The organism is Sphingopyxis indica, assembly GCF_900188185.1.
Classification (GTDB): domain Bacteria; phylum Pseudomonadota; class Alphaproteobacteria; order Sphingomonadales; family Sphingomonadaceae; genus Sphingopyxis; species Sphingopyxis indica.
Window position 1 is genome coordinate 1 of sequence record NZ_FZPA01000004.1, and the last position, 113373, is coordinate 113373.

Annotated in this window: 104 protein-coding genes and 2 pseudogenes (1 of these 106 only partly in view); 44 read left to right on the plus strand and 62 right to left on the minus strand. The window is 66.9% G+C overall.

Annotation, left to right across the window (positions count from 1 at the left end; all coding sequences use genetic code 11):
* Positions 1 to 208: 208 nt before the first annotated feature.
* Positions 209 to 928: a FadR/GntR family transcriptional regulator gene (locus CHB69_RS07180; protein ID WP_089215526.1), complete on the minus strand. Its 720-nt coding sequence runs from the start codon at positions 926 to 928 to the stop codon at positions 209 to 211.
* Positions 929 to 1075: 147 nt separating this feature from the next.
* Here CHB69_RS07180 and CHB69_RS07185 point away from each other — a divergent pair, with 147 nt between their 5' ends.
* The 10 genes from CHB69_RS07185 (at position 1076) to CHB69_RS07225 (ending at position 15728) form a co-directional block, all read left to right on the plus strand.
* Positions 1076 to 2605: an aldehyde dehydrogenase (NADP(+)) gene (locus CHB69_RS07185; RefSeq protein WP_089215329.1), complete on the plus strand. Its 1530-nt coding sequence runs from the start codon at positions 1076 to 1078 to the stop codon at positions 2603 to 2605.
* A gap of 62 nt (positions 2606 to 2667) precedes the next feature.
* Positions 2668 to 3663: an AraD1 family protein gene (gene araD1 / locus CHB69_RS07190; RefSeq protein ID WP_089215330.1), complete on the plus strand. Its 996-nt coding sequence runs from the start codon at positions 2668 to 2670 to the stop codon at positions 3661 to 3663.
* 3 nt (positions 3664 to 3666) lie between these two features.
* A complete protein-coding gene (locus CHB69_RS07195; RefSeq protein ID WP_089215331.1) occupies positions 3667 to 4593 on the plus strand; it encodes a Gfo/Idh/MocA family protein in 927 nt (308 codons plus the stop codon).
* Between the two features lie 25 nt (positions 4594 to 4618).
* Positions 4619 to 6184 carry an alpha-N-arabinofuranosidase gene (locus tag CHB69_RS07200; RefSeq protein WP_089215527.1) on the plus strand — a complete coding sequence of 522 codons (1566 nt, stop codon included), beginning with the start codon at positions 4619 to 4621 and terminating at the stop codon, positions 6182 to 6184.
* Positions 6181 to 7188, plus strand: a complete 1008-nt coding sequence (locus tag CHB69_RS07205) for an arabinan endo-1,5-alpha-L-arabinosidase (RefSeq protein WP_089215332.1) — start codon at positions 6181 to 6183, stop codon at positions 7186 to 7188. The genes CHB69_RS07200 and CHB69_RS07205 overlap by 4 nt, the downstream gene beginning before the upstream one ends.
* 43 nt (positions 7189 to 7231) lie before the next feature.
* Positions 7232 to 8674 carry a glycoside hydrolase family 43 protein gene (locus tag CHB69_RS07210; RefSeq protein WP_089215333.1) on the plus strand — a complete coding sequence of 481 codons (1443 nt, stop codon included), beginning with the start codon at positions 7232 to 7234 and terminating at the stop codon, positions 8672 to 8674.
* 189 nt (positions 8675 to 8863) lie between these two features.
* On the plus strand, positions 8864 to 11659 hold the full coding sequence (locus tag CHB69_RS07215; protein ID WP_089215334.1) for a TonB-dependent receptor: 2796 nt from the start codon (positions 8864 to 8866) through the stop codon (positions 11657 to 11659).
* 107 nt (positions 11660 to 11766) lie between these two features.
* Complete coding sequence (locus CHB69_RS20670) at positions 11767 to 11892, plus strand: hypothetical protein (protein ID WP_281252657.1); 126 nt, start codon at positions 11767 to 11769, stop codon at positions 11890 to 11892.
* Between the two features lie 189 nt (positions 11893 to 12081).
* On the plus strand, positions 12082 to 13842 hold the full coding sequence (locus CHB69_RS07220; protein WP_089215335.1) for a class I adenylate-forming enzyme family protein: 1761 nt from the start codon (positions 12082 to 12084) through the stop codon (positions 13840 to 13842).
* 131 nt (positions 13843 to 13973) lie between these two features.
* A complete protein-coding gene (locus CHB69_RS07225) occupies positions 13974 to 15728 on the plus strand; it encodes a GGDEF domain-containing protein (RefSeq protein WP_089215528.1) in 1755 nt (584 codons plus the stop codon).
* A 10-nt stretch (positions 15729 to 15738) separates the two neighbouring features.
* Here CHB69_RS07225 and CHB69_RS07230 read toward each other — a convergent pair whose 3' ends face one another.
* The 3 genes from CHB69_RS07230 to CHB69_RS07240 form a co-directional block, all read right to left on the minus strand.
* Positions 15739 to 16467 carry a hypothetical protein gene (locus CHB69_RS07230; RefSeq protein WP_245836610.1) on the minus strand — a complete coding sequence of 243 codons (729 nt, stop codon included), beginning with the start codon at positions 16465 to 16467 and terminating at the stop codon, positions 15739 to 15741.
* 14 nt (positions 16468 to 16481) lie between these two features.
* The gene (locus CHB69_RS07235; RefSeq protein WP_089215337.1) at positions 16482 to 17687 is read right to left on the minus strand and encodes a toxic anion resistance protein; all 1206 of its coding nucleotides are present in this window, start codon (positions 17685 to 17687) and stop codon (positions 16482 to 16484) included.
* 103 nt (positions 17688 to 17790) lie between these two features.
* Positions 17791 to 18741 carry a bile acid:sodium symporter family protein gene (locus tag CHB69_RS07240; RefSeq protein ID WP_089215338.1) on the minus strand — a complete coding sequence of 317 codons (951 nt, stop codon included), beginning with the start codon at positions 18739 to 18741 and terminating at the stop codon, positions 17791 to 17793.
* A gap of 64 nt (positions 18742 to 18805) precedes the next feature.
* Between CHB69_RS07240 and CHB69_RS07245 the strand changes: the two genes are divergently transcribed.
* Complete coding sequence (locus CHB69_RS07245) at positions 18806 to 19462, plus strand: 5'-methylthioadenosine/S-adenosylhomocysteine nucleosidase family protein (protein WP_089215339.1); 657 nt, start codon at positions 18806 to 18808, stop codon at positions 19460 to 19462.
* Here the strand turns inward: CHB69_RS07245 and CHB69_RS07250 are convergent, their stop codons facing one another.
* Both CHB69_RS07250 and CHB69_RS07255 read right to left on the minus strand, forming a co-directional pair.
* Entirely contained in the window at positions 19463 to 20470 is a 1008-nt protein-coding gene (locus CHB69_RS07250) for a cytochrome d ubiquinol oxidase subunit II (RefSeq protein WP_089215340.1), read from the minus strand. It abuts the gene before it with no gap.
* Positions 20467 to 21855, minus strand: coding sequence for a cytochrome ubiquinol oxidase subunit I (locus tag CHB69_RS07255; protein ID WP_089215341.1), 1389 nt, complete (start codon positions 21853 to 21855; stop codon positions 20467 to 20469). The genes CHB69_RS07250 and CHB69_RS07255 overlap by 4 nt, the downstream gene beginning before the upstream one ends.
* 193 nt (positions 21856 to 22048) lie before the next feature.
* Between CHB69_RS07255 and typA the strand changes: the two genes are divergently transcribed.
* From typA to CHB69_RS07275, 4 genes are all read left to right on the plus strand, one after another.
* Positions 22049 to 23881: a translational GTPase TypA gene (typA, locus tag CHB69_RS07260; protein WP_089215342.1), complete on the plus strand. Its 1833-nt coding sequence runs from the start codon at positions 22049 to 22051 to the stop codon at positions 23879 to 23881.
* Positions 23882 to 24139: 258 nt separating this feature from the next.
* Entirely contained in the window at positions 24140 to 24685 is a 546-nt protein-coding gene (locus CHB69_RS07265; RefSeq protein WP_089215343.1) for a pseudouridine synthase, read from the plus strand.
* 43 nt (positions 24686 to 24728) lie between these two features.
* Entirely contained in the window at positions 24729 to 25571 is an 843-nt protein-coding gene (locus tag CHB69_RS07270) for a protein NO VEIN domain-containing protein (protein WP_089215344.1), read from the plus strand.
* Between the two features lie 231 nt (positions 25572 to 25802).
* Positions 25803 to 26171 carry a hypothetical protein gene (locus CHB69_RS07275; protein ID WP_089215345.1) on the plus strand — a complete coding sequence of 123 codons (369 nt, stop codon included), beginning with the start codon at positions 25803 to 25805 and terminating at the stop codon, positions 26169 to 26171.
* Positions 26172 to 26376: 205 nt separating this feature from the next.
* On the opposite strand, the gene CHB69_RS07280 is transcribed toward CHB69_RS07275, so the two are convergent.
* The gene (locus CHB69_RS07280) at positions 26377 to 27078 is read right to left on the minus strand and encodes a hypothetical protein (RefSeq protein WP_212541901.1); all 702 of its coding nucleotides are present in this window, start codon (positions 27076 to 27078) and stop codon (positions 26377 to 26379) included.
* Positions 27079 to 27204: 126 nt separating this feature from the next.
* Between CHB69_RS07280 and CHB69_RS07285 the strand changes: the two genes are divergently transcribed.
* Positions 27205 to 28293 (plus strand): hypothetical protein, encoded by a 1089-nt coding sequence (locus CHB69_RS07285; protein WP_089215347.1) that lies wholly within the window; start codon positions 27205 to 27207, stop codon positions 28291 to 28293.
* On the opposite strand, the gene CHB69_RS20070 is transcribed toward CHB69_RS07285, so the two are convergent.
* Both CHB69_RS20070 and CHB69_RS20755 read right to left on the minus strand, forming a co-directional pair.
* Positions 28265 to 28513 carry an ATP-binding protein gene (locus CHB69_RS20070; protein ID WP_170935472.1) on the minus strand — a complete coding sequence of 83 codons (249 nt, stop codon included), beginning with the start codon at positions 28511 to 28513 and terminating at the stop codon, positions 28265 to 28267. The genes CHB69_RS07285 and CHB69_RS20070 overlap by 29 nt on opposite strands.
* A gap of 265 nt (positions 28514 to 28778) precedes the next feature.
* Positions 28779 to 28967 (minus strand): annotated as a pseudogene (locus CHB69_RS20755) (histidine kinase); the annotation flags it as partial.
* A 362-nt stretch (positions 28968 to 29329) separates the two neighbouring features.
* Here CHB69_RS20755 and CHB69_RS07295 point away from each other — a divergent pair.
* Positions 29330 to 30331, plus strand: a complete 1002-nt coding sequence (locus tag CHB69_RS07295; protein ID WP_170935474.1) for a helix-turn-helix transcriptional regulator — start codon at positions 29330 to 29332, stop codon at positions 30329 to 30331.
* Here CHB69_RS07295 and ligD read toward each other — a convergent pair.
* The gene (gene ligD / locus CHB69_RS07300; RefSeq protein WP_089215350.1) at positions 30288 to 32795 is read right to left on the minus strand and encodes a DNA ligase D; all 2508 of its coding nucleotides are present in this window, start codon (positions 32793 to 32795) and stop codon (positions 30288 to 30290) included. The genes CHB69_RS07295 and ligD overlap by 44 nt on opposite strands.
* Positions 32796 to 32951: 156 nt before the next feature.
* Positions 32952 to 33809, minus strand: coding sequence for a non-homologous end joining protein Ku (gene ku, locus CHB69_RS07305; protein ID WP_089215351.1), 858 nt, complete (start codon positions 33807 to 33809; stop codon positions 32952 to 32954).
* Between the two features lie 129 nt (positions 33810 to 33938).
* Here ku and CHB69_RS07310 point away from each other — a divergent pair, with 129 nt between their 5' ends.
* Positions 33939 to 34205, plus strand: a complete 267-nt coding sequence (locus tag CHB69_RS07310; RefSeq protein ID WP_089215529.1) for a DUF3297 family protein — start codon at positions 33939 to 33941, stop codon at positions 34203 to 34205.
* Positions 34206 to 34381: 176 nt separating this feature from the next.
* Here CHB69_RS07310 and CHB69_RS07315 read toward each other — a convergent pair whose 3' ends face one another.
* The 3 genes from CHB69_RS07315 to CHB69_RS07325 form a co-directional block, all read right to left on the minus strand.
* Positions 34382 to 34951, minus strand: a complete 570-nt coding sequence (locus CHB69_RS07315) for a CHAP domain-containing protein (protein WP_089215352.1) — start codon at positions 34949 to 34951, stop codon at positions 34382 to 34384.
* Between the two features lie 386 nt (positions 34952 to 35337).
* On the minus strand, positions 35338 to 37635 hold the full coding sequence (locus CHB69_RS07320; RefSeq protein ID WP_245836628.1) for a putative bifunctional diguanylate cyclase/phosphodiesterase: 2298 nt from the start codon (positions 37633 to 37635) through the stop codon (positions 35338 to 35340).
* Positions 37636 to 38005: 370 nt separating this feature from the next.
* Positions 38006 to 39757, minus strand: coding sequence for a fatty acyl-AMP ligase (locus CHB69_RS07325; RefSeq protein ID WP_089215354.1), 1752 nt, complete (start codon positions 39755 to 39757; stop codon positions 38006 to 38008).
* 192 nt (positions 39758 to 39949) lie between these two features.
* On the opposite strand from CHB69_RS07325, the gene CHB69_RS07330 reads away from it, so the two are divergent.
* From CHB69_RS07330 to CHB69_RS20500, 4 genes and pseudogenes are all read left to right on the plus strand, one after another.
* The gene (locus CHB69_RS07330) at positions 39950 to 40513 is read left to right on the plus strand and encodes a regulatory protein RecX (RefSeq protein ID WP_089215355.1); all 564 of its coding nucleotides are present in this window, start codon (positions 39950 to 39952) and stop codon (positions 40511 to 40513) included.
* A gap of 191 nt (positions 40514 to 40704) precedes the next feature.
* Positions 40705 to 41172 carry a DUF192 domain-containing protein gene (locus CHB69_RS07335; protein ID WP_089215530.1) on the plus strand — a complete coding sequence of 156 codons (468 nt, stop codon included), beginning with the start codon at positions 40705 to 40707 and terminating at the stop codon, positions 41170 to 41172.
* Positions 41173 to 41386: 214 nt separating this feature from the next.
* Positions 41387 to 41773: an NADH:ubiquinone oxidoreductase subunit NDUFA12 gene (locus CHB69_RS07340; protein ID WP_089215356.1), complete on the plus strand. Its 387-nt coding sequence runs from the start codon at positions 41387 to 41389 to the stop codon at positions 41771 to 41773.
* Positions 41774 to 42012: 239 nt separating this feature from the next.
* Positions 42013 to 42183 (plus strand): annotated as a pseudogene (locus tag CHB69_RS20500) (DUF2155 domain-containing protein); the annotation flags it as partial.
* A 35-nt stretch (positions 42184 to 42218) separates the two neighbouring features.
* On the opposite strand, the gene aat reads toward CHB69_RS20500, so the two are convergent.
* Both aat and CHB69_RS07355 read right to left on the minus strand, forming a co-directional pair.
* Entirely contained in the window at positions 42219 to 42938 is a 720-nt protein-coding gene (gene aat, locus CHB69_RS07350; protein WP_245836630.1) for a leucyl/phenylalanyl-tRNA--protein transferase, read from the minus strand.
* A 65-nt stretch (positions 42939 to 43003) separates the two neighbouring features.
* Positions 43004 to 43828 carry a class I SAM-dependent methyltransferase gene (locus CHB69_RS07355; protein WP_089215532.1) on the minus strand — a complete coding sequence of 275 codons (825 nt, stop codon included), beginning with the start codon at positions 43826 to 43828 and terminating at the stop codon, positions 43004 to 43006.
* Between the two features lie 60 nt (positions 43829 to 43888).
* On the opposite strand from CHB69_RS07355, the gene CHB69_RS19650 reads away from it, so the two are divergent.
* Positions 43889 to 44077 carry a hypothetical protein gene (locus tag CHB69_RS19650; RefSeq protein WP_141133932.1) on the plus strand — a complete coding sequence of 63 codons (189 nt, stop codon included), beginning with the start codon at positions 43889 to 43891 and terminating at the stop codon, positions 44075 to 44077.
* Positions 44078 to 44167: 90 nt separating this feature from the next.
* Here CHB69_RS19650 and CHB69_RS07360 read toward each other — a convergent pair whose 3' ends face one another.
* From CHB69_RS07360 to CHB69_RS07385, 6 genes are all read right to left on the minus strand, one after another.
* Entirely contained in the window at positions 44168 to 45661 is a 1494-nt protein-coding gene (locus CHB69_RS07360) for a TadA family conjugal transfer-associated ATPase (protein ID WP_089215357.1), read from the minus strand.
* A gap of 396 nt (positions 45662 to 46057) precedes the next feature.
* Positions 46058 to 46315: an ATP synthase F1 subunit epsilon gene (locus CHB69_RS07365; protein WP_089215358.1), complete on the minus strand. Its 258-nt coding sequence runs from the start codon at positions 46313 to 46315 to the stop codon at positions 46058 to 46060.
* Between the two features lie 146 nt (positions 46316 to 46461).
* The gene (gene atpD, locus CHB69_RS07370) at positions 46462 to 48000 is read right to left on the minus strand and encodes a F0F1 ATP synthase subunit beta (RefSeq protein WP_089215359.1); all 1539 of its coding nucleotides are present in this window, start codon (positions 47998 to 48000) and stop codon (positions 46462 to 46464) included.
* Positions 48001 to 48014: 14 nt separating this feature from the next.
* Entirely contained in the window at positions 48015 to 48890 is an 876-nt protein-coding gene (locus CHB69_RS07375) for a F0F1 ATP synthase subunit gamma (RefSeq protein ID WP_089215360.1), read from the minus strand.
* 94 nt (positions 48891 to 48984) lie between these two features.
* On the minus strand, positions 48985 to 50514 hold the full coding sequence (atpA, locus tag CHB69_RS07380; protein ID WP_089215361.1) for a F0F1 ATP synthase subunit alpha: 1530 nt from the start codon (positions 50512 to 50514) through the stop codon (positions 48985 to 48987).
* 38 nt (positions 50515 to 50552) lie between these two features.
* A complete protein-coding gene (locus CHB69_RS07385) occupies positions 50553 to 51119 on the minus strand; it encodes a F0F1 ATP synthase subunit delta (RefSeq protein ID WP_089215362.1) in 567 nt (188 codons plus the stop codon).
* A gap of 211 nt (positions 51120 to 51330) precedes the next feature.
* Between CHB69_RS07385 and CHB69_RS07390 the strand changes: the two genes are divergently transcribed.
* Complete coding sequence (locus CHB69_RS07390; RefSeq protein WP_245836611.1) at positions 51331 to 52056, plus strand: dienelactone hydrolase family protein; 726 nt, start codon at positions 51331 to 51333, stop codon at positions 52054 to 52056.
* An 84-nt stretch (positions 52057 to 52140) separates the two neighbouring features.
* Here CHB69_RS07390 and CHB69_RS07395 read toward each other — a convergent pair whose 3' ends face one another.
* The 4 genes from CHB69_RS07395 to CHB69_RS07410 are packed head-to-tail and all read right to left on the minus strand — an operon-like array spanning position 52141 to position 54845.
* Positions 52141 to 52734 (minus strand): lambda-exonuclease family protein, encoded by a 594-nt coding sequence (locus CHB69_RS07395; protein ID WP_089215363.1) that lies wholly within the window; start codon positions 52732 to 52734, stop codon positions 52141 to 52143.
* 15 nt (positions 52735 to 52749) lie between these two features.
* Positions 52750 to 53037, minus strand: a complete 288-nt coding sequence (locus CHB69_RS07400) for a type II toxin-antitoxin system RelE family toxin (protein WP_089215364.1) — start codon at positions 53035 to 53037, stop codon at positions 52750 to 52752.
* Positions 53024 to 53272 (minus strand): type II toxin-antitoxin system Phd/YefM family antitoxin, encoded by a 249-nt coding sequence (locus CHB69_RS07405; protein ID WP_089215365.1) that lies wholly within the window; start codon positions 53270 to 53272, stop codon positions 53024 to 53026. Before CHB69_RS07405 ends, CHB69_RS07400 begins: the two co-directional genes overlap by 14 nt.
* Before the next feature lie 31 nt (positions 53273 to 53303).
* Positions 53304 to 54845 (minus strand): S1C family serine protease, encoded by a 1542-nt coding sequence (locus tag CHB69_RS07410; RefSeq protein ID WP_089215366.1) that lies wholly within the window; start codon positions 54843 to 54845, stop codon positions 53304 to 53306.
* A 103-nt stretch (positions 54846 to 54948) separates the two neighbouring features.
* On the opposite strand from CHB69_RS07410, the gene CHB69_RS07415 reads away from it, so the two are divergent.
* Genes CHB69_RS07415 through CHB69_RS07425 form a run of 3 tightly spaced genes read left to right on the plus strand, consistent with a single transcriptional unit; the run spans position 54949 to position 57208 of the window.
* Entirely contained in the window at positions 54949 to 55419 is a 471-nt protein-coding gene (locus tag CHB69_RS07415; RefSeq protein WP_089215367.1) for a DUF1203 domain-containing protein, read from the plus strand.
* The gene (ada, locus tag CHB69_RS07420; protein WP_089215368.1) at positions 55416 to 56450 is read left to right on the plus strand and encodes a bifunctional DNA-binding transcriptional regulator/O6-methylguanine-DNA methyltransferase Ada; all 1035 of its coding nucleotides are present in this window, start codon (positions 55416 to 55418) and stop codon (positions 56448 to 56450) included. Before CHB69_RS07415 ends, ada begins: the two co-directional genes overlap by 4 nt.
* Entirely contained in the window at positions 56447 to 57208 is a 762-nt protein-coding gene (locus CHB69_RS07425) for an isocitrate lyase/PEP mutase family protein (RefSeq protein ID WP_089215369.1), read from the plus strand. The genes ada and CHB69_RS07425 overlap by 4 nt, the downstream gene beginning before the upstream one ends.
* Before the next feature lie 138 nt (positions 57209 to 57346).
* On the opposite strand, the gene CHB69_RS07430 is transcribed toward CHB69_RS07425, so the two are convergent.
* From CHB69_RS07430 to CHB69_RS07450, 5 genes are all read right to left on the minus strand, one after another.
* Complete coding sequence (locus tag CHB69_RS07430; RefSeq protein WP_089215370.1) at positions 57347 to 58942, minus strand: alpha/beta hydrolase; 1596 nt, start codon at positions 58940 to 58942, stop codon at positions 57347 to 57349.
* 58 nt (positions 58943 to 59000) lie between these two features.
* Positions 59001 to 60581 carry a hypothetical protein gene (locus CHB69_RS07435; RefSeq protein ID WP_089215371.1) on the minus strand — a complete coding sequence of 527 codons (1581 nt, stop codon included), beginning with the start codon at positions 60579 to 60581 and terminating at the stop codon, positions 59001 to 59003.
* 81 nt (positions 60582 to 60662) lie between these two features.
* On the minus strand, positions 60663 to 62831 hold the full coding sequence (locus CHB69_RS07440) for a primosomal protein N' (protein WP_089215372.1): 2169 nt from the start codon (positions 62829 to 62831) through the stop codon (positions 60663 to 60665).
* A 316-nt stretch (positions 62832 to 63147) separates the two neighbouring features.
* Positions 63148 to 64233: a PepSY-associated TM helix domain-containing protein gene (locus CHB69_RS07445; protein ID WP_089215373.1), complete on the minus strand. Its 1086-nt coding sequence runs from the start codon at positions 64231 to 64233 to the stop codon at positions 63148 to 63150.
* A 156-nt stretch (positions 64234 to 64389) separates the two neighbouring features.
* The gene (locus CHB69_RS07450; protein WP_089215374.1) at positions 64390 to 66561 is read right to left on the minus strand and encodes a TonB-dependent receptor; all 2172 of its coding nucleotides are present in this window, start codon (positions 66559 to 66561) and stop codon (positions 64390 to 64392) included.
* A gap of 262 nt (positions 66562 to 66823) precedes the next feature.
* Between CHB69_RS07450 and CHB69_RS07455 the strand changes: the two genes are divergently transcribed.
* Positions 66824 to 69133, plus strand: a complete 2310-nt coding sequence (locus CHB69_RS07455; protein WP_089215375.1) for a patatin-like protein — start codon at positions 66824 to 66826, stop codon at positions 69131 to 69133.
* 42 nt (positions 69134 to 69175) lie between these two features.
* Here the strand turns inward: CHB69_RS07455 and dnaJ are convergent, their stop codons facing one another.
* A complete protein-coding gene (gene dnaJ / locus CHB69_RS07460; RefSeq protein ID WP_089215376.1) occupies positions 69176 to 70303 on the minus strand; it encodes a molecular chaperone DnaJ in 1128 nt (375 codons plus the stop codon).
* Between the two features lie 152 nt (positions 70304 to 70455).
* Positions 70456 to 72360 carry a molecular chaperone DnaK gene (dnaK, locus tag CHB69_RS07465; RefSeq protein ID WP_089215377.1) on the minus strand — a complete coding sequence of 635 codons (1905 nt, stop codon included), beginning with the start codon at positions 72358 to 72360 and terminating at the stop codon, positions 70456 to 70458.
* A gap of 165 nt (positions 72361 to 72525) precedes the next feature.
* Here dnaK and CHB69_RS07470 point away from each other — a divergent pair, with 165 nt between their 5' ends.
* From CHB69_RS07470 to CHB69_RS07490, 4 genes are all read left to right on the plus strand, one after another.
* Positions 72526 to 73068, plus strand: a complete 543-nt coding sequence (locus tag CHB69_RS07470) for a copper chaperone PCu(A)C (protein WP_089215378.1) — start codon at positions 72526 to 72528, stop codon at positions 73066 to 73068.
* 6 nt (positions 73069 to 73074) lie between these two features.
* Entirely contained in the window at positions 73075 to 73536 is a 462-nt protein-coding gene (locus CHB69_RS07475; protein ID WP_089215379.1) for a vgr related protein, read from the plus strand.
* Positions 73537 to 73903: 367 nt separating this feature from the next.
* The gene (locus tag CHB69_RS07485; RefSeq protein ID WP_089215380.1) at positions 73904 to 74305 is read left to right on the plus strand and encodes a hypothetical protein; all 402 of its coding nucleotides are present in this window, start codon (positions 73904 to 73906) and stop codon (positions 74303 to 74305) included.
* 84 nt (positions 74306 to 74389) lie between these two features.
* On the plus strand, positions 74390 to 75745 hold the full coding sequence (locus CHB69_RS07490) for a DNA recombination protein RmuC (RefSeq protein ID WP_089215381.1): 1356 nt from the start codon (positions 74390 to 74392) through the stop codon (positions 75743 to 75745).
* Positions 75746 to 75874: 129 nt separating this feature from the next.
* On the opposite strand, the gene CHB69_RS07495 is transcribed toward CHB69_RS07490, so the two are convergent.
* From CHB69_RS07495 to CHB69_RS07530, 8 genes are all read right to left on the minus strand, one after another.
* The gene (locus tag CHB69_RS07495; protein ID WP_089215382.1) at positions 75875 to 76573 is read right to left on the minus strand and encodes an META domain-containing protein; all 699 of its coding nucleotides are present in this window, start codon (positions 76571 to 76573) and stop codon (positions 75875 to 75877) included.
* 167 nt (positions 76574 to 76740) lie between these two features.
* Entirely contained in the window at positions 76741 to 77556 is an 816-nt protein-coding gene (locus CHB69_RS07500) for a TrmH family RNA methyltransferase (RefSeq protein ID WP_089215383.1), read from the minus strand.
* Positions 77557 to 77560: 4 nt separating this feature from the next.
* The gene (locus CHB69_RS07505; protein ID WP_089215384.1) at positions 77561 to 77839 is read right to left on the minus strand and encodes an HPr family phosphocarrier protein; all 279 of its coding nucleotides are present in this window, start codon (positions 77837 to 77839) and stop codon (positions 77561 to 77563) included.
* The gene (locus tag CHB69_RS07510; RefSeq protein ID WP_089215534.1) at positions 77836 to 78240 is read right to left on the minus strand and encodes a PTS sugar transporter subunit IIA; all 405 of its coding nucleotides are present in this window, start codon (positions 78238 to 78240) and stop codon (positions 77836 to 77838) included. The genes CHB69_RS07505 and CHB69_RS07510 overlap by 4 nt, the downstream gene beginning before the upstream one ends.
* 38 nt (positions 78241 to 78278) lie before the next feature.
* Positions 78279 to 79217 carry an RNase adapter RapZ gene (gene rapZ / locus CHB69_RS07515; protein ID WP_089215385.1) on the minus strand — a complete coding sequence of 313 codons (939 nt, stop codon included), beginning with the start codon at positions 79215 to 79217 and terminating at the stop codon, positions 78279 to 78281.
* The gene (locus tag CHB69_RS07520; RefSeq protein ID WP_089215386.1) at positions 79214 to 79660 is read right to left on the minus strand and encodes an HPr kinase/phosphorylase; all 447 of its coding nucleotides are present in this window, start codon (positions 79658 to 79660) and stop codon (positions 79214 to 79216) included. Before CHB69_RS07520 ends, rapZ begins: the two co-directional genes overlap by 4 nt.
* A gap of 240 nt (positions 79661 to 79900) precedes the next feature.
* A complete protein-coding gene (locus tag CHB69_RS07525) occupies positions 79901 to 81490 on the minus strand; it encodes a sensor histidine kinase (protein WP_089215536.1) in 1590 nt (529 codons plus the stop codon).
* Entirely contained in the window at positions 81483 to 82193 is a 711-nt protein-coding gene (locus CHB69_RS07530) for a response regulator transcription factor (protein ID WP_089215535.1), read from the minus strand. Before CHB69_RS07530 ends, CHB69_RS07525 begins: the two co-directional genes overlap by 8 nt.
* A gap of 353 nt (positions 82194 to 82546) precedes the next feature.
* Here CHB69_RS07530 and CHB69_RS07535 point away from each other — a divergent pair, with 353 nt between their 5' ends.
* Complete coding sequence (locus CHB69_RS07535; RefSeq protein ID WP_089215537.1) at positions 82547 to 84148, plus strand: phosphoenolpyruvate carboxykinase; 1602 nt, start codon at positions 82547 to 82549, stop codon at positions 84146 to 84148.
* A gap of 46 nt (positions 84149 to 84194) precedes the next feature.
* Positions 84195 to 84647 (plus strand): hypothetical protein, encoded by a 453-nt coding sequence (locus CHB69_RS07540; protein WP_089215387.1) that lies wholly within the window; start codon positions 84195 to 84197, stop codon positions 84645 to 84647.
* Positions 84648 to 84873: 226 nt separating this feature from the next.
* Here the strand turns inward: CHB69_RS07540 and CHB69_RS07545 are convergent, their stop codons facing one another.
* Both CHB69_RS07545 and CHB69_RS07550 read right to left on the minus strand, forming a co-directional pair.
* The gene (locus tag CHB69_RS07545; RefSeq protein WP_089215388.1) at positions 84874 to 86757 is read right to left on the minus strand and encodes a DUF885 domain-containing protein; all 1884 of its coding nucleotides are present in this window, start codon (positions 86755 to 86757) and stop codon (positions 84874 to 84876) included.
* A 223-nt stretch (positions 86758 to 86980) separates the two neighbouring features.
* Positions 86981 to 87367 (minus strand): DUF3597 domain-containing protein, encoded by a 387-nt coding sequence (locus tag CHB69_RS07550; protein ID WP_089215389.1) that lies wholly within the window; start codon positions 87365 to 87367, stop codon positions 86981 to 86983.
* A gap of 173 nt (positions 87368 to 87540) precedes the next feature.
* On the opposite strand from CHB69_RS07550, the gene CHB69_RS07555 reads away from it, so the two are divergent.
* A complete protein-coding gene (locus CHB69_RS07555) occupies positions 87541 to 88101 on the plus strand; it encodes a DUF937 domain-containing protein (RefSeq protein ID WP_089215390.1) in 561 nt (186 codons plus the stop codon).
* Positions 88102 to 88126: 25 nt separating this feature from the next.
* Here CHB69_RS07555 and CHB69_RS07560 read toward each other — a convergent pair whose 3' ends face one another.
* From CHB69_RS07560 to leuC, 5 genes are all read right to left on the minus strand, one after another.
* Entirely contained in the window at positions 88127 to 88420 is a 294-nt protein-coding gene (locus CHB69_RS07560; RefSeq protein ID WP_245836613.1) for a hypothetical protein, read from the minus strand.
* 86 nt (positions 88421 to 88506) lie between these two features.
* Positions 88507 to 88788 (minus strand): DUF167 domain-containing protein, encoded by a 282-nt coding sequence (locus CHB69_RS07565; protein ID WP_089215540.1) that lies wholly within the window; start codon positions 88786 to 88788, stop codon positions 88507 to 88509.
* A complete protein-coding gene (locus tag CHB69_RS07570; RefSeq protein WP_089215539.1) occupies positions 88785 to 89780 on the minus strand; it encodes an NADPH:quinone oxidoreductase family protein in 996 nt (331 codons plus the stop codon). Before CHB69_RS07570 ends, CHB69_RS07565 begins: the two co-directional genes overlap by 4 nt.
* Positions 89781 to 89802: 22 nt before the next feature.
* On the minus strand, positions 89803 to 90393 hold the full coding sequence (leuD, locus tag CHB69_RS07575; protein ID WP_089215391.1) for a 3-isopropylmalate dehydratase small subunit: 591 nt from the start codon (positions 90391 to 90393) through the stop codon (positions 89803 to 89805).
* Positions 90390 to 91820, minus strand: coding sequence for a 3-isopropylmalate dehydratase large subunit (gene leuC, locus CHB69_RS07580; RefSeq protein ID WP_089215392.1), 1431 nt, complete (start codon positions 91818 to 91820; stop codon positions 90390 to 90392). The genes leuD and leuC overlap by 4 nt, the downstream gene beginning before the upstream one ends.
* 206 nt (positions 91821 to 92026) lie before the next feature.
* Between leuC and CHB69_RS07585 the strand changes: the two genes are divergently transcribed.
* Positions 92027 to 92545 (plus strand): sterol desaturase family protein, encoded by a 519-nt coding sequence (locus tag CHB69_RS07585; RefSeq protein WP_089215541.1) that lies wholly within the window; start codon positions 92027 to 92029, stop codon positions 92543 to 92545.
* A gap of 101 nt (positions 92546 to 92646) precedes the next feature.
* Here the strand turns inward: CHB69_RS07585 and CHB69_RS07590 are convergent, their stop codons facing one another.
* The 7 genes from CHB69_RS07590 to CHB69_RS07620 all read right to left on the minus strand — a co-directional run bounded on the left by CHB69_RS07590 (position 92647) and on the right by CHB69_RS07620 (position 98204).
* A complete protein-coding gene (locus CHB69_RS07590; RefSeq protein ID WP_089215393.1) occupies positions 92647 to 93327 on the minus strand; it encodes a glutathione S-transferase family protein in 681 nt (226 codons plus the stop codon).
* Complete coding sequence (locus CHB69_RS07595; protein ID WP_089215394.1) at positions 93315 to 94295, minus strand: NAD-dependent epimerase/dehydratase family protein; 981 nt, start codon at positions 94293 to 94295, stop codon at positions 93315 to 93317. Before CHB69_RS07595 ends, CHB69_RS07590 begins: the two co-directional genes overlap by 13 nt.
* Before the next feature lie 80 nt (positions 94296 to 94375).
* Complete coding sequence (locus tag CHB69_RS07600; protein WP_089215395.1) at positions 94376 to 95680, minus strand: serine hydrolase domain-containing protein; 1305 nt, start codon at positions 95678 to 95680, stop codon at positions 94376 to 94378.
* Positions 95664 to 96305 (minus strand): CoA transferase subunit B, encoded by a 642-nt coding sequence (locus CHB69_RS07605; RefSeq protein WP_089215396.1) that lies wholly within the window; start codon positions 96303 to 96305, stop codon positions 95664 to 95666. The genes CHB69_RS07600 and CHB69_RS07605 overlap by 17 nt, the downstream gene beginning before the upstream one ends.
* Positions 96305 to 97168: an HAD family acid phosphatase gene (locus CHB69_RS07610; RefSeq protein WP_089215397.1), complete on the minus strand. Its 864-nt coding sequence runs from the start codon at positions 97166 to 97168 to the stop codon at positions 96305 to 96307. The genes CHB69_RS07605 and CHB69_RS07610 overlap by 1 nt, the downstream gene beginning before the upstream one ends.
* Positions 97168 to 97497, minus strand: coding sequence for a DUF5076 domain-containing protein (locus tag CHB69_RS07615; protein WP_245836615.1), 330 nt, complete (start codon positions 97495 to 97497; stop codon positions 97168 to 97170). The genes CHB69_RS07610 and CHB69_RS07615 overlap by 1 nt, the downstream gene beginning before the upstream one ends.
* Complete coding sequence (locus CHB69_RS07620) at positions 97494 to 98204, minus strand: CoA transferase subunit A (protein ID WP_089215398.1); 711 nt, start codon at positions 98202 to 98204, stop codon at positions 97494 to 97496. Before CHB69_RS07620 ends, CHB69_RS07615 begins: the two co-directional genes overlap by 4 nt.
* An 89-nt stretch (positions 98205 to 98293) precedes the next feature.
* Between CHB69_RS07620 and CHB69_RS07625 the strand changes: the two genes are divergently transcribed.
* Both CHB69_RS07625 and CHB69_RS07630 read left to right on the plus strand, forming a co-directional pair.
* Positions 98294 to 99205 carry a LysR family transcriptional regulator gene (locus CHB69_RS07625; protein WP_089215399.1) on the plus strand — a complete coding sequence of 304 codons (912 nt, stop codon included), beginning with the start codon at positions 98294 to 98296 and terminating at the stop codon, positions 99203 to 99205.
* A gap of 60 nt (positions 99206 to 99265) precedes the next feature.
* Complete coding sequence (locus tag CHB69_RS07630) at positions 99266 to 100072, plus strand: universal stress protein (RefSeq protein ID WP_089215400.1); 807 nt, start codon at positions 99266 to 99268, stop codon at positions 100070 to 100072.
* Between the two features lie 144 nt (positions 100073 to 100216).
* On the opposite strand, the gene CHB69_RS07635 is transcribed toward CHB69_RS07630, so the two are convergent.
* Genes CHB69_RS07635 through CHB69_RS07645 form a run of 3 tightly spaced genes read right to left on the minus strand, consistent with a single transcriptional unit; the run spans position 100217 to position 102543 of the window.
* The gene (locus CHB69_RS07635) at positions 100217 to 100864 is read right to left on the minus strand and encodes an HAD-IA family hydrolase (protein ID WP_089215401.1); all 648 of its coding nucleotides are present in this window, start codon (positions 100862 to 100864) and stop codon (positions 100217 to 100219) included.
* A 49-nt stretch (positions 100865 to 100913) separates the two neighbouring features.
* On the minus strand, positions 100914 to 101603 hold the full coding sequence (locus tag CHB69_RS07640) for a VIT1/CCC1 transporter family protein (protein WP_089215402.1): 690 nt from the start codon (positions 101601 to 101603) through the stop codon (positions 100914 to 100916).
* 19 nt (positions 101604 to 101622) lie between these two features.
* Complete coding sequence (locus tag CHB69_RS07645) at positions 101623 to 102543, minus strand: SMP-30/gluconolactonase/LRE family protein (protein WP_089215403.1); 921 nt, start codon at positions 102541 to 102543, stop codon at positions 101623 to 101625.
* Positions 102544 to 102734: 191 nt separating this feature from the next.
* On the opposite strand from CHB69_RS07645, the gene CHB69_RS07650 reads away from it, so the two are divergent.
* Positions 102735 to 103334, plus strand: a complete 600-nt coding sequence (locus tag CHB69_RS07650) for a TIGR02466 family protein (RefSeq protein ID WP_089215404.1) — start codon at positions 102735 to 102737, stop codon at positions 103332 to 103334.
* A 178-nt stretch (positions 103335 to 103512) separates the two neighbouring features.
* Positions 103513 to 104952 carry an NAD-dependent succinate-semialdehyde dehydrogenase gene (locus tag CHB69_RS07655; protein WP_089215405.1) on the plus strand — a complete coding sequence of 480 codons (1440 nt, stop codon included), beginning with the start codon at positions 103513 to 103515 and terminating at the stop codon, positions 104950 to 104952.
* A 429-nt stretch (positions 104953 to 105381) separates the two neighbouring features.
* On the opposite strand, the gene CHB69_RS07660 is transcribed toward CHB69_RS07655, so the two are convergent.
* The gene (locus CHB69_RS07660) at positions 105382 to 106146 is read right to left on the minus strand and encodes an SDR family oxidoreductase (protein ID WP_089215406.1); all 765 of its coding nucleotides are present in this window, start codon (positions 106144 to 106146) and stop codon (positions 105382 to 105384) included.
* Positions 106143 to 106514: a dihydroneopterin aldolase gene (locus CHB69_RS07665; RefSeq protein ID WP_089215407.1), complete on the minus strand. Its 372-nt coding sequence runs from the start codon at positions 106512 to 106514 to the stop codon at positions 106143 to 106145. Before CHB69_RS07665 ends, CHB69_RS07660 begins: the two co-directional genes overlap by 4 nt.
* A gap of 90 nt (positions 106515 to 106604) precedes the next feature.
* On the opposite strand from CHB69_RS07665, the gene CHB69_RS07670 reads away from it, so the two are divergent.
* From CHB69_RS07670 to CHB69_RS07685, 4 genes are all read left to right on the plus strand, one after another.
* Positions 106605 to 107108: a GNAT family N-acetyltransferase gene (locus tag CHB69_RS07670; protein WP_089215408.1), complete on the plus strand. Its 504-nt coding sequence runs from the start codon at positions 106605 to 106607 to the stop codon at positions 107106 to 107108.
* Between the two features lie 239 nt (positions 107109 to 107347).
* Complete coding sequence (locus tag CHB69_RS07675) at positions 107348 to 107932, plus strand: DUF1285 domain-containing protein (RefSeq protein ID WP_089215409.1); 585 nt, start codon at positions 107348 to 107350, stop codon at positions 107930 to 107932.
* Entirely contained in the window at positions 107932 to 108522 is a 591-nt protein-coding gene (locus tag CHB69_RS07680) for a CoA pyrophosphatase (protein ID WP_089215410.1), read from the plus strand. Before CHB69_RS07675 ends, CHB69_RS07680 begins: the two co-directional genes overlap by 1 nt.
* Positions 108519 to 109727, plus strand: coding sequence for a CCA tRNA nucleotidyltransferase (locus tag CHB69_RS07685; RefSeq protein WP_245836617.1), 1209 nt, complete (start codon positions 108519 to 108521; stop codon positions 109725 to 109727). Before CHB69_RS07680 ends, CHB69_RS07685 begins: the two co-directional genes overlap by 4 nt.
* On the opposite strand, the gene CHB69_RS07690 is transcribed toward CHB69_RS07685, so the two are convergent.
* Complete coding sequence (locus CHB69_RS07690; RefSeq protein WP_245836619.1) at positions 109700 to 111379, minus strand: putative bifunctional diguanylate cyclase/phosphodiesterase; 1680 nt, start codon at positions 111377 to 111379, stop codon at positions 109700 to 109702. The two genes, CHB69_RS07685 and CHB69_RS07690, sit on opposite strands and share 28 nt — an antisense overlap.
* An 89-nt stretch (positions 111380 to 111468) precedes the next feature.
* On the minus strand, positions 111469 to 113373 hold the 3' portion of the coding sequence (gene parC, locus CHB69_RS07695) for a DNA topoisomerase IV subunit A (RefSeq protein ID WP_089215413.1). It continues 396 nt past the right edge of the window; only the last 1905 of its 2301 coding nucleotides appear in the window; its start codon lies off the right edge, out of view; the stop codon is at positions 111469 to 111471.

Here is a 113373-nt window from a genome sequence, read left to right on the forward strand (position 1 = left end):
GTCGGCCTCCAGAACAGCTTCTGGCTCACCGTCGCCTGCGAACTCTACGTCCTCTTCTACGCCTTGTGGGGCTCAAAACCCACCAACGCCCTGCCTGGCGAGGTGCTGGAGACGCCCGCCTCCTGACGTGCGGCTTGCAGAGAGCTGATCCAGAGCGGGCCGGCGGCGCCGTCGCCGGCCCGTCGCCGGGGCCGGAAAGGCTCTCGCTTCAGCCGGCCATGGCGCTGCGCGTATCTTCGAGCGCAAGGTCGATGAGTGAATTCATCGCTTCTGCGGCGCCATCGCCGTCGCCGGACACGATGGCGTCATACACGCGGACGTGATCCGGGATCGGATTGCGCGGCAGCGCGCGCGCGCGCTGCTTGAACTGCGTCGTCCAATTCACCGCGGCGCTGATGCTTGCGCTCAGCACCATCAACGCCTGATTGCCGGTGGCATGCAGAATCGCATTGTGAAAATCCCTGTCGGCGGCGCGCCCGGCCTCGGTGGTCAGCGTGTGCCGGCGCATGTCGGCAAGCGCGGTCTTCATGATCTTGAGGTCGGCCTTGTCCCGCCGCTGCGCCGCCAGCCGGGCGGCGGCCGGTTCGACGATGGCGCGCAGTTCGAACAGGCTGCGCACAAACTCGATGTCGGGCTCCCCGGCGAAGGCCCATCCGAGCACTTCGGGATCGAGCAGGTTCCAGCGCTCGCGCGGCAGCACGCGCGTTCCGGCCTTCGGGCGGCTCGCCACCAGTCCCTTGGCGGTGAGCACCTGGATCGCCTCGCGATAGGCGCTGCGGGAGACCTGCAGCTCTTCGGCAAAGGCCACTTCGCCGGACAGGACATCGCCGGGCGCATATTTGCCCGACAAGATGTCGGTGCCCAGCCTGTGTGCGATGGCGCCGTGCAGGCGCCGGCCGGGGCCGCGTTCCTCCCCCGGCTTCGCCATTTCCTTTTCCTTGCCCGGTTCAGCCTTTGTCACGATTTCAGCTACCTCCGCCACCAGACCCTAACAGCCCGCCCGCAGGGAAGGAACGACAAAGATTGCGTTTGGCGCTCACTCGAAATATGTCGGAGTAAATAAGGAGCCCCTCAAATGTCAGATTTCCATTCCATCGCCGCCGAAACGGGTCAACCCCATGGCGAGCCGCTCAAGGTCGACAGTTCCGCAGATGTTGCGGAAGCCTGCAGGAAAGCCGACGCCGCGTTCGACGCCTATCGCGCGACCGGCCGCGAGGAGCGCGCCGCCTTTCTCGAGCGAATCGCCGAGGAAATACTCGCCATCGGCGATTCGCTCATCGAGGCGGCCATGACCGAAAGCGGCTTGCCGCGCGCGCGCCTCGAAGGCGAGCGCGGGCGCACCGTCGGCCAGCTTCGCCTGTTCGCCGATGTGGTGCGCAAGGGCCGCTGGCAACAGCTTCGTATCGACCCCGCCATGCCCGATCGTCAGCCGCTGCCGCGGCCGGACCTGCGCCTTCGCATGATTCCGGTCGGTCCGGTCGCCATATTCGGCGCTTCGAACTTTCCGCTCGCTTTCTCGACGGCCGGCGGCGACACCGCTTCGGCGCTGGCCGCCGGCTGCCCCGTCGTCGTCAAGGGACACCCCGCTCACCCGATCACCGGCGGGCTGGTCGCACAGGCGATCGCCAGCGCGGTGGCCGCCTGCGGGCTTCCCGAAGGCGTTTTCCAGCATCTTTCCGGCCCCTCGAACGATCTGGGTGCGGCGCTCGTCGATGATCCGCGGATCATGGCGGTCGGCTTCACCGGCTCGCGCGCCGGCGGCCTGGCGCTCATCAGAATCGCGCAGGCCCGCGACGTTCCGATTCCCGTCTACGCCGAAATGTCGAGCATCAATCCCGTCCTGTTGCTGCCCGAAGCGCTGAAGGCGCGCGGCGAGGCGCTCGGCGCGGCGTTCGTCGGCTCGCTCACCATGGGGGCCGGCCAGTTCTGCACCAACCCCGGCCTCGTTCTGGCGGTCGAAGGCGAGGGGCTCGACGCCTTTATCGCCGCAGCTGCGGAGGCAGTGACGCAAGCGCAGCCGCAGACGATGCTGACCGTCGGCATTCGCGATGCCTATGCGAGAGGCGTCGCGACCCTCGCCGCATGTCCGGGCGTCGAGACGGTGGCGCGCGGCGCAGAAGGCGACCGCACCCGCGGCGACGCCGTCCTGTTCCAGACGACCGGCGAAGCCTTCCTGGCCGACAGCGCGATGGGCCACGAGGTTTTCGGCGCGGCCTCGATCGTCGTGCGTTGCAAGGACGAAGCCGAACTCGCCAGGGTCGTTGCCGGACTCGAAGGCCAGCTCACCGCCACCCTCCACATGGATTCCGCCGACGCAGGCATGGCTGCGCGCCTTCTGCCGATACTCGAGCGCAAGGCGGGCCGGATCCTCGCGAACGGCTGGCCGACCGGCGTCGAAGTCTGTCATGCGATGGTTCACGGCGGCCCGTTTCCGGCCACGTCCGATCCGCGTACCACCTCGGTGGGCAGCCTGGCCATCGACCGCTTCCTGCGCCCGGTCAGCTATCAGAATATCGCCCAGGACGTCCTGCCCGATGAGCTGCGCGACAGCGCCATCGGCGACGGCGCCCCCCGCCTGATCGACGGCACGCTCAAGCTCGACTGACACCAGCCATCTTACCGCGGCGCGCCCGGCGAAAGGGACGCGCCGCGATCCGGGAGAGACACATGACTTATCTTCGCCTGCTTCAGCATCGCGCGGCCGACGGCTCGCGGTCGGTCATTCTTGCCGAAGGCGACACGGCGCATTTCCTTCCGGGCGTGACGTCGGTCCGCGAATTGGCGCAGCGGGCGATCGCGGCGGGCGAAACGCTGGCCGACACTGCCCGGGCCTGCGGACAGGGCGCAGACGTCGACATTCGCGCCGAATTTGACGCGGGCCGCCTGCTGGCGCCGATCGACCATGCGGACGCGGCGCACCTGATCCTGTCGGGCACCGGCCTGACGCATCTCGGCTCGGCCGAGGGCCGCGACAAGATGCACCGCGAGGCCGCGGCGAGCGAGAAGCAGACCGATTCGATGCGCATGTTTCTGGAAGGCCTCGAAGGCGGCAAGCCTGCCCCGGGCGAGGTCGGGCAGCAACCCGAATGGTTCTACAAGGGCGACGGTTCGCAGCTCGTCGGCCCCCGGGACCCGCTCCCGATGCCCGCCTTTGCCAAGGACGGCAGCGAGGAACCCGAAGTCGCCGGCATCTATATCGTCGGCGAGGACGGCACTCCCTATCGGCTCGGCTTTGCGCTGGCCAACGAATATTCGGACCATGTGACCGAGCGGCACAACTACCTCTGGCTCGCGCATTCGAAGCTGCGCCGCGCCGCATTGGGCGCGGAACTGCTGCTCGGCACGCCGCCCGCGGGCATCGAGGGCACCAGCCGTATCCGGCGCGGCGGGGAACTGCTCTGGGAAAAGCCGTTCCTGTCGGGCGAGGCGAATATGTCGCACACGATCGCCAACCTCGAGCATCATCATTTCAAATATGATCTCTTTCGCCGGCCGGGCGACATTCACGTCCATTTCTTCGGCACCGCGACGCTGTCGTTCAGCGACGGGGTGACGACGCAGGAAGGCGACGTCTTCGAGATTTCGGCTTTCCCCTTCGCGCTGCCGCTCGCCAATCCGCTGGCGCGCGCCGATGCCCCCGCGGTCGCGGTCAAGGCGCTCTGAACGATGGACCCGATCCGCATCGCCGTCGTCGGTCTCGGCAAGATCGCCCGCGACCAGCATCTGCCCGCCATCGCCGGCAACGCCGCCTTCAGCCTGGCGGCGACCGTGAGCCCGCACGATCCCGGCCGGGAGGGCGTTGCCCATTTCGCCAGCCTCGGCGATCTGCTCTATGGCGGACCGGCGATTGATGCCGTCGCCCTCTGCACCCCGCCGCAGGTGCGCTACGATCTGGCGGCGCTGGCGCTGAAGCGCGGCGTTCACGTCTTCCTCGAAAAACCGCCGGGGGCGACGCTGAGCGAGGTGGTCGCGCTGCGCGAGCGGGCCGACAAGGTCGGCGTCACGCTTTTCGCCGCCTGGCATTCGCGCTTTGCCGCAGGCGTGGCGCCGGCGCGGGCCTGGCTTGCCGAACGCACGATCCAGAAGGTCTCGATCGTCTGGCGCGAGGATGTGCGCGTCTGGCATCCCGGGCAGGCGTGGATCTGGGAACCCGGCGGCCTCGGCGTATTCGATCCGGGGATCAACGCCCTGTCGATCCTCACCCATATCCTGCCGCGTCCGGTCTTCCTCGAGGACGCCGCGCTCAGCATTCCGGAAAATCGGGCTGCGCCGATCGCAGCCGAACTGCGCTTTCGCGACACCGCGGGGGCCGACATTCACATGGATCTCGACTGGCGCCAGACCGGGCCGCAAAGCTGGAACATCACGGTCGAAACCGACGCGGGAACGCTCAAGCTGTCGAGCGGCGGCGCGGTGCTGACCCTGCCCGGCGGGACCGAGCATAATGAGGACCTCGAATATCCCGGCCTCTATTCGCGCTTCGCCAATCTGATCCGCGGCGGGCGCAGCGATGTCGACATCGACCCGCTCCGCCTCGTTGCCGACGCCTTTCTGCGCGGACGGCGCGAGAGCGTCGAACCCTTCAACGACTGACCCCTTACGGGGAGGAGAGACCATGATGCTGAGGACGCTTCGCCACACGGCGACATTTCTGCTGCTGGGCGCCACCGCGTTCGCGGGGGCGGCGCAGGCCGATACCGGAGGAAAGCCGACGACGGCGGTGATCCACGCCGATGCACCCGGGCCGGTCTATAACAAGGAGATCTTCACGCAATTCGCCGAGCATCTGGGCAACGGCATTTATGGCGGCCTGTGGGTCGGGACGGACAGCAAGATTCCCAACACCAACGGCTTTCGCAACGACGTCGTCGGCGCGCTGCGCAATCTGTCGGTCCCGGTCATCCGCTGGCCCGGCGGCTGTTTCGCGGACGAATATCACTGGCGCGAAGGCATCGGCCCGCAAGGCGAGCGTCCGGTCAAGATCAACACCCATTGGGGCGGCGTGACCGAATCCAACAGCGTCGGCACCCACGAATTTTTCGAGCTTGTCCGCCAGGTCGGCGCCCAGGCCTATGTCGCGGGCAATGTCGGCAACGGTTCGCCGCGCGAGATGGCCGAGTGGGTCGAATATATGACGGCGCCGGCCGGAAGCCTCGCCGACGAACGCGCGAGGAACGGCCACAAGGAGCCCTGGTCGGTTCCCTATTTCGGCGTCGGCAACGAGCTTTGGGGCTGCGGCGGCAATATGCGTGCCGAATATGCGGCCGATGTGACGCGCCGCTATGCCACCTTCATCAAGGCGCCGGCGGGCACGAAGATCCTGAAGATCGCGGCGGGGGCGAACGTCGACGATTATAACTGGACCGAGACGATGATGCGCGTCGCCGCGTCGACGCTCGACGGCCTGTCGCTCCACTATTATGTGCTTCCCGGCGGCGGCTGGCCGCCGCGCGCGCCGGCGACCGGCTTCGACGAAAGCGCCTGGGCCGATACGCTTCATCAGGCCTGGCGCATGGACGAGCTGATCGCCCGGCACAGCGCGATCATGGACAAATATGATCCCGAAAAGCGCATGTTTCTCGCGGTCGACGAATGGGGCGCATGGTATGCGCAGGATCCGGGAACGCGGCCGGGCTTCCTGCGTCAGCAGAATACGTTGCGCGACGCGCTGATCGCCGCGATCAACCTCGACATTTTCGCCCGGCACGCCGACCGCGTCCGCATGACCGCCATCGCCCAGATGGTGAATGTGTTGCAGGCGATGATTCTGACCGACGGCGACAAGATGGTCCTGACCCCGACCTATCATGTCTTCGAGATGTACAAGCCTTGGCAGGACGCCACCGTGCTGCCGATCGACATCGACACGCCGACCTATGCCAAGGGTCAATATAGCCTGCCGGCCGTCAGCGGTTCGGCGGTGAAGGGCCGGGACGGCAAGGTCCATATCGGACTGTCGAACGCCGATCCCACCGAGCCCAACAGCGTGACGATCGCGCTCGACGGCGTGGCCGCCCGGCAGGTTTCGGGCCGCATCCTGACCGCCGCCACGATCGACGCGCACAACAGCTTCGATGCCCCGCAGGCGGTCCGGCCCGCGCCCTTCTCGGGGGCGATCGTCAAGGACGGCAAGCTCGTCGTGACCTTGCCGGCCAAGTCGGTGGTCGTGCTCGAACTGCAATGAGGAGGACGCTTCTCCTCGCCGCGGCGCTCGGTCTGGCCGTGCCCGCTTCCGGCGCCGCCGGGCAGCAGGTCGCGGCCGGTCCGAACGATCGGCTGTCGGGCGATCTGACCGCGCACGATCCGGCGATCATTCGCGAAGGCGACACCTATTATGTGTTCAGCACGATCGGCAAATATGTGGGAATCAAGACCTCGCGCGATCTCGCGCAGTGGAAGGACGCCGGCGCGGTCTTCGCCGAGATTCCGGCGTGGGCCAGGCAGGCCATCCCCGGCGCCGAAGGCCTATGGGCCCCCGACATATCCTATGTGAACGGCGAATATCGGCTCTATTATTCGGTCTCGACCTTCGGCTCCAACCGCTCGGCCATCGGCCTTGCGACCAGCCCCACGCTCGATCCGAAAGCCCCGGATTACGGCTGGAAGGATCATGGGCTCGTCGTCATGTCCACGGCCGAGGACGATTTCAACGCGATCGATCCGAACCTCGTCGTCGATGCCGAAGGACGCCAGTGGCTGGCGCTCGGAAGCTTTTGGAGCGGGATCAAGCTCTTCGCGCTCGATCCGGCGACGGGCAAGCCGGCGCCGGGAAGCGAGCCCTATTCGATCGCGCGGCGGATCGCGCCCGCCGGCGGACCGGCGGCGATCGAAGCGCCGTTCATCATCGGCCACGGCGGCTGGTACTATCTGCTCGTTTCCTATGATTATTGCTGCAAGGGCGCGAACAGCACCTATTATACGGTCGTTTCGCGCGCGCGGAAGATCACCGGTCCCTATCTGGGCAAGGACGGCAGCGAGATGATGGCAGGCGGGGGGACGATCTTTCTGCGGGCCGACCTGCAGGAACAGCAGCGGTTTCGCGGCCCCGGTCATGCCGGCGCCTTCACCGACACGGACGGGACGACCTACGTCGCCTACCATGCTTATGACAGGCAGCGGAACGGTGCCCCGACCCTGCGTATCGCGCGCGTCCGGTGGAGCGCGGACGGCTGGCCGGTCGCCGAATAGGGCAATCCCCAGCGGGCGGCCATTCAACTTGGGAGAGGACAAGATGCAATTCGGAATTTCGCGTCGTGCTTTCGCGGCCGGTGCCGCTCTGTTGCCTGTCGCCTGCTCGCGAGCTGGCAGGGCCTTGCCGGCCGCCGCCACCGGCGGCTCCGCGCCGCCGCTTCCCGCCCTTTCCAATCCGCTCGTGAAGCAGCGGGCCGACGCCCAGATCTTCCGGCACGAAGACGGCAACTATTATATGACCGGGTCGGTCCCCGAATATGACCGCCTCATCCTGCGCCGCTCGCGCACGCTTGCCGGGCTGGCCGACGCCGAAGAACGTGTCCTGTGGCGGCACGAGGCGAGCGGGCCGATGTCGGGCTTCCTGTGGGCGCCCGAACTGCATTTCGTCGGCGGGCGCTGGATCGTTTATTTCGCGGCCGGTCCCAGCGGCGGTGGCGAGGATGTCTTTCGCATCCGTACCTATGCGGTGATATGCGACGGCCCCGACCCGATGACCGGGAATTGGACGGTGCTCGGCCAGTTCGACGCGCCCTGGGACAGCTTCAATCTCGATTCGACGATCTTCATGCATCGCGGGACGCAATATTTCGCCTGGGCGCAGCGCGAGCCGGGCATCGAGACGAATTCGAATCTCTATATCGCCCCGCTGGCCACGCCGCTGACGCTGGCGGCGCCCGCCGTGCGGCTGACCGTGCCGACGCTCGACTGGGAAGTGCGGGGGTTCAAGGTCAACGAAGCCCCCGCCGTGCTCGAACGGGGCGGCAAGCTGTTCATGACCTATTCGGCGAGCGCAACCGATGCGCGCTATTGCCTCGGCCTGCTCACCGCGGACGCCGATGCCGACATCATGGACCCGCACGCCTGGACCAAGTCGCCCGAACCCGTCTTTACCACATGCCGCGAAACCTCGGTCTATGGGCCCGGCCATAACAGCTTCACCGTCGACGAAGAGGGCCGCGACATGCTCGTCTATCATGGCCGCGATTATGAGGCGATCGAAGGCGACCCGCTGTTCAACCCCGATCGTCATACGCGGGCGCAGCGCCTTTACTTCGACGCGCAGGGCAATCCCGATTTCGGCGTGCCCGTGGGCAACGGCCCGTTGCCCGAACGCTTCGCGCCGGCGGGCCGGTCCGGCGTCTGGCTCGCCCATGCCGGCACGCGGGCCTTCGTCGGCTCCGCGCCGCTCGCGCAGACGCAGTTCCGTTCGCTGCCCGATGCAAACGGCGATCTGCGCCTCTCGCCCATTCTCCTGCGCGATCATTGCCTTGCTGCCACCGCGAGCGGCGGCGTCGAGATCCGGCCGTCCGCCGCGGGCGATCGCGCACCCGGCGGCGACCTGTTCAAGCGCCGGCCCGGCCCGCGCAAGGACTGCGTCATTCTCGAATCGGCCGCCTATCCCGGCAAGGCGCTTGCGCACGATGCGGGCTCTCTCCGACTGGCTCCCGCAGGCGAAGCGGCCAGTATCTGGGATATTTCATAGGCTTAATAAATCAGACTAAATAATATCCGCTTTGGGTCCATGAAGGCCATGTGTGGCGCAGATGTCGCACAAATCGGGTATAATCCCGCGCGCTAGCAGAATCGGCTTGCAAATTTTAACTCCGACAAATTATAGGCCTCACTGGTTCACGAGGCATGGTATCGGCCAGCCTCAACGGGAGGATAGACTATGGCGCTCAAGCCAATCGCATTCTGCACAGCATCCATTCTGGCCCTGAGCCTCGCCGGCGTTGCCCATGCGCAAAGCCAGAGCGATCAGGGCGCTTCCGCGGCTTCCGAAGGCAATGGCCAGCCCGCGGCCGACGATATCATCGTCACCGGCGTTCGCGCCTCGATCGTCGGCGCGCTGAATGTACGCAAGGAATCGGTGCAGATCGTCGACTCTGTCGTGGCCGAGGACATCGGTAAATTGCCGGACAATAATGTCGTCGAAGCGCTCCAGCGCGTGACCGGCGTGCAGGTGACCGACCGCGCCGGCGGCGAAGCCGCCACCGTGACGATTCGCGGCCTTCCCGATCCGCTGACGACGCTCAACGGCCGCAACATCTTTACCGCGGCGGGGCAGTCGTTCGCGTTGCAGGACATTTCGGCCAACCTCGTCAGGCAGGTCGACGTCTACAAGACCCGTTCCTCCGATCAGATCGAAACCGGCCTTGCGGGCCAGATCGACGTCAAGACGCGCCGTCCGTTCGATTTCGACGGCTTCACGGTCTCGGGTCTCGCGCGCGGCATCTATAACGAACAGGCCGACAGCTTTAACCCCAATGTCGCGCTGCTCGTCAGCGACCGCTGGGAAACCGGCATCGGCGACATCGGCCTGTTGGTCAACGGCAGCTGGAGCCGGACCAAATACCGGAACATGTCGACGACCGCGGGCGCCTTCGTTCCGTTCGCAACGGAAAATCCGCCCGCCGGATCGGGCCTCGCCCCACTCGAGCGGATATTCTCCGGCTGGCAGCCCGGCCTCGACTATGGCCTGCCTACCGCACCGGGCTCGACGATCGACTATAATGGCGTCGCCGTTCCCTATTATCTCTCGCGCGACGCCGTCTTCAGCTCGGACCTTTATGGCAAGCGCGAACGCCCGTCGGTAAATGTCGCGCTGCAATGGGCGCCGAATTCGAGTTCGGTCTATACGGCGGAAGTGTTCTACGCGGGCTTCCGAGGGACGACGTTCAACTCGCTGCAGTTCAGCTTCGTCGACTGGTGGGGCAACCCGGGACCGGTCGAGCTCTATGACGGCACCAACATCGTCAAGGCGCGCACCGTCGACGATGTCTATGGCTTCAACAGCGGCGACTATGCGACGAACAAGACCGACAGCTTCGTCTATGCCCTCAACGGGCAATGGGACCTTGGCGATCGGGGCAAGATCATCGGCGATGTCGCCTATCAGACGAGCACCAACAAGGGCTCGTTCATCGCGATGCGGACCGAACGCGTCGCAAACCAGATCACCACCGACTTCAACGCCGGCGGCGGAATTCCCTCCTATCACTTCGCGGACGACAGCCTGCTGACCGATCCCGACGTCTGGACCGTTGCGCAGCTTTACGACAATGCGAACAAGGACAAGGGAAGCGCGATCACCGCCACGCTCGACGGCTATTATGAGTGGGACGAGGGCTTCATCCGCCGGGTCAAGGCGGGTCTGCGTTACGATGACCGCAAGGCAAAAAGCTATGTGCGGACACAGGATGCCGGCGTCCTGGGCGTCGCGCTTTCGACCTTGCCCGAAGACGCGCTGTTCACCAATTCGGACTTTATGAAGGGCATCGCCGACGTGCCGCGCAGCTGGGTCCTTGCCGACGGCGGCTGGCTGCACGACAATGCCGACATGGTCCGCGACCTTTATGGCCTGCCGACCTCGGAAGCGCTGTCGCTCGTCAAGACCTTCGACATCGACGAAGTGACGATGTCGGCCTATGTCATGGCCGATGGCGAGCTTTCGATCTTCGGCCGGCCGCTGCGTCTCGAAGGCGGCGTTCGCTACGTCTCGGTCACAACCGATTCGAATTTCTTCGATCGCTACAACGACGGTGCGCTGACCCGCGGCGGCAGCCAGTCGTCGAAATTCCTGCCCAGCTTCACCGCGCGCTATGAAATCACGCCCAATCTGCGGCTGCGCTTCAATTATGGCGAAACGCTCCGCCGTCCCAATTTCACGGACATCAATCCGAATTATTCGTTGACCGGCGATCTCACCAACGTGGGCTATGGCAGCGGATCGGCGGGCACCGCGGATTTGAGGCCGACGCATTCGAAGAATTACGACCTCGCGCTCGAATGGTATTTCGAACGCAACAGCGCGATCTATGTCACCGGCTTCCGGCGCGAGATTGACGGCCTTGTCGTTCCGCTGACGGTCATGGAGCATATTCCGGACAATGGCATCGTCGCGGGTGCGACCGAAAATTTCGCCATCACCCGGCCGGTCAATGCCTCCGACGGCGTGCTCAAGGGCGTCGAAATCGGCCTGACCTATTTCCCCACCTATCTGCCGAGCATCCTCGACGGCCTCGGTTTTCAGGGAAGCGTGACGATCCTCGATTCCAAGCAGAATATTCCGATGACGGACTCGGCGGGGAACATCACCGGCGAGGCGACGTCGCAATTCTTCAACGTGTCGAAATTCTCCTACAACGCCACGCTCGCTTATGACCGCGGGCCGTTCGATGCGCGCGTGTCCTATGTCTGGCGCAAGGGCTTTCTGCACAACAACGAAGCGCGCCTGTTCGCCAATCCGATCGGCGTCTGGTACCGGCCGGAAGAAAGCCTCGACGTTCAGCTGACGTGGAATGTCACCGATCGTATCGGCCTGACCTTCGATGCGACCAACCTGACCAAGTCGAAGCAGCAGAATTATTACAGGTTCGACAATGTCGGCAACGCCGATCAGTTCAACCTCGGCACGCTGCAGCTGGCACGCACCTTCGCGATCGGCGCGCGCTTCACCTTCGATTGATCCCTGACGACCGGGGGGCGGCTTGCGGGCAGCCTCCCGGTCGACAACTCTGGCGGTCGCTGCCGCGGCCCTTCTCCCCTCTTGCTCTCCCGATACGGGCAGCCGCAATGGGAGCGACCGCCATCTCTCTGAAAGACCAGACCGCGAGCCCGTCGGAACGAGTGGGTTTCGACTCGCTCGACCCTGCACTGGCCGAACATGGCGTCAGGGATTTCGCCAATTTCGGCTTTTGATTCGTCGATCGGGGTGCGAATCCTTGCGGAAATCATCCGGCGTCCCTCCACGGCGAGATGGGACCGCCGCCTTGCCGTAGCGTCGCGTGGCGCGCCGCCATCATCATCTTGTCGAGCGCCGCGCGCGACCCTAACCTTGCTGCGGAATCCGCCGTGCGAGCGGCGCAAGAACGAGGATGGGAGAGCGGTATGAGCGCCAATGATCCGGCAGGCGAAGCGGTGGTGCCGCTCGATCCGGCATGGCCGAAAATGTCACTTGCGGAGGCGACCGCGCTGCTCACCGCGCCCGGCGCCAGGTTCGAGATGGAGACCGTCGAGATTCGCGGTGTCCCCACGCGCGTCTGGAAAAATGCGCCGTCCGATCTCGGCGCACTCCTCGATCTCTCGCGCACCCATGGCGAGCGGCCCTTCACGATCCTCGACGATGAGCGCGTGAGCTATGAAGCCAACTGGCGCGCCACCGCGACGCTTGCACATGCGCTCAAGGCGATGGGAGTGGCGAAGGGCGACCGCGTTGCCTTTGCGATGCGCAACCTGCCCGAATGGCCGATGGTCTTTTTCGCGATCACCACTTTGGGCGCGATCGCGGTGCCGCTCAATGCGTGGTGGACGGGCGCCGAACTCAGCTATGGCATCGCCGATTCGGGCGCGAAGATCGTCATCGTCGACGGCGAGCGTTATGTGCGGCTGCGCGAGCATCGCGGCGAGCTGCCCCTGGTCGAGCAGTGGATCGTCGCGCGCGGCGACGGGGAGGCGGGAACGCTCGCACTCGAAACCCTTGCCGGAGCACCGCCGAGCTGGAGCGCCTTGGCCGACACTGATCGCCCGCGCGCCGATATCGACAGCGATGATGCCGCGACGATTTTCTACACCAGCGGCACGACCGGCCAGCCCAAGGGGGCGCTCGGGACGCACCGCAATCTGATGTCGAACATCCTCTCGGGCGGCTTTTCGGCGGCGCGCAGCTTTCTGCGCCGCGGCGAGCCGGTGCCCGAGCCGCAGCCGCGAACGACGCTGACCGTCATTCCGATGTTCCACGTTACCGCCTGTTCGGCGAGCCTGATGGGCGCGATGGCGGCGGGGCACACGACGATTTTCATGCGCAAATGGGACGCAGTCGAGGCGATGGAGATCATCGAGCGCGAAAAGGTCAATGTCACCGGCGGGGTGCCGACGATCGCCTGGCAGCTGATCGAGCATCCTGACCGGGCCAAATACGACCTCTCGTCGCTCGAGGCGATCGCTTATGGCGGCGCGCCCTCGGCACCCGAGCTGGTCAAGCGCATTTACGAGGAATTCGGCGCGCTGCCCGGCAACGGCTGGGGGATGACCGAAACGATGGCGACGGTGACCTCGCACTCGTCGGAGGATTATCTGAACCGCCCGACGAGCGCCGGGCCGCCGGTCGCGGTCGCCGACCTCGAAATCCGTGCCGACGACGGCGTGACGGTGCTGCCGACGGGTAGCGTCGGCGAGCTGTGGGCGCGCGGGCCGATGATCGTGAAGGGCTATTGGAACAAGGCGCAAGCCACCGCCGAAACCTTCGTCGATGGCTGGGTGCGCACCGGCGACCTTGCGCGGCTCGATGCGGAAGGGTTTCTCTACATCGTCGACCGCGCCAAGGACATGGTGCTGCGCGGCGGCGAGAATATCTATTCGTCCGAGGTCGAGAATGCGCTCTATGAGCATCCCGCAGTGACCGACTGCGCGATCGTCGGCATTCCGCACCGCACGCTCGGCGAGGAACCCGCGGCGGTCGTGCATCTCGCGCCCGGTATGAACGCGACCGAAGCCGAACTGCAGGACTGGGTGCGCGCGCGGCTCGCGGCGTTCAAGGTGCCGGTCGCGATCCGCTTCGTCGCCGACACGCTGCCGCGCAACGCCAATGGCAAGATATTGAAGAAGGATTTGAAAACGCTGTTCGCCGATCGCGAGGCCGCCGCCGCCTGATCTCGCGGCCCGCGCGCCTTTGCCTGTCCGGCCGATACCGAAGGAGCCCCGATGCCGGGTGACTGACGTCACACCGGTTTTCCGTTTGACCGGTAAAGATATCCAAAGATATTCCGGGCATGGGGGACTTCATGACCTTTGCGCAAAGCCATTCGGTGCGACGATGGGGCGCGATGCTGTTCGCGCTCGCCTGCGTCATCGCGGCGTGCGTGGCGCGTCCCGCCGGCGCGATGCCGCTGCGCGACGATGCGGTCTTTTGCCATGCGGAAACCAGCCTGTCTGTTGCCGATGGAGAACTGACATCGCTTGCGTTTTCCTGCGGCGACGAGCCCGTCGGCTATCAGCGCGCAAGCCTGTGGTTGCGCGCGTCGATCGACCGCTTGCCCGGCGTTCAGGCGCAGGCGATCGCGGTCCGCTATACGCGCTTCGAGCGGCTCGCGGTCGCCTTCGTCTATGCCGACGGCGCCGTTCGCTGGCAGCGGGTCCGGCGCGGCGATTATGGCGCGCACTGGCGGGTCGGCGGCCAGCTTCTCTTCGAAGCGCCCGACCGTAGCGCGCCATTGGTCGCGGTGGCGATGCGGTTCGACCGGCTCACCGACCATAGCCTGTTGCACCCGCGCCTGATCTCCGCGGACGAGGCGGGGCTGCAGGCCGCGGGCATGGCGGCGATGATCGGAGCGTCGCTGACCTTGCTGCTCGTCAGCGGCATCTACAGCCTGTCCCTCGCCGTCGCGGCGCGGTGCCAATATCTCGTCTGGCAGGCCGCCTGGTCGGGCGTGATGATCGTCTGGGGGGCGCTCTGGTCACAGATCCATCTTGCGATTCTGCCGGCGGCGGCGGGGACCCCTTCTGCGCGGGCGGCGACGCTGCTCGCCTGCCTCGCGATCGCAGTCGCCACCGCAAGCGCCGTGACGGCGATCGGCCGCGATCATATTTCGCGCGGGTTGCAGAGCGCGACACTGGTTTTGGGGTTCGGCATCGGGCTCGCCGGCATTCCGCTGGCACTCACGCAAAGCGGCGACCTCGGCCTCTGGGGGCAGATTCTGGGCGTCGCGATCATCGTCGATCTGCTTGCGGTCGCACTCTGCCTCGGCAGGGGCTGGCGGCGCGGTTCGGTCGAAGCGCGCGACTTCGCGCTGGCGTGGGGCCTGCCTATGGCGATGCTCGCGCTGGTGCATGTCGTCGATGTCGAAGACGGCTTCTGGGGCGCAGGATCGAAGCTGCCCGTGCTCGTCGCGGCAACCTGGCAGGCGCTATGGCTCTCGGCCGCGGCGACGCGTCGGCTGTCGCACCTGCGCGTCGAACGCGACCATGCACGGGCCGCCGAAGCGCATGCGCAGGCGCTCGCGCGGCGCGACCCGCTGACCGGCCTCGCCAACCGGCGTGGCTTCGTCGAGCGCGTCACGCCGCTGCTCGCCGAGGCGCGCGCCGGCGATCTGCCCGCCGCGCTGCTGCTCGTCGACATCGACCGCTTCAAATCGGTGAACGACGGCCACGGGCACGAGGTCGGCGACGAAGTGCTTTGCCGCATCGCGCGCCGGATCGACCGCTGGGAAGGGCCGATGTGTACCGTCGCGCGGCTCGGCGGCGAGGAGTTCGGACTGCTGACGGTGGGAATGGAGGGGATCATGCTCGACCGCTTCGCCGAAAGCATCCGGCGCGAGATTGCTGCCTGCGATCATCGCGACATCATCGGAGACCGTCGCGTGACCGCGAGCGTCGGCGTCGCCGAGGCGAAACCCGCGGTCGATTTCCAGCAGCTCTATCGCTTCGCCGATGCGGCGCTTTACGAAGCGAAGCGCGCCGGACGCGACCGCGTCGATGTCCAGCGCTACGGCCGCGGCGGCAACGGCCCGCCCGATCGCGACGTCGCCCTTCTGAACTGACCGAAGGGCCTCAGGAGGTTGGCGCCGCCCCGTCGTCGCTCTCCAGCCCTTCATATTTGAGCTGGAGATAGCGCTCGCGCGTCGCGAGCTTGTCGATCTCGCCCGCGGCGAGGCTGCGCGCCGCGTCGCCGATCTCGCGCTCGAGCATCCTGAGTCCGCCGAGCAGCGTGTCGTCGGGGGTGCGTCCGCCGTGCGCTTCGCCGCGCAGTCCCGCCGGGATGCGCTGGTAGCCCGCGACGAGTTCGGGCAGGTCCTCGCCGACGAGCTTGCGGATATTCGCGGCGGCCGGAGTCGCGGCGTCGAGCGTCTGGAGCTGCGGCGCGAGCAGGTCGAGCTGGACGCCGATCCCGTCGACGAGCTGGCGCGCCGGGGCGGGGAGTGCGGGGCGCTGCGCCTCGAGCCAGATTTCGGTGCGCCCCGCGAGCTGCCTGAGGTCGGCCTTCGGCAGGTCGGCCTGACGCGGCTCGGGGAAGGGCGGCCATTTGCCGAACAGCACCGCGACACCGATCAGCAGCAAGGTGACCGCCATCACCCCCGTGAAGCCGAGCGGCTGGATCACCGCGCCGAAGATCGCCGCCGCGATCAGCACCGCGCCGCCGGCCATGAACATCCGGCCGATCTTCTTGAACAGATGCTGGCGTCGCAGCGCGAGGCTCTTGGTGCCGATCGGACGCCGCCGCTCGCGCGACCGTTCGATCGCGGCGCTGCCGAGCATGATCGTCTGGTCGGTCTCGCTCATCGCCATTGTCCGCCTCAGCCTTCGAGTGCGGCGAGCGGGCTCGCTTCGCCGCCGACGCTTGCCTGCGCCTGCGCTGCGCCCTCGGCGCGCGCGATATAGCCCTTCGACTTCGCAACCTCGCCCTCGAGCGCGCCAACGGTCGTCTTCATCGTGTCGAGCGCCTTGAGCTTGAAGCTGTCGATCGCGTCCATCGTGTCATAGATATTCTGGAAAGCGCGGCTCAGCGTCTCCATCGGGATCGTGCTCGACGCCGCCTGTTCGTGGATGCGCGCGGTGTTGTCCTTGAGCATCTTCGACGTGCCGTCGATGATGTTCGCCGTCGTCGTGTTCAATGCGGTGATCTGTTCGAGCACCAGCTTCTGGTTGGTCATCGCCTGCGCGACGGTGATCGCGGTCTTGAGCGCGCCCACCGTGGTGGTCGAGGCGCGGTCGACGCCCTTCACCAGCTCGACATTATTCTTTTTGACAAGGTCGAGCGCGAGATAGCCCTGCACCGTCACCGCCATTTGGGTGAGCAGGTCCTGCGTGCGCTGGCGCGCATAGAAGAGCGCGTTTTCGCGCAGAATCTTTGCCTTGGCGGGATCGGTGCCGTCGAGTTCGATCGCCTTCGCCTCGAGCCGTTCGTCGAGCGTCTTGGCGATATGCACCATCTGCTCGAGCTTGCCCATCGATTCCCACATCTTGCGCCGCTCGACGTCGATCGCGGCATTGTCCATCAAAAGCTCGTCCTTGCCGTTGGCGAGCGCGGTCAGGATGCCGCTGATATGCGTCTGGGCGCTGCGGTACTGCGCGAAATAATTGCTGATCTTGCTGCCGAAAATCTTGTCGAGCAGGCCGCGTTTCGACAGCAGCTTGCCATTCGCCGACGGGTCGAGCCGCTCGACGGTCGAGCGCAGTTCGATCAGATTCTGGCCGATGTCGTTGTCGCGCTCCATCGCCTTGACCGGGCGGTCGAGGAAGCGGTTCGAATGGCTCGCCGCGTCGAGCATTTCCTTGCGGCCCATATTGGTGATCTGGTCGACGCGCTTGCCGAATTCGGGGGAGTTTTCATCCTGCGCGACGAGGTCGTCGATGAAGCCGTCGACCCGCTCCTCGAGTTTCGATTTCTGCTCGGCCGACAGCGGCACGAGCCCTGCGGCCTTTTCGGGGGCGAGGGGGTTCAGCGGCTCGGGCGGGGTCAGCTTCAGCTCGTCGGTTGCGGTCGCCGTCTGTTCGCTCATGTCTTTCCTTCCAACCCCTTGCCCTGGGTCCTTCTGCCTATATGGCATGCGGACCTGTGTTATTCAAGCACTACACCGCATTGCGCACGCGCCGGCCGTGCCGCTAGTCATCGCTCAACGCCGGCGCGATCCACGCCGACAGGATCAGCTGCGCCATATGATAGACGAGGATCGGCAGCAGCACCATGCCGGCCGTCGCGGACGGAAAGAGCGTCGCGGCGAGCGGCGCGCCGACCGCGAGGCTCTTTTGCGCGCCCGAGAAGAGCAGCGTGATGCGATCGGCGCGAGCGAGCGCCAGCAGGCGCCCGAGCATCCAGGCGCCGCCGAACGCGAGCGCGAGCAGGATCGCCACCGCGCCGAAGACGATCGCGATCTCGCGCGCGTCGAGCAGGTGCCAGATGCCGCCGACGACCGCCGCCGAAAAGGCGACATAGACCGCGGTGGCGATCGCGCTGCGATCCATCAGCGTGGCGAGGCCGCGATGCGCGACGACCCATGGGCGCAGCCAGCGCTGGACGAGCTGACCGGCGATGAAGGGCAGGAGCAGGATGGCGACGATGCGCAGCGCCGCCGCGCCGTGGATTTCGCCGGCGCTGCCCGCGAGCAGCGCGAACAGCAAGGGCGAGAGGATCACACCGGCAAGGTTGAGCAGCGCCGCCGCGACGACGCTCGCGGCGACATTGCCGCCCGCCATCGAACTCGCCGCGGTCGCCGATTGCACCGTCGAGGGCAGGATGCCGAGAAAGAGAAAGCCGAGCGCGAGCGTTGCCGGCAGGAAGAGGGCGGCGAGCGCGTGCGCACATGCACCGAGCAGCGCCATCGCGCCGAAGCAGAAGGCGAAGGCGCCGCCCTGCAGCTTCCAGTTGCGGATGCCGTGAAGAACCTCGTCGCGCGGCAGGCGCACGCCGTTGAGGAAGAAGAGCAGCACGATCGCGGCGGTCGAAATGCCCTGCGCGACGGGAACGGCGGCTCCGCGCACCGGCAGCAGGCTGGCGAGCAGGATCGTCGCGAGCAGCACGGGGACGAAACGGTCGGGAAAGAGGCGCGCGAGCATCGAATGCAGCGATGGCGCGCACTTCGCGGCTTGGCAAGCGGCGAAGGGACGATAGAGAGACGCCATGGCCGCCATCCTGATCCTCGCCGCGCTCCCCGAAGAGGCCGATGCCCTGTTCCCCGGTGCGGGTGCGCGCGAGGACGGCGTCTTCGCCCTCCGCCGGCTTGCCGCACACGGTCACGCCGTCGCGATTGCGGTCTGCGGGCTCGGTAAGGTCAATGCGGGGCTCGCCGCGGGGCTGCTGGGCGACGACGCCGGCCTCTTGCTGATGAGCGGCACCTGCGGCGCGCTCGGCGGGACCGCGCCCGGCGCCTATTGGATCGCCCAGGCGGTGCAGCATGATTATGGCGCGGTGCATCCGGGCCTCTTTCGCCGCTATCGCGCCGGCGACTGGCCGATGGGCGATGCGGGCGAAGCGCATTTCGCGGCGATGCCCGATCCCGGGCTCGGGCTGCCCCACGCGCGCATCGCGAGCGGCGACAGCTTCGTCGCCTGCCCCGACGCCGCCGCCGACCTTGCGGCGAACCTCGGCGCGACGCTGGTCGACATGGAGGTGGGCGCGGTAGCGCAAGCCGCCGCGCGGCTCGGCAAGCCTTGGGGCGCGATCAAGGCAGTCACCGACGAAGCCAACGGCAAGAGCGGCGGCGATTTCCAGGCGAACCTGGAGCGCGCGGCGCGGCTTGCGGCGGTCCAGGTCGAACGGCTGATCGAACGGATCTGACTATTCGTAGCTGAGATGCGTCGCCTTGCCGCGGAAAATCCAGTGGGCGAGGATCGAATAGCCGAGGATCACCGGCAACACGACGAGCGCGCCGACGAGAATGATCGTCAGCGATTCGGGCGCCGCCGCTGCCTGCCAGATGTCGAGCCGGTCGGCGATCAGATAGGGATAGAAGCTATAGGCGATGCCGACGAAGCCGAGCGCGAACAGAATTCCCGCGGTCGCGAGCGGCACCCACGACAGTGCGTCCCCTTCGCGCAAAGGGCGGCGCAGGAAGATCGCGAGACCGACGAACAGCGTCGCCGCGGCGATCGGGATCGGCAGCAGCGCAATGATTTCGGGAAGGTGGAACCAGCGGTCGAAGATGCGCGTCGACAGCAGCGGTGTCGCGATCGAAATGACCGCCATCGCGAGCGCGGTCGCCCACAGCGTAACCTGGGCCCAGCGCACGGCGCGTTTCTGAAGCTCGCCTTCGACCTTGTAGACCAGCCAGCAGGCGCCGACGAACAGATAGCCCGCGACGAGGCCGAGCGCGGCGAGCAGGCAGAAGAGCACCGACGCAAGGCTCTGGTCGAAGCCAAGGACATAGGCGCCGAGCATATAGCCCTGGCACAGAGCGGCGAGCAGCGAGCCTGCGAAGAAGGCGTCGTCCCAGCGCTGCCTGTGGCCGGGCGCAGCCTTGGCTCGAAACTCGAAGGATACGCCGCGCAGGATCAGCGCGATCAGCATCAGCGCGACGGGCAGGTAGAGCTGGGTCAGGATCAGTCCGTGCGCGACCGGGAAGGCGACGAGCAGCAGCCCGATGCCGAGCACCAGCCAGGTCTCGTTCGCGTCCCAGAAAGGCCCGATCGAGGCGATCATCAGGTCGCGATTCGCCCCCGTCTCGAGCCGCGTCAGCATGCCGACGCCAAGGTCGTAGCCATCGAGGATGACATAAAGGAGGATCGCGAGGCCCATCAGCCCGGCAAAGATCACGGGCAGCCACCAGGGGTCGAACAAGGGCGTCATGCGGCGGGGTCCTCGAGCGGTTCGGCGGGGCCTTGCGCGACGCCGGGAAGCGGAAACATCGGCTTGCCGCCGGGGGCGCGGCGGCCGAGCCCGGCGAGGCGATAGAGCACCGCGACATAGGCGGTGAGCAGCACGGCATAGACCGCCAGATAGAGCGCGAGCGAGGTGGTCACCATCGCGGAGCCCGTCGGGCCGACCGCGTCGGCGGTGCGCAGCACCCCGGTGACGAGCCACGGCTGACGCCCGATCTCGGTCACATACCAGCCCGCGAGCGTCGCGAGCCAGCCCGCGAAGGTCATGGCGACGAGGCCGCGCGCATAGCAGCGCGGCAGCCCGTCGACCCCGCGCCGCCGGATCAGCCACGCGCCGCTCCACGCGACCAGGAGCATGAGCACGCCGAGCCCGACCATCAGGCGAAAGCCCCAGAAGATCGGCGCGACCGGGGGATGATTGCCCGCATAGTCGTTGAGCCCGGGAACGACGCCTTCGGCATGGTGCTTGAGGATCAGGCTTGCGCCCGACGGAATCCCGATCTCGGCATGGTTGGTGCGCGCCGCCTCGTCGGGGAGCGCAAAGAGCAGAAGCGGCGCATTGGGCTGGGTTTCCCAATTGGCTTCCATCGCCGCGACCTTTTGCGGCTGGTGCGCAAGCGTGTTGAGCCCGTGCTGGTCGCCGACGAAAATTTGCACCGGGATCAGGATCGCAGCCGCATAGACCGCAGCCTTCAGCGTCCGCCGCACGCCTTCGCCGCCGCCGTCCTTCAGCCAGCGCCACGCGCTCATCCCGGCGATCAGGAAGGCGACGGTCAGCGCCGAGGCGAGCAGCATGTGGGCCAGGCGATAGGGCATCGAGGGGTTGAAGACGATCGCCCACCAGTCGGTCGCATGGACGACGCCGCCCCGAATCTCAAACCCCGCCGGAGTCTGCATCCAGCTGTTCAGGGCGATGATCCAGAAGGCCGAGAGCGTCGTGCCCCCTGCAACGAGGACCGTCGCCAGCGTGTGCACCCAATTGGGCACGCGGCTGAAACCGAACAGCATGATGCCGAGGAAAACCGCCTCGAGGAAGAAAGCGGTGAGCACTTCATAGGCGAGCAGGGGGCCGGCGACATTGCCGACGCGTTCCATATAGCCCGGCCAGTTGGTCCCGAACTGAAAGCTCATCGTGATGCCCGAGACGACACCCATCGCGAAGCTCAGCGCGAAGACCTTCACCCACAGGCGATAGGCGTCCATCCACGCGGCATCGCCGCTGCGGTTATAGGCGAGCTTGAAGCCGAGCAGCGCCCAGCCGAGCGCGATCGTGATCGTCGGGAAAAGGATATGGAAGCTGATGTTCGCGGCGAACTGGATGCGCGCGAGCATCAGCGGGTCGAGTCCGTCCATCGCTGTCGTCCCCTGTCGTCAGATCGCATCCATTCCTTAGCACAAGGCGCGCCGCGGGCGAACTTGGACAAATCGCCCGAGGGCCAAGCGGGCCCGCCGGCAATTTTGTTGCGGCGCAGCGGCGCTTCTGTTAGGGGCGCGGCCGATTGCGGCGCCTGTTGCGCCGCTGTGCTCCCAAAAGGCCGAAACCCGCATGTCTCTGCGCAATATCGCCATCATCGCGCACGTCGATCATGGCAAGACCACCCTCGTCGACCAGCTCTTCCGCCAGTCGGGCACCTTCCGCGAAAACCAGCGCGTCGAAGAAAGAGCGATGGATTCCAATGACTTGGAGAAAGAGCGCGGGATCACCATCCTCGCCAAATGCACCAGCGTCGAGTGGGGCGAGGGCGACCTGGCGACGCGGATCAACATCGTCGACACGCCGGGCCACGCCGACTTCGGCGCCGAGGTCGAGCGCATCCTGTCGATGGTCGATGGCGTCATCCTGCTCGTCGACGCCGCCGAAGGTCCGATGCCGCAGACCAAGTTCGTCACCGGCAAGGCGCTCGCGCTCGGCCTGAAGCCGATCGTCGTCGTCAACAAGATCGACCGCAGCGACGCCCGCCCCGCCGAAGTGCTCGACGAGGTGTTCGAGCTGTTCCTCACCCTCGACGCGAGCGACGAACAGCTCGATTTTCCCATACTTTACGCCTCGGGCCGCGCGGGCTTCGCCTCGCCCGATCCGGAGGCGCGCGAAGGCGACCTGACGCCGCTGTTCGAGACGATCGTGAATCATGTCCCGACCCCCGGCCTCGACGAGAGCGGCCCCTTCACCTTCCTCGCGACGCTGCTCGACCGCGACAATTTCATCGGCCGCGTGCTGACGGGCCGCGTCCAGTCGGGGACGGTCAAGGTCAACCAGCCGATCCATGCGATCGACATGGACGGCAAGGTCATCGAGACCGGCCGCGCATCGAAGCTGCTCGCCTTTCGCGGGCTCGACCGCGTTCCCGTCGAGGAAGCCCGCGCGGGCGACATCGTCGCGATCGCGGGGCTGACCAATGCGACCGTTGCGAACACCATCGCCGACACGAGCGTCAGCGAACCGATCGCCGCGCAGCCGATCGACCCGCCGACGCTGTCGATGCGCTTCGCGGTCAATGATTCGCCGATGGCGGGGCGCGAGGGCAGCAAGGTGACGAGCCGCATGATCCGCGACCGCCTGCTCCGCGAGGCCGAAACCAACGTCGCGATCCGCATCACCGAAAGCGCCGACAAGGACAGCTTCGAGGTCGCGGGCCGCGGCGAGTTGCAGCTCGGGGTGCTGATCGAAACGATGCGCCGCGAGGGCTTCGAACTCGGGATCAGCCGCCCGCGCGTGCTGTTCCAGACCGACGAGAGCGGTCAGCGCACCGAACCCTATGAAACCGTCGTCATCGACGTCGACGACGAACATTCGGGCACGGTCGTCGAGAAGATGCAGATCCGCAAGGCCGAACTCACCGACATGCGCCCCTCGGGCGGCGGCAAGACGCGCATCACCTTCAGCGGGCCGAGCCGCGGCCTGATCGGCTATCATGGCGAATTCCTGTCCGACACGCGCGGCACCGGGATCATGAACCGGTTGTTCGAGAAATATGGCCCCTACAAGGGCGCGATCGAGGGCCGCAAGAATGGCGTCCTCATCTCGAACGGCGCGGGCGAAGCGGTCGCCTATGCGCTCGGCCCCCTGGAAGAGCGCGGCATCCTCTTCGTTTCGCCCGGCGAGGCGCTTTATGAAGGGATGATCATCGGCGAGAATGCGAAGCCCGAGGACCTCGAGGTCAACCCGATGAAGTCGAAGCAGCTCACCAACTTCCGCTCGACGGGCAAGGACGACGCGATCCGCCTGACGCCGCCGCGCCGCATGACGCTCGAACAGGCGATCGCCTATATCGACGACGACGAGATGGTCGAGGTGACCCCCGCGAACATCCGGCTGCGCAAGGCGATCCTCGACCCGCACGAGCGCAAGAAGGCGTCGCGGAAGAAAGAGGCGGCGTAACTTCGCCCTGAAAGATGCGGTGTGCCCCCGCGAAGGCGGGGGCCCATCACCGGATGGTGCAAAATGGCACCGGCAGGAGATGGATCCCCGCCTTCGCGGGGATACACGATCAGGGAGAAACGGCGGCGCTTGAACCTCGCCGGCGCGTGGCGCATTAAGGCTTCGCGTCAGCGGCGGGGAGTCGTCCGCCGCTCCGGTCCGATGCACGTCTGTCCTCCGCATCGGTTGGCGCGCCTTCACCCTGTGGAAGCCTGACCCGTGGCCCGCCTGATCCTCTTCAACAAGCCCTACGGCGCGCTGTCGCAATTCACCGACCGCGGCAGCGAGACCGCGCGCGCGACGCTGTCGGACTATATCGACGTGCCGGGGGTCTATCCCGCCGGACGGCTCGACCGCGACAGCGAAGGCCTGCTGATCCTGACCGACGACGGCGCGTTGCAGGCGCGCATTTCGTCGCCGCGGCACAAGATGCCCAAAACCTATCTGGTGCAGGTCGAGGGTGAGCCGGGCGCCGCGGCGCTCGCCGCGCTGCGCGCCGGCGTCGAGCTGAAAGACGGCCGCACCCGCCCCGCGCAGGCCCGCCGCATCGACCCGCCTGCCCTGTGGGATCGCGACCCGCCGGTGCGATACCGCAAGAGCGTGCCCGACGCATGGCTCGAACTCACCATCACTGAAGGCCGCAACCGCCAGGTCCGCCGGATGACCGCCGCGGTGGGGTTTCCGACCCTGCGGCTGGTGCGGTGGCGGATCGGGGCGTGGGAGATTGGGGATTTGGGGCTGGGGGCGTGGCGGGAGGTTGGTTGACGATGAACCTTTGCCGCCGTCCCAATTTCAGTATGATGGCGATATGAACGAGGGGCAGGAAGGCAAGGCGTGGTCGGACGCTGAGAACGACATGGTCGTAGCCGATTATTTTGCCATGCTGGCGAAGGAATTGAGCGGTCAGCCCTTTGTCAAAGCGCATCATAATCAAACGCTCACCGAAACGATCGGACGTTCGAAGAAGTCGATCGAATATAAGCATATGAATATCAGCGCGGTGCTCGAACGCCTCGGGCTGCCACGCATCAAAGGCTATGCGCCGCTCGCCAATTTTCAGAACAGTCTGATCGACGCGATCGAGCGGCAATTGTCCTTCGATTCATTGGTGCCGAACGTACCGGAAACGACGACCGGCGCGGTTGCCGTCAGCGACCGATCCTCTTTGTGGATCGGTCCTCCGCCTTCGGTGTCTCCTGACGATAGGAAGACTACCGATGCGCTCGACCGGCTGGTGCGCAAATTCGACCCAGCCGCACGCGATGCGCGCAATCGGCAGTTGGGACGGAGTGGAGAAGAACGTGTTTTCCACCATGAGCGCGAACTGCTCATCGCGGCGGGGCGCGAAGACCTTGCGCGAAAGGTCGAATGGACCTCGCAAGAGCGGGGCGATGGTGCAGGCTATGACATTGCTTCGTTCACGCCCGAGGGCGCATCGCGGCTGATCGAGGTCAAGACGACCAATGGGCCGGCAAAGACGCCCTTCTATATGAGCGAGAATGAGCGGCTGTTCAGCGAAGAACGGCCGGAAGCATTTCGCTTGATGCGCCTCCACGATTTTTCGACGCGGCCGAGCGGTTTCGAATTGCGGCCGCCGCTGGGTGATTTCCTTACTTTCCAACCGATCAATTATCGTGCGGCTCTGCGATGATCGTGCGGAAATAATTGCATCCAGAGCGGATTGGGTCGCCCGTCATTCTGCCGCTTTTTCTGCTATCATTGCTGTAGAAAATTCGATTGTGCCGGCCGGGTGAGCTGTTCCTTTCTTTGTGGCTTCGTGTCTTTGCGCGACACTAAAATAATCTCGCACAAAGACACGAAGCCACAAAGAGACTGAGTCTGTCGCGCGTTCCTTTCTGGCACTGGATAGATGGTTGGCTCGATGAAGTGGACGGTGTTCGAGTATCTTTATCGCGACGCCGACAATCACAAAGCATATGGAAAGGTCGCCCTTGAGGGCATCGTGAGCGACGAGCGTTGGAAAGCTGCGCTCTCCAAGCTCGACGAAGGCATCTATTTTGTCGCGGAACAGATCGGCCTACCCGCGCTTTGCGATCAGCTATTTCGTTGGAGCGGGAATGCGCCGACCGATGCTGATCATTGCTGGCATGAGTTCATTTCAATCTCAATTGTGGATGAAGCTGACCTGCCGACTGCCATCCATAGGCGCGGCTCAACCGAACGGCTGGTTGAAAGGATTAGTGCTGCAGATGTCTGGAATATTTGGCTTTCGCCGAATGTCACATCATAGTCTCGGCGGATGTCGATGGGGAACGCAAGGTGCCGCTTGTCGGAGTTTCTAAGCCGGGGAATGAGCCGCTGGAAGACGGATTTCCCTGCTCATCGACGAGGGCAAACAGTAGCCGCAAGAAATATGCCGAGCATCGAAGGATATGCAGTGCCTCGTGCGGCGCATAGATTGTCTCGACGTGCATGGTCGCATTCCGCCAAGGGTTTCAGATAGCATCAAGGTGAGCATACATCGCCTCAAAGGCGGCACCCTCCGATTCCGACACTCGTCCCTTAGGCGGCCACAGTTCATCGATGCGTTTACGGATGGAATTTAGGATAAACGCCCAGTTTTTCTCAGCCGGCTTTGTTGGATCTTCAATGCCGAGCCTTTTTGCGAGCGCCTTGATGGCGATTTCAAGCATGCGCATCGAATGAAAAACGGACGCCGTGTGGCGCCCCATCGCGATACATTTCGATGCTTCCTCCACCTCAAATGCCGCTGAAGGAAAAGCAACCGAAAATCCTTCAATTTCGATCAGCTCATCCGCACTCTGCAACAAAACGGCGTCCTGAGAAGTTAGCGCGAGCATTTTAATCTCGATGAGGTGATCCGCAAATCGACTTTCGACCTCGTGGAGTCTCTGAGTTGAGACGCCTACCGTCAATCGACAAGGTTCTTCAGATAGAGCAACCCTCAGTCGCTGTGAAGCAATCACAGCTAAGCTGGCTCCAAGTATCTTGGCTTGCTCTTCAAAGCTTTCCAGTGGTGGGAGCATCATTTCCACACTGCTTGGGATAAGCGTCTGGTCCCTCGCTTCCCCAATTCCGGAAAATATCTGATGAACACGAGCGAGGTCGGTCGCAGCGGCGAGAAGTGCAGAGCTATCAATTTCCAGCATTTCGATCGTCTCACGATTGGGCCGCAAGCCGAGCCGACCTTATCAATCTCTCGCAGAAGCGTAAAGAACAAATCATAAACAAAATCCTTTCCTACATTCCTCCAATCGGTCATACCCTAACGGGTTTGGTCTTGGGAAACGGGAGGGACAGCCATGCAGAACCGGACACCGATTGCGGCGGAGGCGCGGCCGGCGCTTCCCGACTTCACGCCGGTGCCGCGCAAGTTTCGGCATGACGGGTGGACGCCCGAGCGGCAGCGGGCGTTTATCGCGGCGCTTGCCGATACGGGGTCGGTCAGCCGGGCGGCGGCGATGGTCAATATGGCGCAGCGCAATTGCTATACGCTGCGGCGCGCGCCCGGCGCGGAGAGCTTCCGGCGGGCGTGGGAGGCGGCGCTCGATTTCGGAATCGCGCGGCTGAAGGACATTGCCTTCGAGCGCGCGATCGAGGGCTATCAGGTGCCGGTGTTCGTCGGCGGCAAGCTGATGGGCTTTCGGCGCAAATATAATGATGCGCTGCTGATGTTCTGTCTGCGCCACTATGGGCAGGACGGCGGCGGGCGGCGCACGACGGTCAACTATTTTTCGACGCGGGCGAGCGCGGGGTCCTTCGAGACGCCGCTTCGCGGCTCCTCGGGACGAGCGGGAGCCGGCGAGGGCGCGGCGGGCGCCGTGGCCGAGGCTTCGACGACGACGGTGCGCACGGTGATCCACGGCGAGCGCGCGGCGCGCGATGCGGCGGCGGCGCAGGACGCCGCGGCGGGGGCGGTCGAGGGGTTTGCGGGGGTCGAACTCGACGCGCAGGCAATGGCCGAGATCGACGCGGCGCTGCACGCGCTCGCGGCGCGGCGGCGCGCGATCGAGGGGGTGGTCGCGGCGGGCGGGGCCGCGCGGGTCGCGGCCGAGGCCGACGACGAGGCGACGGGGCTGGTGCGGCTGGGCGAAAGGGACTCGCCCTATTGGGGTGCGCTCGAGATGAACGAAGGGCTCGCGGACCTCGAGCCGCCGGCGCGCTTCGGCGGGGAGGCCGACTGGGTGCAGGCGGGGGCCGACATGCCCGAGGGGTATCGCGAATGGATCGAGGCCGCCGAGGCGCGCGGCGAGGCGGTGCCGGTGCTTCCCGTGGCGGCGCGGCCGGAGGGCGGCGACGGGGTGGCGGCGGTGAAGAAGCGGCCGCCGCGGCGGCGCGGGACACGCCGCGAGGCGGCGACGGTCAGGCCGCGCGGGGAAGCTCGGCGCTGACCATCGTGCCGCGGCTCGTGCGCGCGATCGCGAAGGTGCCGCCGAGTTGCGCGACGCGTTCGCGCATGCTGGCGAGGCCGACGCCGCGATTGCGCACCGTCTTGCCCGCGGCGAGGACGGGGCAGATGCCGATGCCGTCGTCGTTGATCGTAAGGATCAGCCTCCGCCTGCACGACGAGATCGACGTCGACGCGGCGCGCGCGGGCGTGGCGCGCGACATTGGCGAGCGCTTCCTGCGCGACGCGGTAGAGCGCGACTTCGGCGGCGGGGGCGAGCTCGAGCGGGCCGTGCGGTGCGCGGAAGCGAGTGCTGAGCCCGGTGCGCCGTTCGAAGCCCTCGGCGAAGATCGCCAGCGCGGCGCGCAGCCCGGCGCCGAGCAGCTCGGGCGGGACGACCTGGTCGAGCGTCTGCATCTGGACGCGGATCGACGCGACCGACTCGGCGATCGAGCGGCAGAGCGCCTCGGCCTCGTGCGGGCGCTCGACCTGGCCGAGCGCGAGCAGGCTGAACTGGATCGCGACGAGTTGCTGCGCCATGTCGTCGTGGAGTTCGCGCGCGATGCGCCGCCGCTCTTCCTGTTCGGCGAGCAGGAGGGCCTCGTGGAGAAAGGCATCGGTGGGGAGGGGCGAATCGGGGGCTTGCCCGTCCGGCGGAAATATTATCGCTGACTCCATCACGCTGCTCCCCTGCGATGCGAATGGCGACCCGGTTTCCCCGCGCCGTTCTGTTCGCCAGCGCGGCCTGACGGTCGCCTGTCGCCGGAGTCGGGGGGTTGCCCCTAAGTATGGATACCTAAGCGGCGCGGGCTATGCAGATTCTGTCAAAATGTTGAAAGGCGGGGCGCAATTCGTCGATTCCGTGATAATGACGAGGAATCGGGGTGGGCCGGCCCCGATGGCGGCGGCGTTTTTCGGGGTTATTCCTGATGCCGGGTGCGGGATTTCCCTTTAGGGTGACGCCCGGGCAACGGACCGGACGAAGCAGCGGACCAGCGAGTGCTTCGAAAGCGCCGGATGGCCGCCTGTGGGAGCGTACCATGATTTCTTCGTCGAGCGTCGGCGGCGACTGGACCCTGGTGCCGGCCCATGCGGTCGATAGCACGCGCGAGGCGGTGCTCGGCGCAGACCTCGACTCGATCCATTTTGCGCGCGGGGAGCCGGTCGACGGCCTGGCGCTCGCGGAGAGCGACGGGGTGAGCTATGCGAGCGGCAGCGTCGGCGGCCCGCTGGCTTTGCTGGGACCCCTGTCCGAAAGCCTGATCACGATCGGGCTGGGTCTTCGACTGAACCCCGGATCGCGCCAATGGCTGAGCGAGGTGCGCACCGGCAACATCTGTGTCGTCCACCCCGGCGACGAGCATCGCGGGCTGTTCATGCCGGGAAGCCTCTACGTCACTGCGCGGCTCTCGGCCGATCAGCTCGAGGAATTTTCGGCGGAGATGGGGCTGGTGCTCGACGCGCGGCAGCTCGGCGGATCGGGCGTCAGCTCCCACCGCGCCGCCGACGGGCCGCTGGCGATGCTGCGCAGCGGTTTCGAGCGGGTGCATCGCCGGGACCCCGGCGTGCCGGGCTCGCCGGTGCTCGGTCGCTTCACGCTCGAAACGGTGATCGGCGCTCTCGCGCGCGAGCCGCGGGCGGTTCCGGGCGCGCGTATGCCGGTCGGCTATGGCCGGATCGTGGCGCGCGCGCTCGACTATATCGAGGCCAATCTGGCGGCGCCGCTGTCGAACCGCACGATCGCGCGCGCCGCCTTTACCTCTGAGGCGACCCTGCATCGCGCGTTTCTGGAGCTCTTCGGCGAGACGCCGCAGACCTTTGTCCGCAAATGGCGCCTCAACCGCATCCGCCAGGATCTGGCGAGCGAAGCCGAGGCGCGATGCACGATCACGATGATCGCCAATCGCTGGGGGGTGAGCGAGCTCGGGCGGTTCGCGGGGCTCTATCGGTCGCTGTTCGGCGAACTGCCGTCGGAAACGCGCGCGCGCGCGGCGGCGCTCAGAAATCCGGCAGCGCCTGGCGGGCAAAGCCCCAGCCCTTGAGTTCGGCGCTCGCGGCGCGCTCCAGCAGGTCTTCGGCGTCCCCGATGCTCCAGCGGCGCGGGCTGTCCACCTCGGCGAGCGCGTCCCAGCCGATCGGCGCCGCGACCGGCGCGCCTTCGCGCGCGCGCGCCGAATAGGGCATCACCGCGGTGCTGCCGCGCTGGTTGCGAAGATAGTCGATGAAGATCCTGCCCTTGCGCTTCGCCTTGCTCATCGTCGCGGTGAAGCGGCCGGGTTCCGACAGCGCGAGCGCTTCCGCGAAGCGTTTCGCAAAATCCTTGTGCGCGTCCCAGCTGTGGCCGGGGCTCAGCGGCACGACGACATGCACCCCCTTGCCGCCCGAGAGCATCGCGAAGCTGACGAGGCCGATGTCGGCGAGCTGGCGCTTCAGGTCGGCGGCGGCTTTCTTGACGTCGGCGAAATCGAGCCCTTCGTCGGGGTCGAGGTCGAAGACCATGCGGTCGGGCCGTTCGACGGCGTCGGCGTGGCTGCCCCAGCCGTGAAATTCGATCGTCCCCATCTGGACGCAGGCGAGGATGCCGTCCGCATCCTCGACATAGAGATAATCCTCGACCGCGCCGTCCTTCTCTTCGATCGGGACGTGGCGGACGTGGGGGCCGAAGCTGCCCGAATCATGCTTCTGGAAGAAGCATTGCTTTGCGCGTCCTTGCGGGCAGCGGACGAGGCTGACCGGGCGGCGCGCGAGGTGCGGGAGCATGACCGGCGCCACCGCGGCATAATAGTCGGCGAGATCGCCCTTGGTCGCCTTTGCCTCGGGGAAGATGATACGGTCGCGGCTGCTGATCTTCACGTCGCTCGCGGGGGCGGGGGCTTTCGCCCTGGTTTCGGGTGTCACGTCCTTCGCCTCCTTGTCGGCGCGCAGGCCGACGAAGCTCGCGTGGCGGACCGCGCCGCCGGCGGTATATTCGGCGAAGGCGATCTCGGCGACAAGATCGGGCTTTACCCAATGGACCTTGCGCGCCGCCGCCCTGTCGACTTCGACCGGCGCGGTCTTGCGCGCGCGGCGCGCGAGTTTCGCCGCGAGCGTCGCCATCGTATCGGCGTCGAAGCCGGTTCCGACATTGCCCTTGTAGACGAGCTCGTCCTTTTCGCGCTGCGCGAGGAGCAGCGAGGCAAAGGGGCGCGCCTTCGCCGAACTCTCCTTCCAGCCGACGATGACGAATTCCTGGCGGCGGGTGCATTTGACCTTCACCCAATTCTTCGAGCGGCGGCCCGCATAGGGCGCATCGGCGCGCTTGGCGATGATCCCTTCCTGCCCGGCGCCGCACATCGCGTCGTAGAGTTTTTCGCCCGCGCCGATGACATGGTCGGCGACCGCGATCGGCGGCGCCGCGTCGCCGAGCAGCGCTTCGAGGCGCTCCTTGCGTTCGAGATTGCCGAGCGCGGTGAGCGGCTTGCCGCCCTCTTCGAGCAGGTCGAAGGCGAAGAAGCGAAGATCGGTCGCTTCGTCCTGCGCGCCGTGCCCGCGCTTCAACACCGCCTGAAGCGAGGAGAAGTCGGGGTTGCCGTCCTTGCCATAGGCGACGATCTCGCCGTCGATCAGGCACGGCGGCAGGTCGAGCGCGGCGATGTGGCGCGCGAGCGGCGCGAACTTGCCGGCCCAGTCGAGCCCGCTGCGCGTATAGACGACGACCCGCTCCCCCGCCGCGGCGACGAGCGCGCGATAACCGTCGAACTTGATCTCGTGAAACCAGTTGTTGCCCGCCGGCACGCTGTCGACGAGCGTTGCGAGCTGGAGCTTGCGGAATTTGGGCGGTCTGGCGCCGGTCTTCGCGGTTTTGGCGACCTTGCGGTTATGCGCGGCGGCGGCGGTCATCTTCTTCGCGAAGAGCTTGCCCTTCGCGCCCTTCAGCGATTGCTCGCCGCCTTCGTCGCCCGCGATCTCGGCCATCGGGCGGCCGGTGAGGACGCTGGTGAGGTAGCGGCCGGTGAGGTCGTCGCTGCCGCCCGCATAGGCATCGTCGATCTTGCGGAGCAGCCAGTTCTCGCGCTTTTCGCCCTTGCGCGGCTTCATGCGGACGAGCAGCCATTCGCCCTTCATCCGCTCGCCGTCGAGGGTGAAATGGAGGTGGCCGCGCTCGATGTCCTTCGCGCTCTTGCCTTCGACCGGTGCCCAGGTGCCGCGGTCCCACAGCATCACCGTGCCGCCGCCATATTCGCCCCTGGGGATCACCCCCTCGAAATCGGCATAGGCCATCGGATGATCTTCGGTGCGCACCGCGAGCCGCTTGTCGTCGGGGTTCGCGCTCGGCCCCTTGGTGACCGCCCAGCTTTTGAGCACGCCACCCGCCTCGAGCCGGAAATCGTAATGGAGGCGCGTCGCGTCGTGCTTCTGGACGATGAAGCGATTGCCGGAGCCTTTCGCGACCTTGCCCGCGGGTTCGGGGGTCAGCTTGAAATCGCGCTTTTTGTTATATTGGGCGAGGGGATCGGCACGGGTCATCGCGCGCTCGCTTTTTCGTGCCCCTGCGAAGGCAGGGGCCCATCACCGATGCGGGCGATACGAGCCGAACCATAGGCAAATGGCGCGAGGCCGGATGATGGGCCCCTGCCTTCGCAGGGGCACACGGCAGCGAAAGGCGATCCGGCTCTCACGAGGCTATGCCCGCTTCTTGGCCGGCGCCTTTTTCGCCGGCGCCTTCTTCGCCGCGGTCGCGGTCTTTTTCTTGCCGTCAACCGACGCCTTGAGCGCCGCCATCAGGTCGATGACGTTCGAGCCTTCGCGAATGCCGGCGGGCTCTTCGACATCCTCGAGCACGCGCTTGCCCTTTGCCTTCGCCTTTTTTGCGATCACGCGCTTGATCGCATCGACATAATGGTTGTGAAAATCGCTCGCGTCGAACTTGCCGGTCTTCCTGTCGATCAGCGTTTCGGCGAGGTCGAGGAGGTCGGCGTCGGGTTTCGAGGCGGGGATGTCGCGGAAATAGCTCGCCGCCTTGTTCACCTCGTCGGCATAGCGCAGCATTTCGAGGACGAGGCCCCTGCCGCACGGGCGCAGACCGACGAGCTGTTCCTGCCCGCGCAGCGCGAGCTGGCCGAGCCCGACCTTTTTCGTGCGGCGGAGCGCCTCGCGCAGCACGATATAGGCCTCTTCGGCGAGCTCGTCGGCGGGGACGACATAATAGGGCTTTTCATAATAGAGGATGTCGATGTCGCTCGCCTCGACGAACTGGACGAGCTCGAGCGTGCGCTTGCTCTCGAGCTTGACCGCCTCGATCTCCTCCTCGTCGAGCAGGACATAATTGCCCTTTGACAGCTCATAGCCCTTGACGATGTCGTCCTTGTCGATCGGACCGATGCCGGGGACGATTTTCTCATATTTGACCGGCTTGCCGCTCGGTTCGTGGATCTGGCGAAAGCTGACGCTCGCGCCCGATCTGGTCGCGGGATAGATTTCGACCGGGATCGACACCAGGGCGAGGCGGATCTGTCCCTTCCAATAGGCGCGCGCGGCCATGCTTCACCTCGATTACGCTGCCCCCATGCGAGTCCAAATGATCGGAGCGGCGCGGAGTTCCCCGCCGCGCCCCTTGATTTGCCGTCGCGGCTCGCCTAGCGGCGCGGCACCGATGTGGAGAATTTGACGATGACCGATACGCCCCCCGACCGCCTGTCGACCAACCCGCGCTCGCCCCATTTCGACATGGAGGTGCTGCAGCGCGGCATCGGCATCCGCTTCAAGGGGCAGGAGCGCACCGACGTCGAGGAATATTCGATTTCCGAAGGCTGGATCCGCGTTGCCGCGGGCAAGTCGAAGGATCGTTTCGGCCAGCCGATGACGATCAAGCTGTCGGGCCCGGTCGAGGCATGGTTCGAGGATGGCGCCGGCGAGGGTGAGGGCGAGGAGGCCTGATCCCGTCGGTTCCCTGGCCGGAGTGCGATCCAGCCTCAAAGCAATAGCGGCGTGTCCCCGCGAAGGCGGGGACCCATCTTCGACCGGCTCAATATGGCGCCGACAGGACATGGGCTCCCGCCTCCGCGGGAGCACACGGCTCTTCAATTCACTATGGCATCACCGGGACGAGCGGATCAGTTGTCGAGCGAAGCCGCGACGAGTTCGAGGCCGTTGCCCGGTTTCCAATCGTTCCTGGCCCAGACGGGTTCGGCGAGTGCCGGCCCGGAGTCGTCCGCATTGGGATAGATGAAGCCCTGGACCGGGTTGGCGCGGGTGCCGAGGTCGCCGATCGGCGCATACCAGACGCGCACGAGGCTCCAGTCGCCGCGCTCGCTGACGTCGACGACGCGGACGTCGCGCTCGATCTGGCCGCGGCGGCCGCGGATCGGCGACCAATTGGCGTGGCTGATCAGGATTTCGCGGTCGCCGACGATCTTTTCGACCACCGCGACATGGCCGAAAGGCATGCCGGGGGTGCTCGCAAACGCCATCACCGCGCCTGCGCGCGGTTCCTGACCGCGGGCATAGTCGCCGGCGGCCTGCGCCCACCAGGTCTTGGCATTGCCGTGGATGTCGATGCCCGATTCGCTGCGCGCGAAGGGGACGCATTGCAGATAGCCGCGCGCGGCGGCGGGGGTGGCGATCAGCCCGGCGAGCATCAGCGTGGATGCCAGAAAGGCACCGAAAAAGCGGCGAACGGGCATGAAAGCGACCCCCCGATTGGCTTGTCTTCAAGCGCTGGAGGCTGTTTGCCACGGCGGCCGGCGGGCGCCAGCCCCGCGCGACGAAGCGCTTTGGCGGTGCGGTAAGTTGCGGAGCCTTTTGGTAAGACTTTCCTTTCGTCGCGCGCGGAAAGCGGTTCGTCGGCCGGGTGTCCTCGGTAGCAGAACGCGTTTGCGGAGTCTGTCCTGATCGGCTGGATTAGGGTCTGGACCCTAAAACCCGTTCGTCCTGAGGAGGGACTGAGCTTGTCGAAGCCCCGTCTCGAAGGACCGACGCGGCGCATGGTCCTTCGAGACGCCATTTCGACGGGGCTCAATGGCTCCTCAGGACGAACGGGAGACTTTGAATCCGCTTAACAGGACAGTCTTCAAGCCGCGGCGCTCGATCGCGATTCGGGCTGGCGGAACAGCGCGAGCACGTCGTCCGACGGCATCGGGCGGCCGTAATAATAGCCCTGGATATTGCTGCAGCCGAGGGTGCGGATCGTTTCGACCTCGAGCTCGGTCTCGGCGCCTTCGGCGGTGGTCGCCATGCCGAGGCTGTCGGCGAGCGCGACGACGGCGCGGATGATCGCGATCGATTCGGTCGCGCCCTTCGCTGCGCCCTGCACGAAGGTGCGGTCGACCTTGATCGTCGAGAAATGCGTCTTGCGAAGGTAGCCGAGCGACGAATAGCCGGTGCCGAAATCGTCGAGGCTGAGGCGGATGCCGAGCGCGAGCAATTGATCGAGCAGTTGCGCCGCGCCGCCGCCGTCGCGCAGGAAGACGCTCTCGGTGACCTCGATCTCGAGCCTTTGCGGCGGCAGCCCGCTCTGCGCGAGCGCCGAGACGACGACCGAGGCGAAATTGGGATCGGTGAGCTGTTCGGCCGAGACGTTGATCGCGACCTTGAGGTTCGAGGGCCAGCGCATCGCCTCGGCGCAGGCGGTGCGCAGCACCCATTCGCCGATCGGCGCGATCAGGCGGCTGTCCTCGGCGAGCGGGATGAAGCGGCCGGGCGAGACATTGCCGAGCTTCTGGTTGGTCCAGCGGATCAGCGCCTCGAAGCCGTTCAGCGTCCCGTCCTCGGCGGTGACGACGGGCTGGTAATAGAGCTCGAATTCGCCGCGATCGAGCGCGCCGCGCAGCTCCTGCTCCATCACGCGCCGTTCCTCGGCCTGCGCGTGGAGCGAGGCGACATAGGGCGCGACGACATTGCCGCCCTTGTCCTTCGACTTGTAGAGCGCAAGGTCGGCGTTGCGGGTCAGCGTCTCGACCGTCGCGCCGTCATGCGGGCCCATCGCATAGCCGACGCTGGCGCCGACGAAGAGCTGGTGGTTGTCGACGACATAGGGACGGCTGAGCGCGGCGATGATGCGGTGCGCGAGCTCCTCGGCGGCATCCGCCGACGCGACATTCTGAAGCACCACGGCGAATTCGTCGCCGCCGAGGCGGCCGCAGCTCATGCCGCGCTCCATCATGCTCTTGAGCCGCGCCGCGACCTGCGCGAGCAGCTTGTCGCCGGTCGGGTGGCCGAGCGTGTCGTTGACCGCCTTGAAGCGGTCGAGGTCGATCATCAGCAGCGCACAGCGCGCCTTCGCCTCGATCGCATGGGTGAGCGCGCGGCCGAGATCCTCGTTGAGGTGGAGGCGGTTGGGGAGGCCGGTCAGATTGTCGAAGCGCGCCATCTTGGCGATCTGTTCGGCCGAGGCGCGCTGTTCGGTGACGTCCGACCCGACCCCGCGGAAGCCGAGATATTTGCCCTGGTCGTCGAGGCGCGGCGAGGCGGACAATTCCCACCAGCGCGGCTTGCCGCCGATCGACACGGGCACGATCAGGTTCGAAAAACTCTCGCGCCGCTTCATCCGTTCGGCAAGGTCGTGGAGGCTTTTGGGGAACTGTCCGGTTTCCCAGCTGTCGCCCGACAGCGCCTGCAAAAGCAGCATCCCTTCGAGCGCGTCGGCAGGCGCGCCGAGCGCATAGGCGAGGCGCGGCGAGACGTGGACGAGGCGGCGGTTGCTGTCGGTCTGCCACAGCCAGTCGGCCGAGGTTTCCTCGAATTCGCGCAGCAGCAGGCTGACCGTCTCGGTCTTTTCGTGGAGGATTTCCTCGGCACGGCGGAAGCGGACGTAATTTTGCGCAAAGCGGACGCAGAAGGCGCAGAGCAGAAATCCGGCGACGAGCGCGACCGACGCGAGCTGCGGTGCGCCGGCGCGCACCAGCGCCGCCGCCGCCGACAGGCTGACCGGCGCGATGAACAGCGCGCACGCCATCGGCACGCTGTGCGCGACCATCGCGAGTGTCAGCATCATCAGCAGCGAAATCGTCCACATAGAAAGGACATGGTCGAGCCCCGGCGTCCAGCCCTGCAGCCAGAAGGTCGGCATCCAGAGCAGCGCCGAATAGAGGGCGTGGCGGTTGCAATGGCGAAACTCGATCGCGCCGCTGAGCCTCGCCTCGCCGAGCGGCAGCTTTGCGATCGAGCGATAGGACCAGATGCTGAACAGCAGCGCGGCGGTGAGCCAGCCGCCGGCGATCGTCCACGGCAGCCGGGTGACCATCGTGAAGGCGGCGACGAGCGCCATGCCGACGCTCATCCACAGGCGCAGCGATCCCTTGCCGCGAAGCGGCGCGAGCTGGAGCTGGCGGAGGTCCCCGATGTCGTCCTTTTGCGACCCCAGCCCCATCAGGGTGCGCACGGAAACATCATCGGCCGAGCGAGGGTCGGTCAACAGGCTAGTCACGATCGCCAGTCTAGCGCGTCGGGGTTACCCGAAGGTAACCATGCCCCTCTGGCGGCGAGAAATTTTCGTGCCGCCGCGGGACGGGTTGGGGGCAACGAGTCCACCCCTCCTCTTCAGAGGAGGGGCAGCGAGACTTGCCAGCTTGCTGGCTTAGTCGCAGCGGGGTGGTGCCGGACGTCTTGCGCGCTATCGCGCGTCACCACCCCCACCCCTCCTCTGAAGAGGAGGGGCTTATTATGACCGCAACCGAATGCGTCTGCCAGCTTTACCACCCGCCTGCGCGGGGGCGACGACCGCTATTGCCGCCCGCCCCCTAAGCCGCGATCGCGAAGGGCTGGATCTCGCCCGCCAGATATTGGGCGCGCGCCTTCGAGCGGCTGAGCTTGCCCGAGCTGGTGCGCGGCAGGGTGCGCGGCGGGATCAGTTCGACGAGGCAGTTCATGCCGGTGATCGCGCGCACGCGGTCGCGGATCGCCTCGCGCAGCGCGGCGCGCTCGGCGTCGTCGCTGGTGCGGCACTGGACGAGCACCGCGGGGGTCTCCTCGCCGCCCGGCGCGGTGATCGCGAAGGCGGCGATGTCGCCCGACTTGAAGCCCGGCAGCTGCTCGACCGCCCACTCGATGTCCTGCGGCCAGTGATTCTTGCCGTTGATGATGATCATGTCCTTGGCGCGGCCGACGATATAGACATAGCCGTCCGACATATAGCCCATGTCGCCGGTATCGAGCCAGCCGTCCGCCATGCACGCGGCGGTCGCTTCGGGGTCGCGGTAATAGCCGGTCATCAGCGACGGGCCGGTACACCAGACCTTGCCGACGGTCTGGTCGGGAAGGACGCGCCCATTCTCGTCGCGGACCTCGACGATCATGTCCTTGACCGGCCGGCCGCAGTTGACGATCGCGCGATAGCGGGTCGGCCGGTCGGCGTCGCCCGCGGCGCCCGACAGCTCGGTTTCCTCGACCAGTTCGACGACGATGCCTTCGCCCGGCGGCATGATGCTGACCGCGAGCGTCGCTTCGGCGAGGCCGTAGCTCGGCAGGAAGGCGCTCGCCTTGAAGCCCGCATCGGCGAAGGCGTCGACGAAGCTCTGCATCACGTCGGGGCGGATCATGTCGGCGCCATTGCCCGCGACGCGCCAGCGCGACAGGTCGAAGCGTTCGGCGACATTGGTCTGGCTCGAAATGCGGCGCGCGCAAATGTCATAGCCGAAAGTCGGCGAATAGCTGAGTGTCGTGCCCTGATTGCGGCTGATGAGGTCGAGCCAGGCGAGCGGGCGGCGGGCGAAATCCTCGGTCTTCAGATAATCGACCGACACCTGGTTGGCGACCGGCGACAGAAGGCAGCCGACGAGCCCCATGTCGTGATACCAGGGCAGCCAGCTGACGCAGCGGTCGCTGTCCTGCAGTTCCATGCCGTGCGAATGCGCCGACAGATTGTTGAGCAGCGCGCCATGGGTCACCGCGACGCCGTGCGGGAAGCGCGTCGAGCCGCTGCTATATTGCAGATAGCAGGTCTCGTCGGTCTTTTGCGGCGGCAGCGCGGCGATCGGCGCGGCGCGCGTCGCAAAGGCGCTCCAGTCGATCGGCTCGACGCCCTTCGCCTCGGCCGCCTCGCTCGCCATCGCGGCGATTTCGGGCGGGAAGAAGAGCATTTTGGGGTCGCAGCTCGCGAGCTGGACGCTGAGCTGGCCGACATAGGATTCGCGCCCGCCGAAGCTCGTCGGCAGCGGCAGCGGCACCGGCCAGGCGCCGGCATAGATGGTGCCGAAGAAGAGCGCGGCGAATTCGGGCCCGGTCTCGGCGATCAGCGCGATGCGGTCGCCCGGCTGGACGCCCGCGGCGATCAGCCGATAGGCGGCGACGAGCGCGTCGTCCTTGAGCTCGCGATAGCTGTAGGCGCGCACGAGGCGCCCGCGCGGATCGTGGAAATTGAGCCCGCGGCTGCCTTGCGCCGCATATTCGAGCGCTTCGCCGACGGTGGCGAAATCCGAAAAGCGGCGCGGCTGCGCGCATTCGGTGGGCGTGGGGACGAGTTCGTCCGGTGCGACGTTGTTTTTTTCGGTCATAAGGGGTGCAAAGTCCCGGAAAGCGGGGGTCGCGGCAACACGCATGTCATCTTTCGTGGCCATGTCTGCGCTCGTCGATCCCTTGCAAGTGGAACAAATCGGCCATTTCGGGCCTTCAGTGGAGGTGCTGATACCCGATATGGCGGCGCTGGTCGTTCTCAATCAGGCCCGACTGTGGCATAAACATGGCATATGGCCAATCGCCGTCCTTCATCGCGCAGAACCCTCGATGCGGCGCGGCTCCACGAACTGGCGCTCGCCTATGTGGCGCGATTCGCGACCAGCCGCGCGAAACTGGGGCGCTATCTCTCTCGAAAGATAGGCGAATCCGAGTGGACGGACCCGCGTGACGCCATGGCGGCGTGCGCCGAAATCGTCGCGAAAATGGACCAGCTCGGCTTTGTCGACGACCGCCAATATGCCGCGATGCGCGGCGCGGCGATGACGCGGCGCGGGCTCGGCGCGCGGCGGATCAAGGCGCAGCTGTGGGTCGACGGGATCGACGAGGCCGATGCGGGCGAGGCGATGGAGAGCGCCGCCGCGGCCGCGCTGGGGTCGGCGCTGGGCTTTGCGCGGCGGCGGCGCTTCGGGCCGTTCGCGGCGGCGCGCGCCGACGATCCGGGCCTGCGCGAAAAGCAGGTCGCGGCCTTCGTGCGCGCGGGGCACGCGCCGGGGCTCGCGCGGCGGATTCTGGCCATTGCGCCTGGCGACGCGGACGCGCTCGCGGCGCTGGACGCCGAGATGGGGGGCGATTAGCGCGATTTGCTTTCGACCTGGTCCGCTTCCCCGAGCGAAGACGAGGGGCTCGTTCGAGCGAAGCGAGAACCTGCATCGTCGCGGCCTCGACTGCGCTCGGCAATGCCCCTCGTCTTCGCTCGGGGAAGCGGATTGATTGGTTTTCCGCAATTCGCTCTAAGCAGGGTCTGTCTTCGGGGAAGGAATTGATCATGCGCGCAGTCTTCACCGCTCTCGCCCTGTCGCTCGCGGCGCCGCTGGCGTCCTGTTCGGGCGGCGCCGATGCCGCCGCCGATAGCGCGCAGACGATCCCGCTGACGATCGCGGCGGCCGACGGCAAGACGCACCGCTTCACCGTCGAGGTCGCGCGCAGCGAGGAGGAGCAGCGCAAGGGGCTGATGTTCCGCACCGACCTGCCCGCGGGCACGGGGATGCTCTTTCCCTTTCCCAAACCCAAGATCGCGAGCTTCTGGATGAAGAACACGCTGATCCCGCTCGACATGATCTTCATCCGCAGCGACGGCAGCATCGACCGCATCGCCGAAAACACCATCCCCGAATCGCTCGAGCCCGTGGTCAGCGGCGGCGAGGTCGCGGCGGTGCTCGAGGTCGCGGGCGGCACCGCGGCCGAACTGGGGCTCGACGAGGATGCGAAGGTGAAGTGGGCGGATGGCAAATAGGCCGAGTCTTCTCCAACCGTTTGTCCTGAGGAGCCATTGAGCCTGTCGAAATGGCGTCTCGAAGGGCGCCACGCTGCGGCCCTTCGAGACGAGCCCTCGACAAGCTCGGTCTCTCCTCAGGACGAGCGGCATTCGGGGTTACCCGATGTCATCCTGCTCCGACATCCGTTTCCCGCTTGCGAAGCGCGCGGGCTTGCGGGTAAACGCGGCGGCCATGAGCATATTGGCCAAGATTTTCACCTGGTGGGACGGCGCGACCGTCGGGACACTGCTGAACAGCTGGAAGAATGGCGAGCAGGTCGGCGAGGACGGCCTCGGCAACCGCTATTTCCGTTCGCGCGACGGCAAGCGCCGCTGGGTGCTCTACAAGGGATCGAACGATGCGAGCCGCGTGCCGCCCGAATGGCACGGCTGGCTGCACGGCACCTTCGACGAACTGCCGTCCGAGGTGCTGCCCGCGCCGCGTCCGTGGCTCGCCGAGCCGACGCCCAACCTGACCGGCAGCCTTGGCGCCTATCGTCCGGCGGGCGCGCTCGAACGCGGCGGCCACCGCGCCGCGGCGACCGGCGACTATGAGGCCTGGCGGCCCGGCGCCGAGTGAGCCGCGCGGTGCCGCGCCTGCCCGTTTCCGCGCTCGCCGCGCTCGTCGCCGCGAGCCTCTTGACCGGTTGCGACCGGACCGGCGGCGAAGGCGGCGGCGCATCGAAGGCGCCCGCGATCGAGCGCAGCGGCGACGTCCCGCGCGAGGTCGGCGGGATCGAGGGCGCGACGCCGATGGAAGAGCGCGTCGCGGTGCTCGGCCTGCTCAACAAGCGCAACGGCATCGTTCAGGAGCTGGAGATGAAGCCCGGCGACACGGCGCGCGTCGGCCGCGCGATCGTGCGCCTGCGCGCGTGCGAGACGACCGTGCCGTGGGAAGCGCCGCCCGAGACCGGCGCCTTCGTCCAGCTGACCGTGCAGGACCAGCGCGACGACAAATGGTATCGCGTCTTTTCGGGCTGGCTGTTCAAGGAGCGGCCCGACCGCAATGTGATCGAGCATCCGATCTATGACGTGTTCGTCAAAAGCTGTGCGATGACATATCCGGGCGGCGAGCCCGTCGAAACGCCCGCATCGCGTCCGGCGGCGCCCAAGGCGTCGAGCGCGCCCCAGTCGCCGGCGACGAACGGCGGCGAGGGGAGTTCGGAGGCGGCGGCCCCGGCGCCGGCGCCCGTCCCTTCGTCCGCGCCCAAGGCGGCGCCGTCCGCGGACGACAGCACCGAATAGAGCCGCGCGAGATAGTCGGCCTGCGGGATTTCGACCGCGCCGAGGCTGGCGAGATGCGGGGTGAGGAACTGGCAGTCGAGCAGGCGCCAGCCGCCCGCGATCAGCCGCGCGACGAGATGCGCGAGCGCGACCTTCGATGCGTCGCGCGTACGGCTGACCATCGATTCGCCGAAGAAGGCGCGCCCGAGCGAGACGCCGTAAAGGCCGCCGACGAGGCGGCCTTCGTGCCAGCATTCGACGCTGTGCGCATGGCCGAGGCGAAAGAGTCGCGCATAGCTCGCCTCGATCAGCGGGTTGATCCACGTCGTCGGCCGGTCGGGCGCGGGCTCCGCGCACAGCGCCATCATCCGGGCGAAGGCGGTGTCGGTGGTGACGCGAAAGCGGTCGGAGACGATGACCTTTTTCAGGCTGCGCGACAGGCGGAAGCCATCGAGCGGCAGGATCGCGCGCAGCCGCGGTTCGACCCAATGCACCGACGGGTCGTCGGCCCCGTCGGCCATCGGGAACAGCCCCTGCGCATAGGCACTGAGCAATAGCGCGGGGTCGATCGTGTCCGGATGCTTCGTCAGCTTGCGGGCTTCACGAATTTCAGCGTCATGCGGTCCGATTCGCCGATCGCCTGATATTTGGCCTTGTCGACATCCTTGTTCGTCAGCGTCGGCGGCAGCGTCCACACGCCCTTTTCATAATCGTGCGTATCCCTGGGGTTCGCATTGACGTCGCTCTCGCCGGCGAGCTTGAAGCCCGCGGCCTCGGCAAAGCCGACGATCGACGAGCGCTTCATATAGCCGCTCTTTTCCTCGAGCGCCGAATCCATGTCTTCGGGCAGGCGATGGTCGACGACGCCCAGCGTGCCGCCGGGTTTCAGCATCGCATAGATCTGCCTGAAGGCTTCGGCCGTGTTGTCGGTGCCCGCGAAGCGCCAGTTGTGGACGTTGCGGAAGGTCAGCACGACATCGGCGCTGCCGTCGGGCACCTTCGCGCCGCCCTTGTTCGGAAATTCGGCGAGCTTGACCGCGCCATAGACGTCGGGCTTGCCCGCCTGCCACGCCTCGATCGTCTTGAGCCGGCCTTCGGGGGCCGCGGCATAGAGCGTGCCGCCGCCGGCCCGGCTCAGCGGCGCGAGGATTTCGGTGTACCAGCCGCCGCCGGGCCACAGCTCGACCACCGTGTCGCCGGGCTTCACCCCGAAAAAGGCGAGCGTTTCGGCGGGGTGGCGATAAGTGTCGCGCGCCGTGTTCGCGGGCGTGCGGCTCGGCGCGGCGACCGCGGAAGCGATCGGATCGGCGGCGGCCGCGCTCTCGCCGGCGTTCGCCTTGTCGGGCGATGCGCTGCACGCAGCGGAAAGCGCGATCAGCGCGGCACTTGCAACAAGGGGGTAAGCACGCATATCGGGCACCTCGCGAAATGGGGGGATGACGCCCGCCATAGTGCGGAGGGAAGGGCCCGGATGCAAGTGTCCATGCTGTCGGTGAGTATCGCCGCGGCCGCGCTCTTCGTGCTGGCCGAAGTGGCCGACTGGCGCCGCCGCAACCGCCGCGACGTCGACGACGTCGGCTTCATGCCGTGGCGCGCGATCGCGATGCTGTCGGTCGCGGTCGCGCTATTGAGCGCGGCGGTGTGGTTGCATCAGGGCTGACATAGGTCGGAATCGTCATTGCTTCGCTTCGCTCGCGATGACGAGGTGCGTCAATCGAACATCGTCATGCGCTGGGGCGACGGTTTCTGGTCAGAGGCACGCCTCGAGGAACGGCTGGTCGAAGCCGAACTGACGCGCCTTTTCGAGCGTGTAGGGGCGCAGGCCCATCGCGCGATATTCGCCGACGATCTTGCCGTCCTTGTCCTCGTCGAGATATTCGAACTTGAAGAGTTCCTGGGTGACGATGACATCGCCTTCCATGCCGATCACTTCGGTGACGTTGGTGACGCGGCGCGAGCCGTCGCGCAGGCGCTTGATCTGGACGATCAGGTCGACCGAGTCGGCGATCTGCTTCGAGATCGCTTCCTTCGGGATCTTGATGTCGCCCATCAAGACCATATTCTCCATACGGCCGAGGCATTCGCGCGGGCTGTTCGAGTGGAGCGTACACATCGAGCCGTCGTGACCCGTGTTCATCGCGGCGAGCAGGTCGAAACATTCGGCGCCGCGAACCTCGCCCATGATGATGCGGTCGGGCCGCATACGCAGGGCGTTCTTCACAAGGTCACCCATGTGGATCGCGCCGTTCCCTTCAAGGTTCGCGGGGCGCGTTTCGAGCGGCAGCCAGTGCGGCTGTTGCAGGCGAAGCTCGGCGGCGTCCTCGATCGTCAGCACGCGCTCGCCGGGGTCGATCATCTTGGAGAGGGCGTTGAGCATCGTCGTCTTGCCCGAGCCGGTGCCGCCCGAGATGACGATGTTGAAGCGGCTGGCGCCCGCGATCTTGAGCGCGGTACACATCTTCTGGCTCATCGCGCCCCACTGGCAGAGCATGTCGAGCGTGATCGGCTTGGCCGAGAATTTACGGATCGAGATCGCGGTGCCGCGCAGGCTCAGCGGCGGCACGATCACGTTGACGCGGCTGCCGTCCTTGAGGCGCGCGTCGGCGAGCGGCGTCGTCTGGTCGACGCGGCGGCCGACCTGGTTGCAGATGCGCTGCGCGATCTGGAACAGATGCTGTTCGTCGCGGAACTGGATCGGCGCGATGACGAGCTGGCCCTTGCGCTCGACATAGGTCTGATAGGGGCCGTTGACCATGATGTCGCTGATGTCGGGGTCGGCGAGCAATTCCTCGAGCGGGCCGAAACCCAAAAGTTCGTCGACGAGCACCTTTTCGAGCGCGAACTGCTCGCGGCGGTTGAGGGTGATGCGCAGTTCCGCGAGCACTTCGAGGATGATCGGGCGGAATTCCTCGGTCAGCTCGTCCTTCGACAGCGTCGCCGCGGCCTCCGGGTCGACGCGTTCGAGCAGGCGCGGCAGCACCTGTTCCTTGATCTTGTGGACGCTCGCTTCGAAGCCCTGCGCCTTTTCGGGCTCCATCGCCTCGGCGGTCGAGCGCGCGTTGAGCCGGTCCATCGCTTCCATCTCGGGCGCGCCTGCGGCCGGCGACGCCTCGTTGGCGGGCGGGGCGGTGTCGATCGCGGGAAACTGGCTTCCGCCGGCGGCGCCGGGGCCGCCCTGCATCGGCTTCGCGACGCCAAAGGCTGGGCGGCCTGCGGTTCCGGGGCGGCGTCCGAATGCACTCATCGCTTCATCCTGCTTTGATTCGGTCTGGGCAGGGAATGCGCGGCTTTCACCGACGGACCCCCATCAAGCAGAGTGAATAAAAGGGAAACTTTGATAATCTCCTAATGGCGGGAGCGGAGCGGGCGCGGTCGGACGGCCGAGTGGGCGGGCGAAGGGGCCGTTATCGACCGGTTGCGGACGCTCCGCATTTCATAACCTTGTCATTCCCGCGAAAGCGGGAATCCAGAGCGTGCGTCGGCTGGCTCCGCACCGGATTCCCGCTTTCGAGGGAATGACGAAGAGAGAGAGGGAGGGCCGTTTCCCACCCCAATCCGACCAATTCTCCCGGATGACATGGCCGCCACGAAAAAGGGGGCCGAAACCCCCTTTTGACGCCCAAGCGCGGATAGCCGCGCGTCAGCTTGCGATATGTTCGGCGAGGACGGTGAGGCCCGCTTCGTTCACTTCGGCGAAGCCGCCTTCGACCTCGATCGTTTCGGGCTCGCCGCCCTGGCGGTCGTAGATCGTCAGCGGGCCGTTGCGCAGCGTCGCCATGAAGGGCGCATGGCCTTCGAGCACCGAGAAATCGCCCTCGCTGCCCGGCACGGTGACCATATAGACGTCGCTCGACCGCTCGAGGCGGGCGGGGGTTACGAGTTCGAACTTCAGGGCCATGTCGTCTATTCCTATAGACCCTCCCCTTGAGGGGAGGGTTGGGGGGCCATCGGCGTGGCGCTGCCGTTCAGACCCACCCCGCTGCGACTAGCCGGCAAGCCGGCAAGTCTCGCTGCCCCTCCCCTGAAGGGGAGGGGTTTGGGTTATTACGCTTCCTCGGCCAGCTTCGCGGCCTTGGCGACGGCTTCGTCGATGCCGCCGACCATGTAGAAGGCCGCTTCGGGCAGATGGTCATATTCGCCGTCGACCACCGCCTTGAACGATTTGATCGTGTCTTCGATCTGCACGAACTTGCCGGGGATGTTGGTGAACACCTCGGCGACGTGGAAGGGCTGCGACAGGAAGCGCTGGATCTTGCGGGCGCGGGCGACGGTGAGCTTATCTTCTTCCGAAAGCTCGTCCATGCCGAGGATCGCGATGATGTCCTGCAGCGACTTGTACTTCTGCAGCGTTTCCTGAACGCGGCGTGCGGTGTCGTAATGCTCCTGACCGACGACGCGCGGTTCGAGAACGCGGCTGGTCGAATCGAGCGGGTCGACCGCCGGATAGATGCCGAGTTCGGAGATCGCGCGATTGAGCACGGTCGTCGCGTCGAGGTGGGCGAAGCTGGTTGCCGGCGCCGGGTCGGTCAAGTCGTCCGCGGGGACGTAGATCGCCTGCACCGAGGTGATCGAGCCCTTGGTGGTCGAGGTGATGCGTTCCTGCAGCGCGCCCATGTCGGTCGACAGCGTCGGCTGATAGCCCACCGCCGACGGGATGCGGCCGAGCAGCGCCGACACTTCCGAACCCGCCTGCGTGAAGCGGAAGATATTGTCGACGAAGAAGAGCACGTCCTGCCCTTCCTGATCGCGGAAATATTCGGCCATGGTCAGGCCCGAGAGCGCGACGCGGGCACGCGCGCCCGGCGGCTCGTTCATCTGGCCGAACACCAGCGCCACCTTCGACCCGTCGGGGGTCGGGTTGCCGTCGGCGTCCTTGGCGATGACGCCGGCGTCGAGGAACTCGTGATAGAGGTCGTTGCCTTCGCGGGTGCGCTCACCGACGCCCGCGAACACCGACACGCCGCCGTGACCCTTGGCGATGTTGTTGATGAGTTCCTGAATGAGCACGGTCTTGCCGACGCCGGCGCCGCCGAACAGGCCGATCTTGCCGCCGCGCGCATAGGGCGCGAGCAGGTCGATGACCTTGATGCCGGTGACGAGGATCGCGGCTTCGGTCGACTGGTCGACGAACTCGGGCGCGTCGGCATGGATCGGCGCGGTCATTTCGGCGTTCACCGGGCCGCGTTCGTCGATCGGATCGCCGATGACGTTCATGATGCGGCCGAGCGTCTTCGGACCGACGGGGACCGAGATCTGCGCGCCGGTATCGACCACCGCCTGGCCGCGGGTCAGCCCCTCGGTCGCGTCCATCGCGATGGTGCGGACGGTGTTTTCGCCGAGGTGCTGCGCGACTTCGAGGACGAGGCGGTTGCCGCCATTGTCGGTTTCGAGCGCGTTCAGAATCGCGGGCAGTTCGCCGTCGAACTGGACGTCGACGACGGCGCCGATGACCTGCGCGATGCGGCCGGTGCCGGCGGCGGTCGCGGCCGGCGTGGTCGCGGCGGCCTTCTTCGGCGCAGCCGGCTTCTTCGGCGCGGCCTTTTTGGCGGGAGCCTTCTTTTCAGGGGCGGGTGCGGTGGCCATGTGCTTCTTCCTGCTTACAGCGCTTCGGCGCCGGAAATGATTTCGACGAGTTCGGTGGTGATCGCGGCCTGACGGCTGCGGTTATACTGGATGGTCAGCTTGTTGATCAGGTCGCCCGCGTTGCGCGTCGCATTGTCCATCGCGGTCATCGAGGCGCCCTGCTCCGACGCGGCGTTTTCGAGCAGACCCTTGAAGACCTGGATCGTGACGTTGCGCGGCAACAGGTCGGCGAGGATTTCTTCCTCGCCCGGCTCATATTCGACCGCCGCGCCGCTGGAGGCCGGGGCCTCTTCGGGCGCGGGGACGGGGATCAGCTGCTGTCCGGTCGCTTCCTGAACGAGCGCCGAGCGGAACTTCGAATAGAAGAGGTGCGCGACGTCGAACGCGCCGGCTTCGTAAAGCTCCATCACCTTCGCGGCGATTTCGTGCGCCTGGTCGAAGCCGATGTCGCGGATGCCGGTGGTGTCGTAATTCTCGTTCGTCTGGCCGGGGAACAGCCGGTTGATCACCGGGCGGCCCTTGCGGCCGACGAGGAAGAAGATGACCTTCTTGCCCGCCGCCTGCAACTCCAGCGCCTTGTCGCGCGCGGCCTTGACGATGTTCGAGTTGAACGCGCCGGCAAGCCCGCGGTCGCTGTTGAGCACGAGCAGCAGGTGCGTGTCGCTCTTGCCGGTGCCCGAAAGCAGCGCGGGGGCGCTGTCGGCGGCGCCGACCTTCGACGCGAGGCTCGCGACGACGCCTTCCAGGCGCTCGGCATAGGGGCGCGCGGCTTCGGCGGCCGCTTGCGCCTTGCGCAGCTTTGCGGCGGCGACCATCTTCTTGGCCTTGGTGATCTTCTGGGTCGATTTGACCGAGTTGATCCGCCCTTTGAGTTCCTTCAGACTGGCCATAAGTCCCGTCTTTTACCTTTGTTTCGTCACCCCGGCGAAGGCCGGGGTCTCACCGTCGAGATCCCGGCCTTCGCCGGGATGACGAGGTGGGTGTTTACGCGAAAATCTTGGCGAAGGCGTCGAGCGCCGCGATCAGGCCCTTCTTGGCGTCGTCGCCGAGATCCTTGGTGTCGCGGATCGTCTTCAGCACTTGCGGGTGGTCGCTGCGCAGATAGGCGAGCATCGCCGCTTCGTAGCGCGTGACGTCGCCGACCGCGACGCTGTCGAGATAGCCGTTGGTGCCGGCGAAGATCGACGCGGTCTGTTCCTCGAACGGCATCGGCTGGAACTGCGGCTGCTTCAGAAGCTGCGTCAGGCGCGCGCCGCGGTTGAGGAGCTTTTGCGTCGCGGCGTCGAGGTCCGAGCCGAACTGCGCAAAGGCTTCCATCTCGCGATACTGCGCGAGCTCCAATTTGATCGAGCCCGACACCTTCTTCATCGCCTTGGTCTGCGCGGCCGAGCCGACGCGGCTGACCGAGAGGCCGACGTTGATCGCGGGACGGATGCCCTGATAGAAGAGGTTGGTTTCGAGGAAGATCTGGCCGTCGGTGATCGAAATCACGTTGGTCGGAATATAGGCCGACACGTCGCCCGCTTGCGTTTCGATGATCGGCAGCGCGGTGAGCGAGCCCGAGCCATTGTCGGCGTTCATCTTCGCCGCGCGCTCGAGCAGGCGGCTGTGCAGGTAGAAAACGTCGCCGGGATAGGCTTCGCGGCCCGGCGGGCGGCGGAGCAGCAGCGACATCTGGCGATAGGCGACCGCCTGCTTGGAAAGGTCGTCATAGACGATCACGGCGTGCATGCCGTTGTCGCGGAAAAATTCGCCCATCGTCACGCCGGTGTAGGGCGCGAGATATTGGAGCGGCGCGGGTTCCGACGCGGTCGCGGCGACCACGATCGAATATTCCATCGCGCCATTTTCTTCGAGCTGGCGGACGATCTGCGCGACGGTCGAGCGCTTCTGGCCGACCGCGACATAGATGCAATAGAGCTTCTTCGATTCGTCGTCGCCCTTGTTGACCTCCTTCTGGTTGATGAAGGTGTCGATCGCGACGGCGGTCTTGCCGGTCTGGCGGTCGCCGATGATCAGCTCGCGCTGGCCGCGGCCGACCGGGACGAGCGCGTCCAATGCCTTGAGGCCGGTCTGGACGGGTTCGTGGACCGACTGACGCGGGATGATCCCCGGCGCCTTGACCTCGACGCGCATCCGCTTGTCGGCCAGAATCGGCCCCTTGCCGTCGATCGGGTTGCCGAGGCCGTCGACGACGCGGCCGAGCAGGCCCTTGCCGACGGGGACGTCGACGATCGTGCCGGTGCGCTTGACGGTGTCGCCTTCCTTGATCTCCGAGTCCGACCCGAAGATCACGATGCCGACATTGTCGGCCTCGAGGTTGAGCGCCATGCCCTTCACGCCATTGGCGAATTCGACCATCTCGCCGGCCTGGACATTGTCGAGGCCGTGGACGCGGGCGATGCCGTCACCGACCGAGAGCACGGTGCCGATTTCGCTGACCGTGGCGTCGGTGCCGAAATTGGCGATCTGATCCTTGATGACCTTGCTGATTTCAGCGGCGCGGATTTCCATTATTCAGCCTTTCGTCGGGGCATTGGGCGTGCGGGCTTTCAGCCCTTCATCGCCTGGGCGAAACTGTTGAGACGGGTACGGATGCTGCCGTCGATCAGCTGGCTGCCCAGCTGGACGACGAGGCCGCCGAGGATGGCGGGATCGAGATGCGCCTGAATCTGGACGTCGCGGCCGACGCGCGTCTTCAGATTGGCGGCAAGCTCTTTGAGCTGCGCGGCGCTGAGCGGGTGGGCGCTCGTGACCTGCGCGGTCACTTCGCCGCGGTGTGCGGCGACGATCGCGTCATAGGCGTCGATCATCGCGGGCAGCTCGGCGAGGCGGCGGTTTTCGGCGAGGACGCCGAGGAATTTCGCGGTGAGCGTGTCGAGCTTCATCGCCCTGGCGACCGCGTCGATCGCCTTTTCGGCGTCGGCGCGGCTGATCACCGGGCTTTGGGTCAGCGTCCTGAGGTCGGCCGATTCGGTCAGGCCCGCGCGCAGGGCCGACAGGCTGGCCGCGACGGCGTCGATCTGATTCGATTCGCGGGCGAGGTCGAACAGCGCGACCGCATAGCGGCCCGCGAGGCCCGCCGTGATGTTGCCCTGAATGCCGCCGGAATTCTCCACGCGCGAAAGTCCTTCTCTTCGATCCCTGGGGGGGATGGCTGCGCGGATTTTTCCGGTCTCCGAAGACACCCCCGCTGCAAAGTCGGGGCGCGCGTAGCAACGATTTTGCAGCAATGCAAGGCGGCGGGAGGGACTCGTGGTGCGCCTTTCCTCACCCCGTTCGCGCCGAGGTTGTCGAAGCGCGCTTCTTTCTTCAAAACCGCCGCGAGGAATGAGGGGCTTCGACACGCGCGGTCCCAACGGCGAAGAGGAACAGGACATGGGCGAGATGATCCGGATGACGATGGACGATGGGGCCGAAATCGCGGTCTATCACGCCATGCCGGAGGGCGAGCGCCGCGGCGGGCTGGTGCTGATTCAGGAGATTTTCGGAGTCACCGATCATATCCGCGAGCTGTGCGACGACTATGCCGCCGATGGCTATGAGGTGCTGTCCCCCGCGCTGTTCGACCGCGAGCATCCGGGGTTCGAGAGCGACTATTCGGGGCCGCAGTTCGAGCGTGCGGTGCAGCTGGCGCGCGAGCTTCATCCCTTTGAGCAGAGCCTGAAGGATGCGCAGACCTGCATCGACGCGCTGAAAGCAAAGGGGCCGGTGTTCATCACCGGCTATTGCTATGGCGGGTCGGTCGCGTGGCGGATGGCGCAGATCAGCCCCGACCTCGCCGCCGCGTCGGCCTATTACGGCAGCCTCGTCCCGACGACGTTCGGGGACGCGGCGCCGCAATGCGCGACGATCGCCCATTTCGGCCGCTTCGACGCGGGCATCCCGATGGAAGGCGTCGAAGCGCTGATCGCGAAGGATCATCCGACCGCGCAGATCTTCGTCTATGAGGCGGGGCACGGCTTCAACAGCGACCGCCGCAAGGATTATCACGAAGCTAGCGCCGACCTCGCCAAAGAGCGGACGCTGATGCTGTTCAAGGCGTGCGGGGGGTAGAGCGAATTTCGAACAAAAGCTGTGCGCTCCCGCCTTCGCGGGGATACACGAGCCTATCAAATCTTTGGTCAAAAACGATCATGCTCAAGGCATTTCGGAGAGCGCCTTCAGCACATCCGCCTCGATGGCGCTCCAGAACCGATATTCGCTGTCGATCATTCTGCGGATATAGGGCTCGTCGCGCGGCACTTCGATGAGCAGCGGCTGTTTGCCGGGCAGGTAGCACCAGAAGTCGATCGCGTCGCAGCCCGAGACGGCGAGCGCATGTTGCAACTGCCCATAATAATAGCGCGGCACCGCGCGGTGGCGGCTGGCCGTCCGATAGGCCGATTCGCCGCATTTGATCTCGACCAATATCCGGTGTTCGGCGCAGATGCCGTCGAGGCTCGCGCGCATCCACGGGCGCGCCCGGCTCTGGATGCATCGCGGGCTGATCTCGATCTTTCGCCGGTCGCAATACAGGGCTCTGGCGGCGGGCTCCAGCGCGGTGCCGCGCGCCATCGCCGCATTGACGGGGCGGCTCCCATGCGGCCGCAATTTCTCGTGCCGCAACGCGGCGGGCGATTTCCAGGGGTTTTCGCGCATGATCGCCGGCGCGTCGGATGCGCCGATGCCGCCGGCCCGCCATTTCAGCCAGTCCGCACTGCCTTGGTCGAGGTCGACGATGTCAAAGGGCATGACGGGGATCGAAGGTCAAAGCCGGCGGGCCGCGGCTTTATAGGCCTCGTCGCGCTCGCGTTTGCCGATCGCGACGACGGCGACGATCAGTATGTCGTCTTCGACCTGATAGATGAGCCGGTAACCCGCTGACCGCAGCTTGATCTTGTAGCAATGCGCAAGGCCGTGCAGCCGGGCCGAAGCGACGTGCGGATGCTCCAGCCGTTGCTGAAGCTTCTTGCGGAATTGCGAGCGGATCGTGCTGTCCAGCCTGTCCCATTCCTTCTTCGCGTCTTCGAAGAATTCGAGCTTATAGGTCGTCAATGTCGACCCTGATCCGTTTCTGGCCCTGACGCTGGCGGACGATCTCAGCGAGCCGCAGATCGTCGAGGGTCTCCAGTATCTCTTCCCAAGCGTCGGCGGGGACCAGATAGGCTTCGGGCGTGTTGCGGTTGAGAATTGCCACCGGGGCGCCTTCCGCAGCACGGATCGCGGCCGACGGGTTTTTCTTGAGTTCCGAAATACTGATGCCGAAATCGGCGAGAAGCGGCTTTCCCATGACCTGTTAATAGGTCTTTTAACTGGTCATGTCAACGCCGTGCGACCTGCTGGCACCGATAGACCAGCCGCTCGTTCGGGGTCGGCGGCAGTACCGCCTTCACCGCGTCCTGCTGCGTCGTGAAGGCGGCGAGTGCTTGCGCGTTGGCGGTGCAGCCCTTGATGTCCGAAGCGGCGCGGATCTCGCGCGCCTTCGCCATCGTTTCGGCATCGAGCAGATAGCGCTCGACGCGATATTCGCGCGCCTCGGGGTCGATCGAGGCGATCGTCACCGTCGCCTCCTCATTGGGCACCAGGATGCGCTGCCAGCGCCCGTCGGCCCCGCGCGTATATTGGGTGCGGTCGTTGACGCAGCCGCCCTTGGCGAGATCGACCGGGACGTCGTCGGTCGACGAGACGGTGATGCGGCTGCGCTCGGGCTCGATCGTGCAGAGGAAATCGCCCGCGGCGACTTCGGGAGTCTCGGTGCCCGCCGCAGGGGGTTCGTCGGCTTCGCCTGCCAGATCCGACAGATCGGCGTGCGCGTCGGGGCGGGTGAGGAAGAGGATCGCCGCGATCAGGATCAGCGCGCCGCCGCCGCCGCCCGCGATCTTCGCATTGCGCAGCTTTTGCTGATTGTAGAAGAGCAGCCCCGCGCCGGCGCCGAGCGCGCCGAGCACGAACAGCACCCCGGCGATCGCGATGCGGTTTTCGCGCGCCGACAGCGCGGCATCGTTCGCGCGCTGGAGCTTCAGCTCGCGCTCGAGCTCAGCCTTCGCCTCTTTCTGCGCGGTGGCGGCGGCTTCGGCGCGCGCTTCAGCATCGGTCAGCGCGCGGTCGCGCGCTGCGGCTTCGGCCATCGTCAGACAGGAGGTGCCGACGCTGCGATATTCCTGCCGCGAATCGCTGAGGAAGCGGCCGACTTCGGGCACCGAGATCGCGAAGGCGAAGGGCGAATCGCCATCGTCGGCGCGGGTGATCGCGGTGTTGATCCCGACGATGCGGCCGCACTGGTCGACGAGCGGCCCGCCCGAATTGCCGCGCGAGATCTTGGCGGTGTGGACGAGCATCGCGACGCCGTCGACCGACTGGCGGTTCGACATATTGCCCTCGCTGCGCACCGGGGTGCGCGGGGTGATATAGTCGGCGGCGCTGCGCGCGGTCGCAAGGTCGACATTGCCGGGGTAACCGAGCGCGACGACGTCGGCACCCGATTCGAGCGGGCCGGTGTAGATCGCCGCGGCGGGAACGCGGCCTTCGGTCATTTCGACGAGCGCGAGGTCGCGGGTCGTGTCGATCGCGATCAGCTTGCCCGCATAGCTTTTCTGCCCCTCTGACGGGACGATTCCGAGCGCGACATTCTGCGGATATTTGGCCGCCGATTCGACGACATGCGCGTTGGTCAGGATGCGCGTCGGGGTGATCGCGATGCCGCTGCCGTGGCCGAAACCGACGACCTCGCCATCGACCATCGCGACGGTGACGACGCGCACGACGCTGCGCGACACGGCGCTGATGTCGTCGGCGGCGCGCGCCGGCATGGCGACGGAAAGGCTGGCAAGGACAAGGGCGAGCAGCGCGATCAGGCGGGTCATGGGCGCGCAGCTTAGAGGCGCGCGCTTTGAACGCAAGCATCGGGACGCGCGCGAAGGCGGGGCATGGCAACAGGGGGGGCGGACGAATGAAAGGACGTGTTTGATGACCTATGCGATCACCGGGCTCAGCCCCGAACCTTTTGCGCCGCTGTTCGAGATGAGCGACGCCGAACTGGCGGCGCGCGGCGCGCGGCGCGTCACTGCCGATGCCGACCGCGGCTTTCCGTGCCGCATCAGCCTGGAGGATGCGCGCGCCGGCGAGGAGCTGATCCTGCTCCACCATGTCAGCCACGACGTCGAAACCCCCTATCGCAGCGCCTATGCCATCTATGTTCGGCAGGGCGTCGCGGCGGGGACGTGGCGCGACGCGGTGCCGCCGGTGTTCGAGGGCCGCCCGCTCGCGCTGCGCGCCTTCGGCGCCGACGGCATGTTGCGCAGCGCCAGGCTCGCGGCGCCGGGCGAGGCCGACCGCGCGATCCGCGACCTGTTCGCCGACGATGCGATTGCCTATATCGACGCGCATAATGCGGCGCACGGCTGCTTCGCGGCGCGGATCGAAAGGGACGCGGCATGAGCTTCGAGACGATGACCGACGATCAATGCTGGGCGGTGATGCAGCGCCGCGACAAGGCCTATGACGGGCGCTTCATCGTCGGCGTGCTCACCACCGGCATCTATTGCCGCCCGAGCTGCGCCGCGCGCCAGCCCTTGCGCGAAAATGTCCGCTTCTTTCGCGACGGCGCGGACGCGCGCGCGGCCGGCCTCAGGCCGTGCAAGCGCTGCCTGCCCGACGATGTCGGGCGCGACGAGGCGGCGGTGCTCGCGGCGATCAAGGCGATCCAGACGAGCGAGGAACCGCTCGCGCTCGCCGACCTTGCCGCGCGCACCGGCTATTCGCCGACGCATTTCCAGCGCGTCTTCACCCGCCACACCGGCCTGTCGCCCGCCGCCTATGCCCGCGCGCTGCGCGAAGAACGCGCGCGCGAAGCGCTGAGCGAGGCGGGACGGGTGACCGACGCAATCTATGACGCGGGCTTTTCGGGGCCGTCGCGCTTTTACGAAAATATGGAGGGACGCATGGGAATGACGGCTTCGGCGTGGGCGAACGGCGGCAAGGGCGCGACGATCCACTGGGCGGTCGTGCCGACGAGCCTGGGCGACATGCTCGTCGCGGCGACCGGCAAGGGCGTGTGCCGCCTCTCCTTCGCCGAGGGACGCGAGGCGCTGGAAGAACGCTTTCCCGCGGCCGAACTGGTCGAGGGCGGCGCCGAATTCGCCGGCCTGCTCAAGCAGGTCGTCGATGCGGTCGAAACCCCCGCGCTCGGCTTCGACCATATTCCGATCGACGTGAAGGGCACCGCCTTTCAGGAAGCGGTGTGGCGCGAGCTGAGGAAGATTCCCGCCGGCGAAACGCGCAGCTATGCCGAGATCGCCGCCGCGGTCGGCAAGCCGAAGGCGGTGCGCGCGGCGGGGAGCGCGAACGGCGCGAACAATGTCGCGGTGCTGATCCCGTGCCACCGCGTCGTGCGCAGCGACGGATCGCTTGGCGGCTATGCCTATGGCCTGCCGATCAAGGAAGAATTGCTGAAAAGAGAGGCCCGATGATGACCGATAAAGTTGCCGAATTTCGAGCTCTGCACGTCCCGGGCGATCCGCTGATCCTCGTCAACATCTGGGATGCGGGGAGCGCCAAGGCGGTCGCCGCGGCGGGCGCGAAGGCGATCGCGACGGGCAGCTATGGCGTTGCCGGGGCGCAGGGACGCAGCGACGGCGAGGATTTTCCGCTGGAGGATGCGCTCGAGAATCTGCGCCGCATCCTGTCGGTGACCGATCTGCCGGTCACGATCGACATGGAATCGGGCTATGGCGCCGATGCGGCGGCGGTCGGCGTGTCGGTCGGCTGTGCCAGGGAAGCCGGCGCGGTCGGGATCAATATGGAGGATCGGCTCCCCGGCGTGACCGAGCTGCTCGCGCTCGCCGAGGCGCAGGCGCGTTATCGCGCGGCGGCGGACAGCGGGATTTTCATCAACGCGCGCTGCGACATGTTTCGCGGGCGCGACGCGGCGAAGGATGGCGAGGCGCTGGTCGCCGCGACGCTCGAACGCGCGCGCGCCTATGCCGATGCCGGGGCGGGATCGCTGTTCGTGCCCTTCCTGCTCGACCCCAAATGCATCGGCGCGATCTGCGACGCCTCGCCGCTGCCGGTGAATATATTGCGCGGCAAGGGCGGCCCGACGCATCGGGAACTGGCGGCGCTCGGCGTCGCGCGGATCAGCCACGGGCATCAGCCGTGGGCGGCGGCGATGGCGTGGCTCACCGGGCAGGCGGAACAGGTGCTGGGCGGCGACGAACCCGATTATTGAGCAAGACCCCTTCCGACCCGTTCGTCCTGAGGAGCCATTGAGCCCAGTCGAAATGGCATCTCGAAGGATCATGCGCAACGCCCGGTCCTTCGAGACGGGGCTTCGACAAGCTCAGCCCCTCCTCAGGACGAACGGACTTCAGTTTCCGGGTTTCGCTTCCGGCCGCGCCACCGAATATATTTCCTTCGCGATCGTCTTGAGCAGCGCCATCCGGTCGTCGCCCTCGGCATAGAGGTCGAAATGGGTGCGTTCGGGGACGAAGCGGAACGAGGATTGCGCCCCCAATTCGTCGAGCACCGCCTTCAGCCGCCGCGCCGCGCCGTCGAGGTAGAAGGTGTCGGCGGTGCCGACGATCAGGTGGATCTTGCCGTCGAGGTCGGGCTTCAGCTTCGGCCAGTCGCGCTTGACGATATGCGCGATGTCGTAATGCTCGCGCCACCAGGCCGCGACCGCGGGATCGACCTTGCCGGTCGCGCGGTCGAACAGCGGGCAAGGGCGCCCGTCGGGGCAGCGCGGCGAGAACACCCAGTCGAAGCTTGCGAACTGGCCGCCATAGGCGCCGAGCGCCGCTTCGAGCTGCGCGAACTGCTTCAGCGTCGCGATCACCTTGCCCTTGTCGCGGATCAGCGGCAGCGGCTGGCCATCGGCGCCGACATAGGCGTTGGCGTCCGGCGCGTAGATGTCGATATTGGTGAAGTCGTGGAAATCGCTCGGGTCGGGTGCGGTCGGCCAGGTGCCGCCGAAAATCTTCGGATAGGCGACCTGCAGCCACAGGGTCGACCAGCCGCCCGAACTGTGGCCGGTCAGGAAGCGGCCCGACGCGCGGGCATCCATCCGGTATTTTGCCTCGAGCGCGGGGATCGCTTCGGTGGTCAAGGCCGCCCCCCACGGGCCGTTGTTCGCCGAATCGGCAAATTCGTGCGTTCCGGTCGCGATATGATGGTCGAGGAAAACCCAGATCATCGGCGGCATCTCGCCCTTCGCCATCATCGCCGCGACACCTGCGGCGCTCATCTTCGCGCTATCGAGCGTGCTGCCGAAGCCGCCGTCGGAATAGACGGTCGGATAGCTGCCTTTGCCGTCCGCATAGCCGGGAGGCAGCGCGACCCAGCCCTTGATCGCGGTCGCGCGGCCCGAAAAACCGGTCATCAGCCGCGACGGAATGTCGACCGCCTCGACGCTCTTGAGGCCCATCTCGACATCGGTGCGGCGATTGGCGGGAAGCTGGGCAAGCCGGTCCTCGAAACGCTTTGCCGGAAGCTCGCGGTCGAGCGTCAAGGTCGGGATCGGACCGGGCAAGCTCGCTTCGACCACCGCCGAGACGAGATCGCCTGCGCCGCGGCCGCCATAATTATAGTCGTGATTGCGGTCGAACACCGCCTGCAGCCGGTAGGTGCCGGGCGGCAGCTTCGACCAGGGGGTCGGGAAAGCGTCGGCCTCGGTCCCGACGAGCGCGGGTGTGCCTGGCGCCAGATGCGCGACCTCGCGCGCCGCGATCGCGGTGCCGGTGGGATTGAAGGCCGAGGTGTCGACCTCCTCCTGCGCCGGCGCGCCGGGTTCGATCCTTTGCGCAAAGACAAGCAGCCGCCCGCTTGCATCGCCGCCGAGATCCTGTGTTGTAACGACCGGCGCCGCCATCGGCGCGGGATCGGCAAGGACGGCGGCCGGGGCCGAAAGCGCCAGCGCGATGGGGACGAAGAGCGAAAGCGCGCGGCGCGAAGGTCGGTCGATCATGACGATGGTCTAGCCGCTGAAGATGCGCTGTAAAGGCTGATCGCTCACGCGGTAGAGATCAGCCCTCTTCCTCTTCCTTCGCCTTGCGGAAAATCTCCGCCATCTTGGTGCGTGCCTCGTCGAGCTTGCCCTCGTCGATCGCCTTGACCACCGCGAGAAGCAGATTTTCCTCTTTGCCGGCATGTGCCTGGAACGCGATCGGCGCGATCACCGAGCGCGCGATGTCGCCCTTGCCCTCGTCGAGGAGCTGGCGCGTCAGGACCAGCCGATATTGGGGGTCGTAGGAGGCGTTCGGATAGACTTGCTCGAGCGCGATCAGCGCCGCTTCGGGGACCGGCTCGCCCGCTTCGCGGAACGAGAGATAATAGCCGATCGCCGGCCGCGGATCGAGCGGGTCGAGGTTGCGCGCGCGCACGAAATGCGGGCGCGCCTTGGCATAGGCGCTCCTGTCGGTCTCGCCGCGTCCCATGAAGACATTGGCCTTCAGCAGATGCGCGGGGGCCGAATCGGGATCAAGCAGCAGCGCGCGGTCGGCCGCCGCCTCGGCGGCGTCCCAATTTTTCGCGTCGATCTGCGCTTCGCCGACCCACAGCTGCGCGGGCATGCTCTCGGGCCAGGCGGCGTCCTTGCCCGTCATGTCGCTCGCGACGTCGCGCGCTTCCTTGGCATCGACCCCGCGCTGGGAGCGCATATGATCGCGGATCAGCGCCTCCTCGGCGTCGGTCAGTTCGCGCATCGCGACCTTGGGCTCGACATAATTGCCGGGCTTGACGTCATAGCCCAGGAAGGGGCCGCGCTTGTACCGGCGCACTTCCTTTTGCAATTGGCCCAAGTCGCCGAAGATGCGCTTCGCGGCGGTCAGGCTGTCCTCGCCGCTGTTGAGCGCCTTCAGATATGCGACGAGCTGCCCCTGCCGGTCGGGGGCGAAGTTCAGATAATGCGAGAGCAGCCAGCCGAACGTATAGACCTGATAGCGCTGGATGTCGTTCAGCGACGCCTTGGTATCGAACAGACGCTCGAGCGGAATGTCGGGGAGGAAATCGAGCGCGGCGCCGCGCGACTGCGGCACGTCGCCAACGTGAAAGCTGCCGTCGTCCATGAAGCGGATCGTGCTGTAGAGCTCGGCGAACCCCTCGGTGTACCAGCTCGGATAGGCGGTGCTGAAGTTCGATAGCATGAAGTGGTGGGTATATTCGTGGAGCAGCACTGATTTGATGTCGAGCCGCGGCCCGGTGCGAATGCCCTTGCTCGTTTCGATCCGCTCGTGCGCCGGAACGAAGGATACCGGATTGCCCGCGCGCCCAATATAGAAGCCCGCGACTCCCGAGCCCGAGGCGTGAGCGAACACGGCGATATTGTCGGTATCGCCGCTGCGATAGACCTTGACCTTGTTCGCGCTGCCGACGTCTGGGCCGGGCACCGGCATATTCTGCAGCGTGCGCAGCGCATTGTCGAAGCGCTCGAGCAATGTCGCGAATTTTTCGGCGTCGTCGCGGTCGCTTTCGGAATAGACGACGAAGTGGGCGGTCTTGGCTTCCCACCATTCGGCCCTTGCCGCCGGGCTTGCCAGCAGCGCGCACATCGCCAGACCCGCGCCCAACAGCCTCGCGGCCTCGCGCTTCCAATTCGTCGCTGTCACCTTTTTCCCCCGTTTGCCCCTTTGACGGTGCCAGCATAGCGCGCAGGGTCGTCGCTTCAAGGGGCAGTCAAGCCCTTGGTCCTAAACGAAGCTGTAGGGATCGACGTCGATCGCGAGCCGCGCCTTGGCGGGCCAGTCGATGCGCGCGATCCAGTCGCGGATCGTGCCCTGGAGGTCGAAGCTGCGCGGCGCGTGGAGCAGCAGGCGGAAGCGGTGGCGGCCGCGCAGCATCGCGAGCGGCGCGGGGGCGGGGCCATAGATGGCGAGGCCGTCGGCGGCGGGCGCCTTCTGCCCCAGCCGCTGCGCGACCCCGCGCGCGACCTCGATATCCTCCGACGAAATGACGAGCGCGGCGAAGCGGCCATAGGGCGGCGCGCCGGCCTGTTTGCGTGCCGCGGCCTCGGCGGCGTAGAAGCCGTCGCGGTCGCCCGCGACGAGCGCCGACATGACGGGCGCTTCGGGGACGCGCGTCTGGATCAGCACCTCGCCGGGCTTGACCCCGCGCCCCGCGCGCCCCGCGACCTGGGCGATCTGCTGAAAGGTGCGCTCGGACGCGCGCAGGTCGCCGCCGTCGAGGCCGAGGTCGGCGTCGACGACCCCGACGAGGGTCAGGTTGGGGAAATGATAGCCCTTGGTGACGAGCTGGGTGCCGATGATGATGTCGACGAGTCCGCCCTCGACCGCATCGACGAATTCGGCGGCCTTGGCGGGCGACCAGAGCGTGTCGGAGGTGACGATCGCGGTGCGCGCGTCCGGGAAGCGCAGCTTCACCTCGTCGGCGACGCGCTCGACCCCGGGGCCGCAGGCGACGAGGCTGTCTTCGTCCTCGCATTCGGGGCAGAGGCGCGGCGGCGGCATGACATGGCCGCAATGGTGGCAGGCGAGGCGGTGGACGAGGCGGTGCTCGACCATCCACGCCGTGCAGTTCGGGCACTGGATGCGGTGGCCGCAGGTGCGGCAGAGCGTCAGCGGCGCAAAGCCGCGGCGGTTCAGAAAGAGCAGGCTCTGCTCGCCCTTGCCGAGCCGGCCGGCGAGCGCATCGACGAGCGGCGGCGCGAGCCAGCGGCCGCGGTCGGGCGGGTCGCGGCGCATGTCGATCGCGGCAAGGTCGGGCAGGGTCGCGCCGCCGTAGCGCGCGGGCAGGACGATATGGCGATAGCGCCCCGCTTCGACCTGGGCCAGGCTCTCGAGCGCCGGGGTCGCGCTCGCGAGGATCACCGGCAGCCCCTCGAACGATCCGCGCATCACCGCGACGTCGCGCGCATGATAATGGACGCCATCCTCCTGCTTGAAGCTCGTCTCATGCGCTTCGTCGACGACGATGAGCCCCAGATCGGCATAGGGCAGGAACAGCGCCGAGCGCGCGCCGACGACGATCTTCGCTTCGCCGCTCGCGATCGCGTGCCAGGCGCGGCGGCGCTCGGTGGAGCGCAGCCCGCTGTGCCACGGCACCGGCTCGCAGCCGAAACGCGCGGCGAAGCGCGTCAGCATCGGCTCGGTCAGCGCGATTTCGGGGAGCAGCACGAGCGTCTGCTTGCCCGCCTCGACGGCCGCCGCGATCGCTTCCATGTAAACTTCGGTCTTGCCCGATCCGGTGACGCCGTCGAGGAGCAGCGTCTCGAACCTTGCCGCCGCGACGGCATCGCGCAGCTGTCCGGCGGCGGCCGCCTGTTCGTCGGACAGGCCGGGCGGGGCGAAGGCCGGATCGGGTTCGGGACAGGGCGCGTCGGCCGAAACCTCGACCGCTTCGAGCGCGCCCGCCTGCACGAGCCCGCGGATCACCGCCTCGCTGACCTCGGCGAGTGCCGCGAGTTCGCGCACCATGCCCTGCCGCGCGCCGATCCTTTCCAGCGCCACTATGCGCTGCGGCGTCATCCGCGCGGGCAATTCGCCGGTCGCGCGATACTCGACGATCGGGCGGCGCGCGTCGGCGAAGGCGGCGCCGGGCAGCACCATGCGCAGCACTGCGCCGGGGGGCGCGAGATAATAGTCGCTCGTCCATTCGACGAGGCGGCGCAAGGGCGCCCTGATCGGCGGGACGTCGACAATCTCGTAGAGATTGCGCAGGCGATTGTCGCCGACGGGGTCGGGCGCGCCGAAGCTCGCCTCCTCCCACACCACCCCGCCCATCCGCCGCGGCCCCAGCGGCGCGACGACGACGCTGCCGAGCGGCGCCTCGCTGCCATGGGGCACGCGATAGTCGAGCGGGCCGAGGGCAGCGGTCAAAAGGAGGACGCGGGCGCGGGTCATGGATCGGGCAGGATATAGGCGTGGGAGCAAAATAGGAAAGCGGGGAAGGAAAATGCGCGCAGAGGCGCAGAGGAGGAATGGATAAAGTTCACGCGGAGACGCGGAGGCGCGGAGAGATTGGAGTTGCCGCGAAGCGGCCTTCCTTCTGCGGCGTTGCGATGAACGCCACCGAGGCGCGAGAAAGGGGCCTGTCGGCCCGGATCGTTTCTCCGCGTCTCCGCGTCTCCGCGTGAACCGAACCTTCTGCGCGCTCTGCGGCCTCCTTCGACAAGCTCAGGACGCAGTCTGCGTGAATCCAAAAAGACGCCCCGACGATTTACGATGGCGCCAGCGCCGCCTTTGCTTGCCGCTTCGCCGGTTTCGGGCGGCGGAACCAGAAGGTCCAGACCGCGAAGCTGCCGAGCATCGTCAGCGACAGGCCCGATACCGTCAGCAGCAGGCGATAGGGCAGACCGCCGACCTTGCCCGCGTGGAGCGGATAGGCCTTGTTGAACGCCTGCGCGCCCGGCGCCATCGCGAGCGCGTCGCGCGCGCCGAGCAGGCGGCCGGTGGCGGCGTCGAACCACAGCGTCGTGCGGCCATTGGGAAGCCATTCGGCGGGTTGGCGCATCCTGAGGCTGATCGGATCGCCCGCCCTCCGCGGCAGGCTGAGGATACGGAATTCGGCCGTGGGGAAGCGGCGATGCGCTTCGGCGAGCATCGCGGCATAGCCGGGCTTCGCCGCGAGCGGGCCGCTTTCATATTGGGGCGGCTCCATCGACTTGACCGTCTCGGCGACCGGGCCGAAGGGCGCGACGACACCCATTGCGAAGGGGCGAAAGATCATCATCGTGCCGGTGACGAGCGAGAGCAGCAGCAGCGGCGCGACGACGAGGCCGAGGTCGCGGTGATGGGTGACGATCGCGGGACGGCTCATCCGCCTTGGCCACAGCCGCAGGCGAAAGGTCGATCGCGTGCGCCACCAGAGGATGACGCCCGAGATCACGAAGAACAGCCCGCAAAGCCCCGCGATGCCGATCACCCATTCGCCGCTGTCGCCCGCGAAGAGATGATGGTGAAAGTCGAAGAGCCACAGCTCGGGCCGTTCCCACTGGCTCGCCCAGCGCGCCGCGATTTCGCCCGACTGGTCGGCGTAAAGCCCCGCGCCCTCGCCGAACCGCACCTGATGCAGCCCGAAGCCGTCGCGGGCATAGATGATGCCCTGCGGGGCGCCCGGCAGCGCCATGATCCTTTCGGTCGCGGCGGCGATGCCGGCGAGGTCGGCGCGGAGCGGATCGCCGGCATGCGGCACGCCGATCCATGCGTCCTTGTGGAGCAGGATCGTGCCGCTGAGGCCGAGCAGCGCGAGCAGCAGGCCGATGAGCCCACCCGTCCAGCGGTGGAGCGTGTCGAGCAGCTTCACGACGCCAGAAAGCCGGGGCCGGCTTCCACTCGCGCCTGTGCTCCCGCGGAGGCGGGAGCCCATCTCCCGCCGGTGCCATCTTGAACCGTCCGGAGATGGGTCCCCGCCTTCGCGGGGACACGCGGCTTGGTCTGACGTTCGACAGGCGTCCGCATTCTAGAACCGATAATCCCAGCCGAGCGTGAAGGTGCGACCGCGGCCCGCGAAGTTGAAGAAATCGTCGGTCGGCCGCTGGGTGTCGCTCGCGTAGCTGATATATTGCTTGTCGAACAGATTCTGCACCGACAGGCTGACCCCGCCGAGGCTCGTCTGATAGCGGATGAAGGCGTCGGTCAGATTATAGCCTTCGAAATCGTTGCGCGGGTCGCGGACGAGACCGCGAAAGCTGCGCGCGAGATAGAATTGCGTCTGGATGCGCGCCGAGACCGGGCCGTTCGCATAAGCGGCGGCGAGGTTGAGCCGGTCGGGCGAGATGTTCGCGCCGTCGAGGTCGGTATCGACCACATCGTCGCCGTCGGTGTCCGACCGCCCCTTGATATGGGCATAGCCCGTCGACAGCGTCAGCCCGTCGATCGGCATACGGACGGCAAGGTTGATCTCGATCCCCTCGATCTCGACGCGCTCGCGCACCACGGTGAAGATGCCGTCGCTGCCGGCGCGCAATCGCTGGCCGTTCTTGCTTGTCGACCAGAAATAGCTCGCGCTGGCATCGAGCGGGCCGCGCTTCACCTCGACGCCGATTTCGCGATTGTTCGAGACGATCGGCGAGATGTCGAGAAAGTCGTCGACATCGACGCCGGTGTCGGCGACCGCGCGGGTGATGCGGCCGACGTCGGGAACGGTGTAGCCCTCGGCATAGCTTGCATAGGCGCGGATGCCCGCGAGCGGCTCGACGATCACGCCGCCGTTGAGGAGCAGGTCGTCGAAGGTCGGGCTGCCGCCCGCGACATCGACGCCGCCATAGGTGGCGGGGTCGCTGCCGTCATAGGTGGTCGCGGCGAGCGTGTGATAATCGGCGATGCCGATCTTCACATTTTCATAGCGCGCGCCGCCGGCGAGGCGGACGAGGCCGCCCGCGAGTTCGAGGTTCGCCTGGCCGAAAGGCGCTAGGCTGCGGAAATCGGTCGGCGGCACCCAGGCGCGGTCGGTCGCGATCAGCCGCTGTTCGGTCGAATCCCACAGCGCGTCGAAACCTGCGATCAGGGTCAAAGCCTCGAAGCCGGGGACCGCGCGCTCATAGCTGATCTTGCCGCCATATTTGCGGCTGCGGTTCTGCGACTGGTCGAACAGCGTGCCGACGGGCGCGATCGCGGGGTCCTGAAAGCTCGCGATCGGGTTGGGCTCGCCGCCGAACGTGTCGCGGCTGCGGTTCCAGAAAATCTGGCTGACGAAATTGCCGCCGCCAAGGTCGCTGTCGGTCAGCGACAGCGCGACGCTTTCGGTGCGGCCCTGCGCAGGCGCTCCGGGCGGGGTGCCGCGCTCGGCGCTCGTCGGCAGGCCGGCGTCCTTGTCGCCGGCGACCGCGGCATAATCGCCGTCGCCCTTGAGTTCGAAGCGGCTCGCGATCAGGTCGAGCCGCATCGTGTCGGTGACCGCATAGCCGAAGCGTCCGAAGAGCGAGAGGGTCTCCGAATCCTGCGTCTCGCCCTGCGTCAGATTGATGCCGACCGGACGGCCCTCGCCGTCGAAAAAGACCCCGCGGCGCTCCCATGCGGCACCGACGCTCGCGTCGAAGCGTCCCGCCTTATACTGGACGAGCCCCGCGACCTTGCCGCCCATGCCGGCGCGCGAGAAGTCGTTGTCGGCGGTCGCCTGGAGCAAGGTGCGGCCCGACAGCCCCTCTGCGGCCGGCGCGCCGACGGTCACCTGGTTGACGATGCCGCCGGTGCCGCCGATGCCTTGCAGCGCGTTCGACCCGAAGATCACCTCGACCCGGTCGATGAAGAAGCCGTCGATCGTGAAGCCGTCGCGGCTGCCGTCGCGCAGCGGGGTCGATTGCGGAATGCCGTTGATCGCATAGAGCGGCGAGCGGCCGCGCAGCGTCTCGCCCGCGCCCGACAATTTCTGCCGCGTCGGCGAGAAGCTGGGGGTGAGCGTCGCGACCGCGTCGGTGACCGAACCCGAAATCGCGAGCTGCTGGTCGAGCGCCTCCTTGCCGATCACGTCGATGGTGAGCGGCAGCGCATTCGCCGGCAGGATCGAGCGCGCCGCGGTGACGACGATCGTATCTTCGCCGTCGGGCGCGGCGTTCGCGTCGCCCGGCTGGGCGAGCGCGGGGGTGGAAAGAGCGGTGCCGAGCAGCATCGCGACGGCAAACTTGCGAATCATTCTTATCTCCCTGTTCGCGAGCGCCGCTAATGAGAGCGATTTGCAGACGCAAGGGAAAAGACCGCCATCTCGCCTTCAGGGGAGAGGATATGGAGGCTTGGCGCGTAGCGCCTGGCCGGAGTCGGAGAGGGGAGCAGCGCTGGCGGCCATCCCCCTCTCCAAGCTTCGCTAGCTCCTGACGGAGCAAGCTGCGCTATCCTCTCCCCTGAAGGAGAGAGGGCGAGGGTGGCATCGCCACGAGCGACACGCTATCACGCCTGCCATGCGCGAAAAGGAACTGCGGTTCGCCCTGATTTGCTACGGCGGCATCAGCCTTGCCGTCTATATGCACGGAATCACCAAGGAGATCTGGCGCCTCGCGGCGGCGTCGCGCGCGTGGCACGACGGCAGCGCGATCGACGGGTCGGGCGCCATCTATCGCAAGCTGCTCGCGGCGATCGAGGCGAAGAGCGGGGTGCGGCTACGCGTGCTCGCCGACATCGTCGCGGGGGCGAGCGCGGGGGGCATCAACGCGATCTTCCTCGCGCGCGCGCTCGCGACCGGCCAGTCGCTCGATCCGCTGACCGACCTGTGGCTCGAGGATGCCGACGTCGACTATCTGCTCGACCCCGATGCCCGCCCGATCTCGGCGGCGACCAAATTCTGGGCGGTGCCGATCGCCGGCTGGGCGATGAAACGGCGCGGCAATGTGATCGACCGGACCGTCGCGGGTCCGGCGCAGGACGAGGTGCGCGCGAAGCTGTCGCGCTTCGTGCGCGCGCGCTGGTTCGAACCGCCCTTCGGCGGGGAGACCTTTTCGGAGCTGATTCTCGACGCCTTCGATGCGATGGACCGCGGGCCGCGCGGGCCGGTGCTCGTCCCCGCGGGGCAGCCGGTCGACCTGTTCGTGTCGGTCACCGATTTCGCCGGCCACAGCATGCCGCTGTCGCTTCACAGCCCGCCGCGCGTGACCGAGCAGGAGCATCGGCTGATCCTGCATTTCCGGCAGGACGGGCGCGCGGGCAAGGGGCTGGACGACATGCCCGCGCTCGCGGTCGCGGCGCGCGCGACCGCGAGCTTTCCGGGCGCCTTTCCGCCCTTCACCCTGCGCGAGATCGACCGCGTGCTTGAAAAGCGCAAGATCGACTGGCCCGGCCGCGCCGATTTCATCCGCGTGCAATTGCCCGCGGGCGAAGAGGCCGATCCCGCCGACCGCGTGCTGATCGACGGATCGGTGCTCGCCAACGCGCCCTTCCGCCCCGCGATCGCGGCGCTCAAGCAGCGGCCGGCGCGGCGCGAGATCGACCGGCGCTTCGTCTATATCGACCCCAAGCCCGATTATCGGTCGATCAGTTTCGCACCGTCCGGCGAACCGGTCGAGGGCGATGCGGCGCCGCTGCCCGGCTTTCTGACCACGATCCTCGGCGCGCTCTCCGAAATCCCGCGCGAACAGCCGATCCGCGAGAATGTCGAGGCGATCGAGGCGATGTCGCGGCGTATCCGCCGGATGCAGCATATCGTCGACGCGATGAAGGTCGAGGTCGAGGAGCAGGTCGCGGCACTGTTCGGCTCCACCTTCTTCCTCGACACCCCGACCCCGGCGCGGCTCGACCGCTGGCGCGCGAAGGCGCAGAGCGAGGCGGCGTCGCGCGCGGGTTTCGCCTATCCGCCCTATGGCCATTTGAAGCTCTCGGCGATCGTCGAGGAGATTGCGGCGCTGATCGACCGCCTCGCGCCGCCCGAAGGCGCGATCCACCGCGAGCATCGCCGGGCCTTGCTGTGGGACGAAGTGCGCGCGCGCGGGCTCGACCGGATTTCGGGCAAGAAGGGCGCGGGAGCGAGCCGCGATGCGATCGCTTTTTTCCGCACCCACGACCTGACCTTTCGTATCCGCCGCCTGCGCTTTCTCGCGCGCGAACTCGATGCGGTCGAGGCGACGCGCGACGCGCGCGACGCCGATTGCGAGGCGATGCGCGGGGCGATCTTCGCAGCGCTCGGCCTCTATCTCGAACGCGAGGGCGACAGCTGGCTCGGCGATCTCGACGTCGCCGTCGATGCGGGAGTCGGCGCGTGGATCGACGCGATCGCCGAGCGGCGCGACCTGCCCGCGGTCGATCGCGAGGGCGACGGACTGCTCGCCGTGGGGCTTGCCGGCCTCCCCAAGGACGACCGGCGGCAGCTGCTGCTCGCCTATCTCGGCTATCCCTTCTACGACATCGCGACCCTGCCGCTGTTGCAGGGCGAGGGATATGACGAGTTCGACCCGGTCAAGGTCGACCGCATCTCCCCGTCGGACGCGACCGCGATCCGCACCGGCGGCGCGGCGGCGATGCTGAAGGGGATCGAGTTCAACAGCTTCGGCGCCTTTTTCAGCCGCACCTATCGCGAGAATGACTATCTGTGGGGCCGCCTCCACGGCGCCGACCGGCTGGTCGACATCGTCGCGTCGAGCGTCACGGGCGAGGGGGCGCTTGCCAAGGAGGAGCTGGCGGCGATCAAGCGGCAGGCGTTCCACGCGATCCTCGACGAGGAGGAGGGGCGGCTGCCGAAGGTGCAGGCGCTGATCGCGGAGATCAGGGGGGAGATTGGCTGAACACAAAAGCCCCTCCTCTGAAGAGGAGGGGTGGGTTCAGGATCAATCGGTCAGATCGTCCCACATATCCTTGATGCGGCCGAAGAAGCCCTGGCTCGCGGGGCATTCCTCGCCGGTCTCGGTCTCGCGGAATTCGGCGAGCAATTCCTTCTGGCGTGCAGTGAGTCTGGTCGGCGTCTCGACGTCGATCTGGATGACGAGGTCGCCGTGGCCGCGGCCGTTGAGCACCGGCATACCCGCGCCGCGCTGGCGCAGCTGCTTGCCCGACTGGATGCCGGCGGGGATGCTGATCTCGTGGCGCGTTCCATCGAGCCCCGGAATCGTGATGCAGCCGCCCAGCGCGGCGGTGGTGAAGCTGATCGGCGCGCGGGTGAACAGGGTCGTGCCCTCGCGCTCGAAGACCCGGTGCCGCGCCATGTGGAGGAAGATGTAAAGGTCGCCCGGCGCCGCGCCGCGCGCGCCGCTCTCGCCCTCGCCCGACAGGCGGATGCGCGTGCCCTCGTCGACCCCCGGCGGGATGGTGACGGTCAGCGTCTTGCGCCGGTCGACGCGGCCTTCGCCGAGGCAGGTGGGGCAGGGGTCGGCGATCACCTCGCCCGCGCCCTGGCAGGCGGGGCAGGTGCGCTCGACCATGAAGAAACCCTGCTGCGCGCGCACCTTGCCCATGCCGCCGCAGGTGGTGCAGCGGTGGGTCTGCGTGCCGGGCCTGGCTCCCGATCCGTCGCACGCGTCGCAGCGCGCGGCGACATCGACCTCGATCTCGCGCGTGCAGCCGGCAAAGGCGTCCTCGAGCCGGATTTCCATGTCGTAGCGCAGATCGGCGCCGCGCGCCGGACCGCGCTGCTGCCGTCCGCCGCCGAACGCCGAGCCGAAGATCGATTCGAAAATATCGCCGATGTCGCCGAAATCGGCGTTGCCGCCGAAACCGTTCGCGCCGCCATTCTGGAACGCCGCTTTGCCGAACCGGTCATAGGCCGCGCGCTTCTGCGGGTCCCTCAGGCAGTCATAGGCCTCGTTGATCGCCTTGAAGCGCGCCTCGCTGTCGCCGCATCCCGGATTCTTGTCGGGATGATATTGCATCGCGAGCTTGCGATAGGCGGCCTTCAGCGCCTTGTCGTCGGCGGTGCGTTCGACTTCCAGCAGTTCATAATAGTCGATGTCGAGACTCATGGCTCGTTCACGCCCCCGAGGGTGTAACCCTTCGAGACGGGCCTTCGCCTTCGCTCAGTCCCTTCTCAGGGCGAACGGATGGAAAAACACCGTTCGCCCTGAGGAGCCATTGAGCTTGTCGAAATGGCGTCTCGAAGGGCATTCCCTTCGTCTTACTTCTTGTCGTCTTCGACTTCGGAGAATTCGGCATCGACGACATCTTCGTCGGCCTTGCTCTCGCCGGCCCCGGCTTCGGGCGAAGCCGCGGCCTGCTGTTCCTTTTCATAGATCGCCTGGCCGAGCTTCATCGCGACCTGCGCGAGCGCCTGGGCCTTTTCGGTCATCGCAGCGGGATCGCCGCCCTCGACCGCACTTTTGGCTTCGCCGAGCGCCGCCTCGATCTCCGACTTCAGGCCCGCGTCGACCTTGTCGCCATGCTCTTCGAGCTGGCGCTCGGTGGTGTGGATCAGGCTTTCGGCGTTGTTCTTCGCCTCGGCCGCCTCACGCCGCTTCCTGTCCTCGTCGGCGAATTTCTCCGCGTCCTTGACCATCGCGTCGATGTCGGCGTCGGAGAGGCCGCCCGAAGCCTGGATCTTGATCTGCTGCTCCTTGCCGGTGCCCTTGTCCTTGGCGTGGACCGACACGATGCCGTTGGCGTCGATGTCGAAGGTCACCTCGATCTGCGGCACGCCGCGCGGCGCCGGCGGGATGCCGACGAGGTCGAACTGGCCGAGCATCTTGTTGTCGGCCGCCATTTCGCGCTCGCCCTGAAAGACGCGGATCGTCACCGCCGACTGATTGTCGTCGGCGGTCGAATAGACCTGGCTCTTCTTGGTCGGGATCGTCGTGTTGCGGTCGATCATGCGCGTGAAGACGCCGCCCAGCGTCTCGATGCCGAGGCTCAGCGGGGTCACGTCGAGCAGCAGCACGTCCTTGACGTCGCCCTGCAGCACGCCGGCCTGGATCGCGGCGCCGATCGCGACGACCTCGTCGGGGTTGACGCCGGTGTGCGGTTCCTTGCCGAAGAAATCCTTCACGACCTCGCGCACGCGCGGCATACGGGTCATGCCGCCGACGAGCACGACTTCGTCGATGTCGGCCGCGCTGACGCCGGCGTCCTTGATCGCCTTCTTGCACGGCTCGAGCGTGCGCTTGATGAGGTCTTCGACAAGGCGTTCGAGGTCGGCGCGCGTGATCGTCTTGACCAGGTGCTTCGGCCCGTTGGCGTCGGCGGTGATGAAGGGCAGGTTGACCTCGGTCGTCGCGGCCGACGACAGCTCGATCTTCGCCTTTTCGGCGGCTTCCTTCAGCCGCTGCAGCGCGAGCTTGTCGTTGCGCAGGTCGATGCCTTCGTCCTTCTTGAACGCATCGGCGAGATATTCGACGATCTTGCTGTCGAAATCCTCGCCGCCGAGGAAGGTGTCGCCGTTGGTCGACTTCACCTCGAACACGCCGTCGCCGACTTCGAGGATCGAAATGTCGAAGGTGCCGCCGCCGAGGTCATAGACCGCGATCGTCTTGTTCTCCGACTTGTCGAGGCCATAGGCGAGCGCTGCCGCGGTCGGCTCGTTGATGATGCGCAGCACTTCGAGGCCGGCGATCTTGCCGGCGTCCTTGGTCGCCTGACGCTGCGCGTCGTTGAAATAGGCGGGGACGGTGATGACGGCCTGTTCGACCTTTTCGCCCAGATAGGCTTCGGCGGTTTCCTTCATCTTCTGAAGGATGAAGGCGCTGATCTGCGACGGCGAATAATCCTCGCCGCCCGCCTTGACCCACGCATCGCCGTTGGCGCCCTTGACGATGGTATAGGGGACGAGTTCCATGTCCTTCTTGGTCATGGGATCGTCGAAGCGGCGGCCGATCAGGCGCTTCACCGCGAAAATCGTGTTCTCGGGATTGGTGACCGCCTGCCGCTTCGCCGGCTGGCCGATCAGCCGCTCGCCGTCCTTGGCGAAGGCGACGATCGACGGCGTCGTGCGCGTGCCCTCGACATTTTCGATAACCTTGGGCTTACCGCCCTCCATGACCGCGACACAGCTGTTGGTGGTGCCGAGGTCGATCCCGATGACTTTGGCCATAATCTAAACGTCCTTGTTGCTTCGTCGGCGCCCTGAAAAGGCACGCCTGTCCATGGGTCCCCATAAGGGTTTCTGGGGGCGATATAGGTGCGCCGATGCTTGGCACAAGCCCTTCGAACGCTTATCTGTAGCGGGAAATTTCGAGCCTTTCGGGAGAGTCCTGCCATGAAGCCCTTTGCAATCGCCGCCCTTGCCGTCGCCACGCTCGGCCTTTCGGCCTGCGGCGAGAATATGGGCGAGGGGCCGGTGCTCCACGTCGCAAGCGGCTATATCGAGATGGGGGCGACCCCCGACCGGCCGGCGGCAGGCTATTTCACCATCGAGGGCGGGCCGCGCGACGTCGATCTCGTCGCGGTGACCGCCGACCTCGCGCAGCGCGTCGAAATGCACGAAAGCGTGCGCGAAAACGGCGTGATGACCATGAAGCCGCTCACCAGCGCGCCCGTGCCCGCAAAGGGCAAGCTCGAGTTCAAGCCCGGCGGCAGGCATCTGATGATCTGGAACATCAACGGCGCCGCGGTGCGTGCGGGCAAGCTGCCGATGATCTTCGTCTTTTCGAACAACAACAACGAACGCATCATCTTCGACATGACGATCAAGGGCGCGTCGAGCGCGGCGAGCGCCGATGCTCCGGCGATGGACCATGGCGCGATGGAGATGGGCAAAGAGAGCGCGGACAAGGGCGCGACGGACGCGGCGAAGAAATAGGCGGGCATGGCGCGGCCTTCGCGACCGCTCACCGCCGGCGAGATCGCGCTCGCGCGCTCGGTCTTCGGCGACGCGATTGCCTATGACCGGGTGCGCGTGTGCTATCATAAATGGATTTTCTTTCAGCCGCGCCGCGTCGTGATGGCGCCGATGGGCGCGCTCCATTTCCACCCGCACGGCAACCTCTATTGCGACGATTTCAGCGCCGCGTCGCAGGCGATGCAGGGGCTGTTCGTCCACGAAATGACGCATGTGTGGCAGGCGCAGACGCGCGGCCGCTGGTATCTGGTGCTGATGCGGCATCCCTTTGCGACCTATAGCTACAGCCTGAAACCCGGATGGCGGCTCGAACGCTATGGCCTCGAACAACAGGCGGAGATCGTGCGGCATTACTGGCTGCTCACCCAGGGCGTGACGATCGGCGGCGCGCCGGGGGTCGAGGCGTATCGCGCGGTGCTGCCTTTCTAGGGTCAGGACCTATTAATTCCACGTTCGAGGTTTGAAGCGATTTTGTTCAGGGCAAGGAGGAAAGGCGCAGGAATATGAATATATTTCAAGGCTTTTCGACGCGGCCCTGGGCAAAATCGGTCAAATCCCGAAGGGACGCCGAAATGGCTTCGATCTCGGACCTTCGCGGCCTTGCGGGTAGCGATGCTACCCGCTGCATCCGCAAAGGCCCGATATCTTCGCCATTTCGACGCCTCGAACGCGGAATTAATGGGTCCTGACCCTAGGCACCGATATTTTTTAGGCTTGTCGGCCGATCGGGCCCATGTCAGCCAGGACCGCAACCGAGGGGCGTAAAGGGGGTAGGTAAATCATGAAAATAATTGCTGTGGCTGGGCTGCTGGTGGTCGCGTGTTCGTCGGTGGCCGTGGCACAGGATCTGTCGATTCCCGCCGATCCGGTCAAGGCGATCGAGGGCAAATGGACGGGCCCCTGGAACGAATGGGAAATCGAGGTGCATGATGGTCGCGTCGAACTGACCAAGGCCGATCCGAAAACATATCATTATCTGCCGGTCGGAACGGTGCTGGGCGTCTTGAACGGTGACGGCAAGGCCGACGGCCGTGCCTATCGCTTCAACAGGTCCACCTGTCTCGACCATCGCGCCAATCTGGCGCCGTCGGAGTACAAAACGATTCCCTGTGGCGATTATGGTGCGGTCTTGACGGCCTACGCCGATTCCTATGAACTGCGTGTATCCGGATTGTCGTTCCGCCGCGCGAAGGAATAACTGCATCGCCATATAACCGAAGCTTCGATCGCGCACGCGATTCTTGGCTGGTCAAAGGGTCCACGTTCGTCCTATGTTCCGCGGATGGATATGGTCTCGCTGCTCGTCGCCGTCGTCGCTCTCTTGCTCGGTGCCTTGATCGGCTGGCTGTTCGCCGGCCGGCAGGCGGGCGGGCTCAGGGCCGAGCGCGACGGGCTTGCCGAGCGGTTCAGGGCGGCGGTGACCGACCTTGCCGCCGAGGCCGAGGCGCGCAAGGCGGCCGAGCTGCAACTCTCCGCGCTCGGTGCCGAGCAAAGGGCGCGCGATGCGGCGCACGAGGCGCAGATCACGCAATTGAAGGACGCGCAGGCGGCGCTCACCGCGCAGTTTCGCGAGGTCGGGCAGGCGATGCTCGACAAGGCGCAGCAGGATTTCCTGACCCGCGCCGCCGACCGCTTCAAGCAGAGCGAGGAAAGCGCGGGCGCGAATCTGAAGGCGCTGCTCCAGCCGGTGCATGAGCGGCTCGCCAGATATGAGGAGGCGGTGGGCAAGGTCGAGGCCGAGCGCCGCGACGCCTTCGGGATGCTCTCGGGCCAGATCGCCGCGATGCGCGAGGGCACCGAGCGTGTGTCGAGCGAGGCCGCAAAGCTCGTCAACGCGCTGCGCAATGCGCCCAAGGCGCGCGGCCGCTGGGGCGAGCAGCAACTGCGCAACGTGCTCGAAAGCTGCGGCCTGTCCGAACATGCCGATTTCCAAACCGAGGTCAGCGTCGCGGATGGCGAGGGCGGACGGCTGCGCCCCGACGTCGTGGTGAAAGTCCCCGGCGGGCAGAGCCTGGTGATCGACGCCAAGGTCTCGCTCAATGCCTATCAGGATGCCTTCGGCGCCGTCGACGAGGGCGAGAAGGCGGCGCATCTCGCCGCGCACGCGGCGGCGATGAAGGCGCATGTCAACGCGCTCGGCGCCAAAAGCTATTGGAACCAGTTCGACGACACCCCCGACTATGTCGTGATGTTCGTCCCCGGCGAGCATTTCCTCGCCGCGGCGCTCGACCACGACGCCAGCCTCTGGGACTATGCGTTCGAGCGCAAGGTGCTGCTCGCGACGCCGACCAACCTCATCGCGATCGCGCGCACCGTCGCGGCGGTGTGGCGGCAGGAAAAGCTCGCGGGGCAGGCGCGCGAGATCGCGGCGCTCGGCAAGGAGCTTTATGCGCGCATGGCGACGATGGGGTCGCATATCGCGCGCGTCGGCAAGAATCTCGATTCTGCGACGGGGGCCTACAATGCCTTCGTCGGCAGCTTCGAAAGCCAGGTGCTGACGCAGGCCAAACGCTTCGAGGCGCTCGACGTCGAGACCGGCGGCAAGGAGATCGCCTCGCTGCCGGTAGCCGAACAGGCGGCGCGCCCGCTCGCGAAGCTGTCGGCGGCGCCGAGCGCGGTGAACGACGGCGGGGAATAGCGGAGACCTTCTTGAACTCCTGTGTGCTCCCGCGAAGGCGGGAGCCCATCTCCGGCCGGCTCTATGTTGATTTGTCAGGAGATGGGTCCCCGCCTTCGCGGGGACACACTGATCCAAGGGCCATCATGTTCAGATCGCTCGCTTGAGCACCGCCGTCTGTCCGTCCGCGCCGGTCAGCAGCAGCGTGCCGTCGGACGGAAATTCGATGCGCACCGGGCTTTCCATCAATTTGAAGAAAGCGCTTTCCTGCGTCATCGCGGCGCCCGCGCACGCCATCTTGGTCGCCATCAGCGGGCCCGCGGTGAGCGTCGTGCCGTCGCTCGACCAGCTTGCCGAAAAGCGGTTGCACCCCGCGCTGCCGCTCAGCCTGTCGGCGGCGAAGCTCAGCGAGGTCGGGCGGTCGGCCGCGACGCGCGTGCCGCCGATCGACTCGAAGGTCCAGTCGGTGCCCGCGAGTTGATCCGGCGCGAGGATCGCGCCGCCGCAGCCTTTCACCGTCTTGCCGTCGGCGGTGACGGTCACCGTGTCGCGGTAGCGGCGGTCGCTCATCCCGTCGCTGCATTCGGCGTGCGTGACGTCGACGGTGAGCCGGTCGGTGACATAGCGTTCGCCGCCCGCACTCGGGCGGGCGCCCGGGTTGGGCTGAAGAATCTTCGTATCGCCATAGTCGCCGTTATAATTGAGCAGGCCCGGCGTGATCTCGAGCGTCCAACCGGGTTCGGTGCCGATCGCCATATAGGATGCGGGCTTGTCGCCCGGCGCCTGCGGCGGGACGGCGGTGCAGGCGGCAAGCGCCGGCAGGGCAAGCAGGGGCAGGAAACGGGTCATCGCGGGCTTCTCCTCCTTTCGTCACCCCGGACTCGATCCGGGGTCCACCATGGACGCAAAGCGGTGCAAATGGATGCCGGATCAAGTCCGGCATGACGAACCAACGGTGTCGGCCCTTATTGCATCGACATTCGGGGCCGGCCAGATGTCAGCACGCCGAACCCCCGCTATCGGTTCCGCCGCTGGTTCAATACCTCATAGGCCATCACCGCGCCTGCGACCGCGGCGTTCAGGCTGTCGGCCTTGCCCATCATCGGCATCTTCACCCGCACGTCGGCAGCGGCGGCATAGGCTTCCGGCAGTCCCTGCGATTCATTGCCGACGAGAATGAAGGTCGGCGCCGCATAGCGCACCGCCTGATAATCCTGCGTATCGTCCCCCAGCCAGGTCGCGACGAGCTGCCCCGGTCCGCCGCGCAGCCACGGCAGGAAGTCGTCCCAGCGCGCCTGCACCAGCCTTTGCGTGAAGATCGCCCCCATGCTCGCGCGCACCGCCTCTACCCCATAGGGGTCGGTCGATTCGTCGAGCAGAATCAGCCCGCCCGCGCCGACCGCGTCGCCGGTGCGCAGCATCGTGCCGAGATTGCCGGGGTCGCGCAGCCGCTCGGCGACGAGCCAGATGGGCGCGGCGTCGCGGTCGATGTCGGCGAGCGTGGTGCGCGGCTCGGCATAGATGCCGACGATCGTCTGCGGATTGTCCTTGCCGGAGAGTTTCGACAGGATCGCCGGAATGGTATCGACGACCTCGCCGCCGCTCGCCAGCGTCGCGTTGACGAGCGCCTTGGCGAGCGGATGCGCCGCGCCTTCGTCGGCGAGAAACAGCCATTGCGGCAGGACGCCCGCCTCGCGCGCCTCGGTCGCGATGCGCAGCCCTTCGGCAAGGAACAGCCCCTCGGCGCGCCGGTGCCGTTTTTCGCGCAAGCCGCGCATCCGCTTGACCAGCGGGTTCGATACGCTTTCGATGCGGCTGCGACGGCCGGACATGACGTCAATCCTCGCCGAAGCTGTCCTTGACCAGCCCGACCAGTTTGAGCAGCGCGGCGTCGGCGCCGTCGCCCTTCGTATGGATGGTGATGCTGTCGCCCTTCGCGGCGCCGAGCATCATCAGTCCCATGATCGAGGTGCCCGCTACACGGCTGCCGTTGCGCTCGACCTCGACCGAGACGCTTTCGGGCAGGCGGCTGACGAAGGTGACGAATTTGGCGCTGGCGCGCGCGTGAAGACCGCGCTGATTGGTAATCTCGACGGTCTCCGACAATTCGCTCAAAGGCCCACTCCCAGCATTTCCGACGCGACCGATATATATTTCTGGCCCGCCTCGCGCGCCGCGATCACCGCGGGGCGCAGTTCCATCGTTGTGCGCGCACTTTCGAGCCGGATCAACATCGGAAGATTGACCCCGGCGATCACCTCGGTCCGCCCGGCTTCGAGCAGGCTGATCGCAAGGTTCGACGGGGTGCCGCCGAACAGGTCGGTCAGCATGATCACGCCGCGCCCTTCGTCGACGTCGCGGATCGCGTCGGCGATTTCCTGCCGCCGCATCTCCATATTGTCGTTGGGACCGATGCACACGGTCGCGACCGCGCGCTGGGGGCCGACGACATGTTCCATCGCCGTCACCATCTCTTCGGCGAGTCGGCCGTGGGTGACGAGAACCAATCCAAGCAGCGGCAATGCTTTATCGCTGGGCATGCAGTCGAGGACCCTTATTTTTTTCCGCCTGGCGCGGGAGAAGCGGGCGGGGGCTTGCCCTCAAGCCCATCTTGCGGGGCCGAGTCAAGGTTGCGGTGGCCGACGGTGGGGGTGTGGCCCGCCGCGCGCAGCGTCCTGGCGACACGCTCGGCGACATGCACCGAGCGATGGCGCCCGCCGGTGCAGCCGAAGGCGATGGTGACATAGCTTTTCCCCTCGGCGCGGTATCGGGGCAGCAGCGCGAGCAACAGCGCCTCGATCTGCGACACCGTCGCTTCATAGGCCGGATCGGCCGCGATATAAGCCGAAACATCGGCGTCGAGTCCCGTTCCGGGACGCAGCGCGGGGTCCCAATGCGGATTGCGCAGATAGCGCATGTCGAACACCAGATCGGCGTGGCGCGGCAGCCCGCGCGAATAGCCGAAGCTCAATATGTTGAGCGCCGGTTCGTCGCCCCCCGCGTCGGCGAAACGGTGGCGGATTTCCTGTTGCAGGTCGTTGCTCGAATAGTTGGTCGTATCGACGACATGCTCGGCCCAGCGGCGCACCGGTTCCATCATCTCGCGCTCGCGCGCGATGCCGTCGGTCGCCGGACGATCCTCGGCGAGCGGGTGGCGCCGCCGCGTTTCGGAAAAGCGCCGCTCGAGCTCGGCGCCTGCGCAATCGAGGAACAGCGTCTCGATCGCGCGCCCGCCGGCCTCGCGCAGCTGCTTGATCCGCTTGACGAGCAAAGACGGCTTGAAGCCGCGGCTGCGGCTGTCGATGCCGACCGCGATCGGTCGGTTCGCCTCGCTGCGCGGCGCCGGCGCCTCGATCAAGGGTTCGAGCAGCGACAGCGGCAGATTGTCGACGACTTCCCACCCCAGATCCTCGAGCACCTTCAAAACGGTCGACTTTCCCGCGCCCGACAGGCCGGTGACGAGCAGCAGGCGCGGCGATGCGGGCGCGGTCATGCGTCCGGCGCCAGTCGTTCGAGCGCGAGCATGATCTTGATCGGCGCCGACGCTTCGAAGGCCGAGAGGAGCAGCGCGGGCAGCGGATGCCCTGCGACCGTTTCGACCTGATTCACCGCAGGCATACGGTCGTAGCGGTCGGTCAGCCGCACCGCGAGCGCGAGCGGCACCGGCGCGGTCCACGGCCGCTCGACGATCCCGATGCCGCGCACCTCGAGCTTGCCGGCAAGATTTTCGGGCGGGCGGCACCACAGGCGGCCGCGTTCGTGCCAGATGTCGCAGCGATCATCGGCGACGAGCCGCGCGCCGCGGTCGATCAGCCGCAGCGCAAGGTCGGACTTGCCCTGCCCCGATTGGCCGAGGATCAGCACCCCGCCATTGCCCGCCGCGACGCAGCTTGCATGGATGTTGACAATCTCGATGGCGGTCCGGCTCGGAAGCATCGCGCAGGCTTAGCTAGGCGCGTGCGGCGCCGCAAGGCGGATGGGGGATGGGGCGGCTTCCGGGTGGAATCGAGACATTGGCCAACCCCTCCTCTTCAGAGGAGGGGCAGCGAGACTTGGGAGCTTGCTCCCTAGTCGCAGCGGGGTGGTGCTCCTTCACCGGCGTCACCACCCCAACCCCTCCTCTGAAGAGGAGGGGCTTAAGAACGGCCGCTTCCGCCCGAAGGCCGCCGCGCCCCGTCAGCCGCCGGCGCGCCCCTCGTCCGCCGCGGGCAGCGTAATCAGCAGGCTCGCCCCCGGCTTGCCGTCCTCGCGGTCGCCCGCGGCGATCGTTCCGCCATGGCCCTCGACGATCGTCCGCGCGATCGCGAGGCCAAGGCCGCTGTGGCGGCCGAACGCTTCCTCGTCGGGGCGCGCGCTGTGAAAGCGGCGGAAAATCGCTTCGCGCTGCGCCTCCGGGATGCCGGGGCCGTCGTCGTCGACGCGAATATGCACCTCGTCGCCGAGACGCGTCGCGGCGATGCAGACGAGGCCGCCGGCGGGGGAGAAGCTCAGCGCATTGTCGATGACATTGTCGATCGCGCGCTCGAGGCGGTGGCCGTCGCCCATCACCGTCGCGGTGCCCTTGCGCGGGCGCGCGAAGGCGATGCGTGGGTGCGGCGTGCCGGCGTTCGCGCGCGCCGCGCGCGAGGCCAGCATCGATTCGATCATCAAGCCGATGTCGATCGGCTCGAACAGCGTGCGCGACAATTGCGCGTCGATGCGGCTCGCGTCGCTGATGTCGGTGACGAGCCGGTCGAGCCGGCGAACATCCTCGTCGGCGATGGCGAGCAGCTGCGCGCGCTGTTCGTCGGTCTTGACGCGCCCCAATCCCTCGATCGCCGAGCGCACCGACGCGATCGGATTTTTGAGCTCGTGCGTGACGTCGGCGGCGAAATGCTCGCCGGCGTCGATGCGCTCGCGCAGCGCCTGCGTCATGTCGCTCACCGCGCGTGCGAGCGTGCCGATTTCGTCGCGGCGACTCGGCAGGCGCGGCACGACGACCTCGCGTGCGCGGCCGAGACGGACGCGCACCGCCGCGCGGGCGAGCTTGCGCAGCGGGCGGACGATGGTGCGTGCGAGGAAGAGCGAGAGCAGCACCGAGACGACCAGCACCATCGCGAGCACGACCGCGAGGCGGAAGCGCTCGGCGCGCACGGTGCGGGTGATGTCGCGCGCGTTGAGCGTCATCAGCATCACCTCGGGGGCTTCAAGGTCGACGACGCGGGTTGCGCTCAAGAGCGGGGTCCGCTCGGGGGCGAAGCGGAAGCGCGCCGCTTCGCCGCCGCTCTTCATCGCTTCGACCACCTCGGGCCAGGCGGCGGCGCGATCGACCGCGGGCTCTTCGAATTCGGGATAGTTGGGCGCGCCGACGACCCAGTCGATGCCGCGGTCCATCGCCCGCGCGACGTCGCGCTTCCACGGCTGGAGGTCGGGATCGCGCAGCGTATAGGTCGGCGGCGCGTGCGCGAAGCTGTCGTCGATCTTGCGTCCGCTCGCGTCATAGAAGCGCAGCCGCGATTCGGTCGCGCGGGTGAATTCGCCGATCAGCCGCTCGCGCTGGTCGGGGCGCGCCGCCTCGAGCGCGCTGTCGAGCATCGCGAGCTGGTCCTCCATCACCTCGATGCGCGTGTCGACGAGGCGGGTGCGATAGGTGTCGAGGTAGAAGAAGCCGCCTGCGAGCAGCGCGACGGCAAGGATGTTGACCGCAAGGATGCGCGTCGTCAGCGACCAGCGCGCCGACCAGACGAGCGGCGCGTCCTCCTGATCGGGCGGCGTGGCCTCAACCATCGTCCGAAAAGCGGTAGCCTGCGCCATAGAGCGTCGCGATCGCGTCGAAATCGGGATCGACCTCGCGGAACTTGCGGCGCAGGCGCTTGATGTGGCTGTCGATCGTGCGGTCGTCGATATAGACGTCGTCCTGATAGGCGGCGTCCATCAGCTGGTTGCGGCTGCGCACGATGCCGGGGCGCGCCGCGAGCGTTTCGAGGATCAGGAATTCGGTGACGGTCAGCGTGACGTCCTTGCCGTCCCAGCTCACCTTGTGGCGCGCGGGGTCCATCGTCAGCCGCCCGCGCGTGATCGGGTCGGCGACGGGCTCGTCGTCGAGGCCCGACGGCTCCCTGTTGAGCTCGACGCGGCGCAGGATCGCGCGGATGCGCGCGATCAGCAGCCGCTGCGAAAAGGGCTTCGAGATATAATCGTCGGCACCCATCGCGAGCCCCAGCGCCTCGTCGATCTCGTCGTCCTTGCTGGTCAGGAAGATCACCGGAAGCTGGCTCTTCTCGCGCAGCCGGCGCAGGAGCTCGAGCCCGTCCATCCGCGGCATCTTGATGTCGAAGACGGCAAGGTCGGGCGGGTTTTCGAGCAGCGGCTTCAGCGCCGCCTCGCCGTCCGAATAGACGCGCGTGACGAAGCCCTCGGCCTGCAGGGCGATCGACAGCGATTGCAGGATGTTGCGGTCGTCGTCGACCAGCGCGATGGTTGCCGTCATGCTCTTTTCGTCGTTAGCGGCCGCGAACGGAAGGCTCAAAGCAGACTCTCGGTTTCCGTTCGCATCGACACGAACGGTCATAAAGGATCGGCTCAAATCCGTCCCGTTCCTAACCCATTGGGTCGAGGTCGACAACCGGGCGTGAAGAGCAAAGGGGCTCGCGACGCTCCGTCGCAAGAGCTGCACGGCTATCCCTTTAATCTTTTGACGCGCTTCGCCATCCTCGCTAACGCGAAGCCATATTTCGGAATCGGCGGCACCGTCGGCACCCATGCGAATGCGGGCCTGTCCTTTCGTTCGGCAGGCGCTGCATAGGTATGCAAGAGGCGGGCGCGAACAGGAAAGGCGAGATGATGACGAAGGTGGTGATCGGCGATCGGGCCATCGAAACGCAGGCGGAGGTGGCCGAGAATCTCGGCACGCCGCAGCTCGTCGAGGCCGCGATCCGCCACGGCGAAGGGTTGCTCGCCAAGGACGGCCCGCTCGTCGTCGCGACGGGCAAGCACACCGGGCGCAGCGCGAAGGACAAGTTCATCGTCGAGGATGACGAGACGCGCGACACGATCTGGTGGGGCAAGACCAATGTTCCGATGACGCCGGCGCATTTCGCAGCGCTGAAGGAGGATTTCTTCGCGCATCTCGCGTCGCGCGACCGCCTCTATCGCCAGCAGCTGTTCGGCGGGTCGCAGCCGGAGTATCGCGTCGGGGTGCAGGTGCTCACCGAATATGCGTGGCACAGCCAGTTCACCCGCACCCTGCTCTGCCGCCCGACCGCCGACGAACTCGCGCGGTTCGAGGCCGAATATACGATCGTCGACCTGCCCAGCTTCCGCGCCGACCCGGCAAGGCACGGCACGCGCAGCGAAACGGTGATCGCGGTCAACTTTACCGAAAAGCTCGTGCTGATCGGCGGCACCGCCTATGCCGGCGAGATGAAGAAGTCGGTGTTCGGCATCCTCAACTATCTGCTGCCGGTGCGGGGGGTGATGCCGATGCATTGTTCGGCGAACATCGGCCCCAAGGGCGACACCGCGGTCTTCTTCGGCCTCTCCGGCACCGGCAAGACGACGCTGTCGGCCGACGCCTCGCGCACGCTGATCGGCGACGACGAGCATGGCTGGTCCGACACCGCGGTCTTCAATTTCGAGGGCGGCTGCTATGCGAAGATGATTCGCCTGTCCGCAGAGGCCGAGCCCGAAATCCATGCGACGACCAAGCGATTCGGCACGGTGCTCGAAAATGTCGTGATCGACCCGGCGACGCGCGAACTCGACCTCGACGACAACAGCCTCGCCGAAAACAGCCGCGGCTCCTATCCGATCGACTTCATCCCGAACGCGTCGGAGCATAATATGGGGCCGGTCCCCAGGAATGTGATCATGCTGACCGCCGATGCCTATGGCGTGCTGCCGCCGATCGCGAAGCTGACCCCCGAACAGGCGATGTATCACTTCCTGTCGGGCTATACCGCGCGCGTCGCGGGGACCGAAATCGGCGTGACCGAGCCCGAGGCGACCTTCTCGACCTGTTTCGGCGCGCCCTTCATGCCGCGCCACCCGTCGGTCTATGGCAATCTTTTGAAGGAGCGGATCGCGAAGGGCGGGGTGCAGTGCTGGCTCGTCAACACCGGCTGGACCGGCGGCATGGCGACGATGGAGGGGATCGAGCGGATGCCGATCAAGGCGACCCGCGCGCTATTGAACGCCGCGCTCGACGGCAGCCTGAACGACGCCGAGTTCCGCAGGGACCCGAACTTCGGCTTCGACTATCCGGTCGCGGTACCGGGCGTCGACAGTGCGATCCTCGACCCCCGCAATGCGTGGGCCGACAAGGCCGCCTATGACCGCACCGCGCAGGTGCTGGTGCAGCAATTCATCGACAATTTCGCGCAATTCGCCGATCACGTCGACGAAGGCGTCCGCCGGGCGGCCCCGCAGGTCGCCGTCGCCGCATAGGCTCACCCGGTCCTTCCGGGTGCTCATTCACCCGGAAGGACCGGATATGACCACCGAATATTCGCCGCGCCTGTTCGCAGGCGACCATGACATCCGCGCGCTCGGCGAAGGGCTGCTGGCGTGCAGCCTGCCGCGTGCGGCGTGGACGCACGAAGCGCATCTCGCAGCCTGCCTGTGGCTGCTCACCGAGCGTCCCGACATCGACGTCGATGCCCGGATCGCCTCGCTGATCTGCGCCTTCAACGAAAGCGTCGGCGGCGTGAACGACGACACGCAGGGCTATCACGACAGCATCACACGAGCCTATGTCGCCGGCGTGCGATTGTTCCTGTCGGAGACGCGGGAGACGGGACTGACCGCGCGCGTCAACGCGCTGCTGCGTTCCGAGATGGGCCGCCGCGACTGGCCGCTGCGCTTTTACAGCCGTGAGCTGCTGTTTTCGGTGCCGGCGCGGCGGGGGTTTGTGGAGCCCGATCTGATGCCGTTGCCGCGGACTTGAAGAACTCTCGCACAAAGCCACGAAGCCACAAAGGGGGGCTCCCAACTTCCGTTCGTGCTGAGCTTGTCGAAGCACCGTCCTCCCCCCGGGCGTTGAAAGAAAGAACGGGCCCCTTCGACTGCCTTGCAGGCGCTCAGGACAGGTTTCGACAAGCTCAGGGCGAATGGGATTGGGAAATCTTTGTGGCTTCGTGGCTTCGTGCGAGTCAGAAAAAAGACGGCGCGGCCTACCCCTTCGCCTCCGCAATATATTCGTCGACATTCTTCGCGAGCACGTCGAGCGGGACATTGCCGCCCTCGACGACGATATTGTCATAGTCGCGCAGGTCGTATTTCGCCCCGAGCGCGGCCTGCGCGCGGCTGCGCTGGCGGACGATTTCGCTGTGCCCGACCTTGTAGCCGCACGCCTGCCCCGCCCAGCTGCAATAGCGATCGACCTCGCTCGCGACCTCGAGCGGGTTCGATCCGTTGCGCTCGACGAAGAATTTGACGCCTTCCTCGCGCGTCCAGCGCTTCGCGTGGATGCCGGTGTCGACGACGAGGCGGCAGGCGCGGAAGGCGAGCGACTGGAGATAGCCCAGGCGCCCGACCTCGAAATCGTCGTAGAGCCCCAGCTCGTCGGCAAGCTGTTCGGCATAGAGCGCCCAGCCCTCGCTATAGGCGTTGAACGCCAGCATCGAGCGGATCAGCGGCATCTGATTGGCATATTCGCCCTGCCAGACATGCCCCGGGATCGCTTCGTGCATCACGAGGTCGGGCAGCGAATATTTGCTGTGCAGGTCGGTCGTGCGCAGGTTGATCCACATCTTGCCGGGGATCGTCCCGTCGATCGACCCCGCGCCGCCATAGGCCGCGGGCGCGCCGGGCTCCTCGGCGAGCGGCAGGCGCTTCACTTCGACATTGCCCTTCACCAGCGTGCGGAAGGCGCGCGGCAGTTCGGCGCGGATCTTCGCAAGCCAGGTCTGGATATAGGCCTTGATCTCTTCGCGCCCCTTGTCGCCCTCGGGGAACTTGTAGCGCGGATCGTTGGCGAGCGCCTGCATCCGCGCGCCCACCGAGCCCTGCGTATAACCGAGTTTCCGGAGGATCGGGTCCATCCGTCCGTGCAGCTCGGCAAGCTGGTCGATCCCCATCTGGTGGACCTCGTCAGGGGTCATGCGCGTCGTGGTCGAGGCGCGCAGCCCCCACGCATACCATTCGTCGCCGCCGGGACGCGCCCACATGCCGGCGTCCATCGTCGCTTGCGGCCGCTGGGCCTTGAGCGCCGCGATCTGCCGTTCGAGCGCGGCGGCGACGGGGCCTTGCGCCATGGCGGTGGCGCGTGCGCCCCAGTCGCCGGCGAGCCCGGCTTCGCGCGCCTTCGACGCCAGACTGTCGGCGAGGGTGCCACCGCCGCGCGCATCGGCGAGCGTGGCTTCCATTTGCGGGATCGCCTTGTCGATCAGAAAGGCGGGCGCGATCAGCCCCTGCGCGCCTGCGGATTTCAGCCGTTCGGTCTCGCCGTCGAGGACGTCCGGAAAGGCCGCGAGCCGCGAAAGATAGGCTTCGGCGTCGGCGCTCGTCTTCACCGGCTGATCGCTGCCCAGCAGGCGCGGCACGTCGAGATAGGCGCCGACATTCTGGATCACGACATAGGGGGTGTTGCGCCAGCCGCCGACCGCGACGTCGCCATAGGGCAGCGCAAAGCCGTCGAGCGCGGTGCTATAGGCGCTGTCGACCACCGCGAGGCTGGTGCGCGCCTGATGGTCGAGTCCCACGGTATCGACCGCGCGAACGCGGGCGAGGTCGGCCTTCAGCGTTTCGGCGAGCGCCGCGACCCCGGCGGGCGAACGATCGGAAAGCTGGCCGCGCATTGCGGCGCGCGCGCCCGTGTCGATGCCGAGCGCGGTCGCGCCCTCGGGCGAATGGACGAGCAGATTTTCGGCGACGCTGTCGAGCAAAGCCGAAGCCCCCGAGGGCGCACCGCCGGTGCCGGGCGGCGGCGGCGGGATCACCGCCATATCGTCGGGGATGCCGCCGCCGCACGCCGCGAGCGTCAGGCTCGCCGCGCCGGTGCTCAGCGCCGCGAGCGTCTGGCGGCGGTTCATCGGCTTGGACAAGAATTCGGACATGCGGCGGCTCCCTCGCGACCCTTGGTTTCGGTTGAAACGGGTTCTGGAGGGGGAGCGCGCCGGGGTCAATGGTGGGCGCTGGAAAAAGCCCCTCCCCTTCAGGGGAGGGGTTGGGGTGGGGGCTCGCGGCCCTGCACAAGGCTCATGGCCCCACCCGCTGCAACTAGCGAACAAGTTCGCAAGTCTCGCTGCCCTCCCCTGACGCGGAGGGCGGAAAAATGGCTCAGTCGGTCAGGTCGGCGGGCACCTTGCCGCCGTTCGCGGCGAGTTCGCGCATCACCGCCTTGTGCAGCCAGATGTTCATTTCGGCACTGCCGTTGAGTTCGCCGGTATAGCCGAGTTCCTGCGCGAGCTCCTTGCGGTTGGCGAGGCTCGGGTCGATGTCGAGCAGTTTCATCAGGTCGACGATCGAGGTGCGCCAGTTGAGCGGCTGGCCGGCGTTCGCGGCTTCGGCGGCAAGAATTGCCTCGACATCGACTTCGCTGATCGCGACGGGAACCGGCTGCGGCGCGGCCGGGGCGGCGGGTGTCGCGGGGGCGGCGGGAGCGGGCTCGGCCGCCGCTGCCTTCTTGCCGAAAATCGCGTCCTTGATCTTGCTGAAAATACCCATGTCACAAGCTCCCATTGTATCGGGCGACCGGCCCGACCGCAAAGCGGCGCACGACCGCACCGTTGAATAAGCCACGGTGCGATGACAGCTGAATGAACATCTCGTCCTCCGCTCCTCGGCTGCTATAACAACGTCCATCGGCGCGTTTCGATCCGCGCAGAAGGAGACAGGCGATGGACCTCAACGATATTTTGCAGCAGGCGGGTGGTGTCGAAGCGATGGCGAAGGAACTCGGTGTTTCGCCCGCCATCGCGCAGCAGGGCGCCAACGCCTTGCTCCCCGCAATTCTCGGCGGCTTTCAGAAGCAGGCTGGCAATGAAGGAATCGGCGGCCTGCTCGCGGGGCTTGGCGGCGGCGGGCTGCTCGATGCGGTGCTTTCGCCGCAACCCACGCCGGTCGAACCGGGGAATGAAGTGCTCGGACAGATTTTCGGGTCGAAGGATGTCAGCCGCACCGTCGCGGGTCATGCCGCGGCGCAGACCGGGATCGACGCGGGCCTGCTCAAGAAGATGCTGCCGATGCTCGCGATGATCGTCGCCGGCACCATGGCGAAGCAGCGCGGGCAGGATGGCGGCGGCGGTCTCGGCGGGATGCTGGGCGGGTTGCTCGGCGGCGTGTCGGGCGGCAGCGCGCCGGGCGGCGGGCTTGGCGGTCTGGGCGCGCTCCTCGACCGCAACGGCGACGGCAATCCGCTCGACGATATTCTGGGGATGGCGGGGAAGTTCGGGCGGTAGCGGCGGCGCGCCAATTCCCGGCCGCCTATTCCCCGAACAGGCTCTTGGCCGGATTGAGGTCGGAGAAGGGCTTGTCGACGTCCTGGCCCATGATCCACAGCTTGTTGCACGCGATCGCGAAGAACATCAGCGCGATCGTCCAGACGATGATCGTCTTGATGATCCGCCAGCGCTTTTCCTCATAGGCGCGGCGGGCGCGCTCCTTGTGGTCGATGCCGAGCTCACCCTCGAACTCGGCGACGAGCTGTGCGCGGCGGGTGCGCGAGATGTTTGCGAGGCTCACCGCCTGCACATCGCTGGTCGAACGACGAGTCGCCATCTCTCTATCCTGCGGTCCCTGTTTTCGTGCATTTCGCCATAGGGCCGATGGGCTGATAAAGGGTTAACCCGGCGTCGGTCTTGCGATCAGTCGAGTGCGATGCCGACAAGCTTGACGCGCGCCGAGGCGCCGCGCAGCAGCGTCAGATCGCGGCGCGGGCGGCCGAGCGCGGCGGCGAGCAATTTCAGCACGGCCTCGTTCGCGGCGCCATCGGCCGGCGCGGCGGTCACGCGGACCAGCACGGCGCCATCGACGATCCGCACCTCGTCGCGTCCGGCGCCGGGGGTAACGCGCAGTTCGATCCGCCCGGCGGGCTTCGCGAGTGCGCGCAGCGCTTCGGTCAGCGCGGGGTCGGGGCGATATTTCAGATCGTAATCACCAGCTTGCCGACCGCGCTGCGGTCGCCGAGCTTGGCGATCGCCTTGCCGCCGTCGGCGAGCGCGAAGCGTTCGGTGACGCGCGGTCTGATCTTGCCCTGCTCCCACAGCTGGAACAGCCGCGCGATATTGGCGCGGTTGCGCTCCGGCTCGCGCGCGACGAAGGCGCCCCAGAAGACGCCGGCGACGTCGCAGCTCTTGAGCAGCGTCAGGTTGAGCGGCAGGCGCGGGATGCCCGCGGGGAAGCCGACGACGAGATAGCGGCCCTCCCACGCGATCGAGCGCAGCGCGGGTTCGGCATAGTCGCCGCCGACCGCATCATAGATGACGTTCGCGCCCTCGGGTCCGACGGCGTCCTTGAATTTGTTCGCGAGCGCTTTCGACGCATCCTTGTCGAACGGCTGATAGCCATAGACGACGACCTCGTCGGCGCCCGCCGCGCGCGCGATCCCGGCCTTCGCCTCGCTCGACACGCCGGCGACAACGCGCGCGCCGAACGCCTTGCCCAGCTCGACCGCCGCGATCCCGACCCCGCCCGACGCGCCAAGGACGAGCAAAGTGTCGCCTTCCTTGATGTGGCCGCGATCGACGAGCGCGTGGATGCTGGTGCCATAGGTCATCAAGAGCGAGGCACCTTCCGCGAAATCATGGCCCTCGGGCAGATGATAGACATTGTGGACGCCGACCGCGACGGCTTCGGACATTCCGCCATTGCCGCAGCCCGCAATCACGCGGTCGCCGACCTTGAATTCGGTCACGCCTTCGCCGACTTCGGCGACCAGTCCCGCGACCTCGCCGCCCGGCGCGAACGGGCGTTCGGGGCGGAACTGATATTTATCCTCGATGATCAGCACGTCGGGGAAGTTGACCGCGCAGGCCTTTACGTCGATCACGATCTGCCCCTTGCCCGCGCTCGGGCGCGGCAGCTCGCCGAGCGTCAGCGTTTCGGGGCCGCCGGTGGCGGTCGACAGAAGAGCCTTCATCATCCTTCTCCTTTTCGGGTCGTCATGCCGCCGGGCGCATCCAGGGACGCTCGGCGTCGAGCTTTTTTTCATAGGCGTCGATTGCCGCGCCGCTCTTCTCGGTCAGCGAAATCTCATCGAGCCCTTCCAGCAGGCACATCTTGCGGAACGGGTCGATCTCGAAGGCGAAGCGGTCCTGAAAGGGCGTCGTCACCGTCTGGGTGTCGAGGTCGACGTGAATCGGATCGGTCTCGGCGACTTCCATCAGCCGGTCGATCGCCGCTTGCGGCAGTACGACGGGCAATATGCCGTTCTTGACCGCATTGCCGGAAAAGATGTCCGAATAAGAGGGCGCGATCACGACGCGAATGCCGAGGTCGCCGAGCGCCCAGGCGGCGTGCTCGCGGCTCGACCCGCAACCGAAATTATCGCCCGCGATCAGGATCGGCGCCCCCTTGTTCTCGGGCCGGTCGAACAGATTGCCGGGGTCGGCGCGCAGGCTCTCGAACGCGCCCTTGCCCATGCCCTCGCGCGTCGTGGTCTTCAGCCAGTGCGCGGGGATGATGACGTCGGTGTCGACATTCTTGAGCCCCAACGGGATTGCACGGCCTTCGACTTTTTCGATCGGGGTCATGCCATCAACTCCCGCACGTCGGTCAGCCGGCCGGTCACCGCCGCCGCGGCCGCCATCGCGGGGCTGACGAGGTGGGTGCGGCTGCCCGGTCCCTGGCGGCCGACGAAATTGCGGTTGCTCGTCGACGCGCAGCGTTCGCCCGCGGGCACCTTGTCGGGATTCATCGCGAGGCAGGCCGAGCAGCCGGGCTCGCGCCATTCGAGCCCCGCCTCGATGAAGATGCGGTCGAGCCCTTCGGCCTCGGCCTGAGCCTTGACCAGCCCCGATCCCGGAACGACGATCGCCCATTTGACATTGCCGGCCTTCTTGCGGCCCTTGATGACCGCGGCGGCGGCGCGCATGTCCTCGATGCGGCTGTTGGTGCAGCTGCCGATGAAGATATTCTCGATGGCGACATCCTGCATCCGCGTGCCGGGTTCGAGCCCCATATAGGCGAGGCTCTTCGCGGCGGCGGCCTGCTTCGACGGATCGGCGAAGCTCGCGGGGTCGGGAACGACGCCGGTGATCGGCACCACATCCTCGGGACTGGTGCCCCAGGTGACGCTCGGCGCGATGTCGGCGGCGTCGATGACAACGACCTTGTCGTAGGTCGCGCCCGGATCGGTCGCGAGGCTCTTCCAATATTCGACCGCCGCATCCCAATCGGCGCCCTTCGGCGCATAGGGGCGGCCCTTCAGATAGGCGAAGGTCACCGCGTCGGGCGCGATCAGTCCGGCGCGCGCACCGCCCTCGATCGCCATGTTGCTGATCGTCAGCCGGCCCTCGATGCTGAGCGCGCGGATCGCGCTGCCCGTATATTCGATGACATGACCGGTGCCGCCCGCCGCGCCGATCGTGCCGGTGATGTGGAGGATGATGTCCTTTGCGCTGACGCCGGGACCGACGTCGCCTTCGACGCGCACTTCCATCGTCTTCGCGGGCTGGAGCAGCAGCGTCTGCGTCGCGAGCACATGCTCGACCTCGCTGGTCCCGATGCCGAAGGCGAGCGCGCCGATGCCGCCATGGCAGGCGGTGTGGCTGTCGCCGCAGACGATCGTCGTGCCGGGCAAGGAGAAGCCCAGTTCGGGGCCGACGACGTGAACGATGCCCTGCTCGGGCGCGGTCGCGTCGATATAGCGGATGCCGAAATCGGGGGCATTCTTCTCGAGCGCGGCGAGCTGTGCCGCGCTTTCGGGGTCGGCGATCGGCAGCTTGTTCCCCGCCGCATCCCTGCGCGGCGTCGTCGGCAGGTTGTGATCGGGCACCGCGAGCGTCAGGTCGGGGCGGCGCACCGTGCGCCCGGCAGCGCGAAGCCCGGCAAAGGCCTGCGGGCTGGTGACTTCATGGACGAGATGGCGGTCGATGAAGATCAGGCAGGTGCCGTCCGCGCGCCGTTCGACGACGTGCGCGTCCCAGATTTTCTCGTAAAGCGTGCGGGGCCGAGTCATGCCGCTCACTTAAGCCGATGCGACAACTTTGCAAGCGAGTGGCGATCCAAAACGCAATTTTCGGTCGTAGGGATGCGAATGCCCCGGCGGTCGTCATCCCGGACTTGATCCTCCAGGCATCGACCGCGGCAATGGATGCCGATCAAGTCCGGCATGACGAAGGAGAGAAGGTGGTCACCGGTCCGCAACCGGCGTATGATAATTGCATGTCCCCGCTGGCCATCGTCCTGCTTGTGCTCGCCACCGTCGCCGCGATGGAAGGCGTCGCCTGGGCGAGCCACAAATATATCATGCACGGTTTCGGCTGGGCGTGGCATCGCGACCATCACGAACCGCACGCCAAGGCGCTGGAGAAGAATGACCTGTTCGCGCTCGTCGGCGCGGCGATGAGCATTTCGATGTTCGCAATCGGCAGCCCGCTTGTCATGGGCGCCGCTGCATGGGAGCCGGGGACGTGGATCGGGCTCGGCATCTTTTTCTACGGCATCGTTTACACGCTCGTCCACGATGGGCTGGTTCACCAGCGCTACTTCAAATGGGTGCCGCGCCGCGGCTATGCGAAGCGGCTGGTGCAGGCGCACAAGCTCCACCATGCGACGATCGGCAGGGAGGGCGGGGTGAGCTTCGGCTTCGTGCTGGCGCGCGATCCGGCGAAGCTGAAAGCCGAACTGAAGGCGCAGCGCGCGGACGGCATTGCGGTGGTGCGCGAGGCGCTGGCGGACTAGTCCCCGTCATTGCGAGGAGCCGAAGGCGACGCGGCAATCGAGAGCCTGCGTAAACCGCGCTGGATTGCTTCGCTACGCTCGCAATGACGAAAATGGGACGCTCAGGCGGTCCGGTAGTCCGCCGTAACGACCCCCGCCGCTGCCAGCTCGGCCTCATGGCTTTCCTCGCGCCACTCTTCGGCGAGCGCCTGGCGTTCCCATTCCTGCATCGCCGGATGCGCGAGCATATGATCGACCCAAGCCTGTCCGGCGCCGGCGTCGAGGCCATAGGTGCGGATGCGGAAGGCGACGGGCGCGAAGAAGGCGTCCACGGCGCTGAAATCGGACCCCGCGAGCCATGGCCCGCCGAAGCGCGATAGCCCTTCCTCGAACAATTCGCGGATGCGCGCGATATTGGCCGCGAGCGCCTTGGACATCGGCTTGGGGGTCACGCGCACGCCGACATTCATCGTGCAATCGTTGCGCAGCGCCGCAAAGCCGCTGTGCATCTCGCACACCGCGCACTGCGCCCAGGCGCGGGCGTCGGGACCCGCCGGCCAGACGCCCTCGTGCCGGTCGGCCAGATAGAGCGCGATGCCGAGCGAATCATGGATGGTGCGGCCGTCGTCGAGCAGCGCCGGCACCTGCCCGGTCGGCGAAAAGCTGCGGAAATCGTCATAGTTGACCGGCTTGGTGAAGGGCTCGATGCGATCCTCGAACGCGATGCCGAGCCCCTTCATCAGCACCCACGGGCGCAGCGACCAGCTCGAATAATTGCGGTTGGCGGTGATCAGTTCGTACATGGGTCGGTCTCCCGCTGGGCGATGATGGGTGAGGTGTAATCGGGATCGTGCGCGAAGGGCAGCGGCGCTTCGGCCGCCAGCGCGGCGAGCACCGCGGCGAAGTCGGTTTCGGCGCGCCAGCCGAGGCGCCGCTCGGCGCGCGCGGGATCGTAGACGCGCTCGATCCGCTCGGGAAGCACCCAGCCGCGCCGCGCATAAAGCGCTGCGGCTTCGGGATGATAGCGCGCGATGACGGCGCGCGCGTCGCGCGCCAGTTCGGCGGCGTCCGCGCGCGCGAAGGGCGGGGACGCGGAGAGGATGAAGGTGTCGCAGCCGATCGCGGGCGCGGCTTCCAGCGCGGCGAGATGCGCGGCGGCGGCATCCTCGACGGTCAGGCGGCGATTCAGAAACTCGTTCGCCTTGAGATTCTCGCCGCTCGGGACAGTATGCGTGTCGTCATCCTCGGGGAAAAAGCGCCCCGTGCGCAGGATCAGCGCGGCGATGCCATGCTCGCGGTGAGCGAGGCGGCACGCCTGCTCGGCCGCGAGCTTGGTGATGCCATAGATGTTGCGGGGCTCCAGGGGCGCGAAATCCTCCTCCATCCACCATGCTCCCTCGGGGCCGGCGCCTTCGCGCACGTCGGATCGCACCATCAGCGAGGTGGTCGAGGTGAAGAGGAAACGGTCGTTGCCCGCCGCGACCGCGGTTTCGATCAGATTGAGCGTGCCGGTGACATTGACGTCGATGAAGGCCTGGCGCGGATAACGCGCGATGTCGGGCTTGTGCAGCGCACCCGCGTGGATCACCGCCTCGATGCCATGGTCGGCAAAGGCGCGCTCGACGAACATACGGTCTGCGACCGTGCCGAGCAGCTGCGTATGCGGCCCCGGAACCACGTCGAGCCCGGTGACACGGTGCCCCGCCTTCGTCAGCAGCGGCGCCAGATAGCGCCCGAGCCAGCCCGACGAACCGGTCAGCAGCACGCGCATCGGTGATTCTCCCTCGGCCTCGGACGCGCGCCCGATACACCGGCAGCGGGTTTGCGAGCAAGCGCGCCGGTGAGAAACCTCTAGCTTTCGGGAGCCGCGGCGACCGCGCCGGCAACCGTCCGCTGTGCGCGTGCCGGGGGCAGGTCGCCGAGGTCGAGCCAGCGCCCGCCGTCGCGCTGGTAATAGCTGTCGATCACCGCGAACGGAATGCGGAACGGCCGCCCCCAGTCGCTGTTCCACAACGCGACGACGCCGGTTCGCGTCGCGGGTTCGAAGATCATCGTCGAGCGATAGCCCGAAACGGCGCCCGAATGGCCTTCGAGCCGGTGCCCGTCATAGGTGAAGCTGCGCCAGCCGAGGCCATAGGAGGCGTCGCTTGTCGCCTGCCGCAGCGCGCCGCCATAAAGGCGGGCGGTGGGAACGCGCGGGCGGTGAGCGATCTGCAGCGTCGCGGCGGGCAGCACGTCGGGGCGGTTTCCCATCATCGCCTGCATCCAGGTGGCGAAATCGACGATATCGCTTTCGACCCCCGCGGCGGCGGGCACGCGCCAATAGGCCTCTTTCAGCGGATGGGCGTCCCAGATCGCGTGCGGGCGCGCCCAGTCGCGCGCGCCGGTCAGCCGCTTCATGCCATAGCCCGCGCTGACCATGCCGAGCGGGCGGAAAAGCCGGTCCTCGACGGCATCGGCGAAGGGCTTCTTTGCCGCCTGCGCGACGATCTCGCTCGCGGTGTCGAAGGCGACATTCTGATAGCTGTGGCAGGTGCCCGGCTCGCACTGCAGCGGCGCTCCGGCAAGGCTGGTGCGCAGCGACGCGGGATTTTGCCCCGCCTCCAGCTTCTCGTCATAGGCGTTTTTGGTCAGCCCCGTGCGCTGGGCGAGCAACTGCGCGACGGTCAGCCGCGCCTCGGCGCCGCCGGGCAGCCGCAGCGAAGTGTGCCAGTCGGCGACCGGGCGGTCGAGATTCACCGCGCCGTCCCCGGCCAGCGCCGCGGCCATCGCACCCGTCGCGGTCTTGGACACCGAGGCCCAGCGGAACAGCGTGTGCGGGGTGACCGGCGCGCCCGTTTTGCGGTCGGCGACGCCATAGGTGCGCACGAAGCGCAGCTTGCCGTCTTCGACGACCGCGACCGCGAGCCCCGCCATTTCGGGGCGCTGGGCAAGCGCCGCCAATCGCCGGTCGAGCGCGCGATAGTCGATCCGTCCGTGCCATTTGGCGGGCGTGTCGGGCAGATTTTCGGCCTTGAGCGGGATCGGGACGCTCGCGAGCGGCTGGCTTTCGCCGACGCCATGAAAGCCGAACCAGCTGGCGGCCACCAGCACGGCGAGCGCGACGAGTCCGAAAATGATCCGCAGCGCGGATTCCTGTTTAGATGGCGACCTCATATCGGGCAGTGGTTTTAGCGGCGACTTCGTCCGCCGTCACCCCCGGTGCGAGTTCGACCAGCCTGAACGGGCTGCCGTGATCGGCGCGCCTGAACACCGCGAGGTCGGTGACGATCATGTCGACGACATTCTTGCCGGTCAGCGGCAGCGTGCAGGCGGGGATGAATTTCGGGTCGCCGCTCTTCGACACATGCTCCATCACGACGATGATCTTTTTGACCCCGGCGACGAGGTCCATCGCGCCGCCCATGCCCTTGATCATCTTGCCGGGGATCATCCAGTTGGCGATGTCGCCGCCTTCGCTGACCTCCATCGCGCCCAATACGGTCAGGTCGATGTGCCCGCCGCGGATCATCGCGAAACTGTCGGCCGAGCTGAAATAGACCGACTGCGGCAGCTCGCTGATCGTCTGCTTGCCCGCGTTGATCAGATCGGGGTCCTCGTCGCCCTCAAAAGGAAAGGGGCCGATGCCGAGCATGCCGTTTTCCGACTGGAGCGTGACCTCCATCCCCGCGGGGATATGGTTCGCGACCAGCGTCGGGATGCCGATGCCGAGGTTGACGTAAAATCCGTCCTTCAATTCCTTCGCGGCGCGCGCCGCCATATCGTCGCGGGTCCAGGGCATTATTTCGGCTCCCAATTGGTGTCGGAGGGGAAAAGATCGTCCCAGCCAAGATGGTCCCATGGGCCGTAAACGGGGTTGGGGAAAAGGAACCAGCCCTTGTCCCAGAGCCTGGCTGCGGCGGAGCTGGTGGCGAGCGCGGTGCGCGCGGCGGGCGCCAGCGCCTTGTCGTTGAACTGCTGGCTGAAATCGCCGAGCTGGTCGCCCGCCATCGCGATCACGCACCAGCGCGCCGCGATGGTGGCGCGGCGGCCGTCCTTGCTCGATCCGTCCGCATCGTCGCCGGCGAGGAACAAGGTTTCGCCATGCTTGAACTCGCCGAGCCCGGCGGCGCGCAGCGTCGCTTCGGTCCCCGCGGCATTGGCGGCGCTGCGGTTGGTATTCGCGATCACGGTGATCCCCGCGGCGCGCAAGGCGCTCACCATCGCGACGGTGCCGGGCATCGCCTTTGCGGCGCCGGCGCCGGTCTTTTCCCAGCTGTCCCAGATCTTGGGATCGAAGCCGATACCGCGCTCGCCCATATAGCGCGTCGCGCCGAGGTTCCAGATCAGCGTCTCGTCGGCGTCGAACACGGCCGCGAAGGGCTTGTCGCCGCACGGCTCGAAGCGCGGGGCGTCGAGCGTCGCGCCGGATGCGAGGATAACGCTGTCGGCCGGCCGCGCCTTGATGCGCCGGACCGCATAGTCGGCGATGCGCGCGTTGGTCGCCCGCACGGCGACTTCGGCCTCGGCCGAGCCATAGAGATATTGCAGCGCCGTCGCCGGTTTCGCGGTTTCGGCGGGCGGCGGGGACGCGGCCGGCGGCGGCGTGGTGGCGGCACAGCCCGCGAGCAGCAGCGTCAGAGTGGTGAACAGCAGCGGTCTCATCAATGCGTTCCTCCGGGACCGAGCGGACGCGGCGTATCGGTCGGATTGCCAAGCTCGGCGCTCACGCCCTCCATGATCCGCTCATAAGCATGGTCCTCGCTGACATTCACGGCATTGGCATAGGCTTTGGCGCCGTGGCGGATCGCATCGACGATCGCGAGGCCGAAGAGCGCCGGATCGGCACCGAGCTTTGCCGGGTCGATCACGCACAGCACATTGCCGTTTGCCTGCTTCCACATCCGCAGAAATTCCTCGCCGCCAGCCAGCGCCGGGATGCCGCTGACGTCGATGGCGCCCTTGTGGCCGATGCCTCTGCGCCCGAAGCTCACGCCGCCTCGCGCGGGCGGACGGTGCGGAACTCGATCTTCTTGTCATAGGGCGCGCCGACGATCATGCGCTTCACATAGATGCCGGGCAGGTGGATGCAGTCGGGATCGAGGCTGCCGGTCGGCACGATCTCCTCGACCTCGGCGACGCAGATTTTGGCCGCGGTCGCCATCGGCTGGTTGAAATTGCGCGCGGTCTTGCGAAAGACGAGGTTCCCCGCCTCGTCGGCCTTCCACCCCTTGATGATCGCAAGGTCGGCAAAGATGCCGCGTTCGAGGATATAGTCCTGCCCGTCGAAGGTCTTGACCTCCTTGCCCTCGGCGACCGCGGTGCCGACACCGGTCTTGGTATAGAAGCCGGGAATGCCCGCGCCGCCCGCGCGGCAGCGTTCGGCGAGCGTGCCCTGCGGACAGAATTCGACCTCGAGCTCGCCCGCCAGATATTGCCGCTCGAACTCCTTGTTCTCGCCGACATAGGAGGAGATCATCTTTCTGATCTGCCGCGTGCGGAGCAGCTTGCCCAGGCCTTCGCCGTCGATGCCTGCATTGTTGCTCGCAACGGTGAGGTCCTTGACCCCCGCGTCGCGGATCGCGTCGATCAGCCGCTCGGGAATGCCGCAGAGTCCGAAGCCCCCCGCGCAGATGTGCATCCCGTCGAAGAGAAGGCCCTCGAGCGCTGCGGCTGCGTCGGAATATCGCTTGTTCGCCATGAATCGGGCCTCCTGCTGCTGGTGGGCGCGACTTTGGCGCATCGCACATATCAATTCTAATCATAGTGATTTTCGATTATTCATAAGCAATGTCGATCAATCGAATCGCCATCTATCATCTCGAAACGCTGCTGTGGATCGACCGGCTCGGCACCTTCTCGGCCGCCGCCGAGCGGCTCAATACGACCCAGCCCGCGGTATCGGCGCGGATGCGCGAGCTCGAGCAGCGGCTTGGCTCGACCTTGTTCCGCCGCGACGGGCGCGGCATGGCGCTGACCCCCGCGGGACGCAAGCTGGTGCGCGACTGCGCGCCGCTGTTGCGCGAGATGGAGCGGGCTTTGCTCGGCAGCGGCGGCTTTGGCGAGGCGAGCGGCGTCGTGCGGATCGGCGCGGGCGAGATTGCGGCGGCGAGCTGCCTGCCGCCCTTCATCGCGGCGCTGAAGGCCGAAATGCCGGGCGTCGGGCTGGAGATCGAGATCGACTTGACCGCGAACCTGATCCAGCAATTGCTCACCGGGCGGACCGACCTCGCCTTTGCCGCGGGGCCGGTCGCGCATCCGTCGCTCCGCACCAGCCCGATCGGCAGCGTCGCGCTGCTCTGGCTCGCGAGCCCCGCGGTCGCGGCTACCTTCGCGCGTGGCACCGAAGCCGCGCTGCCCGTCTGGTCGCTCGCCAGCCATTCGCCGATCCACGGCCGGATGCGCGACGCGATCGCCGCCTCGCGGATCGCCGCCAAGTCGCTCAACCTGTGCAACAATGCGCGGATGATGATCGACATCGCGAAGGCGGGCGGCGGCGTCGGCATTTTCCCCGAACCGATGGTGCAGGGGGAGATCGCGGGCGGAGCATTGGTCGAACTCGCAGGATTGCCGCCGCTCGCGCCGGTCGCCTTTCACGTCGCGATGCGCGTCGCCGATACCGAACCCGTGCTCACCCGCATCTTCGACCAGGCGGCGACGCTGCACATCGGCGCCGTCGCGCCCGTTGACGCCGATCAATGAACCGGTCCCGCGGGCCGTGCATTCTGTGTATAAAGGACTGCATAGGTAAGGAGACCGACGATGCGCTCGATACTGGTTCACGCCGACAATGACGCCGCGTTCGAAGGGCGACTGCAGGCGACGCTCGATCTCGCCCGGCGGTTCGAGGGACATGCGACCCTGCTGATCGCCACGCCGCTCCAGCAGTTCGTCAGCTTCGATCCGTTCGGCGGCACCTATTTCGCCACTGAGGCGCTCGCGGCGGCGCAGGCCGACGACCTCGCGCTCGAAAGCAGGTTGGAGGACCGGCTCAAGGACGAGGATGTGCCATGGGATATCGCGCTCGCCGATGGCGAGATCGCGGGCGCGCTTTCGGCCGCCGCCGTCTTTGCCGACCTCGCCGTCGTCAGCCTGCCGCCGGCCGGCGCCAAGGCGGGGCCGCCGCCGCTGCTCGCGGGCGATGTCGCGCTATCGACCGCCGCGCCCGTGCTTGCGCTGCCGCGCGCGACCCGGACGTTCGACTTCGACGCGCCGGTGATGGTCGCGTGGAACGGCAGCGCCGAAGCCGCGCACGCGCTGCGCGCCGCGATCCCGCTGATGAAGGAGCGCGCGGTGACGCTGGTGACGGTGGGGAAGGACGAGGATGGCTTCCCCGCGACCGACGCGCTCAGCTATCTGTCGCGGCACGACGTCCACGCCGAACTCGAGATCGTCGAGCGCGGGGTCGAGACGGTCGAGGAGCGGCTCGAAAAGGAAGCGCTCGCCATGGGCGCGGGGCTGATCGTGATGGGCGCCTTCGGGCGCAGCCGGCTGCGCGAGACGATTTTCGGCGGCGTCACCCAATATCTGCTGACGAACAGCAGCGTGCCGTTGCTGGTGGCGCATTGAATCGTGATCGTTGCTGAGTAAGCCCGTGTGCTCCCGCGGAGCCGAAGGCGGCGCGTAGCGCCAACGCGGGAGCCCATCTGACGACGGTTCCATATAGAAATCGGCGGAAGATGGATCGGCTTTTTCAATCGAAGACGATGCGCCTTAGGGCAGCACTGTCCCCAGCGCCGCCGACAGGTCGGCGAGCGCCTGTTCGCCGCTCGTCACCTTGATCGCGTGCATGCCGAGCATCGCCGCCGGCTTGCAGTTGATGCCGAGGTCGTCGAGATAGACGCATTCGGCCGCGGCGACGTCCAGCGTCTCGCACATCATTTGATAGATGCGCGGGTCGGGCTTGCGGACGCCGACCTTGCTCGATTCGATGACATGGTCGAAGCGGTCCATGATCGCCGCAATCTCGGCCGCCGCGCTCTCGCTGCGCGCCATGCCCGCGCCTTTTCCCGAGGGCACGTTGTTGGTGATGCAGCCGATCGTGAAGCCTTCCCTCTTCAGCGTGTCGAGCGCCGCGACCATCGCGGGACGCACCGCGCCCGCAAGCACCGCGAGCACCGCTTCGCCTTCGAGCGCGTGCCCCAGCGCGCGCGCCTCTTCGGCGAAGGCGCGGTCGAAGGTCGCGGCGTCGATTTCGGCGCGCTCGAACCTCGCCCACGCATTGCCGTCGGGATCGGCGGCGTTGACGCGGCGCACGAAATCGCGCGGCAGACCGCGTTCCTCCTCGAGCCGGTTGAAGGCTTCGAAGGGCGAGGCGGTGATGACTCCGCCGAAGTCGAATAGGACGGTCGAATAAGGCATGGCGGCTTCATGGCCTGCGGGGGCGGCGTCGATCAAGCGATTTGACCGATCAGCCGACCGCGGCGTCGAACAGCGACCCGATCGCGATCGTCGCGGCCATCGCGAAGGCGCCCCAGAAGCTCACCCGCGCGACCGCGCGCGCCACCGGGGCATTGCCCGCCCACGCGCCGAGCGCTCCGAGCGCCGCGAGGAAGGTCAGCGAGGCGCCCGAAACGGCCCATGGCAGCGACGGCCCCGAGACGAGGAGCACCACCCCGAGCGGCAGCGCCGCGCCGACCGAAAAGCTCGCCGCCGAAGCCGCGGCGGCCTGAACCGGGCGCGCGCGCATCGCATGGTTGAGCCCCAGTTCGTCGCGCAAATGGCTGTCGAGCGCATTGTGCGCGGTGAGTTCGCGGGCGACCTCCTCGGCGAGCGGGCGGGAAAGGCCGCGCTGCTGATAGATTTGCGTCAGCTCCTCGAGCTCGAAATCGGGATCGGTGGCAAGCTCGTGCTTTTCCTGCGCAATGTCGGCCTTTTCGGCGTCGCCCTGCGAGCTGACCGACACATATTCGCCCGCCGCCATCGACATCGCCCCGGCGACGAGTCCGGCGGTGCCGGTGAGCAGGATCGCCTGCGGCGCGGTTCCCGCCGCGGCGACGCCGGCGATCAGGCTCGCGGTCGAAACGATGCCGTCGTTGGCACCGAGAATCGCTGCGCGCAGCCAGCCGACTCGTTCGATCGCGTGGCTTTCCCTGTGCATGGCGCTCCCTTCGCTCCGGTCAATATCGCAGCGTCAGCCCCGGCCGCGCCCAGCGCGTCTTCACCAGCCGCCCGCTGCCCGACAGGGTTAGATAGGCGTCGCGCATGTCGGCGCCGCCGAAAGCGATGTTGGTGGTGAAGATGTCGTCGGTTTCGACGAATTCGACCAGCTCGCCGGCGGGCGAGACGACGCTGATCCCGCATTCGCCGATCGTCGCGACGCAGATATTGCCGTTCGCCTCCATCGCGAGGCTGTCGAAGAATTTATAGCCCGCGGGACGATAGAGCGGGATGCCGGGGCCGCCCGGGCCCGCCGCGTCGTCGACCTTGCCGGGCGCGACGATGTTGAACTTCATCAGGCGGCAGGTGTAGGTTTCGGCGGCGTAGAGCGACTTGCCGTCGGGTGACAGGCCGACGCCGTTCGGATTGTTCGACGGGAAGATCACTTCCTCGATGAAGCTGCCGTCGGCCTTGGCATAGAAGATGCCGACGATGTCGTGGCAGCGCTTTTCATAATCGACCTTGCCATGGTCGGTGAACCAGAAGCCGCCGTGCGCGTCGAACATGATGTCGTTGGGGCCGCGCAGCGTCACGCCATGGTCACCCGATTTGTAGAGGGTTTCGACCGCGCCGGTCCCGATGTCGATGCGCTCGATCCGCCCGCCCGAATAGTCCTTCGCGATGCCGTGCGGGGCCAGATAGCCGTTCGCCTCGACATATTCGAAGCCGCCGTTGTTGCAGCAATAAAGCTTGCCGTCGGGGCCGATCGCCAGGCCGTTGGGACCGCCGCCGGGGGTGGCGATGACCTCTTTCTTCCCGCCGGGCCAGCAGCGCGTGATGCGCCCCTCGGCGATCTCGACCACGATCACGCTGCCGTCGTCCATGACGACCGGCGCCTCGGGGAAGCGCAATCCGTCGGCGATCAGTTCAAATTCGGCCATCCCATTCTCTCCTGTCCTCTGTTCTGGTTTGAATATCTCAACTCGCTTTCGTCATGCCTGACTTGATCCGGGGTCCATTCGACCCAGCGCTGGATGAATGGATGCCGGATCAAGTCCGGCATGACGAAAAGGGGTGTCTTGCCGAGCGCTCTCCCTTGCCCTGAACCCGTCGCTATGCTTTGCCGCGCATCATGCCCGTTCGCACGCTCTTCGCCACCCATTTTTACGAGGCCGACATCGGCTCGCCCGACCTGCTCTACGATCTCGAGCAAAGCTGCCGCCTGCTTGCCGAAGAGGATGGCGCGGGGCGCGGGTGGAGCCGCGCGCACGGCTACAAGGGCTATACGAGCTATGCGAGCCTCGACGATCTGCCGCAGCGCGACCCCGCCTTTGCCGACCTCAAGCGCCTGCTCGACAAAGAAGTGCGCCGCTTCGCAAAAGCGTGCCATTTCGACCTTGCGAAACCGCTGCGGCTCGACAGCCTGTGGGTCAATGTCCTGAAACCCGGCGGCACGCACAGCGGGCATATCCACCCGCACAGCGTCGTGTCGGGCACCTTCTATGTCACCGTGCCCAAGGGGTCGGGCGCGCTGAAACTCGAAGACCCGCGCCTGCCGATGCTGATGGCGGCGCCGGGGCGGACCGGCGACGCGCCCGAGCATCTGCATCCCTTCATCTATGCCGAACCCGCGCCGGGGCGCGTCTTTCTGTGGGAAAGCTGGCTGCGGCACGAGGTGGTGGTCAATGCCGCCAGGAGCGAGCGGATCAGCGTCAGCTTCAATTACAGCTGAACGGGCCTATATGGACGAACCATAGGGCGGCGTCGCCACCTGTTGAGCCCCTCCGGAGGAGGGGGACGGGGGTGGTGAAGCTCGGTCGGGCTCGATGCCCGAGCGAGCTTGTTCCAAGCTCGCCACCACCCCAAACCCCTCCTCTGAAGAGGAGGGGCTTCATACGAAGGAGTGCGCCATGACCACCACCGCCGACTATAACGCCGACCTGCAACTCTTCATCGCGGGCGCGTGGCGGAGCGGCGAGGGGCGCGATGTCGCGCCGGTCTATAATCCGGCGACCGGCGCGCCGATCGCCGAGCTGCCGGTGGCGACCGCCGCCGATCTCGACGAGGCGCTGGGCGCCGCCGACAGGGCGTGGCCGCTGTGGCGCGCGAAAACGCCCGACGAGCGCGCCGCGCTGATGCACAAGGCGGCGGGGATCATCCGCGAGCGGATCGAACCGATCGCGACGCTGCTGACCCTGGAACAGGGCAAGCCGATCGCCGAAGCGCGCGGCGAAGTCGCCTCGGCGGCGGGGCTGCTCGCCTATTTCGCCGAAGAGGGCAAACGCATCGAGGGCCGCGTGCTCCAGCGCCCGGCGGGGCAGCGGACGATGGTGCTCAAGCAGCCGGTCGGTCCCGCGGCGGGTTTCAGCCCGTGGAACTTCCCGGTCAATCTGATGGTCAAGAAGATCGCCCCGGCGCTCGCCGCGGGTTGCGTGGTGATCGCCAAGGCGCCCGAGGAGACGCCGGGCTGCACCAGCGCGATCATGCGCTGCCTCGACGATGCGGGCATTCCGGCGGGCGTCGCGCAGCTCGTCTATGGCGTGCCCGACATGATAAGCCGGCACCTGCTGGCAAGCCCCGTCATCCGCAAGGTCAGCTTCACCGGCTCGACCGCGGTGGGCAAGCATCTGATGCGCCTTGCCGCCGACGGGGTGAAACGGATCACGATGGAGCTTGGCGGCCACGCGCCGGTGCTGATCTTCGACGATTGCGACCTCGAGGCGACGCTCGATCGCGTCGTCTGGCAGAAATTCCGCAATGCCGGGCAGGTGTGCATCTCGCCGACGCGCTTCTATGTGCAGGAGGGGATTTACGACGCCTTCGTCAAAGGCTTCGCCGAGCGGACGGCGAAGGTGAAGATCGGCAGCGGGCTCGACGCCGACACCCAGATGGGGCCGCTCGCGAACAAGCGCCGCGCGCCGGCGCTCGAAGCGATGATCGCCGATGCGAAGGCGAAGGGCGCGCGCGTCGTCGCTGGCGGCGAAGCGACGGGCGAAGGTTATTTCTTTCAGCCGACCGCGCTCGCCGACGTGCCGCTCGACGCCGATGCGATGAACAATGAGCCGTTCGGGCCGATGGCGCTGATGCGGCCCTTCGGAAGCGAAGAGGAAGCGCTCGAACAGGCGAACCGCCTGCCCTATGGCCTCGCCGCCTTCGCCTTCACCGAGAACGGCCGCCGCATCAACCGCATCGTCGACGGGATCGAAAGCGGGATGGTCGGAGTGAACAGCTTCGTCATCTCGACCCCCGACGCGCCGTTCGGCGGGATCAAGGAGTCGGGCTTCGGCAGCGAAAGCGGGCCCGAGGGGCTGGAGAGCTACCTCGTCACCAAGGCGGTGCATATTTACTGAACCGGCGCCGCAATGGCGGCTTCGGGGTGGCCAGTTGCCATCGCCGTCTTTGGTTATCGCGGAGTGGTCCGCGTCGTCGTTCCAAAGTTCAGTAAAGTTCAGCCTTGCGCGGCCGCCGCTGGCTTGCGTTCGGCGAACATGCGCCGGCTCCCGCCTGCATCCGTAAACCGGGCCGTTACCGCCTTTATCCACATATCGAAAGAGCCGAGACGAAGGCTGGCACAGCCGAACAATGTAGGACAGCGGTTTTTTGCGGCGGATGTCCGAGTTGGGGTGGGGAGCGGACGTTCGCCTGCTCTCTTTCGTCATCCCGGACTTGATCCGGGATCCACAGCAGCGCCGAAGTCATGGACCCCGGATCAAGTCCGGGGTGACGATGATAAATAGGGCAGCAACCGGTCGATTCCGGCCATTACGCGATGGCGGCGATCAATCGCGCCCCAGCCGGACGAAATCGCGTCCCATCGGTGCGAGGTGGGCGCCGCCGTCGACGAAGATCGTCTGCCCCGTCACCGCCTCGGCGCGCGCGAGCCAGGCGACCGCGTCGGCGATCTGGGCGGGGGTCGGCAGCGCGCCCAGGGGCATAAGCGCGGCGAGGCGTTCGACCTGCGCCTCGCTGTAATCGTCGGTCGGGATGGTGAGCCCCGGGGCGACCGCATTGACCCGCGCGGCGCCGCCGAAGGCGACCGCGAGCGTCGCGGTCGCCTGCCACAGCGCCGATTTCGACAGGCTGTAGGCGATCTGGTCGGGCACCGGATGCGCGACGCGCTGGTCGACGATATTGACGATCGCGGGCCGCTGGCCTTCGCCGGCGTGCGCGACGAGCGCCTTCGCCAGCATCACCGGCGCATGAAGGTTGAGCTGCATCATCGCCGCGAGGCCGGGCTGCGTCAGGCCCTGCCATTCGCCCTCGGCGAACAGCGCAGCATTGTTGACGAGCAGGTCGGGGGCGCGGCCGAAGGCGTCGATGACCTGCGGCACCAGCGCATCGACCGCCGCGGGGTCGGAAAGGTCGGCGGTGAAGTGACGGTTCCCGGCGCCGGTTTCGGCGAGCGCCTCGACGAGCACCGCATCGGGCTCTGCGAGGCTATGCTTGTGGAGCGCCAGCGCATAGCCCTCGCGCGCGAGCCGGGCGGCGATCGCGGCGCCGACGCGGTGCAGGCCGCCGGTGACGAGCGCCAGCCTTTGCGTCATTTGCGCGACCGCCGCATCGTGATGCCGATCTGTTCGCCCTCCTCGGCGATCGCGAGCTTGACGATCTTCACCTCGACCTCCTCGACCTTTTCGTCCTGCAGGAACAGCGTGTCGATGATATGGTCGGCGACGCTTTCGATCAGCACGAAATGGACGTCCTTGGGAATGCCGTCGGTCGCGGCGAATTTCAGGTTCATATAGTTTTTCGAGGCGCTGAGCGGCGTCGTCGGTTCATAATGCGCCGCCATCTTCAACCGCGCGCGCACCGAGATACGCAGCGGCTGCGGCAGATGCGTTTCTTCGGAATAGATGCCGGTCAGAACATCGACGGTCAGCCCGTCCACCTCGAGCCACAATTGATCGGTCACAAGAAAATCCTGTCGAACGGGCGCGATATTCGGCTTTGCAATGCCGGTCCCGAACCCTAAAGCGCCGCCGCATTAGCGAAAGGGTGCGCGTTGGTCGAGTTACTTCCACTGTCGGAAATCGAGCCGCAGGCAGTCGAGCAATTGCTCGACGCCGCTTTCGGGGCCGACCGTTTTGCGCGAACCGCCTATCGCATCCGCGAGGGGCTGGCGGCGCTTCCCGCGCTGAGCTTTGCACTGTGCGAAGGCGGCGCGCTCGTTGGCACGATCCAGTGCTGGCCGGTGATGCACCGCGCGGCGGGCGGCACCGCGACGCCGCTGGTGATGGTGGGACCGGTCGCGGTGCGCCCCGACCTGCAACGCGGCGGGCACGGGCGCACGCTGATGGCGCACATGCTGGCTGCCGCCGAAACGGGGGCCGACGGCGCGCTGATGATGATCGGCGACCCCGAATATTACGGCCGCTTCTTCGGCTTCACGGCGGATGCGACGGCCGCCTGGGATCTGCCGGGACCGTTCGAGAAACGCCGCCTGCTCGCGCGGGCGGTGAACGGGCATGGACTGCCGACATCGGCGGGGATGATCGGGCCGCGGTGAGATTGTTTCACGCGAAGACGCGAAGGAAAATGGGTTCACGCGGAGACGCGGAGGCGCGGAGAGGAGCGACGAGCCGATAGGCTCTCTGGTCCCGTGCCGGCGCGACCAATCGCGCCATTGAAATGGGAAGCCGCTTTGCGGCCATCCCAGTCCCTCCGCGCCTCCGCGCCTCCGCGCCTCCGCGTGAATCCTTTCCGCAGCCGCCTTGCGCACCGCGCCTGTGGCCCTATGTCGGGTCTATGGCCCGTTCGACGCCCCCGCATCTCGCAGATTTTTCGCAGCTTTCGCTGGCCGATACGGTCGCGCTTCTCGGCGCGCGCAAGCTGCCGCCGGTCGAAAGCTGGCGCCCCGAGCGCACCGGCGACAGCGCGATGGAGATTCGCGCCGACGGCAGCTGGTATCACGAAGGCGGCCGTATCGACCGCCCCGCGATGGTCAGGCTCTTCTCGACGATCCTCCGCCGCGAGCCCGATGGCAGCCATGTGCTCGTCACCCCGGCCGAGAGGCTGCGCATCGCCGTCGAGGATATGCCCTTTCGCGCGGTAGAGATGAAGAGCGAGGGCGAGGGCAAGGCGCGCAGGCTCGTATTCCGGCTCGACACCGACGATCTGGTGATGGCCGGCGGCGATCACCCGCTGCGCTTCGGCGGCGACCCCGATCATCCCGACCCGCGGCTGCATGTGCGCGGCGCGATCGGGTGCGGGCTCCAAGCGCGGATCGGCCGTGCCCTCTATTACGAGCTTGCCGAGATGGCGCTTGCCGAAGGCGGCGATCCGCCGGCCCTCTGGTCGAACGGCGCGCGCTTTGTGCTGGTGGACGGCTGATGCTCTCGGCCAAGCTGCGCGATGCGCTGAACAATCTGCTTCCGCACATGGGCGAGGACGAGACCTATCTGGTGGGCGCCAGGCCGACGCTGCGCGACGCCGCGGTGCTGATCGCCTTCACCGACCGCCCCGACCCCGGCGTGATCCTGACCCAGCGCCCCCAATGGCTGCGCGCCCATGCCGGGCAGGTCGCCTTTCCCGGCGGCAAGGTCGACCCCGGCGACCGCGACGTCGTCGACGCCGCGCTGCGCGAGGCCGAGGAGGAGATCGGGCTCGACCGCCGCGATGTCGAGATTGCGGGGGTCACCGATCCCTATCGCTCGGGCAGCGGTTATCATATCACCCCGGTGCTCGGCGTGATCCCGCCCGACCTGCCGCTCGACCCCAATCCCGACGAGGTGGAGGAATGGTTCGAAGTGCCGCTCGACATCCTGTTCGACCCCGCCAATTACGCGCGGCAAGAGGCGCATTGGCAGGGGCAGGCGCGGCATTATTATGACCTCCACTGGCAGGGGCGACGGATCTGGGGCGTGACGGCGGGGATCATCATCAATCTGGCGCGGCGGATGCCGGCGGGATGGCACCGGTGACCGGGGCGACGCGGCTTCCCGAGGCCGAGTGGCGCGCCCGGCCGGGGCTGCGGCGCATCGTGCGTGCGCTGTCGGCCGATGGCGGCGCGGTGAAGATCGTCGGCGGCGCGGTGCGCGACACGCTGCTCGGCCTGCCCGTCACCGACATCGACCTCGCGACGCCGCTGCACCCCGATGCGGTGACGCGCCGGCTCGAGGCGGCCGACATCAAGGTCATCCCGACCGGCATCGCGCACGGCACGGTGACCGCGATCGCGAGCGGCGATCATCACGAGATCACCACCTTGCGCCGCGACGTCGCGACCGACGGGCGCCGCGCGACGATCGCCTTTGCGAGCGAATGGCGCGAGGATGCGGCGCGGCGCGACTTCACGATCAACGCGCTCTACGCCGACCCCGAAAGCGGCGAAGTCGACGACTGGTTCGGCGGGCTCGCCGACCTTGACGCGGGCTGCATCCGCTTCATCGGCGATGCCGCGACGCGGATCGCCGAAGATCATCTGCGCATATTGCGCTTCTATCGCTTTGCGGCGCGCTTCGGGAAGGACGGGCTCGACCCGGCAAGCCATGCGGCGGCGGTCGCGGCGCGCCATTCGCTGCGCAGCCTGTCGCGCGAACGCGTGGCCGACGAGTTGCTCAAAATCCTGGCGCTGCCCGATCCGCGCGCCATCGTCGATCAGATGGCGTGCGACGGCATTTTCGCCGAGATCGTTCCCGAGGTCGATGCCGGTTTCGCGGCGCACCTCGACCGGCTGATCGCGGCCGAAGCGGCGGCCGGGACCGCGCCCGCGCCGCTGCGCCGGCTGGCGGCGCTGCTGCCCGCCGATGCCGCGATCGCCGAGCAGGTCGCGAGCCGCCTTCGCCTCTCGACGCGGCAGCGCAAGCATCTCGCCGCGCTCGCCGCGCATCGCGGCGACGTCGCGCGGCCGGTGCGCCAGCTCGCCTATGGCGTCGGCACCGATGCGGCGCGCGATATTCACCTGCTCGCGGGGGACGGCCCTGCCACGGTGGCGAGTCTCGATGGCTGGGACGTGCCGGTGTTGCCGCTCAAGGGCGGCGACATCATCGCGCGCGGGGTGAGCGCGGGGCCGGAGATCGCACGGCTGCTGCGCGCGGTCGAGGCCGCATGGGTCGCGGAGGATTTTCCGGACGCAGCGCGCGTCCGCGCGTTGCTCGATCAGATGATCGGGCGCACCAGCGACTGACGCCAGTAATCGAACGCCGCCTCGCAGCCCATCGGGTGCGCGAACAGATAGCCCTGCCCGAAATCGCAGCCGAGCGCCGAGAGCAGCCGCGCCTGGTCGGTGGTTTCGACGCCTTCGGCGGTGGTCTTCATCCCCATCACTTCGGCAAGGCTCTGGATTGTGCGGACGATTGCCGCCTTGTCGCGGTCTTCGACCATATGGTCGACGAAGCTGCGGTCGATCTTGAGCACGTCGATCGGCAGCCGCTGCAAATAGGCGAGGTTCGAATAGCCGGTGCCGAAATCGTCCATCGCGACGCGGGCATCGAGCGCCTTCAATTCGCTGAGCACCGACAGCGCGAGGTCGGGATCGCCGATGATCGCGCTTTCGGTGAGTTCGATCATCAGCCGTTCGCCGCCGATCCGGTTGCGCTGAAGCGCCTCGCGAACCACCGCGGCGACATCGTCGCGCACGAGCTGGATCGTCGAGACGTTGAGCGAGAAATAGCAATCGACCGGCGTGCCGCCGTTGATCCGGTCCCAATCGGCGATCACCTCGGCCGCCTTGCCGATCACCCACTGGCCGAGCGGGACGATCAGACCCGAATCTTCGGCGACGGGGATGAATTCGGTCGGCGAAATCGCCTGGCCTTCGCCATTGTCCCAGCGCGCGAGCGCCTCGAAACCCGCGACCTTGCCGGTCGACAGCTCGATCAGCGGCTGGAAGGCAAGGGTGAGCCGGTCCTCCTCGATCGCGCTGCGCAGCGCGGTTTCAAGGCCGAAGCGATTGTCCGACAGCATCGCGGCTTCGGGTTCGTAGATTTCGATGCGGTCGGTCTGCTTGGCGCGCTTGAGCGCGATCTGCGCGTGGCGGATCTGGTTGGCGGTCTCGCCCTCGTTCACCGGCTGGATCGCGCAGCCGAGCGCGCAATCGACGCTGACCTTCAGGTCGCCGATGCGGAAAGGGTGGTCGAAGCAGCCGCGAATGCGGCGCGCCATTTCGCGCACGTCGGCGCGTCCGCCGGTAACGCGCGTCGAAATGGCGAATTCGTCGCCGCTGCTGCGCGCCAAAATGTCGCCGCTGCGCAGGCTCGATTTCAGGCGGCGGGCGACGGTGATGATGAGCTCGTCGCCGGCGAGCGGCCCGATATGTTCGTTGATGCGGCTGAAGCGCGCGAGGTCGAGCAGCAGGATCGCATGGTCGGCGGGCTCGTCGCCGCGCGCGCGCTGTTCGACCAGCTCTTCGAAACCGGCGCGGTTGGGAAGGCCTGTCAGGCTGTCCGACACGAGTTCGCGGCGCAGGTTGCGCTCGGTCATCATCTCTTGCGTACGGTCGATCAGCGTCAGCAGGAAGAGCGATTCGTCGCCATATTCGCCCGAGAGCGGGCCGATCGACCCGCGCAGGTCGCGCGCCGCCGGGCCGTCGCCGAGCCGGCACGAAAATTCCTGCGTATCGTCGGGGTGCTGCGCGGCGCGCTCGATCGCGCGGCGCAGTTCGAGCGGTGCCTTGACGCCCGCGGGGATGAGGTCGAGCCGGTCGAAGGCTGCGTTGCTCGCGTGAAGGCTGAAATTGCCGCGCGCGAGCGGCCGGATGAGCGCCGCGGGCACCGGAAGGGCGTCGATCCAGCCGACGAAAAGCAGTGGCCGGTCTTCGCCGGTTCGATCAATAGGCATGATAGAGGGTTTCAAGCGACCTTTCCCCATTGGCCCATGGCTAGGACACCGGGGGTAAAGAAGCTATTTACGGCAACAGGAAATTGCCATCAGTTGAAACGATTGTTCCGGGGGAATCCCGTTGGCGGCATCCGCCCCGCGGCACCGCGCGCGACGCGCCAGGGAGCGAGGTCGGTCTCGGTCCGCGTGCGGCCGCTGTCGCCGCCCATCGTCCAGCTGAGCCCGTCGGCGAAGGCGAAGGTCGTGGCGTCGGAGAGGCCGCCGTCGCGATAGCGTTGCAGCATCACGCCCTGGCCGCGCGCCATCGCCGGCACTTCGGCGAGCGGGAAGACGACGAGCTTGCGGTTTTCGCCGACCACCGCGACGCTGTCGTCGCCCGCGCCGACCGGGCGTGCCACCGCAAGCTGCGCCTTGGGTTTCAGGTTGACGACACCCCGGCCCTTGCGCGTCTCGGCGATGATGTCGCCCATCTGGACGAGGAAGCCGTGCCCGCTCGTCGCGGCGAGCAGCAGCCGCCCGTCGGCCTGCGCCGGAATCAGCGCGACGATGCGGGCGTCGGGGTCGATGTCGACCATCAGCCGCAGCGGCTCGCCGAAGCCGCGCCCGCCGGGCAGCTTGTCGGCGCCGACGGTATAGAAGCGCCCGTCGCTCGCCGCGACGAGCAGCTTGTCGGTGGTTTGCGCATGGGCGGCGAAGGCGAGGTCGTCGCCCTCCTTGAACTTGAACTCGCCCCACTGGTCAGCAGCGACATGGCCGCGCTGGGCGCGTATCCAGCCGCGTTTCGAGAGGATCACCGTCACCGGCTCTTTCTCGATCATCGCGTCCAGCGGAATATCGCGCGCCGGCGCGGCCTCGGCGAGCGTCGTCCGCCGCGCACCGAGCGCGGTGTCGGGGCCATAGACGGCCTTCAACTTTTCCAGATCCTTGCGCAGCCGCGTCTTCTGGCGGTCCTTGCTCGCGACGAGCTTCGCCAAGTCCTCTCGCTCGGCGATCAAGTCGGTCTGCTCGCGTTTCAGCTCCATTTCCTCGAGCTTGCGCAGGGAGCGCAGGCGCATGTTGAGGATCGCCTCGGCCTGGCGGTCGGTCAATTCGAACTCGGCGATCATCACCGCCTTCGGTTCGTCCTCGGTGCGGATGATCTCGATCACCCGGTCAAGGTTGAGGAAGGCGATCAGATAGCCGCCGACCAGCTCCAGCCGGTCGTCGATCTTGCCGATGCGGTGCTCGGCGCGGCGGACGAGGACGACGATCTGATGCTGCAGCCATTCGCTGAGCAGCTGGTGCAGCCCCATCACCTTGGGCGTGCGCGTCGCGTCGAGGACGTTGAGGTTGAGCGCGAAGCGCGTTTCGAGCTCGGTCAGCCGGAACAGGCTTTCCTTCAATATTTCGGGATCGACGTTGCGGCTCTTGGGCACCAGCACGATGCGGATGTCGTCGGCGCTTTCGTCGCGGACATCCTCGAGGATCGGCAATTTCTTGTCGGCGATCAGCTGCGCGACCTGTTCGATCAGCTTGCCCTTGGCGACGCCATAGGGAATTTCGCTGATCACGAGCTGCCAGGTGCCGCCCGCAAGCTTCTCGACACCGCTCGATTCCCAGACGCCGTCCGCATCCTTGCCGGTCGAGAAGCGCGCGCGGACGCGGAAACCGCCGCGGCCGGTTTCATAGGCCTGCGCGATCGCCTCGGCGCTGTCGACGATGATGCCGCCGGTCGGAAAATCGGGGCCCTTCACATGCTCGAGCAATTGCGCGAGCTCGGCGCGGGGATTGTCGATCAGGACCAGCGCGGCGTCGATGACTTCGGCGGCATTGTGCGGCGGGATGTTCGTCGCCATGCCGACCGCGATCCCGCTCGCGCCGTTGGCGAGCAGGTTCGGGAACAGCCCCGGCATGATCTCTGGCTCTTCGTCCTCGCCGTTATAGGTGGGCTTGAAATCGACGGTGCCCTCGTCGAGCCCCTGCATCAGGTCGATCGCGACGCGCGTCAGCCGCGC

Coding starts and splice junctions, on each gene's coding strand:
- CHB69_RS07620 (WP_089215398.1), bottom strand. CDS start 98,204: ATGGCGAACAAGCGATATTCCGACGCAGCCGCAGCGCTCGAGGGCCTT.
- CHB69_RS07395 (WP_089215363.1), bottom strand. CDS start 52,734: ATGCCCTTTGACATCGTCGACCTCGACCAAGGCAGTGCGGACTGGCTG.
- CHB69_RS07635 (WP_089215401.1), bottom strand. CDS start 100,864: ATGCCTTATTCGACCGTCCTATTCGACTTCGGCGGAGTCATCACCGCC.
- CHB69_RS07195 (WP_089215331.1), top strand. CDS start 3,667: ATGGACCCGATCCGCATCGCCGTCGTCGGTCTCGGCAAGATCGCCCGC.
- CHB69_RS07215 (WP_089215334.1), top strand. CDS start 8,864: ATGGCGCTCAAGCCAATCGCATTCTGCACAGCATCCATTCTGGCCCTG.
- aat (WP_245836630.1), bottom strand. CDS start 42,938: ATGGCCGACGGGGCCGACGACCCGTCGGTGCATTGGGTCGAACCGCGG.
- CHB69_RS07570 (WP_089215539.1), bottom strand. CDS start 89,780: ATGAAGGCTCTTCTGTCGACCGCCACCGGCGGCCCCGAAACGCTGACG.
- CHB69_RS07225 (WP_089215528.1), top strand. CDS start 13,974: ATGACCTTTGCGCAAAGCCATTCGGTGCGACGATGGGGCGCGATGCTG.
- ku (WP_089215351.1), bottom strand. CDS start 33,809: ATGGCCGCGCGCGCCTATTGGAAGGGACAGATCCGCCTCGCCCTGGTG.
- CHB69_RS07680 (WP_089215410.1), top strand. CDS start 107,932: ATGCTCTCGGCCAAGCTGCGCGATGCGCTGAACAATCTGCTTCCGCAC.
- CHB69_RS07535 (WP_089215537.1), top strand. CDS start 82,547: ATGACGAAGGTGGTGATCGGCGATCGGGCCATCGAAACGCAGGCGGAG.
- CHB69_RS07180 (WP_089215526.1), bottom strand. CDS start 928: ATGGCGAAGCCGGGGGAGGAACGCGGCCCCGGCCGGCGCCTGCACGGC.
- CHB69_RS07250 (WP_089215340.1), bottom strand. CDS start 20,470: ATGACGCCCTTGTTCGACCCCTGGTGGCTGCCCGTGATCTTTGCCGGG.
- CHB69_RS07245 (WP_089215339.1), top strand. CDS start 18,806: ATGGCCGCCATCCTGATCCTCGCCGCGCTCCCCGAAGAGGCCGATGCC.
- CHB69_RS07585 (WP_089215541.1), top strand. CDS start 92,027: ATGTCCCCGCTGGCCATCGTCCTGCTTGTGCTCGCCACCGTCGCCGCG.
- CHB69_RS07605 (WP_089215396.1), bottom strand. CDS start 96,305: ATGCCCTGGACCCGCGACGATATGGCGGCGCGCGCCGCGAAGGAATTG.
- CHB69_RS07235 (WP_089215337.1), bottom strand. CDS start 17,687: ATGAGCGAACAGACGGCGACCGCAACCGACGAGCTGAAGCTGACCCCG.
- CHB69_RS07205 (WP_089215332.1), top strand. CDS start 6,181: ATGAGGAGGACGCTTCTCCTCGCCGCGGCGCTCGGTCTGGCCGTGCCC.
- CHB69_RS07500 (WP_089215383.1), bottom strand. CDS start 77,556: ATGTCCGGCCGTCGCAGCCGCATCGAAAGCGTATCGAACCCGCTGGTC.
- CHB69_RS07600 (WP_089215395.1), bottom strand. CDS start 95,680: ATGAGGTCGCCATCTAAACAGGAATCCGCGCTGCGGATCATTTTCGGA.
- CHB69_RS20070 (WP_170935472.1), bottom strand. CDS start 28,513: ATGTCGCGCGCCACGCCCGCGCGCGCCGCGTCGACGTCGATCTCGTCG.
- CHB69_RS07675 (WP_089215409.1), top strand. CDS start 107,348: ATGGCCCGTTCGACGCCCCCGCATCTCGCAGATTTTTCGCAGCTTTCG.
- CHB69_RS07625 (WP_089215399.1), top strand. CDS start 98,294: ATGTCGATCAATCGAATCGCCATCTATCATCTCGAAACGCTGCTGTGG.
- dnaK (WP_089215377.1), bottom strand. CDS start 72,360: ATGGCCAAAGTCATCGGGATCGACCTCGGCACCACCAACAGCTGTGTC.
- CHB69_RS07365 (WP_089215358.1), bottom strand. CDS start 46,315: ATGGCCCTGAAGTTCGAACTCGTAACCCCCGCCCGCCTCGAGCGGTCG.
- CHB69_RS07525 (WP_089215536.1), bottom strand. CDS start 81,490: ATGGTTGAGGCCACGCCGCCCGATCAGGAGGACGCGCCGCTCGTCTGG.
- CHB69_RS07240 (WP_089215338.1), bottom strand. CDS start 18,741: ATGCTCGCGCGCCTCTTTCCCGACCGTTTCGTCCCCGTGCTGCTCGCG.
- CHB69_RS07405 (WP_089215365.1), bottom strand. CDS start 53,272: ATGGGAAAGCCGCTTCTCGCCGATTTCGGCATCAGTATTTCGGAACTC.
- ligD (WP_089215350.1), bottom strand. CDS start 32,795: ATGACCCGTGCCGATCCCCTCGCCCAATATAACAAAAAGCGCGATTTC.
- CHB69_RS07530 (WP_089215535.1), bottom strand. CDS start 82,193: ATGACGGCAACCATCGCGCTGGTCGACGACGACCGCAACATCCTGCAA.
- araD1 (WP_089215330.1), top strand. CDS start 2,668: ATGACTTATCTTCGCCTGCTTCAGCATCGCGCGGCCGACGGCTCGCGG.
- typA (WP_089215342.1), top strand. CDS start 22,049: ATGTCTCTGCGCAATATCGCCATCATCGCGCACGTCGATCATGGCAAG.
- CHB69_RS07220 (WP_089215335.1), top strand. CDS start 12,082: ATGAGCGCCAATGATCCGGCAGGCGAAGCGGTGGTGCCGCTCGATCCG.
- atpD (WP_089215359.1), bottom strand. CDS start 48,000: ATGGCCACCGCACCCGCCCCTGAAAAGAAGGCTCCCGCCAAAAAGGCC.
- CHB69_RS07555 (WP_089215390.1), top strand. CDS start 87,541: ATGGACCTCAACGATATTTTGCAGCAGGCGGGTGGTGTCGAAGCGATG.
- CHB69_RS07630 (WP_089215400.1), top strand. CDS start 99,266: ATGCGCTCGATACTGGTTCACGCCGACAATGACGCCGCGTTCGAAGGG.
- CHB69_RS07660 (WP_089215406.1), bottom strand. CDS start 106,146: ATGACGCAAAGGCTGGCGCTCGTCACCGGCGGCCTGCACCGCGTCGGC.
- leuD (WP_089215391.1), bottom strand. CDS start 90,393: ATGACCCCGATCGAAAAAGTCGAAGGCCGTGCAATCCCGTTGGGGCTC.
- CHB69_RS07655 (WP_089215405.1), top strand. CDS start 103,513: ATGACCACCACCGCCGACTATAACGCCGACCTGCAACTCTTCATCGCG.
- CHB69_RS07325 (WP_089215354.1), bottom strand. CDS start 39,757: ATGACCGAAAAAAACAACGTCGCACCGGACGAACTCGTCCCCACGCCC.
- CHB69_RS07200 (WP_089215527.1), top strand. CDS start 4,619: ATGCTGAGGACGCTTCGCCACACGGCGACATTTCTGCTGCTGGGCGCC.
- CHB69_RS07415 (WP_089215367.1), top strand. CDS start 54,949: ATGACCTATGCGATCACCGGGCTCAGCCCCGAACCTTTTGCGCCGCTG.
- ada (WP_089215368.1), top strand. CDS start 55,416: ATGAGCTTCGAGACGATGACCGACGATCAATGCTGGGCGGTGATGCAG.
- CHB69_RS07185 (WP_089215329.1), top strand. CDS start 1,076: ATGTCAGATTTCCATTCCATCGCCGCCGAAACGGGTCAACCCCATGGC.
- CHB69_RS07295 (WP_170935474.1), top strand. CDS start 29,330: ATGATTTCTTCGTCGAGCGTCGGCGGCGACTGGACCCTGGTGCCGGCC.
- CHB69_RS07595 (WP_089215394.1), bottom strand. CDS start 94,295: ATGCGCGTGCTGCTGACCGGTTCGTCGGGCTGGCTCGGGCGCTATCTG.
- CHB69_RS07520 (WP_089215386.1), bottom strand. CDS start 79,660: ATGCTTCCGAGCCGGACCGCCATCGAGATTGTCAACATCCATGCAAGC.
- CHB69_RS07690 (WP_245836619.1), bottom strand. CDS start 111,379: ATGCCTATTGATCGAACCGGCGAAGACCGGCCACTGCTTTTCGTCGGC.
- CHB69_RS07450 (WP_089215374.1), bottom strand. CDS start 66,561: ATGATTCGCAAGTTTGCCGTCGCGATGCTGCTCGGCACCGCTCTTTCC.
- CHB69_RS07330 (WP_089215355.1), top strand. CDS start 39,950: ATGGCCAATCGCCGTCCTTCATCGCGCAGAACCCTCGATGCGGCGCGG.
- CHB69_RS07560 (WP_245836613.1), bottom strand. CDS start 88,420: ATGGCGACTCGTCGTTCGACCAGCGATGTGCAGGCGGTGAGCCTCGCA.
- CHB69_RS19650 (WP_141133932.1), top strand. CDS start 43,889: ATGCAAGTGTCCATGCTGTCGGTGAGTATCGCCGCGGCCGCGCTCTTC.
- atpA (WP_089215361.1), bottom strand. CDS start 50,514: ATGGAAATCCGCGCCGCTGAAATCAGCAAGGTCATCAAGGATCAGATC.
- CHB69_RS07255 (WP_089215341.1), bottom strand. CDS start 21,855: ATGGACGGACTCGACCCGCTGATGCTCGCGCGCATCCAGTTCGCCGCG.
- dnaJ (WP_089215376.1), bottom strand. CDS start 70,303: ATGAGTCTCGACATCGACTATTATGAACTGCTGGAAGTCGAACGCACC.
- CHB69_RS07495 (WP_089215382.1), bottom strand. CDS start 76,573: ATGACCCGTTTCCTGCCCCTGCTTGCCCTGCCGGCGCTTGCCGCCTGC.
- CHB69_RS07285 (WP_089215347.1), top strand. CDS start 27,205: ATGCAGAACCGGACACCGATTGCGGCGGAGGCGCGGCCGGCGCTTCCC.
- CHB69_RS07355 (WP_089215532.1), bottom strand. CDS start 43,828: ATGCGTGCTTACCCCCTTGTTGCAAGTGCCGCGCTGATCGCGCTTTCC.
- CHB69_RS07490 (WP_089215381.1), top strand. CDS start 74,390: ATGGATATGGTCTCGCTGCTCGTCGCCGTCGTCGCTCTCTTGCTCGGT.
- CHB69_RS07540 (WP_089215387.1), top strand. CDS start 84,195: ATGACCACCGAATATTCGCCGCGCCTGTTCGCAGGCGACCATGACATC.
- CHB69_RS07640 (WP_089215402.1), bottom strand. CDS start 101,603: ATGCACAGGGAAAGCCACGCGATCGAACGAGTCGGCTGGCTGCGCGCA.
- CHB69_RS07375 (WP_089215360.1), bottom strand. CDS start 48,890: ATGGCCAGTCTGAAGGAACTCAAAGGGCGGATCAACTCGGTCAAATCG.
- CHB69_RS07545 (WP_089215388.1), bottom strand. CDS start 86,757: ATGTCCGAATTCTTGTCCAAGCCGATGAACCGCCGCCAGACGCTCGCG.
- CHB69_RS07275 (WP_089215345.1), top strand. CDS start 25,803: ATGAAGTGGACGGTGTTCGAGTATCTTTATCGCGACGCCGACAATCAC.
- CHB69_RS07230 (WP_245836610.1), bottom strand. CDS start 16,467: ATGAGCGAGACCGACCAGACGATCATGCTCGGCAGCGCCGCGATCGAA.
- CHB69_RS07475 (WP_089215379.1), top strand. CDS start 73,075: ATGGCGCGGCCTTCGCGACCGCTCACCGCCGGCGAGATCGCGCTCGCG.
- CHB69_RS07310 (WP_089215529.1), top strand. CDS start 33,939: ATGACCGATACGCCCCCCGACCGCCTGTCGACCAACCCGCGCTCGCCC.
- CHB69_RS07610 (WP_089215397.1), bottom strand. CDS start 97,168: ATGAGACCGCTGCTGTTCACCACTCTGACGCTGCTGCTCGCGGGCTGT.
- CHB69_RS07550 (WP_089215389.1), bottom strand. CDS start 87,367: ATGGGTATTTTCAGCAAGATCAAGGACGCGATTTTCGGCAAGAAGGCA.
- CHB69_RS20670 (WP_281252657.1), top strand. CDS start 11,767: ATGGGAGCGACCGCCATCTCTCTGAAAGACCAGACCGCGAGCCCGTCG.
- CHB69_RS07470 (WP_089215378.1), top strand. CDS start 72,526: ATGAAGCCCTTTGCAATCGCCGCCCTTGCCGTCGCCACGCTCGGCCTT.
- CHB69_RS07590 (WP_089215393.1), bottom strand. CDS start 93,327: ATGTACGAACTGATCACCGCCAACCGCAATTATTCGAGCTGGTCGCTG.
- CHB69_RS07455 (WP_089215375.1), top strand. CDS start 66,824: ATGCGCGAAAAGGAACTGCGGTTCGCCCTGATTTGCTACGGCGGCATC.
- rapZ (WP_089215385.1), bottom strand. CDS start 79,217: ATGACCGCGCCCGCATCGCCGCGCCTGCTGCTCGTCACCGGCCTGTCG.
- CHB69_RS07650 (WP_089215404.1), top strand. CDS start 102,735: ATGCCCGTTCGCACGCTCTTCGCCACCCATTTTTACGAGGCCGACATC.
- CHB69_RS07315 (WP_089215352.1), bottom strand. CDS start 34,951: ATGCCCGTTCGCCGCTTTTTCGGTGCCTTTCTGGCATCCACGCTGATG.
- CHB69_RS07410 (WP_089215366.1), bottom strand. CDS start 54,845: ATGACCCGCCTGATCGCGCTGCTCGCCCTTGTCCTTGCCAGCCTTTCC.
- CHB69_RS07440 (WP_089215372.1), bottom strand. CDS start 62,831: ATGACCCGCGCCCGCGTCCTCCTTTTGACCGCTGCCCTCGGCCCGCTC.
- CHB69_RS07210 (WP_089215333.1), top strand. CDS start 7,232: ATGCAATTCGGAATTTCGCGTCGTGCTTTCGCGGCCGGTGCCGCTCTG.
- CHB69_RS07360 (WP_089215357.1), bottom strand. CDS start 45,661: ATGAGTGCATTCGGACGCCGCCCCGGAACCGCAGGCCGCCCAGCCTTT.
- CHB69_RS07430 (WP_089215370.1), bottom strand. CDS start 58,942: ATGATCGACCGACCTTCGCGCCGCGCGCTTTCGCTCTTCGTCCCCATC.
- CHB69_RS07335 (WP_089215530.1), top strand. CDS start 40,705: ATGCGCGCAGTCTTCACCGCTCTCGCCCTGTCGCTCGCGGCGCCGCTG.
- CHB69_RS07390 (WP_245836611.1), top strand. CDS start 51,331: ATGAGGGGCTTCGACACGCGCGGTCCCAACGGCGAAGAGGAACAGGAC.
- leuC (WP_089215392.1), bottom strand. CDS start 91,820: ATGACTCGGCCCCGCACGCTTTACGAGAAAATCTGGGACGCGCACGTC.
- CHB69_RS07425 (WP_089215369.1), top strand. CDS start 56,447: ATGATGACCGATAAAGTTGCCGAATTTCGAGCTCTGCACGTCCCGGGC.
- CHB69_RS07340 (WP_089215356.1), top strand. CDS start 41,387: ATGAGCATATTGGCCAAGATTTTCACCTGGTGGGACGGCGCGACCGTC.
- CHB69_RS07320 (WP_245836628.1), bottom strand. CDS start 37,635: ATGGGGCTGGGGTCGCAAAAGGACGACATCGGGGACCTCCGCCAGCTC.
- CHB69_RS07645 (WP_089215403.1), bottom strand. CDS start 102,543: ATGGCCGAATTTGAACTGATCGCCGACGGATTGCGCTTCCCCGAGGCG.
- CHB69_RS07270 (WP_089215344.1), top strand. CDS start 24,729: ATGAACGAGGGGCAGGAAGGCAAGGCGTGGTCGGACGCTGAGAACGAC.